71 protein-coding genes and 1 pseudogene (2 of these 72 cut by a window edge) are annotated in these 115,343 nt (G+C 35.7%); 60 read left to right on the forward strand and 12 right to left on the reverse strand.

Going from position 1 to position 115,343, the window contains the following annotated elements:
- The 6 genes from CLU83_RS04545 to CLU83_RS04570 form a co-directional block, all read left to right on the forward strand.
- A protein-coding gene (locus CLU83_RS04545) for a DUF885 family protein (protein WP_198512246.1) crosses the window boundary here: on the forward strand, positions 1–906 show its 3' portion. 885 nt of this gene lie to the left of the window's left edge; 906 of the gene's 1,791 nt are visible here — the last part of the coding sequence; its start codon lies beyond the left edge, outside the window; it ends in the stop codon at positions 904–906.
- A 20-nt stretch (positions 907–926) separates the two neighbouring features.
- Complete coding sequence (locus CLU83_RS04550; protein ID WP_100430515.1) at positions 927–2,177, forward strand: FAD-binding oxidoreductase; 1,251 nt, start codon at positions 927–929, stop codon at positions 2,175–2,177.
- A gap of 171 nt (positions 2,178–2,348) precedes the next feature.
- On the forward strand, positions 2,349–3,758 hold the full coding sequence (locus CLU83_RS04555) for an APC family permease (protein ID WP_100430516.1): 1,410 nt from the start codon (positions 2,349–2,351) through the stop codon (positions 3,756–3,758).
- Between the two features lie 4 nt (positions 3,759–3,762).
- On the forward strand, positions 3,763–5,346 hold the full coding sequence (locus tag CLU83_RS04560; protein WP_100430517.1) for a M61 family metallopeptidase: 1,584 nt from the start codon (positions 3,763–3,765) through the stop codon (positions 5,344–5,346).
- Between the two features lie 490 nt (positions 5,347–5,836).
- The gene (locus CLU83_RS04565; RefSeq protein ID WP_198512247.1) at positions 5,837–8,830 is read left to right on the forward strand and encodes a SusC/RagA family TonB-linked outer membrane protein; all 2,994 of its coding nucleotides are present in this window, start codon (positions 5,837–5,839) and stop codon (positions 8,828–8,830) included.
- An 11-nt stretch (positions 8,831–8,841) separates the two neighbouring features.
- Complete coding sequence (locus tag CLU83_RS04570) at positions 8,842–10,437, forward strand: RagB/SusD family nutrient uptake outer membrane protein (RefSeq protein WP_100430518.1); 1,596 nt, start codon at positions 8,842–8,844, stop codon at positions 10,435–10,437.
- 260 nt (positions 10,438–10,697) lie between these two features.
- Here CLU83_RS04570 and CLU83_RS04575 read toward each other — a convergent pair whose 3' ends face one another.
- Positions 10,698–11,579, reverse strand: a complete 882-nt coding sequence (locus CLU83_RS04575; protein WP_100430519.1) for an AraC family transcriptional regulator — start codon at positions 11,577–11,579, stop codon at positions 10,698–10,700.
- Between the two features lie 254 nt (positions 11,580–11,833).
- On the opposite strand from CLU83_RS04575, the gene CLU83_RS04580 reads away from it, so the two are divergent.
- The 3 genes from CLU83_RS04580 (at position 11,834) to CLU83_RS04590 (ending at position 16,741) form a co-directional block, all read left to right on the forward strand.
- Complete coding sequence (locus tag CLU83_RS04580) at positions 11,834–13,477, forward strand: alpha-L-fucosidase (RefSeq protein WP_100430520.1); 1,644 nt, start codon at positions 11,834–11,836, stop codon at positions 13,475–13,477.
- 250 nt (positions 13,478–13,727) lie between these two features.
- Positions 13,728–16,352 (forward strand): TIM-barrel domain-containing protein, encoded by a 2,625-nt coding sequence (locus CLU83_RS04585; protein WP_100430521.1) that lies wholly within the window; start codon positions 13,728–13,730, stop codon positions 16,350–16,352.
- Between the two features lie 44 nt (positions 16,353–16,396).
- A complete protein-coding gene (locus CLU83_RS04590; RefSeq protein ID WP_100430522.1) occupies positions 16,397–16,741 on the forward strand; it encodes an L-rhamnose mutarotase in 345 nt (114 codons plus the stop codon).
- Positions 16,742–16,829: 88 nt separating this feature from the next.
- Here the strand turns inward: CLU83_RS04590 and CLU83_RS04595 are convergent, their stop codons facing one another.
- A complete protein-coding gene (locus CLU83_RS04595) occupies positions 16,830–17,003 on the reverse strand; it encodes a helix-turn-helix domain-containing protein (protein WP_232726977.1) in 174 nt (57 codons plus the stop codon).
- Positions 17,004–17,655: 652 nt separating this feature from the next.
- Between CLU83_RS04595 and CLU83_RS22015 the strand changes: the two genes are divergently transcribed.
- From CLU83_RS22015 to CLU83_RS04810, 46 genes are all read left to right on the forward strand, one after another.
- Entirely contained in the window at positions 17,656–17,805 is a 150-nt protein-coding gene (locus tag CLU83_RS22015) for a hypothetical protein (RefSeq protein WP_157801992.1), read from the forward strand.
- Positions 17,806–17,880: 75 nt separating this feature from the next.
- Complete coding sequence (locus tag CLU83_RS04600) at positions 17,881–19,419, forward strand: alpha-N-arabinofuranosidase (protein WP_100430524.1); 1,539 nt, start codon at positions 17,881–17,883, stop codon at positions 19,417–19,419.
- Positions 19,420–19,701: 282 nt separating this feature from the next.
- A complete protein-coding gene (locus tag CLU83_RS04605) occupies positions 19,702–20,169 on the forward strand; it encodes a hypothetical protein (protein ID WP_100430525.1) in 468 nt (155 codons plus the stop codon).
- Positions 20,170–20,379: 210 nt separating this feature from the next.
- On the forward strand, positions 20,380–24,399 hold the full coding sequence (locus CLU83_RS04610) for a two-component regulator propeller domain-containing protein (RefSeq protein WP_100430526.1): 4,020 nt from the start codon (positions 20,380–20,382) through the stop codon (positions 24,397–24,399).
- A 317-nt stretch (positions 24,400–24,716) separates the two neighbouring features.
- On the forward strand, positions 24,717–26,303 hold the full coding sequence (locus CLU83_RS04615; RefSeq protein ID WP_100430527.1) for a glycoside hydrolase 43 family protein: 1,587 nt from the start codon (positions 24,717–24,719) through the stop codon (positions 26,301–26,303).
- A gap of 62 nt (positions 26,304–26,365) precedes the next feature.
- The gene (locus tag CLU83_RS04620; RefSeq protein WP_100430528.1) at positions 26,366–27,736 is read left to right on the forward strand and encodes a glycoside hydrolase family 43 protein; all 1,371 of its coding nucleotides are present in this window, start codon (positions 26,366–26,368) and stop codon (positions 27,734–27,736) included.
- A gap of 1,302 nt (positions 27,737–29,038) precedes the next feature.
- A complete protein-coding gene (locus CLU83_RS04625) occupies positions 29,039–32,248 on the forward strand; it encodes a TonB-dependent receptor (protein ID WP_100430529.1) in 3,210 nt (1,069 codons plus the stop codon).
- A gap of 25 nt (positions 32,249–32,273) precedes the next feature.
- Positions 32,274–33,857 (forward strand): RagB/SusD family nutrient uptake outer membrane protein, encoded by a 1,584-nt coding sequence (locus CLU83_RS04630; RefSeq protein WP_100430530.1) that lies wholly within the window; start codon positions 32,274–32,276, stop codon positions 33,855–33,857.
- A gap of 13 nt (positions 33,858–33,870) precedes the next feature.
- Positions 33,871–35,379 carry a glycan-binding surface protein gene (locus CLU83_RS04635; RefSeq protein ID WP_157801994.1) on the forward strand — a complete coding sequence of 503 codons (1,509 nt, stop codon included), beginning with the start codon at positions 33,871–33,873 and terminating at the stop codon, positions 35,377–35,379.
- A gap of 120 nt (positions 35,380–35,499) precedes the next feature.
- The gene (locus CLU83_RS04640) at positions 35,500–36,966 is read left to right on the forward strand and encodes a cellulase family glycosylhydrolase (RefSeq protein WP_100430532.1); all 1,467 of its coding nucleotides are present in this window, start codon (positions 35,500–35,502) and stop codon (positions 36,964–36,966) included.
- A 139-nt stretch (positions 36,967–37,105) separates the two neighbouring features.
- On the forward strand, positions 37,106–39,154 hold the full coding sequence (locus tag CLU83_RS04645; protein WP_232726978.1) for an NPCBM/NEW2 domain-containing protein: 2,049 nt from the start codon (positions 37,106–37,108) through the stop codon (positions 39,152–39,154).
- Positions 39,155–39,367: 213 nt separating this feature from the next.
- A complete protein-coding gene (locus tag CLU83_RS04650; protein WP_100430533.1) occupies positions 39,368–39,586 on the forward strand; it encodes a hypothetical protein in 219 nt (72 codons plus the stop codon).
- 54 nt (positions 39,587–39,640) lie between these two features.
- Positions 39,641–42,127, forward strand: coding sequence for a glycoside hydrolase family 2 TIM barrel-domain containing protein (locus CLU83_RS04655; protein ID WP_100430534.1), 2,487 nt, complete (start codon positions 39,641–39,643; stop codon positions 42,125–42,127).
- An 84-nt stretch (positions 42,128–42,211) separates the two neighbouring features.
- Positions 42,212–43,744 carry a glycoside hydrolase family 43 protein gene (locus tag CLU83_RS04660; protein WP_100430535.1) on the forward strand — a complete coding sequence of 511 codons (1,533 nt, stop codon included), beginning with the start codon at positions 42,212–42,214 and terminating at the stop codon, positions 43,742–43,744.
- Positions 43,745–43,893: 149 nt separating this feature from the next.
- Positions 43,894–45,534 carry an alpha-L-fucosidase gene (locus CLU83_RS04665; RefSeq protein ID WP_100430536.1) on the forward strand — a complete coding sequence of 547 codons (1,641 nt, stop codon included), beginning with the start codon at positions 43,894–43,896 and terminating at the stop codon, positions 45,532–45,534.
- Between the two features lie 96 nt (positions 45,535–45,630).
- The gene (locus CLU83_RS04670) at positions 45,631–47,268 is read left to right on the forward strand and encodes an alpha-L-fucosidase (RefSeq protein WP_100430537.1); all 1,638 of its coding nucleotides are present in this window, start codon (positions 45,631–45,633) and stop codon (positions 47,266–47,268) included.
- Between the two features lie 80 nt (positions 47,269–47,348).
- The gene (locus CLU83_RS04675) at positions 47,349–47,702 is read left to right on the forward strand and encodes an L-rhamnose mutarotase (RefSeq protein WP_100430538.1); all 354 of its coding nucleotides are present in this window, start codon (positions 47,349–47,351) and stop codon (positions 47,700–47,702) included.
- Between the two features lie 46 nt (positions 47,703–47,748).
- Positions 47,749–49,656 carry a glycoside hydrolase family 44 protein gene (locus CLU83_RS04680; protein WP_100430539.1) on the forward strand — a complete coding sequence of 636 codons (1,908 nt, stop codon included), beginning with the start codon at positions 47,749–47,751 and terminating at the stop codon, positions 49,654–49,656.
- A 161-nt stretch (positions 49,657–49,817) separates the two neighbouring features.
- The gene (locus CLU83_RS04685) at positions 49,818–52,244 is read left to right on the forward strand and encodes an alpha-L-arabinofuranosidase C-terminal domain-containing protein (protein WP_100430540.1); all 2,427 of its coding nucleotides are present in this window, start codon (positions 49,818–49,820) and stop codon (positions 52,242–52,244) included.
- Between the two features lie 49 nt (positions 52,245–52,293).
- The gene (locus tag CLU83_RS04690; RefSeq protein WP_100430541.1) at positions 52,294–54,144 is read left to right on the forward strand and encodes a beta-L-arabinofuranosidase domain-containing protein; all 1,851 of its coding nucleotides are present in this window, start codon (positions 52,294–52,296) and stop codon (positions 54,142–54,144) included.
- A gap of 80 nt (positions 54,145–54,224) precedes the next feature.
- Entirely contained in the window at positions 54,225–56,003 is a 1,779-nt protein-coding gene (locus CLU83_RS04695) for an NPCBM/NEW2 domain-containing protein (protein ID WP_100430542.1), read from the forward strand.
- 218 nt (positions 56,004–56,221) lie between these two features.
- Positions 56,222–58,558 (forward strand): glycoside hydrolase family 2 TIM barrel-domain containing protein, encoded by a 2,337-nt coding sequence (locus CLU83_RS04700; RefSeq protein WP_232726980.1) that lies wholly within the window; start codon positions 56,222–56,224, stop codon positions 58,556–58,558.
- Positions 58,559–58,561: 3 nt separating this feature from the next.
- A complete protein-coding gene (locus CLU83_RS04705; protein WP_100430544.1) occupies positions 58,562–60,478 on the forward strand; it encodes a glycoside hydrolase family 97 protein in 1,917 nt (638 codons plus the stop codon).
- Positions 60,479–60,578: 100 nt separating this feature from the next.
- Positions 60,579–62,381, forward strand: a complete 1,803-nt coding sequence (locus CLU83_RS04710; RefSeq protein ID WP_232726982.1) for a glycoside hydrolase family 2 protein — start codon at positions 60,579–60,581, stop codon at positions 62,379–62,381.
- A complete protein-coding gene (locus CLU83_RS04715) occupies positions 62,378–63,214 on the forward strand; it encodes an SMP-30/gluconolactonase/LRE family protein (RefSeq protein WP_100430545.1) in 837 nt (278 codons plus the stop codon). Before CLU83_RS04710 ends, CLU83_RS04715 begins: the two co-directional genes overlap by 4 nt.
- A 62-nt stretch (positions 63,215–63,276) precedes the next feature.
- Positions 63,277–64,224, forward strand: a complete 948-nt coding sequence (locus CLU83_RS04720) for an alpha/beta hydrolase (RefSeq protein WP_100430546.1) — start codon at positions 63,277–63,279, stop codon at positions 64,222–64,224.
- A 56-nt stretch (positions 64,225–64,280) separates the two neighbouring features.
- Positions 64,281–65,213, forward strand: coding sequence for an alpha/beta hydrolase (locus CLU83_RS04725; RefSeq protein WP_100430547.1), 933 nt, complete (start codon positions 64,281–64,283; stop codon positions 65,211–65,213).
- Positions 65,210–66,040 carry a GDSL-type esterase/lipase family protein gene (locus CLU83_RS04730; RefSeq protein ID WP_198512248.1) on the forward strand — a complete coding sequence of 277 codons (831 nt, stop codon included), beginning with the start codon at positions 65,210–65,212 and terminating at the stop codon, positions 66,038–66,040. Before CLU83_RS04725 ends, CLU83_RS04730 begins: the two co-directional genes overlap by 4 nt.
- A 1-nt stretch (position 66,041) precedes the next feature.
- Positions 66,042–66,179, forward strand: coding sequence for a hypothetical protein (locus CLU83_RS22230; RefSeq protein WP_198512249.1), 138 nt, complete (start codon positions 66,042–66,044; stop codon positions 66,177–66,179).
- 83 nt (positions 66,180–66,262) lie between these two features.
- Complete coding sequence (locus CLU83_RS22235; RefSeq protein WP_198512250.1) at positions 66,263–67,174, forward strand: hypothetical protein; 912 nt, start codon at positions 66,263–66,265, stop codon at positions 67,172–67,174.
- Positions 67,175–67,220: 46 nt separating this feature from the next.
- Positions 67,221–67,502 (forward strand): PDZ domain-containing protein, encoded by a 282-nt coding sequence (locus CLU83_RS22240; RefSeq protein ID WP_198512251.1) that lies wholly within the window; start codon positions 67,221–67,223, stop codon positions 67,500–67,502.
- Positions 67,503–67,775: 273 nt separating this feature from the next.
- On the forward strand, positions 67,776–69,863 hold the full coding sequence (locus CLU83_RS04740; RefSeq protein WP_100430548.1) for a beta-galactosidase: 2,088 nt from the start codon (positions 67,776–67,778) through the stop codon (positions 69,861–69,863).
- Between the two features lie 375 nt (positions 69,864–70,238).
- On the forward strand, positions 70,239–73,106 hold the full coding sequence (locus CLU83_RS04745; protein WP_100430549.1) for a TIM-barrel domain-containing protein: 2,868 nt from the start codon (positions 70,239–70,241) through the stop codon (positions 73,104–73,106).
- Between the two features lie 128 nt (positions 73,107–73,234).
- Positions 73,235–73,786 (forward strand): RNA polymerase sigma factor, encoded by a 552-nt coding sequence (locus CLU83_RS04750; RefSeq protein ID WP_100430550.1) that lies wholly within the window; start codon positions 73,235–73,237, stop codon positions 73,784–73,786.
- A gap of 122 nt (positions 73,787–73,908) precedes the next feature.
- Positions 73,909–74,850, forward strand: a complete 942-nt coding sequence (locus tag CLU83_RS04755) for a FecR family protein (protein WP_100430551.1) — start codon at positions 73,909–73,911, stop codon at positions 74,848–74,850.
- Between the two features lie 124 nt (positions 74,851–74,974).
- Complete coding sequence (locus CLU83_RS04760) at positions 74,975–78,385, forward strand: SusC/RagA family TonB-linked outer membrane protein (protein ID WP_100430552.1); 3,411 nt, start codon at positions 74,975–74,977, stop codon at positions 78,383–78,385.
- Positions 78,386–78,421: 36 nt separating this feature from the next.
- Entirely contained in the window at positions 78,422–79,939 is a 1,518-nt protein-coding gene (locus tag CLU83_RS04765; RefSeq protein WP_100430553.1) for a SusD/RagB family nutrient-binding outer membrane lipoprotein, read from the forward strand.
- A gap of 204 nt (positions 79,940–80,143) precedes the next feature.
- Positions 80,144–80,977, forward strand: a complete 834-nt coding sequence (locus CLU83_RS04770; protein ID WP_100430554.1) for an endonuclease/exonuclease/phosphatase family protein — start codon at positions 80,144–80,146, stop codon at positions 80,975–80,977.
- A gap of 345 nt (positions 80,978–81,322) precedes the next feature.
- On the forward strand, positions 81,323–84,406 hold the full coding sequence (locus CLU83_RS04775) for a SusC/RagA family TonB-linked outer membrane protein (protein ID WP_100430555.1): 3,084 nt from the start codon (positions 81,323–81,325) through the stop codon (positions 84,404–84,406).
- 11 nt (positions 84,407–84,417) lie between these two features.
- A complete protein-coding gene (locus tag CLU83_RS04780; RefSeq protein WP_100430556.1) occupies positions 84,418–85,923 on the forward strand; it encodes a SusD/RagB family nutrient-binding outer membrane lipoprotein in 1,506 nt (501 codons plus the stop codon).
- A gap of 7 nt (positions 85,924–85,930) precedes the next feature.
- Complete coding sequence (locus tag CLU83_RS04785) at positions 85,931–87,571, forward strand: alkaline phosphatase family protein (RefSeq protein WP_100430557.1); 1,641 nt, start codon at positions 85,931–85,933, stop codon at positions 87,569–87,571.
- A 42-nt stretch (positions 87,572–87,613) separates the two neighbouring features.
- Positions 87,614–88,969, forward strand: a complete 1,356-nt coding sequence (locus CLU83_RS04790) for an aspartate aminotransferase family protein (RefSeq protein ID WP_100430558.1) — start codon at positions 87,614–87,616, stop codon at positions 88,967–88,969.
- Positions 88,970–89,003: 34 nt separating this feature from the next.
- On the forward strand, positions 89,004–90,104 hold the full coding sequence (locus tag CLU83_RS04795) for an alkaline phosphatase family protein (RefSeq protein WP_100433619.1): 1,101 nt from the start codon (positions 89,004–89,006) through the stop codon (positions 90,102–90,104).
- A gap of 5 nt (positions 90,105–90,109) precedes the next feature.
- Complete coding sequence (locus CLU83_RS04800) at positions 90,110–91,390, forward strand: DUF5690 family protein (RefSeq protein ID WP_198512252.1); 1,281 nt, start codon at positions 90,110–90,112, stop codon at positions 91,388–91,390.
- Positions 91,391–92,548 (forward strand): TIGR03364 family FAD-dependent oxidoreductase, encoded by a 1,158-nt coding sequence (locus CLU83_RS04805; protein WP_100430559.1) that lies wholly within the window; start codon positions 91,391–91,393, stop codon positions 92,546–92,548.
- 2 nt (positions 92,549–92,550) lie between these two features.
- On the forward strand, positions 92,551–93,234 hold the full coding sequence (locus tag CLU83_RS04810) for a phosphonatase-like hydrolase (protein WP_100430560.1): 684 nt from the start codon (positions 92,551–92,553) through the stop codon (positions 93,232–93,234).
- 82 nt (positions 93,235–93,316) lie between these two features.
- Here the strand turns inward: CLU83_RS04810 and CLU83_RS04815 are convergent, their stop codons facing one another.
- The 9 genes from CLU83_RS04815 to CLU83_RS04855 form a co-directional block, all read right to left on the reverse strand.
- Positions 93,317–93,898, reverse strand: a complete 582-nt coding sequence (locus tag CLU83_RS04815) for an XRE family transcriptional regulator (RefSeq protein ID WP_100430561.1) — start codon at positions 93,896–93,898, stop codon at positions 93,317–93,319.
- Between the two features lie 270 nt (positions 93,899–94,168).
- Positions 94,169–96,979, reverse strand: a complete 2,811-nt coding sequence (locus CLU83_RS04820; RefSeq protein WP_100430562.1) for a pitrilysin family protein — start codon at positions 96,977–96,979, stop codon at positions 94,169–94,171.
- A gap of 110 nt (positions 96,980–97,089) precedes the next feature.
- On the reverse strand, positions 97,090–99,357 hold the full coding sequence (locus CLU83_RS04825; protein WP_100430563.1) for a Gldg family protein: 2,268 nt from the start codon (positions 99,355–99,357) through the stop codon (positions 97,090–97,092).
- Between the two features lie 11 nt (positions 99,358–99,368).
- Complete coding sequence (locus CLU83_RS04830; RefSeq protein WP_100430564.1) at positions 99,369–100,319, reverse strand: ABC transporter ATP-binding protein; 951 nt, start codon at positions 100,317–100,319, stop codon at positions 99,369–99,371.
- Positions 100,320–100,382: 63 nt separating this feature from the next.
- A complete protein-coding gene (locus tag CLU83_RS04835) occupies positions 100,383–101,750 on the reverse strand; it encodes a RagB/SusD family nutrient uptake outer membrane protein (protein ID WP_100430565.1) in 1,368 nt (455 codons plus the stop codon).
- Positions 101,751–101,761: 11 nt separating this feature from the next.
- Complete coding sequence (locus CLU83_RS04840; protein ID WP_369828795.1) at positions 101,762–104,725, reverse strand: SusC/RagA family TonB-linked outer membrane protein; 2,964 nt, start codon at positions 104,723–104,725, stop codon at positions 101,762–101,764.
- Positions 104,722–105,132, reverse strand: a complete 411-nt coding sequence (locus CLU83_RS04845; protein ID WP_157801996.1) for an STN domain-containing protein — start codon at positions 105,130–105,132, stop codon at positions 104,722–104,724. Before CLU83_RS04845 ends, CLU83_RS04840 begins: the two co-directional genes overlap by 4 nt.
- A gap of 162 nt (positions 105,133–105,294) precedes the next feature.
- Complete coding sequence (locus CLU83_RS04850) at positions 105,295–106,329, reverse strand: FecR family protein (protein ID WP_100430568.1); 1,035 nt, start codon at positions 106,327–106,329, stop codon at positions 105,295–105,297.
- A 216-nt stretch (positions 106,330–106,545) separates the two neighbouring features.
- Positions 106,546–107,133: an RNA polymerase sigma factor gene (locus tag CLU83_RS04855; protein WP_100430569.1), complete on the reverse strand. Its 588-nt coding sequence runs from the start codon at positions 107,131–107,133 to the stop codon at positions 106,546–106,548.
- 353 nt (positions 107,134–107,486) lie between these two features.
- Between CLU83_RS04855 and CLU83_RS04860 the strand changes: the two genes are divergently transcribed.
- Positions 107,487–108,956, forward strand: a complete 1,470-nt coding sequence (locus tag CLU83_RS04860) for a M28 family peptidase (protein ID WP_100430570.1) — start codon at positions 107,487–107,489, stop codon at positions 108,954–108,956.
- Positions 108,957–109,373: 417 nt separating this feature from the next.
- On the opposite strand, the pseudogene CLU83_RS22785 reads toward CLU83_RS04860, so the two are convergent.
- Positions 109,374–109,514, reverse strand: a pseudogene (locus CLU83_RS22785) (cell filamentation protein Fic); the annotation flags it as partial.
- Between the two features lie 474 nt (positions 109,515–109,988).
- Here CLU83_RS22785 and CLU83_RS04875 point away from each other — a divergent pair.
- The 4 genes from CLU83_RS04875 to CLU83_RS04890 form a co-directional block, all read left to right on the forward strand.
- Positions 109,989–111,521 carry a sulfatase-like hydrolase/transferase gene (locus CLU83_RS04875; RefSeq protein WP_100430572.1) on the forward strand — a complete coding sequence of 511 codons (1,533 nt, stop codon included), beginning with the start codon at positions 109,989–109,991 and terminating at the stop codon, positions 111,519–111,521.
- A gap of 58 nt (positions 111,522–111,579) precedes the next feature.
- A complete protein-coding gene (locus CLU83_RS04880) occupies positions 111,580–112,626 on the forward strand; it encodes a hypothetical protein (protein ID WP_100430573.1) in 1,047 nt (348 codons plus the stop codon).
- A gap of 222 nt (positions 112,627–112,848) precedes the next feature.
- Positions 112,849–114,036: an FAD-dependent oxidoreductase gene (locus tag CLU83_RS04885; RefSeq protein ID WP_100430574.1), complete on the forward strand. Its 1,188-nt coding sequence runs from the start codon at positions 112,849–112,851 to the stop codon at positions 114,034–114,036.
- Between the two features lie 14 nt (positions 114,037–114,050).
- Positions 114,051–115,343, forward strand: partial view of an FAD-dependent oxidoreductase gene (locus tag CLU83_RS04890; RefSeq protein WP_100430575.1) — the 5' portion only. The gene runs 468 nt beyond the window's last position; the window shows 1,293 of its 1,761 coding nt (coding positions 1–1,293); the start codon lies at positions 114,051–114,053; its stop codon lies beyond the right edge, outside the window.

Genomic DNA, 115,343 nt, shown 5'->3' on the forward strand with positions numbered 1-115,343 from the left:
TTTGCGTGGTGTGATGCTGAATTATTGAAAGCTTCTCGTGAAATGGGTTATGGAGATAATTGGAAGACAGCACAAGAGAAAGTAAAAAATTCATTTGTTGCTCCTGGTGATCAACCACAGGCAATGTTGGATTTATACAATCAGTCAGTAGATTTTTTAAAAAAGAACGATCTTTTAACGATTCCTCCAATTGCTGAAGAAACTTGGAGAATGTACATGATGTCTCCAGAGGCGCAAAAAATAAATCCATTTTTTCTGGGAGGTGAATCGCTTATCATATCTTATCCTACGAGCAGTATGTCGTATAGTGATAAAATGATGAGCATGAGAGGCAATAATCCCAACTTTTCTAGAGCAACAATTCATCATGAGCTAATAGCAGGTCATCATCTGCAGCAGTTTATGAGAGACAGATACAAAGCATATCGTCATTTTGATACTCCGTTTTGGGTAGAAGGGAACTCATTGTATTGGGAAATGCTGTTATGGGATTTAAAATTCCCTCAAACTCCTCAAGACAAAATAGGAATGCTGTTTTGGCGCATGCATCGCTGCGCCCGAATTATTTTTTCTTTAAATTATCATTTGGGGAAATGGACTCCGCAGCAGTGTATTGATTTTTTAGTGGACAGAGTGGGACACGAACGAGCCAATGCTGAAGGAGAAGTGCGCCGCTCATTTGTGGGTGGATACAGCCCATTATATCAAATTGCCTATATGATTGGAGGATTACAATTTACAGCATTAGAAAATGAATTGGTTGTAAATGGGAAAATGAGTTATAAGGAATATCATGATGCAATTTTACGCGAAAATGCCATGCCAATTGAGTTATTAAGGGCATTATTGACCAATCAGCCTTTGCAGAGAGATTTTAAAACCAATTGGAAATTTTATAAATTTTAATAAACTAAATAAGAATAATTATGAAACATGTTGTAGTTATTGGTGGAGGAATCATTGGGCTTAGTTCTGCATTTTATTTGCAGCAAAGCGGTTGTAAAGTCACCGTTATCGATAAAGATAATTTTGAAGATAACTGTTCTTACGGTAATGCTGGATATGTATGTCCAAGCCATTTTATACCATTGGCAGCTCCTGGTATTATTTGGCAGGGTTTCAAATGGATGTTTAATCCAAAAAGCCCATTTTATGTAAAGCCATCATTGAATAAGGCTTTAATAGATTGGGGATTTAATTTTGCAAAAAGTGCTACTCAAAAAAATGTAATTAAGTCTGCCATACCGCTTTGTGATATTTCTTTATTAAGTCAGCATGAATTTGAGCAATGGGCAAAAATTCCAGGTTTTGAATTTGGTTATGAACACAAAGGAATGCTTGAAGTTTTTCAGACAGAAGCCGTAGCCAAACATGCACATCATACGATTGAAAAAGCTCATGAATTAGGGCTGGATGTAAGTTTACTGAATTATGATGATCTGCAGTTATTAGAGCCTCAGACAAAAATCAATGCTATTGGTGCTTTACAGTTTAAATGTGACGCTCATGTTTATCCTGATAAGCTGATGAAAGTTTTGAAAGAACATTTATTGGCTCAAGGCGTTACTTTTCAATACGGAGAGACAGTTGTTTCTTTTGAAAAAGAAAATGGGGCAGTTACAAAAGTAATTACTGATAAACAATCCTATTTAGCAGACGAGCTTGTTATTGCGGCTGGAGCATGGAGTAAAGAAATGGCTGAATTGGTAGATGCTAAAATATCATTAATGCCGGGAAGAGGCTATTCTTTAACATTGGAAGATTCTATTTATAAAGTAAATCATCCCATGATTCTCGCCGAAGGCAGAGTAGCAATTACGCCTATGGACGGTAATAAAATTAGATTTGGAGGCACAATGGAAGTTGTTCCTACAACCGCAAAGCCACAGTATCACCGTATTGAAGGCGTACTGAGAGCGGTGAAAGACTTTTTACCGGAATTTGATATTCAAAAACCATTGGAAGAAAATATTTGGTACGGTTACAGACCTTGTTCTGCAGACGGGCTGCCTTACATTGGTAAAATAAAAAAATACAATAATGTTGTTGTTGCTACAGGACATTCAATGATGGGGCTTAGTCTTGGTCCTGGTACGGGAAAATTAGTTTCACAATTAATTAATAGAGAACCGACCAGTATCGATATTAAAGCATTTGAGGTAGAAAGATTTAATTAAAAAGGGTGGTTCCTTTCATACTGATTTCCTTTCTGGTTTAAATTAATTATAAATATTAACCATCATCGTTGTTCCATAGTAAAGGATTTAGGGATCTTTAAATCTAATTTAAAAAATAATTCTATCCCTTTTTAGAAATATAATAACTAATCAAAACTAATCAACCTACGAATGAAATCTTCAACAAAGAAAAATAATTTTAAACGATCGCTAGGTTTATTAGATGCCACTATGATTGTTGCCGGTTCCATGATTGGGTCGGGAATTTTTATTGTGAGTGCAGATATTGTCCGTAATGTTGGATCGGCAGGCGCTTTATTGCTTATTTGGCTGCTAACCGGTTTTTTAACAATTGCGGCTGCATTAAGTTATGGAGAATTAAGCAGTATGTTCCCTAAAGCTGGAGGGCAGTATGTTTATTTGAGAGAATCTTTTAATTCGCTTACTGGGTTTTTATACGGCTGGAGTTTTTTCGCAGTGATACAAACAGGTTCTATTGCTGCAGTAGGTGTCGCTTTCAGTAAATTTGCAGCCTATGTTTTTCCTTCGTTGAGTGAAAATAATATCATTCTGAATTTAGGACTTTTGCAGATATCGGCAGCACAATTGACGTCTATAATTCTTGTTGTTTTTCTGACTTACATAAATACAAGAGGAGTGAAAGAAGGAAAAACGATTCAGACAGTTTTTACATTGGTAAAACTAATTGCATTGTTTGGGCTTATTATTTTTGGTTTTGTTTTAGCTGCAAAGGCAGATATTTGGAAAGCCAACTGGAGTACTGGTTTTTCAATAAATAAATTAGAAGGGAATACACTTATTCCTTATTCAGGATTTGCGATAATGGGAGCTGTAGCAGCGAGTCTTGTGGGCAGTTTGTTTAGCAGCGACTCATGGAACAATGTAACTTTTATTGCGGGTGAAATTAAAAACCCATCAAAAAATATTGGCAGAAGTCTTTTTCTTGGGACACTGATTGTAACAATTATTTATATCGCTGCTAATATGATGTACCTATCGGTACTTTCTTTAAATGAAATTGCGAATGCCGAAAATGACCGCGTTGGTGTTGTGGCTTCGCAGCATATTTTTGGAGATTCAGGAACTTATATTATTGCTGTATTATTGATGATTTCTACTTTTGGCTGTAATAACGGGCTAATACTTTCTGGAGCTCGTGTTTATCATACTATGGCAACGGATGGGCTTTTTTTTAAGAAATTAGGACAGTTAAATAAAAACGGAGTACCGGAAAAAGCGTTATGGATGCAATGTGTTTGGGCTTCTGTACTTTGTTTAAGCGGAAAATATAATGAACTGCTGGATTATGTAATATTTGTTGTTCTGATCTTTTACATCTTAACAATTGCTGGTATTTTTAGGCTTCGAAGAACAAAACCAGATTTAGACAGACCTTACAAGGCAATAGGCTATCCAGTGCTGCCATTTATTTATATTGTTGCAGCATCCAGTATCTGCATTATGCTTTTGGTATATAAATGCAGCTCTTCTTTACCAGGATTAGCAATAGTGTTATTAGGAATTCCGCTTTATTATTATTTTGTAAATAAAGAGAAATAATTTTATGAGAGATTTGTCATTCTTAGGTGAAAAGTACTGCCGTATTTTCCTTTTTGTTTTTCTATTGAATATAATGGCTGTAAAGAATAATTCTGTACAGGCACAATCCGTAAATTCTGTACTGCAATATACTGTTTCAATGCCAAACCCTGATAGTCATTATTTTCATGTTGAACTTAATTGCTCTGGATGGAAAGATGACACTATTGATTTTAAAATGCCAAATTGGATGCCAGGTTATTACCAAATAATGAATCACAGTAAAATGGTTGAAAATTTTGCTGCAAAAAGCAATAACAAAATTCTAGCTGTAAAAAAAGTAAATGAAAATACTTGGCAGATAAAAGCGGCTAAGAACAAACCACTCACATTGAGTTATGATGTAAAAGCCGATAAGCAGTTTGTAGCCAACAGCTATTTAGATGCTTCACATGCTTATATCATTCCAAATAGTTTGTTTTTATATATAGACAAACATATAAATATTCCCGTTACTGTAAAAATTTCAGGACTTAAAGCAGGATTTAAAATAGCGACCGGTTTAGAATCTGCTGCGGGAAAAAGTAATGAATTTACAACTCCAAATTTTGATATTTTATACGATTGTCCAATACTGATCGGGGATTTAGAAGAATTGCCTTCTTTTAAAGTAAATGGAATCCAACACCGTTTTATAGGTTATAAAATGGGTAATTTCGATAGGATAACATTTATGAATAATTTAAAAAAAGTGGTCGAATCGGCAGTAGCGATTATTGGTGATATTCCTTATAAACAATATACATTTATAGGAATTGGTCCGGGGCAGGGAGGTATTGAACACTTGAATAATACAACGGTAAGTTTTGATGGAACTGGATTAGATAATCCCGAAGGGATGAATACGATGATGAGTTTTTTGGCTCATGAATATTTTCATCATTACAATGTAAAACGGATTAGGCCTTTTGAATTAGGACCTTTTGATTATGACAAAGGAAATAAGACAAACCTTTTGTGGGTAAGTGAAGGACTGTCAGTTTATTACGAATATCTGATTGTCAAAAGAGCGGGGCTTGTGAGTCAGCAGACTTTGTTTAATAATTTTGAGAGCAGCATCAACGCTTTTGAAAACAGTCCTGGCCGATTCTATCAGTCATTAGTTCAGTCAAGTTTTGAAACATGGAACGACGGACCTTTTGGAAAACAAGGGGAGAATGCTAATAAATCTATTTCGTATTATGACAAAGGACCAGCTGTAGGGCTTATTCTTGATTTTGCCATTCGTCAGGCAGCACAAAATAGAAAATCCTTAGATGATGTGATGCGGTTTTTATATTGGGAGTATTATAAAAAACTACAGCGCGGATTTACCGATGCTGAATTTCAGAATGCCTGCGAAACTGTAGCAGGAATCTCATTAGCAAATGTGTTTGAATATGTTTATACAACAAAAGAGATTGATTATAATTCGTATCTGTCTTATGCTGGTTTAAGGATGAATACAGAATTGGATTCAAATTCTAAAGCCAAAAAATATTCATTCAAACTTTTGGAATTAATAAATCAAACACAGCAAAAAACACTGGATTTATGGCTGGATAAATAATTTGCCTTAAAATAGATGAAAAAGCATTGATTTTTTTAAATTTTCGAGTAGCATAAAACTAAAAAATCAAATTAAAATAAGATATTGGCCACCACTGATTATTTCCTGATATGATGTGTTGGCCTATGTTTTTTGTGTTGATCTTTTTTTGAGTTAAACTGTTTTAATTCAGTATTTTATGGCAGGTTTATGGCGTTGTATGTGATGTGATGCCGACTAGTTATTTTTCCAGGTGCAACTGTGTTATTATAGTTTAAAAGTTGATTATGGTGTAGTATTTCTACAGAATTAACATTATTTTTTTTGTTAGTGCTAAATTTAATCAATTTTGCGTTAAAAAATACAATAAATGGATAATATACTATTGGTTTCGGATAAATTGTTGTCTGCCGTTATTTTGATTATGATTTAATTTTACAAATGTTAAAAGCACACATTTTAATCTGTGTATTAACTAAAAGTAATTTTTAACCAAACCAAAACTAAAGCTATGAATTTAATCAACCTTTCAGTAATGCAAATTTTTGAAGGTAAATTTTTGAAGAGAAAAATGGGATTTGCCACTTTTTTACTTTTAACTTTTTTTACCTCCTTTGCGCAAAAAAAGATCCAAGGTTCTATTAAAGATATTAATGGAATACCTCTTTCCGGGGTAACGATAATGGAAAAGAATGCATCAGCTGGTGGTGTATTGTCTGATTTTGATGGAAAATTCCAGATTCTTGTTAAAGACCAGAATTCTAAATTGGTTTTTACTTACTTAGGATTTAAAACTCAAGAAGTCGCTATTTCAGGCAGTGATAATATAGAGGTTGTTCTTAAAGAGGATACCCAAGAATTGACCGAAGTAGTTGTTGTGGGCTATGGGACACAAAAAAAATCAAGAGTTACCAGTGCCATTGCCAGTATAAAAGAAGTAAATTTTACTAAAGGGGCAATTCGTGACGCTTCTGATCTTATTAGGGGTAAAGTGGCAGGTTTGACGATTAGTAATGGCTCAGGTGATCCTTCTGCATCACCTAATATATCATTGCGTGGAATTTCTACTTTAAAGGGAGGGACTGGTCCTCTGATATTAATTAATGGTGTACCAGGAAGTATTGATACCGTTGCTCCAAATGAAATTGCTTCTATAGATGTATTGAAAGATGCATCGGCAGCGGCGATCTATGGGACAAGAGGAGCGAATGGTGTTATTCTCATTACTACAAAAACGGTGAATAAAGAGATGGCGCCAACAATCACTTATTCTACTTTTGCATCAATATCAAATTTTGCTAATAAGGCAAAATTTTTGGATGCTAGTCAACAAAGGAGTTTACGTTCTCAAGGAGTTAAAATTCCCTTTGCTGAGGGAGGGGCTGATACAGATTGGCTGGATGAAATTTCTGGAAGCGGATTTGCTCAAAATCATAATTTAGCTTTTAAAGGTGGAACCGCTAAAACTAATTATGTAGCAAATCTTAACTATGTAGATCAATCGGGCGTTTTTAATCATACATTTAATAAAGAATTTCGATTTTCATTTGATGTGAATCATAGTATGTTTAATGATAAGTTAAAAATCAACTTGAATTTATTAAATGGAACGCAAAAAATGGGCCTGTCCGAAGGCACTGCTGCTTATGCTTATAGACAAGCGATGATACGAAACCCTACGGCTCCTGTATATAATCCAAATGGAACTTATAATGAGGATATGAATAAACTTCAGTACTATAATCCAGTTGCTATTATGAACGAAACAAAAGAAGACAGAGAAAATACATGGCAAAGATTTACGGCTAATTTGACTCTAGATTTATTGCCTGGTTGGGATGTAGGTACACAACTTACGAAAAATAAAAACACTGGGTTAAATGGCTATTCTGAAACCAAAAAACACTATTCAAATACCATAAATAAGCGAAATGGTGTTGCTTCAAGAAGTACAGGAACTACTGATAACGATTATGTAGAAATAACGTCTAAGTATAATAAAAAATTGGAAAAGCAGGAATTTACAATATTGGGAGGTTATAGTTATCAGTACACTCTTAATCAAGGTTTTTCAGCTAGTAATTATGATTTTCCAACAGATGCTTTTTCGTATAATAATTTAGAATCAGGTAATGCTTTAACTGATGGAAAAGCTGGAATGGGAAGCTATAAAAATGATAGTAAATTAATCGGATTTTTTGGTAGAGCTAACTATAATTTTAATAGTAAATATGATCTTTTATTTAGTATCAGAAGAGAAGGTTCTTCCAAGTTTGGTGCTAATTATAAATGGGGGAATTTCCCAGCAGCTTCTGCAGGATGGAGTATAAACAAGGAGTCTTTTCTAGATGATGTTTCGTCTGTTAATAGCTTAAAATTAAGAGCTGGTTATGGTATAACAGGAGTAATTCCAGGTGCATCTTATCTGTCTAAAACATTGTATGTATATGATGGATACTTTTTTGATAATGGAAAATGGGTGAAAGGTTTACAGCCAGATAGTAATCCTAATCCTGATTTGCGTTGGGAAAAAACGGCTGAGGTAAATATTGGTCTTGATTTTGGATTTTTAGATAATAGAATTAGCGGAAGTTTTGATGTTTATAGTAAAAAAACGAGTGATATGCTTTGGGATTATAACGTTCCAACTCCTCCATATTTGAAAAATGTTATTACTGCGAATGTTGGTAAAATGGAAAATAAAGGATTTGAAATTCTTCTTAATGTAGTTCCTATTAAAACGGAAAATTTTGTTTGGAACTCTTCAATGACTTTTTCACACAATGAAAATAAGCTAACTAGTCTTTCAAATGATTTATACAAAATTGAGGGAGATTATTTAAATACGGGAAACACAGGGGATCCGGTATCATTTGAGACGCATAGATTAGAAGTTGGGCAGTCAATAGGTAATTTTTGGGGATTAAAATCGGTTGATATTACTGATGAGGGGAAATGGATTGTTGAATTACCCGATGGTACAAGAAAAACGCTAACAACTGATTTGTATAACGATGCTAGTAAGCAATATTTAGGGAATGGTATTCCGCAATATTATGCGGGTTGGACAAATACTTTTACCTACAAAAAATTTGATTTGAGTATGGTATTGACAGGGGCTTTCGATTTCCAAATACTAAATACGCAACGCATGTTTTATGACAATCCTACGATTGCTTATAATATGTTAGACAGTGCTTTCGATAAAGTGTATGGTAAGTCAGTATTAAGTTATAATCAAACCTATGTAAGTTATTATATTGAAGAGGGAGATTATGTAAAGGTTGATAACATAACGTTATCTTATAATTTTGATGTTAAGCCATTTAAATTTATAAATGCAATGCGATTGTATGTATCTGGAAATAATTTAGCCACATTTACAAAATACAAAGGCTTAGATCCAGAGATAAAAAGAGAGGATCCTTTGTCGCAAGGAATGGATAATAGAGATAAATATCCATCTACTACAGCTTTTACTTTAGGACTAAATGTAACTTTTTAAATTAAATCAAAATGAAAAATAAAAATATAATATATAAAGTTCTTGCTTTGGGTTTATTTCTTTTAGCAACAGGATGCACAGACTTGGATGAAACAGTGTATGATAAAGTAGTTGCTGAGGATACTAAATTTACAGCTGAAGATTTGAATAGTATTATTGCCCCTGCATATACTTCATTTAGAGAAATTTATTGGGGCTGGGATGCTGCATTTTGTTTGTATGAAGAATCATCGGATTTGATGGTAACACCGCAAAGAAATGGTATTGGCTGGGGAGATTACTATATAACAATGCATCTGCATACTTGGGGAGCCTCACTGCCACATGCGGATGGAAACTGGACTTATTTGTTTAATGGTGTAAATAACGTAAATAAAGCAATTTATCAAATAGAACAAATACCTGAAATTGAGAATAAAGAAGCGATTTTTCAAGAATTAAGAGCTTTAAGAGCGATTTACTATTATTTATTATTGGATAATTTTAGAAATGTGCCAATCATGACTAAATATGATTTTCCTAAAGGATATTTGCCTCCACAAAATACAGGAAAAGAAGTATATGATTTTGTTGAGAGTGAATTAAAAACAGCTTTACCCTATTTAAGTGATGAGAATAATAGCAAAACATATGGCAAGATTACAAAATGGGCTGTCAAAATGACTTTGGCAAAATTATATTTGAATGCCGGCGTATATGTTGGTACTCCTAAATGGAATGAAGCTTTGGTACAGGTTAATGATGTTATTGACAGCGGGAAATTTAGCTTAACAAGTAATTATTTAGATAATTTTAAGATTGAGAATGAAGGTTCTCCGGAAGAAATATTATCTATTCCTTTTGATCAAAAAAAAGCAGGGGGTAATTATTGGCCGTTCAAAACATTGGCAGGTCCAAGTCAGGCAACTTATGACTTGGCTGGAGGGCCTTGGAATGGAACAGGAGGTATTCCTCAATTTATTGATACTTATGATCCAGATGATCAAAGATTAAAAGATTCTTGGTTAGGAGGAAAACAGTTTACTAGTAAAGGGGAACCAATAATCGTAGACGGTAAACAATTTGAATATATTAATTATTTGACTAATGTAAATGGATGTGAGCCTAACGAAGGATTTAGAATGGTTAAATATGAAATTGGCACAGGTGAAATAGGACAAACAAGTAATGATGTTCCATTCTATAGATATACTGATGCTTTGATGATTAAAGCTGAATGTTTGTTAAGAACTGGTGATGCTGATGGAGCCGCTGTAATTGTATCACAAATTAGACAAAGAGATTTTAAAAATACCAATCCTAGTAAAGCAACAGTTACCGGAGCAAAACTTTTAGGAGGAAGTGTTTATAAATACGGTACTTATGAGGCAGGAGTAATTACGAATTACGAGGGTGGAGCAGATATTCAGTATGGTGGTTTCTTGGATGAATTGGCTTGGGAATTTGTTGGTGAAGCACATAGAAAACAAGATTTAATCCGATTTGGAGTGTATACAACAAAATCTTGGTTTTCTCATAAACCTAATGGTGCTTTTAGATCAATTTTTCCGATACCACAGGCTCAAATGGAGACAAATAGTAATTTAAAGCAAAATCCTGGATATTAATAAAATATTGGAAATAAAGTGTTTTGAGTTAGTTTAGTTTTTTAAGGAGGCAATCATTTTGCCTCCTTTTTTTGTATGTCGGATATGTTCATATACTAGCAGAGAGCAGATAATTGTCTGCATACTACATGGCTATAGGAGTGTTCATCAGAGCAGTTTTTTAAGGGTTATGCCATTTTTCAAAAGCGATTTTATTGGGAACTGTTTTAGGCTATTGTTTTTTTTAACACTGTGTACTAAAAATGTATACACATAGAAAATTACATGTAAAGTTTATTATTCTGATGGCGATATTCTCCTGGAGTCAGACTCACTATTTGTTTGAATATTTTAGAAAAGTGAGGCAAATTAGAAAAACCAGTATCTAAGGCAATTTCTAGAAAACTTTTATTTGTTGTTGCAATAAGGTATTGTGCTCTTTCTATCTTTTTTTCATGAATATAGTTTAAGGGTCTTTGACCGGTATGAATCAAAAATTGTTTCGAAAAATAATCTTGATTTTGATTGACTCTTTGGGCTAATTGTGCAACAGTAAGATTCTCACTTAAGTTAAGCTGCACATAACTCATTGTATCCAAAATTTTGGAAGGTACTGATTGTGAATTGTTTATTTTGAAACCTTTTGAATTCAAAAATCTGGAAATCAACTGAAGAAGAATTCCTTGATTTTCAAATTTAAGATGCGTTTTTATTTCATTATTAAGTGACTGATATTCCTTATAATAAGCTTCCTTTTCATAAATTTTGGGATTATTGGATCTGTTAATTCCTCTTCTGGGATTGCCTTGTAGCATTTGTTTGATAAGAATAATGTCGATTTCAGTAGCGGGCAATTTCATTACATTTCTATTCTGGTTAAACAACGAAATTCCATCAGGTGATTCCTCAAAAAACTGAATGAAATATTGACTCAAATATTTTTCACAATTCAAATTGCAAATGGTAAAACTCGGAATAAGATATAAGTAACCGGGTTCTAAAATTAATTTATCCGAACTATTTGAAATAGATCCCATTCCTTCATCAATGTAATACAGTCGATAATAAGGACTAATTACATTGTTAAAATTCCATTCGCTGTTAAGTTTTACATAATCAATGTGTAACAGCGAAAACGAATATTTGAAAGTATTTTTTGACATAATAATTTAAAAGGATGAAAAAAAAACGTTTTTGAGTAATAAAAAATCGTTTTTGAATAAAAAAGATAAGCTACGGCTAAGCTACATTTGTTTTTATTTATTCAAAAATAAGCGATTAAAAAAACTAATAATAAAATTTATATATAAAATAGATATCATAAAAAAGGTTACAGGCTTATTTTAGTATAAAATAGAACTGTGAAACAAATCGATAAAATCGGAAATGTATAAATTAGTATCCAAATCATAAAAATATGGACAGAAGAAATGCTTTAAAACTGGGTGTGTCGGCTCTAGCGGGACTTTATTTATCTCCTTTGTTAGGACAATCTCATATACTTAATATTCCTGCTTTCAAAGGACCTTTCGAACCTACATGGGATTCGCTTGAAAAATACCAAGTTCCTGATTGGTTTCGTGATGCCAAATTTGGAATGTGGGCACATTGGGGACCTCAATGTGAACCAGAAGCCGGCGATTGGTATGCAAGAGGAATGTATCAGGAAGATTCTTGGCAATATAAATATCATGTTGAAAAATATGGTCATCCTTCAAAATTTGGTTTTAAAGATGTAATCAATGTTTGGAAAGCCGACAACTGGAATCCAGAAGAGCTGGTCAATTTATATAAAGATTCCGGAGCCAAATATTTTATGGCCATGGCAAACCATCATGATAATTTGGATCTGTATGACAGTAAGTATCAGCCTAATTGGAATTCGACAAAAATGGGTCCAAAAAAAGATATTATTGGAGGTTGGGAAAAAGCAGCCCGTAAAGCAGGATTGCCTTTTGCGGTAAGTGTTCATGCGGCTCATGCCTGGAATTGGTTTGATACTTCTCAGGGCACTGATAAAAACGGATCTTTAGCTGGAGTGCCTTATGATGGAAAATTGACTAAGGCAGATGGTGCAGGGACTTGGTGGGAAGGTTTAGACCCTCAGGAATTGTATGCACAAAATCATTCATTAAGTACAAAACCTTCAGATAAGTCATCTGTACACAGTCAATGGGATTGGGCAGACGGTGCTTCCATACCATCTTCAGCTTATTCTGAAAAATTTCATGACAGAACAATTGATCTGATAGATAAATACAATCCGGATTTGATTTATTTTGACGATACTGCATTACCACTTTGGCCAATTAGCGATGCCGGTTTGCGTATAGCGGCACATTTGTATAATAAAAGTCTCGAAAAAAACAAAACAGTCCAGACAGTAATTACCGGTAAAATATTAGATGAGCAGCAACGAAAAGCCATAGTTTGGGATATCGAAAAAGGACAGAGTAACAGCATAGAGCCTTTGCCATGGCAAACCGATACCTGTATCGGCAACTGGCACTATGACCGTGGCGTTTACAATGATAAGCGTTACAAATCGGCCAAAACAGTTATTCATACCCTGATAGATGCAGTAAGTAAAAATGGGAATTTAATGTTGAACATTCCGGTAAGAGGGGATGGAAGTATTGATGAATTAGAGCGTCAAATTGTAAAAGAAATTGGCGTTTGGATGAAATTAAACAGCAAAAGTATTTATGGTACTCGCCCTTGGAAAATATTTGGCGAAGGGCCTCAATTAGGAAGTGCTGGAGCTTTAACCGCTCAGGGTTTTAACGAAGGAAAAGGAAAGCCTTTTACATCAGAAGATATTCGTTTTGTGCAAAAAGACAAAATACTTTATGCAACGGTAATGGCCTGGCCGGAAAATGGTACTGCAATTATTAAAAGTTTAGGGAAATCATCTCCACATCATACAGAGAAAATAAGACAAATTAGATTAGTCAGTACAGGTGAAAAACTGAAATTCAAACAGAATTCAGATGCTCTTGAAGTATATTTTCCAAATCAAAAACAGGAAGCTTCTTATGCGAATGCCTTGGAAATCATCTAAAATTTTAAGTTAATTATACTTAACGGCTATATTAAATAAAACCCGTTGGGTGTAATACATAAAAATTTAATTAAACACATAGAAACATAGATTTTATGTTTTTGAAAAAAGTAAATCAAAAAGAAACTCGTTTCTTACACATAGCTATGTGTGTTAATGCAAGTGAAACGCCTTTTTTCAGTTCAATAATTCTATGTTTCTATGTGTTAAAAAATAATTACACCCAACGGGCTAAATAAATAAAAAATTAATGAAACGAATAAAGATTTTATTTATTCTTCTTATGCCAATGCTTTGTATTGGACAGGTAGTAAAAGACTATAAAAAGTACATTGATAAAGTAATTATAACCCTTGATAAAGGTCAACTTTATTTGAGTCCTTTAACTGAAAATAGCGTAAGAGTTCAGTATGGTTTGGAAATGAAAAGTAATTTGCCCGAGTTGGTTTTTACTTCAAAAGTTAAAGTGCCTGATTTTAAGGTTTCAGAGTCCAGTTCACTCATTGAAATTACTATGTCAAAAATGACTGTTGTAGTAGATAAAAAAAGTGGAGCATTGTCTTATCGCAATTATAAGGACAAGGTTTTTTTAAGCGAAAAACCTGATGGTCGTATTTTTAAACAAAGTTCAGTACAAGGAGAACCATGTTATATTGCTGAACAAGGTTTTAGTACTTTACCCGACGAATATCTTTTTGGTACAGGTCAGTTTCAGGACGGATATTTGAATATTAAAGGATTACCCAGGAGATTAACCCAAGTAAATACACAAATCTCTATTCCATTTGTTATGTCAAGCAAAGGATATGGTTTGCTATGGCACAATTATGGACTTACTGATTTTAACCCTGCTGATTCTATTGTAAATTTAAAGGCTACAGGTACAAGTGGAGAAACCGTTACTGTTGATGTCACTACTACCAACGGAAATCAAAAGGAAACTCGCCAAGACGGTGTATTTGTTGGAGATTTTACAATTAAAGATAATGCTGAATATGCTATCCTGCTCGATGTGGGTCAAAAAATGGCCAGAAAATGGCAATTGACAATTGATGGTAACGAGGTTCTTAATTTTAAAAACCATTGGTTACCGCCAACAACCAGCACATTGGTTAAATTGACAGCAGGAAAACACGAGATTATGGTTACCGGAGAAAAAAATGATCTCCCAGTAGTATATTATCGCAAAGTAACGAATGAAACTGTCTTTAGATCTCCGGTTGCTGACAAGCTGGATTATGTTGTTTTTGCCGGAAATTCAGATGAGGTTATTTCAAGCTATCGCAATCTGACAGGAAAGGCTCCGCTTATGCCAATATGGTCATTAGGTTATATTCATTGCCGTGAGCGCTTTAAAACCCAAGATGAACTACTTGAGAATGCCAGAGCATTCAGAATCAAAAAAATGCCAATGGATTTAATTGTTCAGGATTGGCAATATTGGGGGAAATACGGTTGGAATTCGATGAAATTTGATGAAGAGCTGTTTCCTGATCCGTCTGTAATGGTAAAAGAATTACATCAAATGAATATGCGGTTGATGCTTTCCGTTTGGTCCAAAATTGATAAAGGAAGTGAACTTGGTAAAGAATTTGATAAAAAAAAGTACTATATCCCAAATACCGAATGGGTTGACTTTTTTAATCCTGATGCTGCAAATTATTATTGGAAGAATTTTAGCGAAAAGCTCTTAAAGCCTTATGATATTGATGCCTGGTGGCAGGATGCTACTGAACCGGAAAATGATGATTTGGTAAATAGAAAAATAAATAAAGGAACAATTCCCGGAGAGCAAATGCGAAATGTTTATCCGATGTACGTAACAAAAACGGTATACGAGGGTTCCCGCAAGGATGCTCCGGACAAAAGAGTTTTTATTCTTACCCGAAGTGGATTCTCAGGCCAGCAGCGTTACGCAGCAGCAGTTTGGACTGGAGATATAGGTAACGACTGGGAAACTCTACGTCGACAACTAACAGCTGGATTAAATTATTCCATAACAGGATTGCCTTGGTGGACTTTTGATGCAGGAGGTTTTTTCCGTCCTGGAGAAAGTCAATACACAGATACTAAATTTCACGAACGTTTTTTAAGATGGTTTCAGTTTGCCACATTCTGCCCTTTGCAAAGAGTGCACGGATATCAAACGAATACCGAATTCTGGAGATACGGTGAAAATGTAGAAGCGGAATCTTTAAAATATTTAAACTTCCGTTATCGTCTAATGCCATATATTTATTCACAAGCAGCGGACATAACATTTAAAAACGGCACCTTGATGCGTCCACTGATAATGGATTTTGCAAATGATACAAAAGCACTTCAGCAAAAGTATCAGTATATGTTTGGATCTGCCTTTCTTGTTGCTCCTGTTGTTTCAGAAGGCGTGGAGAACTGGGATGTTTACTTGCCGGAAAATCAATCGGGATGGTTTAATTTTTGGACAGGAAAACAATATAAAGGCGGGCAAACAGTAAAAACAGCTGCGTCTCTTTCAACCATTCCGCTATATGTAAAATCGGGCTCTATAATTCCAATGGATGAGAAAATACAGTACACAAACGAAAAACCTGCTGAAAATCTTGAGATTAGAGTATATACAGGTGCTGATGGCAAGTTTGAACTTTATGAAGATGAAGGCGTAAATTACAACTATGAGAAAGGAGCTTTTTCTATCATACCTTTTGAATGGAATGAACAAAAACAAACGCTTACAATAGGAAAGCGAAAAGGTGGAGTTTTTAATGGATTAATTGAAAACCGAGTATTTAATGTTGTTTGGGTTGACGAATCAAACGGTGTTGGTATCGAAAACGGAAAAACAAATATTTCGGTAAAATATAATGGAAATAGTATTGCTATTGGAAGAAAATAAAAATAACAAACCTAAGTAAAATAATATCGTATATAATTTAGTTTATGAACTCTAAAAAAATATGTTACGCCTGCGATTTAGTTGATAATCCAGAGCTAATAGAACTATACAAACAGTATCATTCTCAGGGAAGCGCTTGGCCTGAAATCACTAAAAGTATCAAAGATTCAGGTATTATAGATATGGAAATTTACATTCTAGCCAACAGATTGTTTATGATTATGGAAGTAGACGAAAGTTATAGTCCTGAACGCAAGCAGATGATGGATGTTGCCAATCCAAAAGTTCAGGAATGGGAAAAATTAATGTGGCAATTTCAACAAGCGCCTCCAGGGGCAAAAGAAGACGAAAAATGGATACTAATGGAACGGATTTATAAACTGCAATAACGGACAATCCATGTTTATTGCAGTTCTTCCCTCAGTAATTTTTAAAAACTAAAAAAAGGTCAGGAATCTAAATTTTATATTATATTTCTTATATTTTTTTAATATCGCTTTGGATTTCTAAATAAATTTTTACCCGACCGGACTTAATCCATTTCATCAACTCATGCCTGTAAAAATAAATGCGTTTGCCTAGTTTATTAACTGGAATTTTTCTTTTGCTTACTTTACGATAGATTGTTGATACCGATTTTTTATGGTTCAAAAGTAAAAGAATAAATATCGTTTAATTTCCAATTGTGGCGTAAACAATTTATCGGATTCCTGAATTACAAAAAATGTTTTTCAGAATATTTTTTGTCCATCAATATGCATCAAAAAATAAATATTTGAATTCTTAAGTGTCGAAATGCGTGTTTGAATGCATTTTCAGATTCCCTTTGATTTTGGAAGTTTTCTTTTGTGATGAATATTTTCTCTCCCTAACCTTTTTTTTTGCACTATTAAGTTCAAGTAATTTTAGCCGGAACAGCCTAAATATCATAATTGCAACAAATGAGGTAGTTTCTTGATACAAAAGAATACCATGGCATAACGATGTTTTAATGAGATTTGCATATACATTTTTTTTTATTAGATGACATGCTGGAATAAGAATATGTTGGTCAGATATACTTTGAGTATGAAAATTTAAAAAATTTGAATGGTTAAATTTTAAGTTAGTTTACATTAGGACTAGGGAGTGTTTGGTCTCCCTAGTTCTATTTTTATTGTAATTTCTAAATTTAGAGAGAAATAACAATTTTGGTTTAGAATCAAAATATTGAGGGATATTAAAAGCAAGAAAATTTAAAAATATTTAGAATACCAATAAAAATGCAATTTGAACTTGAAAAAGATCATGTTGACAGAATGCTGTGGATTACTGGATAACTTATATTACCAAAAAGTCATTAGATAATGGGATCGTGCCATTTTTTTGGGACATAGGTGGTGTTATAGACAGAAGTAATAATAAAGTGCTTGATCAGCGTACAATTGACGCTATTACTGCAGGAGCAAATTAAAATTGTCTCACTGACAAATCATGTCTTACTCCTTAGATTTAAAAAAAATAATAAACACTAACAATAATTTCATATATGAAAAAGCTCTTTTTATTGGTCTTTATTTCTGTTATTTTTCAAAATGTTTTCTCGCAAAATAATGTTACAGAGATAACAATTGTCAAAACAGAAAATAAAACCATCATTAATAAACATATTTATGGTCATTTTGCAGAACATCTGGGAAAATGTATTTACGGAGGACTTTTTGTTGGAGAAGACAGTAATATTTCAAATACAAAAGGTGTTCGCAACGATATAATTAAGGCATTGAAAGAGTTAAAAGTCCCTAATCTTCGTTGGCCCGGAGGATGTTTTGCCGATACTTATCATTGGAAAGACGGAGTTGGACCTAAAAAAGGCAGACCAGGTATTGTAAATCGTTGGTGGGGAGGAGTTGAAGACAATAGTTTTGGAACACACGAATTTTTAGATATGTGTGAAGCTCTTGGAACAGAGCCCTATTTGGCAGGAAATGTAGGAAGCGGATCTCCGCGTGAATTAGAAGAATGGGTTCAGTATGTAAATTATGGATCAGGCACTCCAATGTCTGATTTAAGAAAGAAAAATGATAAAGAAAAATCTTGGAAAGTTGCTTTTTGGGGAGTAGGGAATGAAATGTGGGGATGTGGAGGAAATATGACTCCGGAATATTATTCTAATTTATATAAGCAATATGCAACTTTTATGCCAAATGGAAATGGTGGCGAAAAGCTATTTAGGGTTGCCTCGGGTGCAAATGGAGAGGATTATCATTGGACAGAAGTTTTAATGCGGGATATTCCTAAAGGATTAATGGAAGCTGTTGCCTTACACTGGTATTCAGTTATGAATTGGGAAAAAAAAGGATCATCTACAAAATTTGATGAAAGTCAGTATTTTGGAACAATGAATTCGGCTCTTAAAATGGAAGAGTTAGTTCAAAAGCATAGTGAAATCATGGATAAATATGATCAGGAAAAGAAAATTGCTTTGGTAGTTGATGAGTGGGGAGGATGGTATGATACCGATGAAGGAGCTAATGGTGCTTTATTTCAACAAAATACGATGAGGGACGCCATGATTGCAGGAGTGACATTGAATGTGTTTAATAATCATGCGGACAGAGTGAGGGGAGCAAATTTGGCTCAAATAGTTAACGTTTTACAAGCAGTAATTTTGACTGATAAAGAAAAAATGGTACTTACTCCCACTTATCACGTAATGAAAATGTATAATGTACATCAGGACGCTGTACTTATCCCTTTAAAAATCGAATCTCCAAAATATATTTTTGATAAAAAAGAATTACCGGCGATTTCTGTTTCAGCTTCAAAAGATAAAGCAAATTTAACTCATATTTCACTTGTGAATATTGATTTAAAAAAAGAAAATAAAATTAAAATCGATTTAAAAGAGCTAGGAATCAAAAATATTAAAGGATACATATTGTCTTCATCGAAAGTTCAGGACTATAATACTTTTGAAAATCCAAACAAGATATCTCCTGTTGTTTTTAATAAATTTTCGATAAAAAATGATAAATTAGAAGTAACAATTCCACCCTTTTCTGTAGTGGTTTTGGAAGGGAATTAAAAGTGTCGATTGATAAACTTAATTGGTATTATGAAATAACTATGATTCTAAATGATAAACTGGAACGAAGCAATCTTACATTAACTGGCTATTTAAATTTCTATGTCGGTTTACCTGCTGATGGAAGTTTGTTTATCCTTTGTTGGATGAGCTTATGGACGAATTGGGAATTAAGAAGGAGCCTGATGTACCTTTGGGTGTAATGGCAAGACAAATAGGTCAAAAACATTTGTTATATTTGAATGTTATAGGTAATTGCAAAAAACAACAACACTTAAAAATATGGAAAACCAACTTGATGAACTTGCGAAAAGTATCGGAAAAGAAATTAGAAAACTCTTAATAGAAAAAGGAATTTTTGATAATAACATAGATGTCGATTTTAAAATTGGAAAATATACCGTTTTATACGGACGTACAAGTTCATCTGTAAAAAAACTTGAACCGTTTGTTAATCTTCCAATTGATTTTTTTGATATACTTAAAAATTGTGTTTTGGAAATGGAAATTTTATGGAAAGAACACGAAGAAGAAGGAGTATTTGGAGAAGATACAACTTCTGAGTATTACGTAGAATGCATTATTGATGATACTATTGATTTAACAGGAACTGTGGAAGAATTAAGGACGAGGATTCAAACACTTCGAACTTCTATCGAAATGCATGTTAGGTATGAAGAATATGAAGAAGCAGGAAAACTGCAAAAAATTATTGAAAATATTCAAGTAAGGATTAACAATGAAGAATAGCAACTACCTATAACAGCCACTACAACGGAATGAACCTGAATTTATTGAAATAAAGCAGGATGCAAAGCATACCTGATGAGAAAAATTACAAAACATATCAGATATTATTGATTTCAAATTTTAGAAAATAAAATCCTTTTAAATAAATACAGAAAAAATTCAGCTTACATATTTGCCCATCTACTCTAATTTTCTATTGGCCATTTTAGTATGAAAAAAAATATAAGACAAATCTGCATACATACACTCGTAATATTTTGGATCGTTTCTTTTCAAAATATTATAGGGCAGTCGTCCTATGTTTTTCATCATTTAGAAACTAATGAAGGTCTTTCAAATAATAATGTGAGGACATTTCTAAGGGATAGTTACGGATTTCTTTGGATAGGTACAGAGTCCGGATTAAATAGATATGATGGATATGGATTTAAGGTTTATACGATGCATTCCGGTGTATCTAATGCTCTGTCTTCAAATAATATAGTTGATTTGCAGGAAGATGGCCTGGGTAATATCTGGATAGACTTAGGATACTCTTACATGGTATATAAAAGAGATAAAGATTCTTTTTCAGATACAAAACTATTGTTGCTCAATCTGGGGATAGAGGCGGATTTTAATGCTAAAATTTTTGTCGATAAAAATCGTAATCTCTGGGTGCTAAACAAAAAGAAGGTGTTTTTTTATAATATTAAGAAAAAAAAGACATCTGTATTCCAATTAAAGACTCCTTTAAAAGAGGAGATTTCTATTGCTGATAATGGTAAATTTCTGTATGCTATTCAATATGATTCAGGGGGTTTCTGGAAACTGGATAAAAATTCCGGGGTTTTAACCTTTATTGAATTACCTGACTTTATAAAACAGAATGCTATTAATGCCGCCAATATAGTTTATATAGATGGCAATAACGGGCTGTGGATTTGTTCGGATAAAAGTGAACAGGTTTTTTACAAAAAGAACTCAATTGAAGAGTGGAAAAGATTTGAATTGCCTTCAAAATTAAAAACTGAAGCCAATCATATAACAAGTATTATAGAAAATCAGCCGGGACAAATCTGGATAGGAACAGACCATAAAGGATTGTTTATCTACGACAAAGGAAAAGATTTATTTAAAAATGTTGCATCTGATCCATGGGTTGAGACAGGTCCATCATCGAACAGTGTGAAGTGTCTGTACAAAGACAACAATGAGACTGTCTGGATTGGATACGATAAAAAAGGACTTTCGTTTTATCATGAAAGCTTCCGGAATTTTATCAATTTCCGACACCCTGAATGTTCCGATATCATGGCTATAATGGAAGACCATCATGGAAATATTTGGTTGGGTACAGATGGGAACGGATTATATGTAAAAGAAAAAAACACAGAGACCATCAGGAAACTCCCAGTTCCAAACATTGCGATAATATCCATACTGGAAGACAGGAAGAATCGTATTTGGATTGGGACCTATCAAAAAGGACTTTTTTGTTATGAAAATGGCAAAATGATCCAGTATACTACAAAGAACAGCAAAATAACCAGTAATAGTATTTGGAATTTAAAAGAAGACAGGTATGGAAATCTGTGGATAGGATCATTAGGTGGAAAAATTCAGGTATTACAATCAGACTCGGATAATTTTAATGCTGTGATTACCCCATTTGATGATACTGTTTATGCGTTGGATATGTTTTATGATGGTGGTGATAGAATGTATGTTGGTACTGTATCTGGCCTTTTGGTAGTAGATATTACGAATTACAAGAAAAAGTTATATCATGGCAATAAGAAAGGAAATCAAACTTTTGCCCAAGATCAAATTTCAAATGTTTATAAAGATAAACGTGGTATTATATGGTTAGGCAGTAATGATGGACTAATCATCTGGAATCAAAAAAAAGACACTATTTATTATTTTAATAAGGAAAATGGATTATGCGATAATTCAATTAAAGGTATAACAGAAGATAATCTCAATAATATTTGGGTAACAACAAGCAATGGACTTTCAATACTTACTGTTAGGCCGGCATCAAACGGAGGATTTACTTTTTCAAGTAAAAATTACTCGGTCAAAGATGGCCTTATGAATAATTATTTTAATGATCGCGCTGTTTGCAAACTACAAAATAGTGATATTCTGCTTGGTAATGTGGAAGGATATACTATTTTGAATCCGAATAAAATGTCTGAAAAAGACCAATCTAGACCAAAAGTTATATTTACTGAATTGACAGTGGGTAATAATACTATTCAGGTGGACTCCTATTATGATGGACGCAAGCTGCTCGACCACCCAATGCAATTAACTTCCGAGTTAAATTTCAGGCATGATGATAAACTTATCTCATTACAGTTTACAACAGGAGATTTATTGAATGCTGATAAAGTGAAATATGTTTATCAAATAGAAGGCTTTGATACCCATTGGATACCAACTCAAAAAAATAAAATAGTAATATCCTCGCTTCCTACGGGTAATTACAGACTTTTAATAAAAGCATGTAATAGTGATGGTGTTTGGAACAATGTCCCTACAGAATTATTTATTAATGTAATGCCTCCTTTTTATTTTACAATTTGGGCTTTTATCATATATGCGATTTTAATTATTAGTGCGCTGACATTTTTTGTTCTTAAAACAAAAGAAAAGCATCTTATAGAACTGGAGCAGCATCGCATTCAGATTGATCATGAGAAGGAAATACATATTAATGAGATAAAATTAAGGTTTTTTACCAATATCAGCCACGATTTGCGTACACCGCTTACGCTCATTATTACTCCTTTGCAGATTTTATTGAATGATGCGACGAATGAAAGCATGAGAAAAAAGTTGAGTGTTATGTATAAAAATGCACAACAGCTAATGGCATTAATAAACTCACTGCTTGATTTTCATAAACTGGATGTTGGTGTAGAAAGGCTGAATTTAAAGTCCGGTGATTTTGTTAGTTTTATTAATGAAATTTACACTTCATTTTGTGTTTATGCAGAGGAACGTAAGATTAATTTATTGTTGTTCACTGATATAGAAAGTTTAACAATGTCATTTGATCGGGACAAAATACAGAAAATACTTTCAAATTTACTTTCAAATGCATTCAAGTATACTCTGGATGGCGGTACTATCCGTATCCATATAAAAAGAGCAAATGATACTGTTTCTGTAAGTGTTTCTGACACAGGATCTGGTATTAGCAATAAAGAAAAAGAACATATTTTTGAACGGTTTTATCAGGCTCAGCAGGAACAGGAAAAAACAGGAGCAGGTTTAGGATTACATATTGTACATGAATATGTCAATCTTCACGGAGGAACAATAAATGTTACAGATAATGTGCCGCATGGCAGTATTTTTACCTTTCAGATTCCAATCACAATGGCTGATTTAGGTACAGTAGAAGAATATTCAGCAGAAAATCTTTCAGATGAATTTGCTTTTGAGGAAGAGGAAGGAACAAATATCATTACAAATAAAAAAATATTATTATTTGTAGATGACAATAATGATTTTTGTGAATTTATTAAAGATAATCTTGAGGATGAATATTATGTAATAACTGCCAATAACGGAGAGGAGGCCCTGCAATTGCTGGATAAGTTTAACGTAACCATTATTGTAAGTGATGTAATGATGCCTGTTATGAACGGAATAGAACTTTGCAGACAAATAAAAACTAATATTTATTGGTCTCATATTCCGGTTATCCTATTGACGGCACGTACCGCTGAAGAACATGTAATGGAAGGTTTGGAACTTGGTGCTGATGATTATATAACTAAACCATTTAATTTTAACCTGTTAAAGCTACGTATTCAAAAATTTGTAGAATGGACTGAGAAGAGTCATGTCTCATTTAGTCAAAAGTTAGATGTTTCTCCTGCAGAAATTACCATAACATCTTTGGATGAAGCCCTGATAGCCAAAGCTATTAAGGTTGTAGAAGAACATATAAGCGACATTGAGTTTTCTGTTGAAGCTCTTAGTATAGCTTTAGGCCTAAGCCGTGGTCATTTATACAAAAAGTTAATTGCCATTACTGGTAAAGGACCAATCGAATTTATTCGAACCATACGATTAAAACGCGGACGTCAGCTCCTTGAAAAAAGCCAAATGCAAATTGCCGAAATAGCATATGAAGTAGGGTTTAATTCCCCGAAAAGATTTGCCAAGTACTTTCGGGAAGAATTTGGTTCCTTACCTTCTGAATATTTGCGCATATATAAACAGCAATAATATCTGTTGAGAGGAATAAAAAAATGATACAGGATTAAATAACAAATACAAGTACAATTTTAGAGAGTAGTAAGCTTAGGTTTACTACTTTTTTTTGATACTACTTATTTTTAATTTAGTCAATGAATTATACTATTTTCAAATCTTATTGAGATAAATCCATAAAATTTCAGATTGATTTATAAATGTTGATATAGGCTTTTCATTTAATACAATTGGTCCACTTTTTCGATACAAAAGGAAACGTTGTAAAGCCTTGTTTTCTTGTTATTTTGTTTACTGAAACCATTTATATACTATTGACTAATTTTTAAATTATGAAAAAAAATAATAAGCTTATTTTAGGCTTCTTAGTTTTGCTTGTTCAGACCTTTGGTTTGGCGCAAGCCAAAAATCCGGTAATTTTTGCTGATGTGCCTGATATGTCTATGATCAGGGTTGGTAAAAATTATTATATGAGCAGTACCACGATGCACATGAACCCAGGTGTACCCATTATGAAATCTACAGATCTTGTCAATTGGAAAATCATCAATTATGCCTATGATACTTTGGCAGATCTGCCGGCGTTAAATCTGACAGAAGGAAAAAACATCTATAGCAGGGGTTCATGGGCAAGTAGTCTGCGCTACCACAAGGGTATGTATTATGTAACCACTTTTGCACATGACATACCAGGTGAAACCTATATTTTTAAAACAAAAGATATAGAAAAAGGAAACTGGCAAAGAGTTTCTTTTAAGCCATCCCTCCATGACCATTCCTTGTTTTTTGATGATGATGGCAAGGTATATTTAATTTATAACGCGGAAAGACTAAAAATTGTTGAATTAAATGACGATTTAACAGGAATTAAACAAGGCGTTCCGGAGAGAGTACTCATCGAAAACGCCAGCGCACCAACAGGAAAAGAAGTAGGCCTTGGAGCTGAAGGATCTCAATTATTTAAAGTAAAAGGGAAATATTATCTATTTAATATTTGCGCGCCACGCGGTGAAATGCGAACTGTAATTATACATAGGGCAGATAATATCAACGGTCCCTGGGAAGGAAAAGTTGCTTTTCAGGATAGAGGAATTGCTCAGGGAGGATTGATAGACACTCCCGATGGACGTTGGTTCTCTTATCTTTTCCGAGATTATGCTGCTGTTGGCCGCGTTCCTTATCTCGTTCCTGTTAAGTGGGAAAATGGTTGGCCTGTATTAGGAGAAAATGGTAAAGCCCCAGAAATATTAGACCTGCCAGCTAGTAAAGGTTTGATTCCGAATTTGGTTGCTTCTGATGAATTCAACCGTAAAAAAGGAGAAGCAGTACTTCCTTTAGTATGGCAATGGAATCATAATCCAGATAACAAACTTTGGTCAATAAAAGAAAGAAAAGGATTCTTGCGCCTTAAAACAGGAAGAATCGACACTGATTTTTTTCAGGACAGAAACACACTTACGCAACGTACAATTGGTCCAACATGTACTGGTTCAACGTTATTAGATGTTTCCAAAATGAAGGAAGGTGATTTCGCAGGATTATGTGCCTTTCAAAAAAAATATGGACAGGTTGGAGTAAAGGTTGAAAATGGTCAAAAGTCGATAGTAATGGTAAGTGCAGGTTCAGATAAACCTGTAGAAGTACAGCAAATTCCTTTGACACAAAAGTGCGTTTATTTAAAGATTGATTGCGATTTTACCGGCATGAACGATGAAGCTAAAAACCTTTACGCTCTTAATGGGAAAGATGAAGCTAAATTTTCGTACAGCTTAGATGGAAAAGTGTGGAATCCTATTGGAAATATATTGAAAATGAAATATGACATCCCGCATTTTATGGGGTATCGTTTTGGCTTGTTTAATTATGCAACAAAAGAAACAGGCGGTTATGCTGATTTTGATTGGTTCAGAATTAAATAGTAAGATAAATTATGTATAACTATCCGACCGAACGGAGGATTTTTATTAACTAAATAACTAAAATGAAACATACCTATAAATTTATAGCGACACTTATAGCTATCATAAATTGTTCTATTGGAGAAGCACAAAATCCTATTGTGCAAACCAAATATTCGGCAGATCCTGCACCAATGGTACATAACGGGACAGTGTATCTGTATACAAGCCATGATGAAGATGATGCCAATGCTGACGGCAAGGGTTTTAAAATGCTTAATTGGTCACTTTATACATCAACCGACATGGTCAATTGGACAGACCATGGAATAGTTGCTTCCCTAAAAGATTTTAGTTGGGCAAAGCAGGATAATGGTGCCTGGGCAGTTCAGTGTATTGAACGAAATGGTAAATTTTATTTATACTGTCCAATGCATGGCGGAAATATAGGAGTTTTGGTTTCAGATAGTCCTTATGGCCCATTTAAAGACCCTATTGGCAAGAAACTTATCAATCATCATATTTGGAACGATATCGATCCTACTCCATTTATTGATGAGGATGGTCAGGCGTATTTGTTTTGGGGAAATCCCGGCTTGTATTACGTAAAACTGAATAAGGACATGACATCCTATTCGGGTGAAGTTAAACAAATCCCCAATACTATAGAATCTTTTGGTAAACGCGAAGGAGAAAAAAATGACATAAGACCTACCACCTATGAGGAAGGACCATGGCTGTATAAACGTAATAGTCTGTATTATTTATTATTTGCCGCAGGGCCAATATCGGAACATATTGGTTATTCAACCAGTAAAAGTATAACAGGACCCTGGAAATATCAAGGTGTCGTCATGCCTACACAAGGAAATTCTTTTACCAATCATCCCGGTGTAATTGATTTTAAGGGAAAGAGTTATTTTTTCTATCACAATGCAGCATTGCCCGGAGGTGGCGGTTTTACCCGTTCAGTTTGTGTAGAAGAAGCTAGGTTTAATAAAGATGGTTCGATCGTGCAAATGAACATGACAGAAGGTATTAAACAGAGTTTAAAACCATTAAATCCTTATGTGAGAACTGAAGCTGAAACCATTTCCTGGTCTGAAGGAGTGAAGTCAATGGAAGATAATGTGACTGGCAATTATATTACGGCAAAATACAATGACGCTTTTATCAAAGTAAAACAGGTGGATTTCCGCAAAGGCGCTTCGAAATTCACGGCAAGAATTGGCACAACGCACAACGGAAATGTTTCAATGGAGATACGATTAGACACTAAAGACGGAGAGTTACTTGGAACCGTAAATGTACCAATGGCGGGAGGCAATGACAAATGGGCATTGCAAACAATTGATGTTAAAAAAGTTTCAGGAATTCACGATTTGTATTTTGTTTTTAAAGGAGAAGCCAAGACCGACATACTGTATTTTGATTATTGGAAATTCTTAAAATAATTTTTACAAAAAAAAAGCAATCTGTTGTTTAAATGATCCCGCTGCCACACGAATCCTTTCGTGTGGCAGCTTTGCTTATATAATTTTCTTATTGAATAATAAAAGGAAAAAATAATATAACAAAAACTAATAGGAGAGCAATTACAAATAATTATCACAATAATATTATCGTTTTTATCAAATGATAAAATACAAGCCCAAGATTGAATCCCCGAAAAGATTTACCAAGTATTTTAGAGAAGAATTTGGTTTCTTGCCTTTTGAGTATATATAAACAGCAATGATAATAATACAATAACGCGTTGGGTATAATTGATTAGAAGCTCTTATTTTGAGTAAAATCTTTATGCTTTCAGAAATGATTGTCATCCTGAGCCCTTCGATAAAAGCTCAGGACAGGCTAAAGTCGAAGGCTTTTTACTTCGAAAGTGATTCTACTAAGATTATCCTTAGTGAAGCCAAATAGACTTAACCTGACACCTGTTTTTGAATTATGTCGAACACGTTACAACATAATTATCCTTGCAATAATTCAATAGCCAAATATATCTCCATTTATTCGAAATGCACCAAACTATTGGTAAACTCAGATATGTTTACACGTATAAATCGGTTTTGCTTCTACAGCACTTCGGTGTATTTAAATTATAATCTTCCAGCTAAAGCTTTAAGTTAACTCAAAACCTTCTTTTTAATAGTCGAACCCAGATTAAAAACAAGTATTTATCAGAAGAATACCGAAGGCCTTTTCTAAAATTATTTTAAAGCTCACTTAACAGTTTCTATTTCCATTCTGTCTTTTTTAGCAGGACTTTAATTTGTGATGTCAGCAGCTTTCATACAATTCTATTTTTCAGCAAAATTGATTTTAAAAGAACAGTAAATAAAGCAGCCTTCCGGCAGATAGAATACTCCTCCAAAACCTATCGGGTTATATTAAAAAATTCATCCAAAATGCAACCTTAATGTTAAAAAAATTAGCTTTTATATGTTGAATTTATTTCGAATTAGGGTCAATTTTAAATTATTGAAATAACAATTTTTTATGACATTAAATGTGATAATGAAATATTTATAGGTTTTTTTTTATTGTAATTCTATAATTGCAACAATTGATACAGTCTTCTGATACAAAAAGTGCCATTGTTTGATGTTCCTTTATTGTTAATTTGTTCCCAATGATACATGAAAAATGGAGTAGATAATGAAATAATACGTATGAGAATATTTCATGACAAAGGACATCTTTTTATGCAAAATTAAACCACTTAACTAATTAACTAATTAAAAACTAATTTAATTATGAATGAAAAACATGTAATTCAACGCTTTGTAAAAGCAAAAAATCTCCTTAGTAAGTATGCCTTTCTGCTAATGCTTTGTTCATTTAGCTTGGCCTCAGCTCAAAATCCTGATGAAAAAATTACAGGAACTGTATTAGAAGATTCAAATGGTCTGCCGCTTTTTGGGGTTACCGTTTCTCTTAAAGGCACTAGCCAAGTTATATCTACTGACGCTAGCGGTTCATTTTCTATTAAAGCTAAAATTGGAGAAACACTTGTTCTAAGTTATATAGGCTTTATAAAGCAGGAAATAAAGATTACTACTAAAAATCAATTAACTATTCGCTTGAAAGATGATGTAAAAGCATTAGACGAAGTAGTGGTAATTGGGTATGGTAGTGCAAAGAGAAAAGATCTTACGGGGTCAATATCTTCCATATCGGGTAATGAACTTCGTAAAACAGCACCAGTAACTTTTGATCAAGCGCTGCAAGGAAAAGTAGCAGGTGTAGTGGCGATGCAAACATCTGGACAGCCAGGAGGTGGTGTTAATATACAAATACGCGGTTTGTCTTCTTTTGGTAATAGTTCTCCATTATATGTAATTGATGGAGTTATAATTGGTCAAAGTTATGGTGGACCTAATGGTACAAATCCATTAGCTGCTATTAATCCTGCTGATATAGAGTCTCTTGATGTTTTAAAAGATGCATCAGCAACAGCTATTTATGGCTCGCAAGCTACTAATGGTGTAATTGTGGTAACTACTAAGAGGGGTAAAGAAGGCGCTCCAAAAATTTCTTATGAATTTTCAACTGGATACCAAGAGTTGATCAAGCAATATTCTACTATGAATTTAAGAGAATATGCTCAGTTTATTAATGACAGAAATACTGGTTATGGTTGGGGTTTTGATGAAAGACCGGAATTTGCCAATCCTCAGTATTTAGGTCTGGGCACAAACTGGCAAAATGAATTGTTTAGAAGAGCTCCGGTACAAAACCATGTGCTTACTTTAAGTGGCGGGAATGATAAAACGCAATATTTATTATCAGGTGCTTATTTCAATCAGGATGGTATAGCTTTGGGTTCTGAGTTTGCCAGAGCTTCGCTAAGGTTAAATTTAGACAATCAAACTACAAAGTGGTTAAAAATTGGAACTAGCTTACAGTTAACCCATATTGATGAGAATGTAAATTCAACAGGTTCAAATGTTATTGGAGCAGCATTAAGTCAAACACCAGATATTCTTGTAAAAAATCCTGATGGTAGCTATGCTGGAGAAGAAAGTAGCGAAGGATGGATTACAAAACGTGTAAACCCAGTTGCTTTTGCTCTTATTAATAAAAATCAACCTAAAAGAAATCAGGTATTTGGTAATTTTTATGCAGATATAACATTTAGCAAGAATTTGTCATTTAGAAATGAGGTATCAGGTAATTTTTCATTTAGAACAACTGATGAATATTATCCTAAATATAAGTTTGGGTTAGCTGAGAGATTAGTGAATGAAGCAAAATATGGCTATGAACAAAACTATTTCACTACTTTTAGGAGTTATCTTACTTATGCTAAGATCTTTAAAAATAAATACAACGTCAATGTGTTAGCAGGACATGAGTCACAGCTGTATCAGTATGAAAATGTTTCAGCAGGAAGGAGAAATTTCATTTCTGACAGTGTTACCAATATAGGTAGTGGTGATGTAGCAACAGCGACCAATGGTGGAACGAGAGGAGATAATGCGCAAGAATCTTATTTTGGGCGTGTGAATTTTATGTACGATGACAGATACTTGCTGACAGTTAATTTACGCTCAGATGGTTCTTCAAAATTTGCACCAGATACCCGTTGGGTGTCTACTTATTCAGGAGCACTCGCCTGGAAATTAAATAATGAGAAATTTTTAAAAGGATCAAAAATAGTCAATGAATTAAAGTTAAGGATTGGTTATGGTTTGACTAATAATCAAAATGTTAGAGACAATGCTTATTTATCAATGCTACAATCAGTTTCAACTGCATTATCAGGGAATTCGCAACTTACTGCTAGTTTAGGAAACCCTGACGTTAAATGGGAAAAAACAGAATCTAGTAATGCTGGAATTGATGCAAGACTTTTTAATTCGAAGCTTAATTTTTCAGTTGATGTATATAATCGTTTGACAGATGGATTGTTAATGCAAATCCCATTAGGGGGGTATTCTGGAACAACTACTAGTGGTTCTGCAGGAGCATTAGGTGCTCCATATATAAATATTGGATCGGTTGGAAATAGAGGTATAGACCTTCATGTGAATTCTACCAATATAACTACTAAAGATTTTTCATGGAGTACTGATTTTACGCTATCTCATAATAAAAACAAGGTATTAAAATTAAATACTGGTGGGGCTTCCTTGCCTGGATATTTTAATAATGAAGTAATTGCTCAAACAGTAGTTGGTGGATCTATAGGTGATTTTTATGGTTACCAAGTAGATGGAGGTGTATTTGCAACTGCAGATGATTTTAAAACACATGCTTTACCTACTTCAACAGATGGTGCTCCATTGCCAATTACGCCAAATTCTGGGGGAGTATGGTATGGAGATCTTAAGTTTAAAGATTTAAATGGTGATGGTGTAATTACTGAAAAAGATAGAACCTATTTAGGCTCTCCTATTCCAGTTGTTCAACTAGGTCTTGGTAATAACTTTACTTATAAAGGTTTTGACCTGAATATTTTCTTTAGTGCTAATGTTGGTAATAAAGTAATAAATGCAATGAGAATTAATGGAGAGGATCCTTCAACTAACTATGGTTTCTTAACATCATTAAAAGATCATGCAGTTTTGGCTTTAATAGATCCAAATAAACCAGCTACAGAAGTAGACGAGGCAGGCATTCCTATAAACGTATATGTTACCAACCCAAACACTACAGTTGTTGGACTTAAAAATAATAATAGTAATTTGAATCATCGTTTCTCTGACAAATATGTTGAAGATGGATCTTTTATCAGATGTAAAAATATTACTCTAGGATATAGATTTCCCGAAAAGTTGATTCAAAAAATACATTTGAGCTCTTTCCGTGTGTATGCTAATGTTAGCAATGCCTTTCTTATTACAAAATACAAAGGGATGGATCCAGAAGTGGGTTCATGGAATCCATTACAGGCTGGAATTGATTACGGTTATTATCCACAATCCCGAACATTAACTTTAGGACTTAACTTGGGACTTTAATTTTAAATAAATAAACTAACGTATTATGAAATATATAAATTTAAAAATGATTTGTGTTTTGTTTGCTGTGTTTTTTGCAGTAAGCTGTCAGGATGATTTTCTCGACCGACCTTCTCAGTCAGAGACAAGCACTGAAAATTTTTATAACACAAAAGAAGAACTTAGGTTAGCTACAGCGGCACTTTATGGTAGTAAAACATGGGCGCAATGGAATAACCTCGCATACCTTCCATTAGGGGATATATTAAGTGGAAACCTGATCCTGCCGTATCAAGGTATAGATCTTGTACAACTTAATACTTTTACGCTTTCAGGAGCTAACGGACGTTTAACAACTGGCTGGAATGCGCTATATATTATAGTGGCTCAATGTAATACCACAATTAAGGCTATTGAAAGAGCGCCTGCAACAATTTCTGAAGCAGATAAAAACGCTGCAATAGCCGAAGCAAGATTTATTCGAGCCATGGCATACTATCATCTTGTTATGTTATGGGGAGAAGTGCCTATCATTGAAGATAATTTGAAGTTAATAGAAACTCCTTTAGTAAACAAAAATAAAGTAGCAGATGGGTATCGATTTATTACTGAAGATTTAACTTTTGCTGTCAAAAATCTTCCTACAACTGATGTGAAAGGCAGGGTAACTAGCTGGTCAGCAAAGGGAATGTTAAGTAAAGTGTACTTAACTATGGCAGGACTAGGTCAAACAGGTGGTAGTACACGTAATCAGGAATATTTGGATTTGGCAAAAAAATATGCAAAAGATGTAATTGAAAACAGCGGCTTAACTTTACTTCCGAGTTATAAAGATCTTTTTAGAACGCAATTCAATGATAATCCAGAATCATTATTTGCACTGCAATGGTCTGCGACTACAGGATGGATGGAAGGAAATCTATTGTTGACATATTCGCCAAGCAATGAAATTAACCCTCAAAAAACGAATGCTTGGGGAGCTCCATCACCTAGTTATGATTTGTATTTATCATATACTAGGCAGGATTCCATAAGACGTAAAGTGACTATTATGCTCACTGGAGACCATTATGCCGAGTTAAATGCTGCTGGTGGTGGCTATACTGCTACTGGACCATGGATGAAAAAACATATTATAGGTAATGAAGCAGACAACAATGTACCTGCAATGTCAGCTATAGGTTCTATAGAGCATAATGCATTATTGAGATTAGCAGATGTTTATTTAATATATGCAGAGGCTGTCTTAGGTAATAATGCCTCTACAAGTAATGCTGATGCGTTATTGTATTTTAATAAGGTAAGAGAGCGTGCAGGGGTAGATCCGGTAACAGTACTTAATACAGATGTAATTTTAAATGAAAGAAGGGTTGAATTTGCTTGTGAAGGACAATATTGGTATGATTTGGTAAGACTTTCTTATTATAATCCTATAAAAGCCATTGATCTTCTTAATAATCAAAAAAGAGTAGTATTTGACTATAATAAAGATACTGAAATAGCTACACCTAAAGATCCTATAGCTATTATTAATCCTGCAACTGTTGCCACTTTTACTTTACAATTGCCTGCAACAGAAATAATTGCTAATCCAAAATTGAATCAACCTTCAGTTCCTTATTATGAATAATAAATATATAAATATGAAAAAATTATTAAATAACCGTATTAGTCATTTGCTGTTTTTAAGCATGATGTTGATTGTTACAATGTTAACTTCTTGTAATAACGATGATGATTTAAATGGTGCTCCTGTTATTACAACAGTAAGGAATTATGCAGCCGCTCCTAATGATACATTAGTGACAAAAATTGTCCCTGGGCAATGGATTGTAATCCATGGAAAGAATCTAAAACAAGCCATTAAGATAAGTTTTAATGGCAGTTCTGCTGAGTTCGATGGTGGATTGTTTTCAGACGACACAGCTGTTTTACAAGTTCCATGGTCTTTGCCTTTTAATAACATTGATCCTGATGTTGTTAATACTATACAATATGTTACCAATACCGGAACAACTACTTTTAAATTTGATGTAATTCCACCGCCAGCTACCATCACAGGCAATTCGATGACTGCTGCTACTAAGGTTGGTGATTCAATTTATATTTACGGTACCAATTTATATTTGATTAAAAAATTGACTTTAGCCGATATGGATGTTTCTTCATTTAAAACAGCAGATGACGGTAGTTCTGTAGGATTTGTACTTCCGGTAATTAATAAGCCAATGCCTTGGGCAGGAGTGCTTGTTGCTGCATCTGGTACCTATGAATTTGATGTTTTAATCGTTCCGGAAATTTATGCTGTTTCTAATGCAAATCCTTCGCAAGGTGATTTGGTACGGGTGTATGGTAAAAATTTGAATGGTATTTCAAGTTTTAGTTTTGGAAGTAAGGCTATTACAGCTTTTACCGAAGATCCGGATGGTTCTTATGTAGAGTTTACAGCTCCTGATATGTGGAGCTACACTAATGGAAAAGTGACTATTGTTAATAGTTATGGAACGGTTTCTACTCCTTATGATATAAATACTCAAAATAACAAATGGTTAGGTCTTTTAGCAAATTTTGAATGGGGTGATTATTTTGGTTATGCATGGTGGGGAGATATTTCTTTAGCTTTTGGCCCCGTAGCCGATTTTAATGGTTCGATGGGAACAAATAATTCTATGTACGTGTATTTTAATACTCCTGTTTTAGATGGCGGTGCCAGTAAGTACGCCCCATTAGGTAATTCTAATACTGGTAATAAATGGATACCTGTGGAGAATATTTCAGATCCTGTTGAAAACTGGGGGCTTCAATTTGAAATAAGTGTGGCTCACCCATGGGATGGTGGTACTCTTTATATTAGAACTGAATTTGCAGGCGATAATTTTGTAGCGCGTTATGAGCCTTGGAAAATCCCTGGTTCTAATAAGACTCTTGCTTATAAAACGAATGGTTGGCAAACTGTAACTATTCCTTTATCTGAATTCAGATCAAAAGTTGTCACATTAGGAGATGGTGAATCAGCTTCTCGTTTAAACCAATTATTAGGGTCTACTGGTGCGAGTAGTTATAATATGACACTTAAAAATTTCGCTTCTTTTAAAACAACAACAGGTTTTTATGCCGCTATTGACAATATTAGGGTTGTGAAAATTAAATAACAAAAATCTTTTAATTTAATAATAGATTAATAGTTTGAGTAAAGACCTGCAGATATTTCATGAAAGTTAAATTTTCTGCAGGTCTTAAATAAAAATTTACTAATTATAAAAAAACAAAAAATGAAAGTAAAACATTTTTATAAAATTGTACTACTGCTGATCGTTACCGGATTTTCGGTCTCTTGTTCCAATAATGAGGATGAAGCTCCAGAATTATCGGTTTCAGAGAAAACTGTTTCTTTTGAAGCCGAAGGAGGTACATCTGGAGAAATTACCATTAAAGCAAACAGTAAATGGAGTATTAGCAATTCAGCATCCTGGTTGCAATTAACAGAAACAAGCGGCAATGGTGAGGCTGCTGTAATGACTTTAACAGCCTTAAGTAATGGAACTAAATTATCTCGTTCTGTTATACTAACTGTTGAGGCAGATAATGGTCAGGCTCGAAGAATTACGGTTAAACAATTAGGTAGTTTATACCCATCATACAATTTATCGCCTAAAGCTCCTGACGAAACAGGAATGAGCAGTACAGCGATGCAATTGTCGGGAAAAATGCTTATGGGAATAAATATTGGCAATACCATGGAATCACCAAACGAAGCTGAGTGGGTGAATAGTAAAATTACCGAATCGTATGTAAAATTTTTAAAACAAAAAGGTTTCAATGCCGTACGGCTTCCAACTGGCTGGGTTTGGACTCATTTAAGTGATCCGGATAATGCTAAAATTGACCCAGTATGGCTTAACCGAGTGAAAGAAGTAGTTGGATGGTGTGTGGCTAATGATATGTATGTGGTACTGAATACTCACGGGGATGCTGGCTGGCTTGAAAATAATGTCAATGCGGCAAATCAAGAGCGTATTAATGCGAAGCTAAAGGCGGTTTGGGAGCAGATTGCTACAACCATGCGTGATTTTGATGAGCACCTTATTTTTGCCGGTACGAATGAACCTGCGGTTGAGAGTGCTGAGCAGATGGCCATACTTAATGGTTATCACGAAACATTCATCAAGGCGGTTCGCGCTACCGGAGGCAAGAACAGTTACAGGGTGCTGGTTGTTCAGGGGCCTAGCACTGACCCTAATAAAACTTATACTTTAATGAATACAATGCCAACAGACAAGATTCCTAACAAGTTGATGGTAGAGGTACATGACTACACGCCTTCTACATTTACAATATTAACGGATGGAGATGCAAGTTGGGGCAACATGGTTTACTACTGGGGGGCTGGGAATCATTCTACTATTGAGCCGGAACGCAACGCCACCGGTGTTGAAGAGGGTGCGATCGATGCTGAATTCCAAAAGATAAAAGAGAAGTTTGTTAATAAAGGTATCCCTGTGATACTGGGTGAATATGCAGCCTGGAGGAGGAATGCCATTAACAACGCGAATTATCTTCCTAAGGATTTGACTAAGCACAACCAGTCTGTGGATTACTGGACAACTTATGTGACCAAGCAGGCTAAAGCGAATGGTATTGTGCCATTCTATTGGGAGATAGGTTTTATGTTAGACAGAAAGAATAATGTGGTAAAGGACCAACCTATGTATGATGCAATTGTTGCAGGATATAAGTAAAAAGTAAGACGCTATAACTAAATAGAAATACAGTTTTGCAGGGTATCATGTATTGGTACCATTAAGCAAGGACTGAATTTAAAAAATCTGTGACTCTTAGGAGTCACAGATTTACTTATAAAGAATTCTCAACGAAACAATGGGTTTAAAATTTATTGATTCTGAAAAAAAACAAAAAATGATACTTAAACATTTTTATAAAATTATTTTACTGCTGATCGTTAGCGGTACTCTTTCCGCACAAACTGTTTGGTTAGATGAACTGGATCTCAGCCCAACTACACAGGGATGGGGCATACCTAAAAAAAACAAGACTGTTGATGGCAACATCATGACCATCGCAGGCAAAACCTTTGAGCGTGGCTTCGGCACACACGCAGAAAGCTCTCTTTTTATTCAGCTCGATGGTAAGGCAAATTCGTTTACCGCGCAGGTTGGCATTGATGATGAAGTGAAACAACATCAGCCCGCCGTTGAGTTTATTGTATACGGCGATGGAGCGAAGCTTTGGTCGAGCGGTGTAATGCATGCAGGCGATACTGCCCAGCTATGTAATGTGAAACTTTCTGGTGTGAAAAAACTTGAGCTGCGGGTAACAGAGATAGGACACAACAATCATGTCGAATGGGCAGATGCAAAATTTGAGGCGGTCGGCGTATCAACTTTTGCTACTTTTTATCCTGTCCCGAGTGAGCCCTACATTCTTACCCCTAAGCCATCGGCAAAACCGAAGATCAATAGCGCAAGCGTTTTCGGTGTCCGCCCGGGCTCGCCGTTTCAGTTCAGGATACCTGCCACTGGAGACCGGCCAATGACCTTTCTGGTTACCGGCTTGCCTCAGGGACTAAAGCTGGATCAAAAAACAGGACTTATCAGCGGTAAGCTTGAAAAAGCCGGTACTTACGTTGTTCAATTGAAGGCAAGGAATGCGAAAGGCATAGCCGAAAAAAGTTTACGCATTATCTGTGGTGATAAAATTGCACTTACCCCGCCAATGGGTTGGAATAGCTGGAATTGTTTCGCTCATGAAGTTTCTGCTGAAAAAGTTAAGCGGGCTGCGGAAGTAATGGTGAAAAGCGGACTTATAAATTACGGATGGAATTATGTAAATATTGACGACTATTGGCAAAATAACCGCGATTCGACAGATCCTTCCCTGCAAGGTAAGCTGCGGGACGAGGCTGGTAATATAGTTCCTAATAAAAAGTTTGGAGATATGAAAGCGCTGACAGACTATGTGCATGGCCTGGGTTTGAAGATCGGCATCTATTCCAGTCCCGGTCCATGGACTTGTGGTGGCTGTGCCGGCAGTTATGGTCATGAGAGGCAAGATGCCGAAACTTATGCCAAATGGGGCTTTGATTACCTGAAATACGATTGGTGCAGCTATGGAGGAGCGCTAAATGGAATACCTGATAACGACCCAAACAAAGTAGTCTCCATATCTTACAATGGAGGTTATCAATTGGCTACCGCCGTCAAACCATACAAATTAATGGGAGAGTATATCCGTCAGCAACCCCGCGACATTGTTTTCAGCTTGTGTCAGTACGGAATGTCGGATGTTTGGAAATGGGGCGATTCGGTAGGCGGAAATACCTGGCGTACAACGAATGATATAACGGACAACTGGTCCAACGTTAAAAGCATTGCATTAGCTCAGGATCAGTCTGCAGCCTGGGCCAAACCCGGTAACTGGAACGATGCGGACATGCTGGTTGTAGGAACAGTAGGCTGGGGCAGCCTGCATCCGAGCATGCTTAAACCGGATGAGCAGTATCTTCACGTCAGCCTTTGGAGCCTTTTCTCTGCGCCTCTGCTGATTGGTTGCGATATGGAAAAGCTGGATGCTTTTACCCTGAATTTATTGACAAACAATGAAGTGATTGCCGTTAATCAGGATGCTCTTGGCAAACAGGCTACCTGTATTCAGATCATTGGAGATCTGCGCATTTATGCAAAAGAATTGGAGGATGGCAGTCGTGCAGTAGGCTTTTGCAATTTTGGTCTGGAGAAAGTGGATATCTCTTACAAGGATCTGAATAAGCTTGGTATTTCAGGAAAGCAAAAGGTGCGTGATCTTTGGCGTCAGAAAGATATTGCAATAATCCATGCGGACCAAGAGGCTCTTTCGGTGAAGGTTCCGATGCATGGAGTGGCTCTGTACAAATTTACGCCGGTTAAATAGTCCACCGTGCTTTTTGTGGAGCAAAAATTTGATGCATTATAAAAGAAAAATTATAAAAGATAAATACATGAACTTAAATTTTTGAATCTATTATTTGTGCTTAGTTACTGCTTTTAGAGGCTGGAATGTGGAAGCGGGTGAATTTGTTTTACACATAGGGAATTCATCAAAACATACCGGAAAAAATAAAAATATCAGTTCAATAAATTATATATGGAAAATAAATCAAAATTTTTACCAATAATATTTTTACCAGCAATTACAACTGGTATTTTAATTACTTTATTTCTATCCGGAAAAATAATTGATATTCCCCTGGGAACAGCAAAGGGAGGTATAATTGGCGGGGTTGGTGTTTTAGTAATTATGATATCAGTAGTCGCCTTTTATTATTTGATATTTCGGCTTTTGGGATATAAAAAAAGAAAGTAACACAAATACAGATGAAAACTTAGTACGAGATTTTCGTATGATACACAGACACACATGAAAAATTTTTTGTTATTCGCTATCCTGCTTTCTTCTGTTTCAGGACAACTAATTGCTCAGGCTTCAAAGCAGAATCAAATTTCAAAACAGAATAGGTCTTCCATCCGGGAACGGATCATAACAGGGCAGAAAATTAATAAGACCAGTATTCCTTTCGATTTTGACTGGAGGTTTGCGCTAAACGACCATCCCGGCGCTGAACGGCCTGAATTTAATGATTCCAAATGGCGCTTATTGGATGTTCCTCACGATTTCAGTATTGAACATCCTTTCGATTCTTCCAACACTACCGGATCCGGAGGTGGCTATACTTATAGTGGCATTGGCTGGTACAGGAAACACTTCAAAACAGGAAAGGATTTTTTTAATAAGAAGGTTGTGGTTTTGTTCGACGGTGTTTATCGCAACAGCGAAGTATGGATTAACGGGCATTACCTGGGCATTCGCCCCTATGGTTATTCTTCTTTTTATTACGACCTCACGCAATATCTGAATCCGGTGGGCAACGAAAATGTTATTGCTGTAAAGGTTAATACTACCGAGCAACCCAATTCGAGATGGTACACGGGTTCGGGAATTTACCGGCATGTATGGCTGGTTGCAAAAAACAAACTGCATATTGATCAATGGGGTGTTTTTGCCCGTACAGTTGAAGCAAGCAATGACAACGCCAGCGTTGATATTTCTGTAGAATTGAACAACGAAAAAAATGTTGGTGAGTCCTGTACGGTAATTACAAAATTGATTGATGCAGCAGGCAAGGAAGCAGGGAGAGCCGAATCGAAAGTGGATGCCAGACCTGGCCCGGCAATGAAAATCGAACAAAATATTAGGGTTAGCAAACCTAATCTATGGTCTATTGAAAAACCCAACTTATACAGGTTGCTGATAGAAGTGAGATCAGGCGGAAAGGTGGTTGATAAGTATGTTTCGCCTTTTGGCATAAGAACATCTAGTTTCGATCCCAACAAAGGTTTTTTCTTAAACGGAAAACATGTAAAACTGAAAGGGGTAAACAACCATCACGATAACGGACCATTGGGTGCCGCAGTTTTTGATGGTGCGGATAAACGCCGGTTGAAAATTTTAAAAACTATGGGTTGCAATGCAATCAGGATGAGCCATAACCCTCCATCACCGGAATTGCTCGACTATGCAGACAGCCTGGGTTTTGTAGTGATTGATGAAATATTTGACGAATGGATGGATGGAAAAAACCCGGCTGGATATGCTCCTCATTTTATGAAATGGTACGAAAGGGATGTTGAAAATTGGATAAGGCGTGACCGAAACCACCCTTCTGTTATCGCCTGGAGTATTGGCAACGAAGTAAGAGAACAGTATAACAAAGAAAGCGCATTGAAAATAACCAAAATGCTGACAGATGCTTCGGGTAAATACGACAATACCCGTCCCTTTACGGCAGCATGTAACGAAATCCTCAATGTCAATTCGTTTGGAATGGGTGATTTGCTGGACATAGTTGGTTATAACTATCAGGAGGCTTATTATAAAACCGATCATGAAAAATATCCTAATCGGGTAATCTTCGGGTCTGAAACAGTCATCTATCCATACCATCCAGGCACTTGCAATCAATTGCGCTCCTATGATCAATGGCTGGATGGCCAGTTGAAAGATTATGTAGCAGGTGAATTTCTTTGGACGGGATTTGATTATATCGGTGAAGCAGGTATTGGAGATGTGGGTATCGGTTGTGATTTCTGGAAAACCTGGCCAAGCTGGCCATGGCGTGGAGCCTCTTGCGGTGTGATTGATATGTGCGGTTTTCCCAAACCGGCGTATTGGTTTAGGAAGGCGCTTTGGAATAATGAACCCATGGTACATATTGCCGTGCAAACCGATACATCTGCAAGGAATAAGGAAGTGTGCTCTTTTTGGAACTGGCCAAAGGTAGAAACGCATTGGAACCATAATAAGATAGGCGATACACTGGCGGTGCATGTGTACACCAATGTACCTGAAGTAGAACTGAAATTGAATGGAAAGTCATTGGGAACCCGCAAATGGGATTTGAAAAATGAAGCTTTTCTTTTTTGGGAAGTGCCTTATGAACCTGGTAAACTGGAAGCCATAGGAAAAACAGCAGATGGGAAAACTGTCTCCTTTGCTGTTCAAACAGCAGGTGAACCGGCTAAAATAAAGCTATCCTCGGATAAGAAAGTGTTGAAGGCAAACCGGCAGGACTTAAGTTATGTTTCTGTGCAAATTGTTGATGCAAATGGCATACCTGTACCTTTTGCCAGCAACATGATCAGTTTTGAAGTGACCGGTGCAGGCAAACTGGTGGGAGTAGGCAACGGCAATCAGCAAAGTCATACATATTTAAAAGGAAACCAGATGGAAGCCTGGCAGGGAAAATGTCTTGCCATTATACAGTCAACAAACAAGAAGGGAGAAATAAAAGTTACCGCCAAAAGCGGATCGTTGCCTGTAGTAACAGCTACATTGAAAGCGGAATAAATTCAAACCCGATAAATAAACAGTAACGGAATTGTTGTTGTCTGAAAAATTAATCGAAGACAAAGACATTGATAAAAAAAAAGCATGTTTAGAAAAAAAGTATTATTAAGTACAGTCATTGTTATCGCTTTTCTGGGAGGCAGAGAATTCGCAGAAGCTCAGACTAACGCAGTTAAACCGATAGAGGTTAAAGAAAATCTGGAAGAAAAATTCGCAAATGTTTCGCCGAAACTTACCTCCAGTGATGCAAATCCTTTATTAGATTTTATGTTTACAGCCGATCCAACAGCGGTAGAATACAATGGAAGAATTTATGTGTATGCCACGAATGATCATCAACAGTATGAAAAGGTAGGAAAGGAAGGAAAAAATTCATACGAGCATATCCATACACTGGTTATGATGTCTACCGATGATATGGTCAACTGGACGTATCATGGCCTCATAAATACAGCAAAGCTGGCACCATGGAGCCAGAATTCCTGGGCACCTTCCATTACATCCAGACTGGAGGCAGACGGTAAGACGCACTTCTATTTGTATTATTCCAATAGCGGTGTTGGCTCAGCCGTGCTTACCTCCACTTCTCCCGTTGGTCCGTGGAGCGACCCATTAGGAAAGAACATAGTCGACCGTTCTGTTCCCGGAGTGGATTGCGATGCTCCATTCGATCCCGGAGTTGTGATTGACGGCCAGGGTACAGGCTGGCTGGCTTTTGGAGGGGGAACGCCTAAAACAGATTATATGCCAGGTATTTCCCATATCGTCAAGTTAGGAACAGATATGATCAGTTTGGCGAGCAATGTTGCCAAGATTCCCGCTCCTTATTTTTTTGAGGCCAGCGACCTTAACTTTATTAATGGAACCTGGGTTTACACTTATAATACGAATTGGAAAGACCGTACCGAATGGCCTTATAGCAATATTGATAAACCAACCAAATGCAACATGTCTTATATGACGAGTAAAACACCCCTAAATCCGGATAGTTGGAAGTATCGCGATAATTACTTTAAGAATACAGGCGACGTTAACGTGGGACCTTTGACAAACAATCACACTCACCTGTTCAAGTTTAAAGAGAAATATTATATTGCTTACCATGCCATGTATTTACAGGATTATTTCGGCACTAAGGGTGGTTTTCGTAATGTGGGTATCGAAGAAATGCAGGTGGATGAAGAGAATGTCAATATCCCCATGGGCAAAGCAACTTTCAAAGGCCCGTCACAACTTAACCCATTAAATCCATTCGTTCTTCAGCAGGCAGAAACCACTGCAGGCACTTCGGGGCAAGTTCAGTTCGAAGCTGTTGGTAATGTGGGTAATATGGTTGCCAAAGGAAAAGCAGACAAACAATGTCTCATGATCCGAGGAGCCGATTTCAGCAAACAGATTCCTGCCAAATTCGAAGCCAGGGTGAAAGGAAAAGGTAAAATTGATGTGTATGTAAATAACCTTAAAGATACTCCTCTTGTTTCCCTTATATGTGATGGAAAGGAATGGACTACATTCTCAAAGGAAATAGGACAGAAAATGGATAAAGGAGTAGGGAATATCTATTTTGTATTTAATGGAGAGGGTTTTTTGTTTGATGAATGGAAATTCATTTATTAATTCCGTTGAATATTAATTAGATTATAAGGAATTCTCACTGAAACAATGACCTTTATAAACTAAGTAAACAAGTTTTTCATATATACCAAATAAAATAAACAGAGGTAGGTATCAATGTCAATGTAGCTACATCTCTTAATCATTAAAAAATGAACTTAAAAATTTCAATAAAAAGTGGTTTGTCTATAGTGTCATGTATGCTATTTTCATCTTTTCTGCTGGCGCAGGAAAAATATGCTTCGCCGATAAGGGAAGGTAATGAACCGGTTGCTGCCGGAAAGTTTGCACCAACCTGGCAATCGCTAGAGCAATATAAAACTCCCGAATGGTTTCGAAATGCCAAATTTGGAATTTGGGCGCATTGGGGTCCGCAATGTCAGGCAGAGCAGGGAGACTGGTATGCACGTGGTTTGTATGAAGAAGGTTCTGACTATTACAAATGGCATGTCGCTCATTACGGTCATCCCTCCAAAGCAGGCTTTAAGGAAGTAATCCATGATTGGAAAGCCCAGAATTGGGATCCTGAAAAATTGGTGAAATTATATAAACGTGCGGGTGCCCAGTATTTCTTTGCGATGGCCAATCACCACGACAATCTGGATTTATGGGATAGTAAGTATCAGGAATGGAATTCCGTACGTGTTGGCCCCCAAAAAGATATTGTAGCGGGCTGGGCCAGGGCGGCGAAAAAATATGGACTTCCGTTCGGATTGAGTGTTCATGCTTCTCGTCCCTGGACTTGGTATGAATTTGCTCAGGGAGCCGATAAAAAAGGAGAATTGACAGGAGTTCCTTATGATGGAAAACTCACAAAAGCTGAAGGTAAGGGAACTTGGTGGGAAGGGCTTGACCCGCAGGAACTTTACGCCCAGAATCATGAACGTAGTAAGAGCGGAGACTTTAATAAACAATGGAGTTGGGGAGATGGTGCATCAGTACCCTCACAAGCATACTGCGACAAATTTTATAATCGCACTATCGATCTCATCAATAAATTTAACCCCGATTTACTATATTTTGATGATACCGCATTGCCGCTTTATCCTATAAGCGATGCAGGCTTAAAAATAGCAGCCCACTACTACAACCATAATATGGCAAGCCACAAAGGCAAGCTCGAAGCTGTTATGTTTGGTAAAATACTGACCGAAGACCAGAAAAAATGTATGGTGTGGGATGTGGAGCGTGGTGCACCTGATAAGATACAACCCGATGCCTGGCAAACCTGCACCTGTATTGGAAGCTGGCATTACAGCAGGTCGCTTTATGAAAACGGTTGGTATAAATCGGCAACATCAGTGATACATATGCTGGTTGATATTATTAGCAAAAATGGTAACTTATTGCTTAATATTCCCGTTCGGGGAGATGGTACTATTGATGACAAGGAAGTGGCAGTCCTTGAAAATATCGCCGCCTGGATGGATATAAACAAAGAGAGCATCTTCGATACCCGCCCCTGGAAACTGTACGGTGAAGGGCCTACCGCTGATGTATCGAACCCTATTAATGGTCAGGGATTTAATGAAGGAAAGATACAATACTCAGCAAAAGATATTCGCTACAATCAGAAAGGAAATGTGCTGTATGCTACTGCATTAGGAGTCCCTGAAGATAAGATATGTTTGAAGTCCCTTGGCAAGAAGAAAGATAATGCCGCAATCAGGAGTGTCAAAGTGCTTGGCAGTAAGGAAAAGTTATCATGGAAACAATATCCGGATTCGCTGGTGATCCAAAAACCTAAGATTATCCCCAATAATATTGCAGTAGTTTTTAAGATACAAAAGTAGTTTTTGGAAGGGAAGAAGAAAGTATTGTAATGCCTGAACTGTTTGTTAATACCGGACAAAAATGAAAGAGATTATTAAATCACACATACATAAAAAATGAAAAGTAAATTACTCATAGCATCCTGTATACTGTTCTCATTCCCTGTGCTGGCGCAGGAAAAATATGCTTCGCCGATAAGGGAAGGTAATGAACCGGTTGCTGCCGGAAAGTTTGCACCAACCTGGCAATCGCTGCAGCAATATAAAACCCCGAAGTGGTTCCAAAATGCCAAGTTCGGGATATGGGCTCATTGGGGACCTCAATGCCAGCCGGAACAAGGAGACTGGTTTGGGAGATTTATGTATAACGAAGGCGGTGACCAATATAAATGGTTTGTTGAACATTACGGGCATCCATTCAAAGTTGGGTTTAAAGAAGTCATTAATGACTGGAAAGCCCAAAATTGGGATCCTGAAAAACTTGTAGCGCTGTACAAACGGGCTGGGGCCCAATATTTCTTTGCCATGGCAAATCATCATGACAATCTTGATTTATGGGATAGCAAATATCAGGAATGGAACTCCGTACGTGTGGGACCTAAAAAAGATATTATCAGTGGTTGGTCAAAAGCAGCTAAAAAATATAATCTTCCATTCGGACTTAGTGTACACGCTTCACATACATGGACGTGGTTTGAAACATCCCAGCGATCAGATAAAAACGGAGCGCTGGCAGATGTTCCGTACGACGGAAAGCTTACCAAAGCCGATGGTAAAGGAACATGGTGGGAAGGGCTTGATCCGAAGGAGCTTTATGCCCAAAATCATCCTTTGAGCGAAAAAAGCGATAAAGATATATTTGCTCTTTGGAATCAGTGGGATTGGGGCAATGGTGCCTCAATACCTTCGCAGGCTTATTGTGAAAAATTCTATAATCGTACCATTGACCTTATCAATAAGTATAATCCCGATTTGATTTATTTTGATGATAGCGTACTGCCGCTTTACCCGGTAAGCGATGCGGGATTAAAAATTGCGGCTGATTTTTATAACCATAATATGGCAACCCACAATAACAAGCTGGAGGCTGTCCTGTTCGGGAAAATGCTGAACGATGAACAAAAAAAATGCATGGTATGGGATGTAGAAAGAGGTGCACCGGATAAAGCCCAGGATCTTCCATGGCAAACATGTACCTGTATTGGCGACTGGCACTACAGTAAGTCAATTTATGAAAATAATGGATACAAATCCGCGGCTACAGTAATCCACATGTTGATCGATATTGTCAGTAAAAATGGAAACCTGCTGCTTAATATTCCTGTTAAAGGAGACGGCACGATCGATGATAAGGAGGTTGCAATTCTTGAAAAAATAGCGGCCTGGATGGACGTGAACAAAGAAAGTATTTTTGATACACGCCCGTGGAAACGCTATGGTGAGGGGCCTGCTTCTGAAGCAATAAAACAAGTTAATAACCAAAGCTTCAATGAAGGAAAAGTAAAGTTGTCTGCCAATGACATTCGCTATAATCAAAATGGGAAAATTCTTTATGCAACTCTTTTAGGTGTGCCCTCAGATAACATTAGCTTGAAATTGCTTGGTAGGAATAAATATAATGGTAAAATTAAGAGTATTGAAATCCTTGGAAGCAAAGAGAAACTTTCATGGAAACAATCGGGCTATTCATTGGTAATTACAAAACCAAAAGTTATACCGAACGATATCGCCATAGTATTAAAAATAAAACAGTAATAGATAAATTGAGCTATTGCCAGTAAAGGCTAAAAATAGCAAAAGTATTATTATTTAATAACAGATTAATAATAAAAAAAATGCAAATCTTATTTAAACGTTATTGTAAAACCATGGAATTGCTTGATGATTCTGCATTAATCGAAGCATATAAAAAAGCACATGCAAAAGGAGCGGCATGGCCGGAAATAACCCAAGGAATGAAAGAAGTGGGAATTCTAGATATGGAAATCTATCTTATTGGAACAAGACTTTTCATGATTATGGATACCACAGCAGATTTTGATCACGACAAGGCAATGGCCAAATTAGCACTAAAGCCGCGTCAAAGCGAATGGGAAGTGCATATGGCACAATTTCAGGATAGCTCTGCCACGGCAACAGCAAACCAAAAATGGCAATTGATGGATCGAATTTACGAAATGGACAAATAAGCTGCCTACTTAAAAAAATTTATAGTAGTAAATAAATAAATTAGATATGAATTTGAAATCTTTGTTCTTAAAAAAATGTTTTTTTGTAGTAAGCTTTTGTTGTCTTATCGGTACTGCAACGTTTGCTCAGGCTGTTCAGATTGCGGTAAATGCTGCCGTAAACAAAAAAAAGATATCACCAAATATCTATGGGAAAAATGACTTCTTTGACCACCCCGATCAATTTTATAGAGATGCAGGTTTGCGGTTTGCTCGTCTGAATGGTGGTAATAATGCATCAGCCTATAACTGGCAGGCAAAACTTACTGTTCATCCCGACTGGTATAATAATGTTTATGCTACTGATTGGAGTGTCTCGGCACAAAAAATCAATACCAGCTTTCCTGATATGCAAGGCATGTATGCCTTTCAGTTACTGGGCAGGGTTGCATCCAACACCAATAACAACTTCAATGACTGGGGGTACAATCAAGCAAAGTATTGGTCTGGTGTTGGTCAGAATTTAGCCGGTGGAGGAAAGCCCGATCCAAACGGAGGGAGCAAGGCCCTGGTTGATGGAAACCCTGATTTATTCAGTATGCCATGGCCGGCAGACTCTTCGGTGGGAATTCTAAATGATTGGTTTGGAGCCGGTGGTAAAGGACTTAACAAAGACCAGTTTGTATACTGGAATATGGACAACGAAGTAGATATATGGAATGGCACGCATGATTGGGCTATGCCAACGCTGTTATCGGCTTCTGACTTTATGGATCGCTACATCGAATTAGCGAAGAAAGCAAAAGCTATATACCCAGGCATTAAGCTTTGCGGACCTGTTGCAACCTCCGAATGGCAATGGTACAAATGGTCAAATGAAGATATACACATCAATGGCCGTTATTATTCCTGGATGGAGTATTTCATAAAACGTCTTGGCGATGAGTATAAAGCAACCGGTATCAAATTGGTTGATGTAGTAGATATTCACAACTACCCTTGGTATAATGGTGATGATCCTGCGGCACTGCAGGGACACCGAATTTATTATGATACAAATTATGATTATCCGGCTTCAAACGGTATTAAAACAATTACTGGTGGTTGGGAGAACACACCTAAAAAGCAATATATTTTCAAGCGCATCGACGACTGGTTAACCGAACATTTTGGCGCCAACCATGGCATAACAACCGGTGTAAGCGAATGGGGAACCCAGTCAAACAGCAACCCAAGCCTGGAATCGGTTATATATGCTTCACATCTTGGTACGTTTGCCAACAATGGTGTTGAATTGTTTAGCCCATGGAACTGGTCTATCGGGATGTGGGAAACTTTACATCTTTTCAGCCGTTATGCCAAAGATTATAGTGTTTCCAGCACTTCCTCACTTGAAGACACAGTTTCGGCATACACCACTGTTAGCCAAACTGCAGATGCAATGACTGTAATGATTGTGAACAAAGATATGAACGCATCACGCACTGTAACGGTAAACCTTAATGGTTTTTCTGCCGAAAATGGAAATTCAGAAACCCTACAGCTTGCTTCACTGCCAGCAACGGAAACATTTGTATCTCATACTAATAATGCCTTAAAAAAGAGTTCTGTAAACGTTAATTCAAATGCATTTACGATTACTGTGCCTGCTTTGTCAACAACTGCAGTTTTGCTTAAGGCAACAGCCCCATTGTCGGTTGGTGATATAAACACACTGTCGGCTAGTGAAACAGTAATGATTTATCCTAATCCGGTAAACGATAAGCTCCAGATAAAATTTGATTTGGCAATTGGAGAACCAACCGAAATAGCAGTATATAATCTTGCAGGTCAAAGGCTAAAAGCTTTTACTGTAAACAGTGACCGACAAATGGTAAAAACCCTGGACGTGAGTGCATTTTCTGCCGGTTCGTATTTCTTATCAGTTAAAAACAGCAGGTATAAAAAAAGCATACCTTTTATAATTGCCCGATAGAACAGCTTAAAAAGTATTATTTGAACAGGCAGTTCCACAAGCGGCATAGCTATAAGAGTCAGATAAAGCCAGACAGACAGAAACTACAAATAATCTGGTAGCGGTTAGTAATTGCCACTTTCGTTACAGTTAGCTACAAATGAAAAAAAATTAAAGAACTAATGAAAAAAGACATAAATAAAAAGCTTATTGCGGGTTTATTACTTTGCGGATTGAGCACTGTTCTAAACGCTCAGACGAACAAAGCGGATAAGACTAAAATTACGGTTGATGTAAATAATCTGGGGCATGTAATTTCACCTACCTTGTTTGGTATTTTCTTCGAAGATATTAACCTTTCTGCCGATGGAGGATTGTATCCCGAAATGGTAATAAACCGTTCGTTTGAAGATGTTGATATCCCTCAGGATTGGAAGTTTACAAGTGCCGATGGCAAAAGTTCGGCTTCGATCAGCAATGCCGACCTTTTCGCGAAACAAGCGATACTGCCATTAAACTCCTTCAATCGCAAAGGATTGTTAATTGATGCTTCTGGTTCTTTTAAACTGGAAAATTCAGGCTACTGGGGCATGAATATGGTGCAGGGCGAAAGTTATACGCTGAAGTTTGCCGCACGTGCTATTGAAGGTTTTTCTTCTCCTTTAAAAATAAAAATTCTTGATGCGAAAGGTAATGAAATAGCAGCTGCTGAAATAAAAGGAATTACTGGAGACTGGGCATATTATACTGCAAATCTGAAAATTAGCACAGGCGATCCTAAAGCAAGCCTGCAAATTTCAGGCGAAGGCAACGGGAAACTATTTCTGGATATGGTTTCGCTGCTCCCAGATAAAACATGGAAAAATCATGGCTTGCGCACCGATCTTTCCGAAGCGCTTGATGCTCTTCACCCCAAATTTCTGCGCTTCCCAGGAGGTTGCTGGGTGGAAGGTGACGATCTCATGCACATGAACCACTGGAAAAATACAATCGGAAACATTGATGTACGTACAGCACTCTGGAATATATGGGGTTACAATGCCACTAACGGACTTGGGTTTCACGAATATCTTCAACTTGCCGAAGATTTGGGCGCTGAACCACTTTATTGCATAAACATTGGAATGTCACACAAAGAAGTAATTCCGCTCGACCAAATGGGACAATGGGTGCAAGATGCGCTTGATGCAATCGAATATGCCAATGGACCGGAATCTTCGGTTTGGGGAAGTCTTCGGGCAAAAAACGGACATCCAGAACCATTTAATCTGAAATACATGGAAATAGGGAACGAAAATGGCGGAATTCCTTATAACGAACGCTGGCCATTGTTTGTAAAAGCAATTCTGGCAAAATACCCGTACATGAAACTCATTGCCAACGAGTGGGCTGGTGGGCACCCTAAAGAGCCAAAGCCGGAATTAATTGATGAGCATTATTACAACAATCCCGATTGGTTTATCTGGAATTCAAATAAATATGACAGCTACGACCGCAATGGCTTCAAAGTTTTTATTGGCGAATATGCGGTAACTTCAGGCACAGGAAACGGTAACCTGCGCGGTGCAATAGGCGAAGCTGCCTGGATGACAGGTATGGAACGAAACTCGGATGTAGTTGTCCTAGGAGCTTATGCACCCTTGTTGTGCAATGCAAACCACAAAGCATGGCCGGTAAACCTAATTAATTTCGACAGTCACCAGTGGTTTGGCTTGCCAAGCTATTATGTTCAGGAAATGTTTTCAAACAACCAGGGAACGAATGTATTGCCTTTCTCTGTAGAGAATAATCCGGTCATTGAAATGCCCGTAGGAATGGGCTGCATTGGTTTTGGCACCTGGATGAATTCGGCCGAATTTAAAGATGTTGTGGTTACAGCTCCTAACGGGGAAATTCTGTTTAAACCCGATTTTGCGGAACTCGGTAAGGATTGGAGACAAACCGGAAAAGGCCAATGGAGTGTAAAAGACGGAGTTCTCAAACAATCGGCAATAGAACAAGAAGTGAGCATTTTTATGGGAGATTCTACGTGGAAAGACTACACAATCACTCTGAAAGCTCGCAGGATTTCGGGCGAAAACGGATTTCAGATATTGTTCCATAATAGGAATAATGATGAACGTAACCGTTTCGAAGTAGGTGGTTGGAACAATTCTGTTACGCATCTGGAAATAGGCATGGCTATTGCAGAAATGAAAGGAGAAGCCAAAGCGGAACAATGGTATGATGTGAAAATTGAAATCAAAGGAGGCAACGTAAGAGCCTATCTTGACGGAAAGTTAATACAGGAAATCTCAGAAAAAAACCTTACTGTTAAAGGGATGATTATGAGTGCTGTGAAAGACGATAAATCAGGCGATGTGATTCTTAAAGTTGTAAATGCTTCAGCCAAATCAATAAAAACGGAAATTGATTTGAAAGATGCAAAAGTTTTTACTGGGAAAGGAAAAGCCATTGTGCTTACATCTGCCAGTCCGCTCGATGAGAATACATTGGAAAATCCAAAGAAAGTGTATCCGATAACAGAAAATGTAAAATTAAATGGGGCTGGTTTTAAGCGAACTTTTCCGGGAAATTCACTAACAGTAATTAGGCTGAATACAAAGTGATAACTTTTTCTAATATTCAATATTCAATATTCAATATTCAATTTTCAATATGAAAAATAAAATAAAATATATTGGATTGTTTTTGTTTGTTTGTCAGACGGTTTTGGGACAATCATTCCTTGACAAGGCGAAGCAGCCTATTGCATTTTTAAATAAAGATGTTGTTTTGTCCGAGTCATGGATAAAGCAGCGGGAGACTGCCAATACAAAGTATATTTATCAGTTTGATACAGATAGGCTGCTACACAATTTTAGGATAAATGCCGGAATTGAATCGAAAGCAAAACCGCTTGAAGGCTGGGAGTCGCCTAATGTGGGATTGCGCGGACATTTTGTGGGTCATTATTTGTCGGCTTGTGCTTCTTTGATTGAAAAAACGGGCGATACTTTGCTTCAAAAACGGGTAAAATATATGGTTGATGTGCTTGAAGAGTGTCAGCAAAAACTTGGTGGCAAATACCTGAGCGCATTCCCCGAAAAAGATTTTACTGTATTGGAAACACAATTTAGCGGAGTTTGGGCCCCCTACTATACCTATCATAAAATGATGCAGGGAATGCTCGATGTTTATAAGCTTACGGGAAATAAAAAAGCCTATGCAATAGTGGTTAATATGGCTGCTTATGTAAAAGACCGTATGGATAAACTTTCGCCTGAAACTATTGAAAAAATGCTATATACTCCTCAGGCAAATCCCGCAAATGAAGCGGGTGGGATGAATGATGTATTACAGAATTTATTTGAAATTTCCAAAGATTCGACCCATTACAGACTGGCTTGTCTTTTTGACCGTAAATGGTTCAGCCAGCCCTTGTATGAGGGAAAAGATATTTTGTCAGGATTGCATTCCAATACTCATTTGCCTTTGATAATTGGGTTTGCCAAACGGTATGAAAATACCGGAGACAGCTATTATCGTGATGTTGTTTCCCATTTTTGGGATATGCTGGAACATCATCATTGTTATGTGAATGGTTCCAGTAGTGGTCCAAGGCCTATTGCTGCAACTTCAACTGCCCAAACTTCAGAACATTGGGGAAAACCGGATTGTTTAAGTACAACCCTTACTGACAAAACATCTGAATCATGCGTTTCACATAACACTCAAAAAATCACCAGTACTTTGTTTCGTTGGACTGCCCAACCCGAATATGCCGATGTATATATGAATACGCTTTATAATTCCATTTTTGCACTACAAAATGCCGAAACCGGATGGAATGTTTATTCTTTGCCATTGGGTTCTCCGAATAAGAAGAACTTTGCCAGCCCCAGTGAGTTTTTTTGTTGTAACGGAACAACAATTGAAGCGTTTACGAACTTAAATGCTAATATTTATTTTCATAACAATGATAACCTTTGGGTAAATTTATATGTTCCTTCTACTGTGAAATGGAAATCTAAAGGGATTACTTTGTCACAGTCTTCCGATTTTCCGGATAATTCTATTGTGAAATTTAACATAACGGCTAATAAAACTACGTCATTTGCATTGAAATTATTTATCCCATCCTGGGCTGATGAACAAACTCAGGTTTTGGTAAACGGAGAACCAATTACAGCTAATGTAACTCCGATGTCTTATTTTATAATTGACAGAAAGTGGAAAAACGGGGATAAGATAGAAATACGTTTTAATTATCATTTTAATTTAAAAAAAATGCCTGATAATCCAAATGTGGTTGCACTGTTTTATGGGCCGGTTTTATTAGCTTTTCAGGTTAATGAAGAGACAATATTAAAAGGAAATGAGGCAGATATTTTGAAAAACATCACTAAACGAGAGAATTCCATGTCATTTACATTAAAAAATAATGGAAAAGAATATACGCTTCTGCCTTTTTATAAAGTAACTAATGAGTCCTACGGAGTGTATGCCACTATACTAAATGAGTATTAGGGATTAGCTTGTATCCCTAACACCCAATAATTAAAACTAAAAATTAGAAAACTATACTATTAAACCTAATTAAAATAAGAATGAAACATAAGCTTACCCTGGTTTTGGCACTTGTCTTTAGCGCTGTAAATGCACAAACAACCCAAAAATACCATCAATGGGCGTCCACACCGCCTCTTGGATGGAACAGCTGGGATTGTTTTGGAACAACCGTTACCGAACAGCAAATAAAAGAACAGGCAGATGCGATGGCAAAATACCTTTTACCAAGCGGATACAACTATCTCACAGTGGATATTCAATGGTATGAGCCTGAATCAAAAGGACATGCCTACGACCCGAAGGCGATGCTTACCATGGATGGATATGGCCGTTTAACACCAGGTTTGAAAAAATTTCCTTCGGCTGCAGATGGAAAAGGTTTCAAACACCTTGCTGACTATGTGCACTCCAAAGGACTGAAATTCGGCATTCATATTATGCGCGGAATTCCTCGTCAGGCTGTCGAAAAAAATACACCGGTACTTGGTACAAACGTAAAAGCTCAGGATATTGCCATTAAAAGCTCTACCTGTGGTTGGAATCCTGATATGTACGGCGTTAATGCCAATAGCCCTGAAGGCCAGGCTTACTATAATTCCATTGTGCAGATGTATGCCGACTGGGGAGTGGATTTTATCAAGTGCGACGATATTTCACGCCCTTATGATGATGTGCAAAAGGCCGAAATTGAGGCTCTTCGCAAAGCAATAGACAAAACCGGGCGGCCTATTCTGTTAAGTTTGTCTCCGGGAGCAACGCCAGTTAAAATGGGCGAACATGTTATGAATCATGCCAATATGTGGCGTATCACCGATGATTTTTGGGATCGCTGGGGATTGTTACAAGGCATGTTTGAGCGAATGGATGTATGGACCCCTTTTCGTGGACCCGGACATTTCCCTGATGCCGATATGCTGCCTATTGGAATTGTTGAATTCAAACGCCCAACCAATTTCACCAAAAACGAACAATATACGCTGATGAGTCTTTGGGCTATTGGTCGTTCGCCACTTATTTTTGGTGGAGATATGACCAAGCTCGACGATTTTACCAAGGAAATGCTCACCAATCCCGAAATGCTCAAAGTAAATCAACACAGCATAAATAACCGTCAGGTGTCGCGCGAAAAGAATCTGATTGTGTGGACGGCCGATGTGCCTAATAGTAAAGACAAGTATGTAGCTCTTTTCAACGCGCAAACCAAGGGAGAAAATCTTGATTTAAACAATGCCGATTATGTAAGTCCAATAATTGCCGGCAAAGGAAGTTCGCAAAAGATAGAAGTATCGGTAAAAGAGGGCAAAAAACTTGTTCTCTTTGTGAAAGATGGAGGAAACACTAATGATTGGGATCATATCGTTTGGGTCGATCCGGTACTTCACGGCCCCAAAGGCGATTTAAAACTGACTAGCCTCAAATGGCTGGGTGCAACTTCGGGCTGGGGAGAAGCGAATGTCAATCGTACCTGCGACAATAACCCAATTATTATAAATGATGAAACACGAGAGGGAATTGGTGCTCATGCAGAGTCTGTGATCGTTTATCAATTGCCTGAAGGATATGATTCTTTTACAGCAACCGGCTACGTAACAACAGAAATAGGCTCAGTGAATTTTGGCGTTTTGGTTGATAAAGGAACATTAAATTTCCCCGACAAGGCCAATGTAAAAGTAAACTTTGAAGCTATTAATATAAAAGGCAAAGTAAAAGTGCGCGATTTGTGGAATCACAAAGATCTCGGAACTTTTGATGGGAACTTTGAGCAAGAATTGCCACAACATGGGGCAGGACTGTATCGGATAACTCCTTTGCGATAAGATAATAGTTCTCTGCAAGTGTTCGCTGTTAAGCCTTTGTTATAATTACACAATAACATACCGATAAACGAATATTCATATTCAATAATACAAATTAGAAATATAAACACAACAAAATGAATAGCTTAAATTCATACAGAAGACAATATTTTGCAAAACAAATAGTATTCATATTTATACTATTTATAAGCTTTTTTTCAGGATATGCGCAAAATAGCATGGAAAGAAAACAGTTATTTGATTATGACTGGAAATTCTTTTTAGGTGATGTCTCTGAAGCCAAAGCAAATGATTTCAATGATTCAGGCTGGCGTAAACTTGATTTGCCCCACGATTGGAGTATTGAAGGAAAGATTCACCCTAAAAATACTACCGGTGGAGGTGGAGGATATTTCCCGTCAGGAATTGGCTGGTATCGCAAAAGCTTTCAGGTACCTGATAGCTGGAAAGCAAAAAAAACAGCTATTTATTTTGAAGGTATTTATATGAACTCTGAAGTTTTTATCAACGGAAAATCGCTTGGTGTTTATCCTTATGGTTACACATCGTTCAGTTATGACCTTACACCTTATCTGAATTTCGGAAAAGAAAACGTTATTGCCGTGCGTGTCGACAATTCACAACAGATGAACAGCCGCTGGTACAGTGGTTCCGGAATCTATCGTCATGTCTGGATGATTACTTCCGATCCTGTACATGTTGCGCATTGGGGTGTTGACATTTCAACTCCCGAGGTATCTTCAAAAAAGGCGACTGTGCTAGTAAAAACCAAGGTTAAAAATGAAACAGCATCTGCCCAGAGCGTTGTTGTAAAAGTCCTTCTTTGGAATAAAAACTTAAAAAATGCGGGAAATGGTCAGGTGAAGGTTGAGGTTCCTGCCAATAGCGAGAAGGAAATAACTCAAACCATACAAGTGGCAAATCCCATGCTTTGGACACCGGAAACGCCGCATTTATTTCAGGCCCAGATTCAGGTAGTAAAAGATAAAAAAGTACTGGAAGATACAAAAATCAATTTCGGTATCCGTTCCATAAAATTTACTGCCGAAAATGGATTTCAGCTTAATGGAAAAACAGTGAAGATAAATGGCGGCTGCGTACATCACGATAATGGCTGCTTAGGCGCTGCTGCTTTTGACCGTGCCGAGGAACGTAAAATTGAATTGCTCAAAGCCGGCGGATTCAATGCCGTGAGGACTTCCCACAACCCGCCTTCCGAGGGATTTCTTGATGCCTGCGACAGATTGGGCTTACTGGTAATGGACGAATCTTTCGATTGCTGGAAAATTGGAAAAAACAGTAACGATTATTCTAAGTATTTCAACCAGTGGTGGCAACGTGATTTAGAAGCTATGGTATTGCGCGATCGCAACCACCCTTCGGTTTTTATGTGGAGCATAGGTAATGAAATACCTGAGAGAGCCGATCCTGACGCTGTAAAAACAGCCCAGATGCTTATTGAAGCATTAAAGAGAATAGATAAAACCCGACCTGTTACATCTGCAATTGTAAACAGCGGCAAGAATTGGGATATGTTCGATCCGCTGATGGCGGCACACGATGTTGCCGGTTACAATTACAACCTGCATACTGCTGCGGAGGATCATAAAAGAGTGCCCTCACGTATCATCGTTCAAACCGAATCCTATCCTAAAGATGCTTTTAACAATTGGAAATTGGTGCAGGAAAACAATTATGTAATCGGGGATTTCGTTTGGACAGCCATGGATTATTTGGGCGAATCAGGAATTGGCCGTTATTATTATTCGGGCGAAACACCAGGCGAACATTGGGAGAATAATTTTTTCCCATGGCATGGTGCTTACTGTGGTGATATAGATTTGATTGGCTGGAGAAAACCCATTTCCCATTACAGAAGCATGTTGTATAATACTAACGAGAAACTCTATATGGCAGTTCGTGAACCAGCTCCGGAACCGTTAGAAATCAAAGAAACCTGGTGGTCGGTTTATCCAACATGGGAAAGCTGGACATGGCCTGGTTTTGAAAACAAAACTCTTCAGGTTGAAGTATATTCAAAATATCCAAAAGTAAGGCTATACCTGAATGATAAACTCATTGGTGAACAGGCAACAACCCGCGAACAACAATTCAAGGCTACTTTCGCGATTCCATATTCTCCGGGTTTGCTAAAAGCTGTTGGAGTAGAAAATGATAAAGAAATGGAATCAACCATTCTGCAGACTGCCGGCGATGCTTCAAAAATAAAACTGACAGCCGACCGAAAAGAAATACTGGCCAACGGACAGGATTTATCCTTCATCACTATTGAAATAACAGACAAGGACGGAATATTCCAACCGAACGCCACCAACCGTCTGGATTTTAAAATAGAAGGACCGGGTGTCATTGCCGGAGTAGATAATGCTGATATGAAAGACTTCGAACAATACGTGGGCAATACACGCAAAGCATGGAAAGGTAAGGCATTGGTAGTGATAAAAAGCAACCATCAGGCTGGTGAAATTAAATTATTGGTATCATCCAATGGACTGGAAGGGAAAAGTATAGTTATTAAATCAACACAAAATTAATATATGAGAGTATCAATAAAGCATAGTATTTCTTTACTATTTGTTATTTTAAGTTTAAGTATAAATGCGCAGGAAATAATTTCTCCTAATGGGAAAGTAAAAGTTGTTTTGAATTTGTCTGAAAAGAATACTGTAAACAATCTACTTTATAAGGTATTGTATAAGGTTGAAAACAAGTTTACAGAAGTATTACCAGATTCTAAGTTGGGTATTAATCGTGCAGATGAGCAGTTTGTAGAGAACTTGCATTTGATTGCAACATCAAAACTTGTTTCAGTACACGATAAATATAAAATGGTTTGTGGCAAACGCCAGTTGTGCGAGAATTTAGGTACTGAAAAAACATTCAGTTTTCAAAATTCCAATCATCAGCCATTGGATATTGTTTTCAGGGTTTATAATGATGGTATTGCGTTTCGTTATACTTTTCCAAATCAATCAGATTCAAAAGTTAATGTCATAAGTGAAGCTACAACGTATGTTTTGCCTGACAGCACATCCTGTTGGATGCAGCCTTTCAATCTTGCATATGAAACTTTTTATCCATTGAGAAAAACGGGTTCGAACATTAATAATTACCAGGAATGGGGTTTTCCGGCTTTATACAAAGTCAATAATCAGCCAGTTTGGGGATTAATTTCTGAGGCGGATATAACAGAAAATAATTGTGGAGCTAAGCTAAGTAATTTAAAAAACTCTAACGAGTATAAGGTTACATACCCCTACGCTCGTGATAATTTTAAGCAGGAAGGAGTCAAGACCACATTACCCTGGAATTCTCAGTGGCACACACTTATCGTTGGTAAATTATCAGATATTGTTGAATCAACTTTGATTACCGATGTTAGCGAACCAAGCCAATTAAAAGATACTGATTGGATTAAGCCAGGTGCGGTTTCGTGGATCTATTGGGCAAACAATCACGGTTCCAAGGATTACAAAACGATAGTTGAATATGTTGATCTTGCCGTGGAAATGAATTGGCCTTATGTGCTAATTGATTGGGAATGGGATGTAATGGGCAATGGAGGGAATATAACCGATGCGGTAAACTATGCAAAAAGTAAAGGAATAAAACCATTGATGTGGTATAATTCCGGTTCAATCTGGCTCGACTCGACACCGTATGATCGTTTGCTTACTGCAGAAAAACGTGCCAAAGAATTTGCGTGGCTCAATAAAATTGGCGTGTATGGAATCAAGGTCGATTTTTTTGCCGGTGATCACCAGGATATGATGAAGTATTACATTGATATTTTAAAAGAAGCTGCAAAATATCATTTAATGGTAAACTTTCATGGAGCAACAATTCCCCGTGGCTGGGCGCGCACGTATCCCAACCTGATGACAACAGAAGGGGTTTATGGTGCAGAATGGTACAATAATGATCAGGTATTGACTAATAAAGCAGCAGGTCATAATACTACGCTTCCGTTTACACGAAATGTAATCGGATCAATGGATTACACTCCTGTTACCTTTTCAAATTCACAGCATCCACATACAACATCTTATGCTCATGAGCTGGCTTTGTCTGTTGTATTTGAATCAGGGTTACAGCACTTTGCCGACAGGCCGTCAGCATATGAATCTTTGCCGGCAGAACCAAAAAACTTTTTGAGACAGGTTCCGACTGCCTGGGACGATACAAAACTAATTGACGGTTACCCGGAGGAAAAAGTCATTGTTGCCCGTAAAAAAGGAAATCAATGGTATATCGCTGGGTTGAACGGTAAAGATGTGCCTCAGGCCTTACTAGTAAAATTTGATTTTCTTGGCAAAGGAAACCATAGTTTTCTGCTTATCAAAGACGGGAAGGATGATAAATCTTTTTCTTCAGAAATAATAAAAGTCAAAAAAGGAGATACATTAAAAATTGAATGTCTTCCAAGAGGAGGCTTTGTTGGTGTGATAAGATAGAATAATTATTTGTAGTTATTTGCTTATTTTTGAATTGAAAAACAACAGTTTTTTTTAGAAGAATTAATGCAATGAGATAAATAAAAATAATCAAAAGCAGATGAACAAAAATAGGGAGAAAATAGTGTTTAAAAAAGAGATGTTGGTTGCTCTGATCATTCTTCTTTGGGGTAGTTATTTACAAGCCCAAACAGCAATGGTCAATGTCGAGTCCCGGCATTTGTCAAGTTTGAATGGGGACTGGCAGGTTATTCTTGACCCCCTCAGAGCAGGGGATTGGAAACAGGTTTGGATGGAAAAAAAACCGCAACAGAAGACTGACTTTATCGAGTATTCCTTCGATGGAGGTCCATTTTTAAAAGTCCCCGGCGATTTTAACTCGCAATTATGTGAGCTGACATATTTTGAAGGCGTTGTTTGGTATAAAAAAGTATTCCATTATAAGTCTAAAGATGAGAAAAGGTTATTTCTCCATTTTGGGGCGGTAAATTATTTGGCAGATGTCTATCTGAATGGAGAAAAAATAGGCAGTCATGAAGGTGGATTTACTCCTTTTCAGTTCGAAATTACCGGCAAAGTAAAAAATGGTGATAATGCTCTAATCGTTAAAGTAAATAACCAGCGTTTGCAGAACGGTTTGCCTGGTGCAGGATATGATTGGTTCAATTATGGTGGTATAACCCGCGATGTTAATTTGATTGAAACCAGCAAAACGTTTATCGAAGATTATGCTGTTCAATTAAAAAAAGGAAGCCTGAATAAAGTATTGGGATGGATACAGCTAAATGGAATAAATGCAAAGCAAAAGATCAAAATAAAAATTCCGGAACTCAATAAAACTTACAAAACGGAATCAAATAGTAACGGTTATGCCAGTGTTGAATTTGATTCCAATTTCAAGCTTTGGTCTCCCGAAAATCCTAAACTTTACAAAGTAATCATTGAAACCGGAACTGATACAGTTGTTGATACCATCGGATTTAGATGTATTGAAGTGCAGGGAAGTAAAGTATTGCTGAATAAAAAAGAAATTTTTCTGAAAGGCGTAAATATCCACGAAGAAAATCCATATAAAGGAGCCAGAGCTTATTCAAAAGAAGATGCCTTGATATTGTTGAATTCTGCAAAAGAGTTAGGATGTAACCTTCTTAGGCTGGCACATTATCCGCACAATGAAAACATGATTAAGGAAGCTGAAAAAATGGGACTAATGGTATGGAGTGAACTTCCCGTATATCAGCATATTCAATTTTCTGATAGTCTTGTTCCAAAAAAAATGGAGACGATGCTGAAAGAAATGATTCGCAGGGACAGAAACCGCTGTGGCGTAATTGTCTGGAGTCTGTCAAACGAAACGTATCCAGGCACACTAAACCGGAATAGTGCTCTTATTGACTTAACTCAAAAATGCGAGGCAATAGATTCAACCCGGTTGATAACCCATGTTATAAATACGCAAGGCTATACAAACAATTCATTTAATGTTTGGGATCCACTTTATAAATATTCCGACCTGATTTCCATTAACGAATACATTGGCTGGTATGTTCCGTGGCAAGGTAAACCATCAGAGGTAAAATGGCAGTTCGCTTTTCCTGATAAGCCCGTATTTATTTCAGAGTTTGGAGGAGAAGCACTATATGGAGGTAATGATCGACCAACAGATGAAGCTGCCAATTGGACTGAAGAATACCAGAAACAAATTTATGTCAATCAAATAGAGCTGTTTAAGACTATTCCAAATTTATGTGGCACTTCTCCCTGGCTGTTATTTGATTACAAATCATTGGGAAGAATGAACCAAGTTTATCAGAAAGGCTACAATAGAAAAGGATTGTTATCTGAAAAAGGAGAAAAAAAGAAAGCTTGGTATATTATGAACGAGTATTATAAAGGAAAATGAAAAAAACAACGCTATTATTTTTACTTGTATTGAGTTCGACAATTTGTTTTTGTCAAAGTTTTTCAAAGGAATGGGTATCAGATTCCCTTTTTCTTAAACCTGAATCGGCACTTTTTGACTCTTCAAAACAGGTTGTTTATATCTCGAATATTAACGGAGAATACCTTGCAAAGGATGGAAATGGGTTTATTTCCAGAATTAAAACAAATGGTGAAATAGATTCCTTAAAATGGGTTGAAGGCATGGATAATCCACAAGGTTTGGGTTTGTATAAAAACAAATTATATGTAGCAGATATTAATAGGGTTGTTCAGATTAATACGGATACTGCTAAAATTGAAAATGTGTTTGTGGTTGATAGTGCTAAATTTTTTAATGATATCGCAACTGATTCAAACGGTGATATATACATTTCTGACTGTTTTGGGAATAAGATTTATAAAATATTAGATGGAAAAATAAAAGTATGGCTTGATTCTAATATTCTTTCAAATCCGAATGGATTATTGTGTATGGAAGATGATATTTTATTGCTGAATATGAAAGATAAAACTGCTTATGCAGTAAATAAGAAGACTAAGAAGTATAGCAAAATCTTTAGTGGAATTGATAATTTGGATGGTATTGTTAGTGATGGTAGAAACGGATATTTCGTGTCCGGAGCCTGGCAGGGTCAGCTATTTCATGTCGATTCCGATGGTAATAAAAAGCTAATAATTGATTTAGGAAAAGAAAAAATCATTACGGCCGATATTGAATATATTAGTAAAGAAAAATTGTTAATAATACCAACTTTGGATAAAACAGTAATTGGATATAAATGGACGAAATAATATTCAATTGGTATGTAATTGAAAAATATTTTAAGAATTATAACAACAAAAAATTAAATTAAATGAAAAGTGTTTTGAAATTAAAAAGAATTGGAATATTAATGTTTTTTATGCTTATAGTTTTTGGGAATTCATTTTCCCAAAGCAAAGCAATTGAACTTTGGAATGGAAAGGTTCCTGGAGCAATTCACAATGATAAATTCAAGCAGACTATTGATACCGCTTCGGGCTGGGTTGATAAGCATTCCATTGTTAACCCCTACCTCGATGCGTATCCAGCTTCTAAAGAAAAGTCAAACGGTACTGCAGTTGTTATTTGCCCTGGTGGAGCTTATGCGGGGATGGCGGTCAAACATGAAGGGTCACAGGTGGCCAAATGGCTGAATGATTTGGGTATAACAGCCTTTGTGCTGAAATACCGTTTGCCTGACGACAACATCATGGAAAACAAGTCCATTGGTCCCATGCAGGATGGACAAAGGGCTATTCGCATTGTTCGCAATCGTGCAAAAGAATGGGGTATTGATCCCAATAAAATTGGAATCATGGGATTCTCAGCGGGTGGACATCTGGCATCTACTCTTTCTACCCATTTTAATGAGAAGGTATACCAACCGGAGGATTTGACCAGTGCCAGACCCGATTTCTCAATACTTATTTATCCTGTCATTTCAATGAAGGACGATATAACTCATTGGGGTTCACGAGAAAACTTGCTGGGAAAAAGTCCATCTGCGGAACAAATAGCCCATTTCTCTAATGAGTTGCAGGTAAACAGTGAAACGCCACCGGCTTTTATGGTTCATTCTTTAGACGATGATGCAGTACCGGTACAAAATAGTATAAACTATGCACTGGCCATGCATAAGTTTAAGATCCCCTGTGAACTTCATATTTATCAATCAGGAGGTCATGGATATGGACTTGGAAGGTCGAAAAATACAGAGTCTTCATGGCCTGAAGCTTGCCGTAAATGGCTTGAATCGAGAGATTTGTTAGTGAGAAAGTAATTGCTGAGAGAGTTCTATAGTAGAAAATAAGATATTTTGTAAAATAAATTAGTATTATGAATTTGCAAAAAAAAATATTTATGTTGGCTGGTGTTATAATGATGACTACCAGTATTTTTAGTCAAAGTAAAATGATTGAAGTCTGGAATGGGAAAGTGCCAGGTTCAATTAAAGATCCCAACTATAAGCAAGTAGTTGATTCTCTATATTATATAAAACTAAGAAATATTTCAAAACCCACTATTGAAGTTTATCCTGCTTCAGCAGACAATAATTCAGGGACTGCTGTGGTAGTATGTCCTGGAGGAGGTTATTATGGTGTTTCATTTTTAAGTGAAGGAGTTGAAATCGCAAAGTGGTTAAATCAACTGGGAATTACCGCTGTTGTATTACATTACCGTTTGCCTAACGATGCAATTATGGAAAACAAATCTATAGCTCCCTTGCAGGATGGGCAGGAAGCAATACGTATAATACGACGTAATGCAAAGAAGTGGGGCATTGATCCACATAAAATCGGGATAATGGGCTTTTCGGCCGGAGGTCATTTGGCTTCTACCGTTTCAACTCATTTCAATGAGAAAGTATACAACCCAATTGATTCTACAAGTGCCCGTCCGGACTTTTCTTTATTAATCTATCCTGTAATCTCCATGGATTCTGCCATTACTCATGCCGGATCTCGTGAGAACTTGCTTGGAAAGCATCCATTACCGGAGATGGTGAAACATTTTTCGAATGAATTACAGGTAAACGGAGAAACTCCACCAGCTTTTTTGGTTCATTCCATAGACGACGGAGCTGTTCCAGTACAAAACAGTATTGGCTATGCAATTGCTATGCAAAAGTATCATGTTCCTTGTGAACTTCATGTTTATCAAACAGGAGGTCATGGATATGGGCTTGGAAGGTCGAAAAACACAGAGTCTTCATGGCCGGAAGCCTGCCGTAAATGGCTTGAAGTAAGAGGTTTATTATCAGTGAAATGAAAAAAATATCATCAAAACAAAATAGAATGACAACGCAGGATTCTTCTCGAAGAGATTTTGTTAAACTCATGTCGGTAGCGGGATTAGCTGTAACAGGATCGGCTGTAACAGGATTGGCTGCTACCTGTTTAGGTACAAAAACAGCAATTGTAAAACCAAAAAAAGAGGATTTGATATTCTTGTTTCAAGGCGATTCGATAACTGATGGCAACCGGGGTAGAAGTGAAGACCCAAATCATATTTTGGGACACGGTTATTGTTTTGCTGTTTCCAGTAGAATTGGTGCCGATTTTCCGCAATATGGGTTTAAGTTTATAAACAGGGGTATTAGTGGCAATGCGGTTAAAAATCTTGAGGAAAGATGGCAAACAGATACATTAGATTTAAAACCGGATGTATTAAGTTTATTAGTTGGCATAAATGATGTGAACGTATTAATAGAAGGAAAAAAAGAGGCGCTGGATGCAAAAATGTTTGAAAGTACCTACCGTAAGCTGTTGACTTCATGTATAGAACAAAATCCAAATCTTTTGATAGTATTGGGATTACCATTCTTTTTTGCTTCCGGATGGCGTAAAGATCAGTATCAAAAGTGGCATCCATTGACAGTCGAAAGAGCTGCTATTGTAAGACGGATTGCCGTCGATTTTAATGCTATTTTGGTTGATTATCCAAAGGTTTTTGAAAATGCACAAAAGTTAGCTTCAATTGATTATTGGATTTGGGATGGTGTGCATCCAACTGTATTTGGTCATGAACTGATGGCTCGTGAGTGGATTAAGCAAGTTAGTAATCGTTTGGCTTTTTTAAAATTATATGTAGATTAAGATGAATAAACCTCAAAAAATAATTATAGTATTAGGTCTTTTATGTTCGGCAAGTTTGTTTGCCCAGACAAGTTTGTATGTTGCTCTGAAAGGAAATGATGCTGGACAGGGAACGAAAAAAAAGCCTTTTGCTCTATAGGAAAAGCTGTAGCAGAAGCGCGTAAAATTCCCGGAAATGTAGATATATGCCTAACAGGAGGTACTTATTATGTAGAGCAGCCCGTGGTATTTACATCGGAAGATTCCCGAAAAGAAAGTGAAAAACTCATTATTAAAAGTTTTGATAATCAGAAAGTGATAATCAGTGGAAGTAAAATTCTGGATTTGAATTGGAAAACGTATAAAAATAGAATTTGGCAGGCAAAAGTAACACAGGATATCATTTTTGATCAACTGTTTGTAAATGGGAAATTGCAGCGCATGGCCCGATATCCAAACTTCAATCCAACTGCTCAATATTATGGAGGAACATCAGCAGATGCTCTTTCAAAAGAACGGATAGCACTCTGGGGATTTCCAGACGGAGGCTATGTGCATGCATTACATTTCTCAATGTGGGGTGACTTTCATTATAAGATTACCGGAAAAGACGACAAGGATGAACTGATTCTTGAAAGAGGCTGGCAAAATAACCGTCGTATGCCGATGCATGACAAATACCGTTTTGTGGAAAATATTTTCGAAGAATTAGACACTATAAATGAATGGTTTTACGATAAGAAAAACAAAACGCTGTATTATTATGCGCCAAAGAGTTTAGATATCAAAAAGGAAAAATTTGAGACACCGCAAATAGCGCACTTATTTGAATTTAAAGGTTCGGAAACAAAGGCGGTAAAAAATATTATAATTGAAGGTCTTGGCTTCACACAAACTCTGCGAACCTTCATGCAAAATAAAGAACCATTGCTGCGCAGTGATTGGACTATCTACCGTGGAGGTGCAGTCTTTTATGACGGTGCGGTAAATTGTTCTCTCAAAGATTGTACACTTATCAATCTTGGTGGTAATGCTGTCTTTTTTAATAACTATAATCGCAATTGTGAAGTATCTGGATGTTTGATTTCGGAAATAGGCGCCAGCGCATTTTGTTTTGTAGGAGATCCCAATGCAGTGCGCTCTCCACATACCTGATGTTATAGCTCTCAACAATGAGGAGACCAATGAAATTATTGACTTTATGGGGGCTAAAGTTAAGAACCTGAAAACCTTGGGTGAACAGTCGGCAACTGGAATGGATGATATTCGTGGGATATTGGTAGTGGAAGTAACTGCCGGCTCGGACGCGTCCAAGTTCCTGCAGGCTAACGATGTGATTTTGAGTTACAACTATCGAAAGACCAATAATCTTAACGATTTGTCTGAAGCTCAAAAGTCGGTTATTGGAGATAAAACCGAAGTAGTTATTTTCCGAAATCAAAAAGAAGTAAAGAAGTGGATTGAATTAAAAGGTGAAAAATAATCTGCTGATTAGATAGTATAAAAAAATTACTAGTATCTATTTGTGGTGTCACTCAGTGTGCCGGAATTAACAAAAAGCACGAAAATGATACCCAATTGGATACATTAGGATATTAAACAAAATAAAGGAAACAAATACTTTTGTATGCTAGATTTAGCAAATTAGTTTGCGGTAATCTTCTGCTGTATTTGTTAGATTGAAAATATCTGTTTATAATTACAAAAAAAACCTTACAAAAATATTTTCTCCAAGAAAATTAACCGATTCAAAAAAATGAAAAAAAGTATTAAATTTTGGCTATTACTACTGATGATTTCCGGAATGACCGTGAAATCCCAAAATGCCAAATCGTATTTTCCAGACAAAGATCTGGTAACAACGGGGATCTATTATTATCCCGAACAATGGAAAGAAGACCAGTGGGAACGTGATATCAAGAAAATTGCTGCTATGGGATTTGAGTTTGTCCACCTAGCGGAGTTTGCTTGGTATAAAATGGAACCCGAAGAAGGTAAATTTGATTTTAGATGGTTGGATAAAGTGGTTGACATTTGTGTAAAAAACAATCTGAAAGTACTGATGTGTACCCCTTCGGCAACTACTCCCACATGGATGCGGGTGAATTATCCCGAAACTTTCATCATGGAAAACCACTACATCCGCGCCGAGAACGGGACACGCGGATTAGGCTCGATAACCAATCCAAAATACCGTGCGTTTGTTGAAAGAATTGTGACCGAAATGGCAAAGCGTTACGGGCAGAATAAAAATGTGGTCGGATGGCAGCTCGATAACGAGCCTCCCTCAATTTCTGATTACAGTCCTTCTTCGCAGGAAGCTTTCCGTCAATGGTTAAAAAACAAATACAAAACCGTCGATACTTTGAACGCCGCTTGGGGAACTGCTTTTTGGAGTCAATGGTTCAATAGTTTTGATCAGGTAATTATCCCCAACACCAACTTGGTGGGCTGGTGGGGTAATAATCCACACGCACTGCTTGATTTTAAACGTTACCTTGCCGATATGCAGGCTGAATTTCTCGATTTTCAAGCTGATGCTTTACGGAATTCGATTTCGAAGGCGCAATACATTACCACAAATTATACAGCCATTTGCACCGGAGCCGATCCCAGACGGACAAAGAAAATGGATTTTGCCAGCTACACGGCGTATCCCAATGGTGGCAGTAATAATATTGGCGAAATAGGCTTTCGTTTGGGCGATAGTAAAGCCGTTCTTTTTGCGTCCGAGTATTATAAATCCGTTGGAGGTGTTTCGGGTGTGATGGAAATGCAACCAGGTCCGGTTAATTGGGGCAGCTACAATCCGCTGCTCATGCCTGGTACAGTGCGTATGTGGCTGTATCATAGTTTTGCTGCAGGTGGAAAAATAGCGTGCTCCTACCGTTTTCGTCAGGTTTTGTACAGCTCTGAGCAATATCATGCCAGCGTTATTAAGACAGATGGCGTGACTCCATCGCCGGGAGGGGAAGATTATATTCAGTTCATGAAGGAAATAAAAGATCTCAGGAAACAATACAAACCGAATGCAAAAATGCCTGAAAAATTGGCTTTACGTTCAACGGCCATTCTTTGGAATCTCGAAAATTACTGGACTATCGACAGACAAAAACAGACATTCCAATGGGATGCGTGGAATTATCCGGTCAAATTTCTCGAAATGGCAAAATCCTTAGGCGCTCCTACTGATGTAATTCCAGAAACTGCAGATTTTTCTAAATATAAGTTCCTTATTGTTCCAGCTTATGAATTGGCCGATGCAACTTTGGTAAAAAAATGGAGCGACTATGCAGCAAACGGAGGTAATTTAATCATTACCTGCCGCACGGCAACCAAAGATCGAGACGGGCATTTCTGGGAAGGGGAATGGGCTGCTCCAATATCCGATCTTATCGGTGCTCATGTAAAAGCCACCGATATGCTTTCGGGTTACGCCAAAGGAGATATTTTGATGAAATCGTCCCACTACGGTTGGAATAACTGGGCCGATTTGCTCGATGCCGATAAAAATACCGAAGTGCTTGCTGCTTATGATAACCAGTTCTATAAAGGCAAGGCAGCAGTGGTAAAACGAAAGGTTGGAAAAGGTTCTGTTACTTATATTGGTGTTGACACTGATGATTCAAAACTTGAAAAAGACATTTTGCGTGAGATCTATGCTAAAGCCGGAGCTACCACTGAGGATTATCCAGAAGGAATATACGTTTACTGGCGCGATGGATTTTATACGGCAGTAAATTATACGTCAAATGATTATACAATGACTGTACCTGCAACGGCCAAAGTGCTTATTGGAGAGAAAACGCTTAAACCTGCCGGTGTGCTGGTTTGGAGTGAATAATAATGTTGAAAACCATTCAAGTTATTTTAAAAATGAACTGCTATTGCTAAATCATACTATTAACCTGAACCCGATTATTATTATCTCCAGCGGTTGAAGCTGTTGGTTATAGTTAAATCTGAGATTATTTTTTTTTGAATGATGGCAAAAAAGCAAAATGTTTCCCTCTAGCCCCGATAGAAGTAGAAATCCTTGTGGGTCGGGGTTCGGCTCACAAGATTGAAGCGGATAGCGGGACAATACTTGCTGAAAACACCTAATCTTTCTGCTCCAAAAAAATAATAATCGAGTTCAGGTTTTTATGAAAAAATATAATTAAATCCTATCTTTAGAAATATTTGACAACTCATTATTTTTATTAAAATCTGTTATTAAATGATACAAAAAAAATTACATATCCTGCTTGCAGGATTGTTATTGGCCAGCTGTTCTGCTAAACAATACCAACTGATAGATAGTGGTGTTGTTGTAAATATTAAGCAAACAAATAAAACAGATACACGCAAAGTGCGCTTACAGGTGATGCATGACGAACTTATTCATGTTACTGCCACCCCGGATAAAGAATTTCCAAAAGATTCTACTCTTATTATTGTACCCGGAATTAAAAATACTCCTTTTACGGTAGATAACAGCCATAAAGATTCTATTATGCTGGTAACATCGCGTTTAAAAGTAATGGTATCGAAATTAGATGGAGGAGTTATTTTTAAGGATAAAGACGGGAAACTAATATTAGCAGAAAAAAAGGGCGGGGGAAAAACTTTTACACCCATTGAAGTAGAAGGTACCAAAGGGTTTTCTGTTAGACAAATATTTAATTCTCCGGCAGATGAAGCTTTTCATGGCTTAGGCCAGCACCAAGCCGATGAATTTAATTATAAAGGTAAAAGCGAAGAATTATTTCAGTACAATACTAAAGTATCAGTGCCTTTTATTGTGTCAAACAAAAATTACGGTTTACTTTGGGACAGCTACTCTTTAAGCCGTTTTGGCGACAGCCGCCCTTATAAACAATTGAATAGCGTTTTTAAACTTTATGATAAAAAAGGAAATCAGGGTTCTCTAACGGGTACTTACACCTCTAAAGATAATGGTGTGGAAACTTTGGTACGCAGCGAAGAATCTATTTTCTTTGAAGATATTAAAAGCATAAAAAACCTTCCCAAAAATTTCCCTTTGAAGAACGCAAATGTGACCTACGAAGGAGAAATTGAAGCGTCTGAAAGTGGTGATTTTAAGTTTACTCTTTATTATGCAGGATACGTAAAAGTATATTTAGACAATAAGCTGGTAGTACCGGAACGCTGGAGGACAGCATGGAATCCTAACAGCTATAAATTCTCTATGCAGCTGCAAGAAGGAAAACGTGTACCGCTGCGCATTGAATGGCAGCCGAACGGAGGAACATCTTATTGTGGTCTGCGCGCTTTAACACCACAACAGGCTGACGAGAAAGACAACCAGGTTTGGTGGAGCGAAATGAGCAAAAAGCTCGACTATTATTTTGTTTATGGCAGTAATGCAGATGAGGTTATCAAAGGCTACCGTACACTTACAGGAAAATCTCAGATTATGCCTAAGTGGGCTATGGGATATTGGCAAAGCCGTGAACGTTATAAAACGCAGGATGAAATTCTGGCTAACTTAAAAGAATTCAGAAAACGTAAAATTCCGATTGATAATATTGTGTTAGACTGGAATTACTGGGAAGAAAATGAATGGGGAAGCCATGAGTTTGATAAAAAACGTTTTCCGGATCCTAAGGGAATGGTAGATTCTATACATGCCATGAATGGAAAAATGATGATCTCAGTTTGGCCTAAATTTTATAAAACTACCGAACATTTTAAAGAATTTGACAAGAAAGGCTGGATATACCAGCAGGCAATTAAAGACAGCGTTCGCGACTGGGTAGGCCCCGGTTATGTGGGTTCATTCTATGATGCTTATTCCGGCGGGGCACGTAAACTATTTTGGAAACAGATATACGATAATTTATATCCGTTAGGAATCGATGCCTGGTGGATGGATGCCAGCGAACCGAATGTACTTGACTGTACTGATATGGCTTATCGCAAAGCACTGTGTGGACCAACAGCATTAGGGACATCTACAGAATATTTTAATACGTATGCCCTAATGAATGCAGAGGCTATTTATGACGGGCAGCGCAGCGTTGCTCCAAATAAGAGAGTGTTTTTATTAACACGTTCGGGTTTTGCAGGTTTACAGCGTTACTCTACCGCTACATGGAGTGGAGATATTGCTACCCGTTGGGAAGATATGAAAGCACAAATTTCTGCAGGGCTAAATTTTGCAGTAAGCGGTATTCCTTACTGGACAATGGATATTGGAGGTTTCTGCGTAGAAGACAGATACGTGAAAGGACAGCAGCAATATGACAAAAACGGACAGGAAAATAAAGATTATAAAGAATGGAGAGAGCTAAATACACGTTGGTTCCAATTTGGTGCCTTCGCTCCATTATACAGGGCTCACGGACAGTTCCCATATCGTGAACCGTGGAATATTGCGCCTGAAGGACATCCTGCCTATGCATCCATTGTATACTATACCAATTTAAGGTACAGACTTATGCCTTACATTTATACAATGGCCGGCATGACGTATTTTAATGATTATACAATTATGCGTCCGTTATTTATGGATTTTCCGGCTGATAAAAAAGTAGAAAATATAAGTGATCAGTTTATGTTTGGTCCGGCCTTTATGGTTTGTCCGGTTTACAGCTATGAGGCACGTGAACGCAATGTATACTTTCCAGCGGGTTCTAATTGGTATGATTTTTATACAGGAAATTACATAACAGGAGGTAAGCAGGTAAGCGTTGATGCTCCTTATGAACGTATTCCGTTATTTATAAAAGAAGGATCTATAATTCCCGTAGGACCTGAAATACAGTATACTGGTGAGAAAAAAGCAGATAAAATCGTATTATATGTCTATAAAGGAAAAGATGGCAGCTTCACACTATATGAGGATGAAGACAGCAATTATAATTACGAAAGTGGTAAATATGCAAACATTAGCTTTACTTATAATAATACAAGCAATACACTGACTATTGGTGAACGTAAAGGCCAGTTTGACGGAATGCTAAAAAATCGCACGTTCACAATTGTAACGGTAAGTAAAGACAAACCTAAGGCATTTAACTATGACGCTGATGGACAAAATATAAGTTATGATGGCAATGAACAGAAAATCACTTTAAAATAATATGACAAAAAAAATTTTTTGTATCTCGTTTTCTGAGGCACAAATTTAATCAAAATATCATATTCATACATGAGAGATTTGCAAAGCGACCTATAGCTTTGCAGTAATTTTAAATTTATCTTTTGAATATGACACATAATACTTTCATAAATAAAAAACTTGTTTTCAATAAGGTTTATGAACAAAATTGGAAAGCGTTGTATGTTTTTGCTTTTAATATTCTGAGAGACAAACAATCGGCTGAAGATATTATTCAAGAGATATTTATTGATTTTTGGTTGCGTATGAATGAAACTGATATACAAAATTTTACTGCTTATTTATTTCAGGCTGTTAGAAATCAGTGTGCAAAAAAGCTTAAGTCTAAAAAATTAACGGCTTTTGAGCTAGAGATTTTTGAAGAGGCACTACAGTTAATAGAAGATGAACAAACCATTGAATTTTCGAAAGAATTTTTAATGGAGGAAGTGAAACAAAAGGCTTGTGAGATTTTACCGAAAAAATGTCTTGATATTTTTACGCTTAGATTTTATGATAATATGACCATTAAAGAAATTGCGGAACAAAAGAGTTTATCGATTAGCACTGTTGAAAATCAGATAAATAAAGCTCTTAAATTGTTGAAGGCAGGAAATAATTACTACATTAAATTATTGGGGATACTTATTGTGTGTTCTTAATTGTATTTCTTTTGTTGCTTTTTGTTAAGAATGTTAACAAATTGTAATCCTTATTATATTTTATAGGTGCTGGCTCCTTTTCGTGTACTATACTAATAAAGAACTTATTTAATATAGTGCACATGGGTAAACAATACAAGCATCTTTTCAAAAGATACAGCGAAGGCAAATCGTCTGAAAAGGAAGCAAGAGCGGTAAATACTTATTTTACCAAAATGCAAGATCATGGTATTAAGGAATCCAATATTGATACTGATGCTCTGGGACAGCGTATCCGATTAAAAATTGAAGAAAGATTAGGGCGAAAAAAGAAGACCAATTTTTACAGAATTGCGGCATCCGCTGCAGCTGTTATTCTTTTGGGAACTTTGTGGTTTACTTTCAATTCTATTTTTAATACAAACCACTATATTACTGTTGCAGCCAAATTTGGAGAACAAAAGAATTTGATACTGCCCGATTCGTCAGTCGTTTACTTAAATTCAGGAAGCAGTATTGTCTATCCTGAACACTTTGGAGAAGATTCGAGAGCAATTAGCTTGAAAGGAGAAGCTTACTTTGAGGTAGTACATAAAGAAAAACATCCCTTTATTATTTCTTCCAATCATTTTAAAACTCAGGTTTTAGGAACCCGATTTATCGTAACAAATTACGAAAAAGGGATTCCTTCGGTAACAGTAGTTTCGGGAAAGGTTCAAGTTACAGATCAACATTCTTCTAATTCAGAGATTATCACTAAAAATCAAAGGGTGATTTATGATGATAAGACCGGTTCTTTAGTTAGATGCAATACGATAGAATCTTCAGATTATTTGGCATGGAAAGACGGCAGAGTCTTTTTTGATCATGCTAATATAGATCAAGTATTACTAACACTTCAAAGAAAGTATAATGTTGTTTTAAAATTAGATTCACCTCTTTATCAGTGTAATACTATTAGTGGGAATTTCTCGGGTGATAATATAGAAAAAATCTTAAGCGCTATTCGTTTCATTAATGATATGGATTATACCAAAACTAAAAAGGACACTATAAATATAAGACTTAAACCCTGTAAAAACTGATGCCTATGAAAAGATGAAAGACTACTTAACAGCATAAGAATAAAAAACCCGAACATGGTGGCCACCAATTATCGGGTTGTATTAATTGCAAAATAATTAACATAAAACAAATATATTCAAAATTATGTATCTTGTAACAAAAAAAAATAGCAGTAAAAAGAAGGTTTTATTCTTTTTACTGGTTGCTTTATTGACACAACTGACATTTGCGGCAACAATTAAATCGCAAAGTACAGAATCTACCCCAGTATTAGTTTCAAAAAATGTTTATGAACTTAAGACATTATTTAAGGCTATTGAAAATCAAACTGATTATTCTCTTCTTTATACAGATGAAGTAGCAAAACTAAAAACGCTGACTCCTGTAAGTTCTGGGACACACACATTAGCAGTATTGCTTAAAGAGGCTGCTATTAAGTTTAAAGTTGTTTATCAAATAAATGACGGTTTAATTACTTTTAAGACAAACACTTCCACTAGAGATAAAATAATATCTGTTTTAGCAAAACAGATAAAAATTTCAGGTAAGGTTACAGATAATTCAGGCAAGCCAATTCCCGGAGCTACAATTCTTATTGAAGGAACATCATCTGGAGTTCAAACTGATTTTGATGGCAGTTATACTATTGAGGCAGAGGAAGGACAAATTCTCGTTTTTTCTTGTATAGGATTTAAAACGATTAAACAAACTATTGGACAGGAAAATAAAATTAATGTAGTTCTTACCGAAGAGGCAGAAATGCTAAAGGAATTGGTAATAACTGCATTAGGTATTAAACGAGAAGAAAAAGCACTTGGTTATGCTATGCAAAAAGTGCAGGGTTCTTCTGTTCAGACGGTTAAAGGGATTGACGTTGCGACCTCTTTAACAGGAAGAGTTGCGGGTTTATTAGTAAAAAACAGCACTGAATTTGCCGAAGCTCCAACAGTAGAGCTGCGTGGAGAAAATGCACTACTGGTTATAGACGGCGTGCCGTATGGAAATATGACACTTAGAGATATTCCTGCTGATGATATAGAAAGTTTGAATGTGCTTAAGGGGGCAACCGCATCGGCTCTATACGGTTATAGAGGAGCAAGCGGCGCAATTGTAGTAACGACAAAAAAAGGCAGGGATAAGAAGGGGCTAGCAGTTTCTGTAAATAGCAGTACAATGTTCACTGCTGGTTACTTAGCTATTCCTAAAACGCAAACTGTTTTTGGAAGGCAGATAGATGCAGTTACCAATATTTATAAAGGAACTGGTTCCTGGGGTGTACCGATGGAAGGTCAGAATGTCATCCAGTGGGATCCCATTAGTAAAGCAAATAAGCTGATGCCTTATCTGGCGACTGGAAAGGATAATTTTAAGAATTTCTTAGAACAAGGCTATATTCTTAATAATAATTTCAGCATAACGCAACAAGGCGAACATGGCAGTATACGATCTTCTGCTACTTGGGTAGCCAATAAAGGACAGTATCCTAATTCTCAATATGATAAATATACTTATACCTTGGGTGGTGATATAGATTTGGATAAGTTCAAATTATCATCATCAGTATCCATAAACAAGCAGACTTCTCCGAATATTGGATTTAATGGTTACAAAGGCTACGACCCAATGTATAGCATACTAATTTGGTCTTCTCCAGATTATGATTTAAGAGATTACAAAGATTATTGGCTTGTAAAGAATGAAACACAAAATAATAGTTATACAGGTACAAATAACAATCCTTATTTCGACAGATATGAAAGACTGCATAGTATTGATCGTCAGGTTTTCAATGGTTTTGTTTCGGGAACTTATGAGTTGGCACCAGGATTGAATGCTGTTTTAAGAACGGGTTTTGATACGTATAATAATAAACAGGTTATACGTATATCCAAAGGGTCACTTCAAGGAGCGGGTAATTCTACCGTTATTTTAAACGGCACTGAAATTTGGGGCGAATCGCTAAAAGGTTCTTACAATGAAGGTATGGGAAGTGGTTATAGCTCAAACACTGATTTTATTTTGACAGGGAATAAAAAAATTAAGGATTTTGATATTGAAAGCCTCTTTGGCGGAACTATTTATTATACCGAAGATCAAGGTATTGAAGCCAGAACTCAGGGAGGGCTCACTATACCAGGTTTTTATTCATTAAAATCATCAGTTACTAGTGCAGTCGTAAATTCGACAATATATAAGAGACAAGTTAATAGCTTGTATGGAAGGCTTGCAGGATCATGGAAAAGTATGCTGTTTCTTGAAGGTACTTTAAGAAACGACTGGAGTTCAACTTTACCAAAATCTACTCGTTCATACTTATATCCATCTATATCCAGCAGTTTTTTGGTTTCTGAAATTTTGCCAAAATACGATTGGTTGTCTCTTTGGAAATTTCGCGGTTCTTGGACATCATCAAAGACACCAGCGGGTGTTTATGATTCCAATTCAGTATACAACATAACAACAAGTGCTTGGGGTAGTTCTAATTCTGCCTCATATCCAGATACGGTAAGAGGAAATGAAGTAGCACCAGAGTCTTCAAGTACTTGGGAGGTAGGAACAGTGGCAAATTTATTCAAAAAACGAGCTTCCTTAGATTTTACCTTTTACTCCAAAAGAATGTTTGACTTTTTGAAAGCAACAAGTGTGAGCAGTGCATCTGGTTTTAGTTCTAATTATACTAACATAAATGAAGAAATTACCCGAAGAGGCTTAGAGCTTACACTAAGTGTCACACCTGTGAAAACTACTGATTGGCAATGGGATCTAACGGCCAATTGGTCTAAATATGCCCGCTATTATACAAAACTTGATAGTCAGTTTTCTGCTGACAAACCTTGGGTAAAAGTAGGTGAGAGAGCTGATGCATTTGTTTTGAATGAGTTCCTGAAAGATGGAAATGGTAATATGATTTATGAAAACGGACTGCCGGTATACTCAGCATATGAATCGGTACATGGATATGCTGATCCAGACTGGATATGGGGTTTAACATCATCGCTTCGATATAAAGATTTTACATTAAATATCTCTATGGACGGCAGAGTAGGCGGTTTAGCGCAAACAACTACCGAAATGTATATGTGGCAATCTGGGAATCATCCTGATTCGGTAAACGATATTCGATATAAGGACGCTACTACAGGTACTAGTAATTATTTGGGTGATGGAGTAAAAGTAGTTTCGGGTAATGTTATTTATAATTCTTACGGTGAGATAACCAGTGATACGCGCCAGTATGCTGCCAACGATGTATATGTAACTTATGAAAACTATGTTAAAAGAGTTCATAAAGGGAATGCTTGGGGCGGGACTCCTTCTCCATACGATACTTACAGTACGACCTTCCTGAAATTAAGAGAGCTTTCTTTGACTTATGTAGTTCCGCAGAGAGCATGCCATTTTATAAGAGCTAAGAGTGCTTCTATATCTGCTATAGGGCAAAATTTATTTCTTTGGGCCAAAGATTTCAAATATTCAGACCCTGACGGAGGTTCTGATAATTTTAGCGATCCATCTCAACGATTTGTAGGTTGTAATGTTAAACTTGAATTTTAAATTGATTAAAAAGCAACATAATTTAAAACTATAGATATGAAAAAAATTATCACCGCTATGGCAGGGATGCTTTTATTGGCAGGTTGTAGTAATTTTGATGAAATTAATACAAACCCCAATACTCCAACTCAAGTAAGCGCTTCTTTGTTATGCACAAACATTATTCTGAGCACTGCTAAATATCAAGGTGCTGATTCGAAGGAATATATTTCTGAAAATGCCTTGCCAAAATATGTTGGTTATGCAAATGAAGGGCAATTAGGAACCCAATATAATTTTATAACAAATTCAAGCTTCAATAAGATGACAATTTTGCCGGATATTGATAAGATGCTAGAATTTGCAAAAGGTGATCCTGCTGAAAATTCTTATAAAGGGGTAGCTCATTTTATACGGGCATATACTTTTTACCTGCTTACCATGAAAATGGGTGATATTCCATACAGTCAGGCTGACCAAGGGAGTCAGGGCAATTATAAACCTAAGTACGATCTGCAAAAAGATGTATTTATTGGCATTCTTAATGAATTAGAATTAGCAAATGCCAATTTTTCTGGAGGAGCCTCTTTTCAAGGAGATCCAACTGTTTTTCAAGGAGATCCAACTAAATGGAAAAGAGCCTGTAATGCATTTGAAATTAAGGTTTTAATGAGTTTAAGTGCCAAAGAAAATGATGTTGATTTAAAAATAAAACAAAGGTTTGCAGCTATTGTTAATAGCAATGTTTTATTGGAAAAAGCTTCTGATTATTTTGGTCTTGAGTACAGCAGTGTAAATTCACATCCATTATATAGTACAAACGATATGTTTACAGGAAGAACTCTTTTGAGCAAAACGGTTGTTGAGAATCTTAAAGACCTTAAAGACAAGCGTCTGTTTTATTTTGGCGAACCGTCTGCTTCTCAATTAATTGCTGGATATGCCTCTAATGATATGGAAGCATACGTAGGCGTAAAAACATCATTAGATTATGGGCTAATGAATGCCAATTATAGCAAAGGGAATTATTCTAAAATAAATTTAAGGTATCAGACAAAACAGAATAGTGAGCCAAGAAGAATGCTCACTTATGCGGAGCAAGAACTTATTTTGGCAGAAGCACGTATTAAAGGATGGATAAGTACTGGCAGTGCACAGCAGTATTACGAAAATGGAGTTAGAGCGGCTCTGACAAATGTTATGAGTACAGATGCTTCTTTTGCACACGGGAATCCAATTGTACAAAGTGATATTGATTCTTATTTTACAGGGATAGCAGCATTTGCTTCTGATCAAGATAGTCAACTCAAACAAATATGGTTACAGCGTTACCTGCTTAATTTTTTGGTTGATGCTGAAACTGCTTATTTTGAATATAGAAGAACCAAGTATCCTGACTTTGAAATTGATCCAGTTACCAATCTAAATGTTAAGAACCCTAATAATTTGCCAGTAAGATATTTATATCCATCTTCGGAGTTGAATTATAATAGTCAAAATTTGACTGAAGCTTTGAACAGGCAGTATGGCGGTTATGACGAAATTAATAAAATGATGTGGCTTTTAGCCAATTAGCTGTAAGTATGTTTTAATCAATTAGTTGTTAGTTAGTTTTTTTTTGACGCTGCTCTATTTATTTGGAGTAGCGTTTTTTTTAAATATTAAGAGGATTTTTTGATAAGCAGTTTTTTGGAAGTGCCTATCGAGATTAATTAAATTTATAAAAAAGTGATTTTTAAAATATTGAAAATCAAATAAAGTAACAATAAAATCAAGAAAATGAAAAAAATAAAATTACTGGTATTATTCATTTGGGCATTCCAGATTAATGGTCAGAACATAAAGATAATGACTTACAATATTCGTTTAGATTTAGCAAGTGACGGGGAGAATGATTGGACACACCGCAAGGATTTTTTTACTGCTCAGATTCAGTTTTATGATCCAGATATATTTGGGATTCAGGAAGCATTACCAAATCAGGTGAATGATATCGCTGCAACTCTTTCTCAATATGATTTTGCAGGTATAGGAAGAGATGGTGTGGAAAAAGGGGAATCATCGAATATTTTTTATAAACAAGAGCGTTTTAAAATGCTATTAAGCAATACTTTTTGGCTGTCGGAAACGCCCAATAAAATTTCCAAAGGCTGGGATGCCGCTTATGCAAGAGTGTGTACCTATGTTTTGTTTAAAGAATTGAAAACTAAGCAGATTTTTTGGGTCTTTAATACTCACTTAGATCATATTGGAGTTCAGGCGAAAACAAATGGGATAAAGCTTATTCTTTCTAAAATAAAAGAATTAAACGAAAAAAAATATCCGGTTGTTTTTATGGGAGATCTTAATTCTGAGCCGGCATCTGAAGTAATTGCAATTTTGAAACAGGAGATGAAAGACACTCATAATCTTTCAGAGGCAAAAGCTTTTGGACCTTCTGGCACATTTAATGGTTTTAAGCACAATGAACCAGTAACCCTTTTACTGGATTATATTTTTATATCCGGTGAAAGAAAATTAAAAGTGAAAAAATTTGCTGTTTTAAGTGATTCAAAAGATTTAAAATATCCATCAGATCACTTACCTGTTTATATTGAGCTGGACTATAAATAGTCTTATAAAAACATACTTTAGGGAATTAACTGTGGCTGACCGATCTCATGAGGCTGAATTTCTCTGTCACAGAGTTTCTTTCATAATCGGTAGTCTACTAATATAAAAAATCAGGTTTTTGAATTATGCAACTAGTGAAGAATTTAATAATCAAATTAATTACAATAGGCACCTTAACTAATAGCATCTTTTTTGTTTGCATATCCAAGTTTTAAGGTAACATTAAATTGACGATAGTATAAAGGCTTGTTAAAGATTTCTTAAAACTTAAAAGTTAACTAATAGTAAATATTATTACACTTTTGTAATATAAAAATTTACTAATAGTAATTATTTAATCAACTAATGAAAAATTTTAAAAATTTAATGATTCTATTAATGATGTTGGTGTCATCGTTAATTGTAGCCCAGACTTCTACTTTTAGAGGGAAAGTTCTTGATGAACTAAACGAACCATTGCCAGGAGCATCAGTTCTTATTAAAGGAACAACTACTGTTGTTATAACAGATTTAAATGGAGTTTTTGAAATTGAATTACCAAATGGTAATGAGCAGCTGATTGTATCTTTTTTGGGATACATAGCAGTTAATTTTTTTCCAGAAAACAAAAAAACAGCTACTATTTCTTTAAAACCAGATTCTCATAATTTGGATGAAGTTGTTGTAACAGCTCTTGGTATAAAAAAGGAAAAGAAAAAATTAAGCTATTCTGTTCAAGAGGTACAAGGTGATTTGACCAAAGGCAGAGATGCCAATATTATGAATTCCCTTTCCGGAAAAGTTTCCGGATTGGTAGTGACGGCGTCACCTGAGTTTTTTACCAGCCCTAACTTATATCTTAGAGGCAAAAAGCCTTTAATTGTGGTAGATGGTGTGCCATTGGGTACTAACTCTTGGAATATTAGCCCTGATGATATACAGAGTATAAATGTACTGAAAGGTGCAAATGCGGCGGCACTTTATGGCTCAGTTGGTGGTAACGGAGCAATTCAAATTACAACAAAAAGGGGAACACAAAATAAAAAAGATTATGTGGTTGAGTTTAATAACAATACAATATTTCAAGGCGGGTATAATGCCCTTCCAAAAACGCAAAATGCTTATGGTCCGGGTTCGTATGGAAATTATTCTTTTGTAGACGGTAAAGGTGCTGGGATCAATGATGCCGATTATGACCAATGGGGACCTCGATTTGATGGTCAGTTAATTACCCAATATGACAGCCCTATTGGCGCAGATGGAAAATTAATTGCAACTCCTTGGCTGGCAAGAGGAAAAGACAACTTTGAGAATTTTATGGAAAATGGTCTGCTAACCACTAACAATTTAGCACTTGCATCAAACTTCGATAAAGGGAATATCAGATTTTCGCTTTCAAATACGAGCCAAAAAGGAATCAATCCAAATACGAAATTAAATATTTACAATTTTAACCTTAGTGGAAGATATAATATAAGTGATAAAACGTGGGTAGATGCAAGTTCTAATTTTAACTTTCAGACTTCTCCAAACAATCCAAATGTACAATATGGACCTAACAGTTATATCTATAATATGCTGATTTGGGGTGGTGCTGATTATGATATTAGAGATTTGAGAGACTATTGGCAGGAAGGGAAGGAAGGTTTACAGCAAAAAAACTTTGAATATACACGTTATAATAATCCTTACTTCATGGCCTATGAATGGTTAAGAGGGTATTACAAAAATGATTATTCGGGACAAATAAGCCTCAACCACAAGTTCAATAGTAATTTTGATATGCTGATCAGAACGAATATGGCAGTCACCAATTTATTCGAGAATGAAAAGTTTCCGTATTCGATGACTACTTATGATAGAGAAAAAGCGCAGGGAGATTACAAAGAAAAATACAATTATGGATTCAAGAATTATTCTGATTTCATGTTAAATTACAATAAAACGATTAAGAGTTTTGAGATAAAAGCAACCCTTGGAGCCAATATCAATATTGATAAAACCCGTAAATCTTTTGCTTCTACAAATTATTTAATAATTCCGGGATTGTACAATTTAAGCAATTCACAAACTCCGGTGCAGCCTACAAACTACAACAGTCATTTTGAGACTCAAAGCTGGTATGGTTCTATGGATTTGTCTTATAAATCCTTTTTGTTTTTAGGCGCGACTGGAAGGTTTGATACTGATTCAAGACTACCAGAACAAAACAATACCTTCTTTTATCCATCAGTTGGTTTAAGTGCGGTTTTAAGCGAAGTGGTTAAAATTCCTTTAGTTGATTTCTTAAAAGTAAGAACCTCATATGCAAAAGTAGGTGGTTCCCTTGATATTTACAGTAATTTAGATACTTACAGGCTTAGAGATCCTTTTACAATTGACGGAAAAACCTATAATGCGGCTTATGTTTCTGAGGTTTTATCGAATATAAATTTAGAACCTGCTTTTAATTCATCTGTTGAATTGGGTATGGAAACCAGAATGCTCAAAAACAGATTTGGTTTTGATGTAACGTATTATGAAAATACAAATGGTCCGCAGATTTTTGATTTAAAATACTCTGAAACTTCTGGGTATTCAGGAAGTAAGCAAAACGGAATTACAACAAAAACAAAAGGTATTGAAGTTTCCTTATTTGTAAAACCAATAAAAAGCAATTCTTTCAACTGGGATTTTAATATCAACTGGTCAACTTACAAAGAATATTTAAAAGAGGTTTATGACGGGATCGAAAATAATGGAAGAATAAAAATAGGTGAAAGAGTAGATGCCTTTTATATTAATGATTTCATGAGAAGCCCTGAGGGAAAACTTATCGTGGGTAACGACGGTAAACCTCTTATCAATCCTTATCAGACAAAAGTGGGTTATAAAGCTCCAGATTGGTCAATGGGTATTACCAATAATGTGAGTTATAAAAATCTAGCCTTGAATTTTACTTTTGATGGAAGATACGGTGGAAAAATTGAAAATTATGTAAATCAAAAAATGTGGCAGAGCGGACGACATGAAGACAGTAATACTCCAGAACGTGCCAATGATGTTATTGGTGTGAAATCTTATGTAACAGATGCAGTTGTCGTTACAGGAGGAGAGTTAATTTCTGATGGTCAAGGGAATACAATTACTGATACCAGAACTTTTGCACAAAATACGACCAAAATGTATTATCAAGATTATGCAAAAGCGTATCACGGTAATTATGCAGCCAATATTATAGATAAGACTTTCTTTAAACTAAGAGAAATTAGCTTAACATATGCTTTTCCAGCTTCTTTCTTAAAACAATCTTTTATTGAGAACGCTTCTATTTCGTTAGTAGGCAGAGATTTAATTTATTTTTCTAAAAACAAAAACATTGATTTAGATCAATTTTTAAATGAGAGCTCTTCACCGCTTCAAACTCCAACTGTCAAAAGTTATGGTATTAACTTAAACTTTAAATTTTAATACGAACAAAAATGAAAACACTACAACTATATAAGAGCATGCTGATTATTGCAATGGTTTTCGTTGCTGGATCGTGTACTAATTTTGAAGACTTAGCTGATGATCCAAACAAAGCGACAAGTGTTCCTCCGTCAATGCTGTTAACTGAGGTTCTTAGAGTAATGAATAATGTTGATGACGAAGGGCCATGGTCGGGCGCGCAAAGAGACAACCAGTTCTGGGCAATTTCATTTGATTATTATGGAGAGCAGGATTACAATTGGGGTTCAGGACCTTTGCGTTATACTACTTTATCTAATGTAAAGGCAATGGAAAAAGAAGTTTCAAAACTGGATACAAAAAATAAGTATGGCGCATTAGCGAAGTTTTTTAATGCTTATTTCTTAGATTATATGTCAAAAAGAATGGGAGACATTCCAATGTCAGAAGCCTTAAAAGGCAATAGCAGTGAACCAATTACGAAGCCTAAATACGATACGCAGAAAGACGTTTATATTGAAATTTTAAAACTTCTAAATGAAGCTAACGATCAAATTACGGCCGCAAAGGCCGAAGTTGGAACCGGTGCTGTTGAAGGCGATTTTTTATACAATGGCGATTTGAACAAATGGCAGAAAGCAATCAATGTTTTTCATTTGAGAGTATTAATAAGCCTTAGTAAAAAAACAGCTGAGATAGGGGTTGTTAATGAGTTGAAACAAATGATCGAAAATCCGTCAAAATATCCTTTAATGAGCGGAATTGAAGACAATATGACTCGTAATTTTTCTGATGAGAATGGAAACAATTATGCTTTAAATCCAGGGAATTTTGGGCGTAACAGAAATAGAGATATCATGGGAGGCACTTATTTGAATATCTTAAAGGCAAATAAGGATCCAAGGATTTATAAAGTTGCAGATCCGACCGCTTTTTATTTTAATGCTGCTGATCCATTAAACCTGAGTGCTTATATCGCTCCTAATACCGGCGATGAGCAAGGTCCGATGCAGGTAGCATCAGATCAGGGTAAATTGTCTTATCCGAACGAAAAAAGATATTATAGTTCTTATGTTGGAGAAGGATATGTTTTAATTGGTTATGCAGAACAGCAGTTTATAATTGCAGAAGCTATAAACAGAGGATGGATTAGCGGTGATGCCGCAGCTTTTTACACCAAAGGAATAAAAGCTTCCATGGATTTTTATGCCGTTAACAGTGTTGATGTTTCTACTTTCTTAGGCAGTCCAAATATTGTTTATAAAGGGAACAATGCAAATGGTTTAGAGCAAATCTTAACGCAAAAGTATGTGGCGTTTTTCCAAAATTCTGAAAGAGAATCTTATTTTAACTTTAGAAGAACCGGAATCCCAGCTTTTAATGTTGGTCCAGCCAATAAAAATAGTGGAAAAATTCCGATGAGGTGGAAATATCCGCAAGGAGAATTTGAAAACAACTCTGAGAACGTAAACGCAGCATTAGCCAGACAATATGGAGGAACAGATGACATTAATGCGGTTATGTGGCTTCTAAAATAAAAGCATAATGAAATACATCAAAAATAGAATCATAATTATAGCGATATTTTCGCTATGGTCTTGTTTTTCTCAAAATAAAAAAGACTTTTCCGGAATTAAGCATGTTGTAATCATTGGTTTTGATGGATTGAGTCCTAACGGAATTGAAAACGCAGAAACTCCAAATTTTGACAAATTAATAAAAGAAGGAGCTTCAACCATGCATGCAAGATCAGTATTGCCATCAAGTTCGAGCACCAATTGGGCATCGATGATTATGGGAGTGGGGCCGGAACAGCATGGAATCACTTCAAACGACTGGGAGAAAAATAATTTTATTCTTCCAGCTGTTGTACAAGGTGAGGATTTTCTTTTTCCAACCATTTTCAGGCTGATCCATATTCAGGTAAAAAATGCAGAAATAGGAGCCATTTACCACTGGTCTGGTTTTGGAAGACTTTTCGAAAAAAATGCTGTTACGTATGATATTAATCCGGAAACAGAAGATGAAACAGCACTCAAAGCCAGCGCTTATATCAAATCAAAACAACCTATTTTTACATTTGTACACTTTGATCACGTCGATCATGCCGGTCACGAATACGGTCATGGAAGTCCGGAATATTATAAAGCCGTAGAAAAAGCCGATGCTTTACTGGGTCAGGTAATGCAGGCGATAACAAGTTCTGCAATGGCAAATGAAACGGTAGTAATTGTAAGTGCTGATCATGGCGGTTTAGGTAAAGGTCATGGCGGAGAATCACTGCAGGAAGTAGAAATTCCGTTTATTGTTTGGGGAAAATCAGTTAAGAAAAATTATACTATTGATTATCCCGTTTATCAATATGATAATGCTGCAACTGTTGCTTTTGCTCTGGGTTTAAAAATGCCGATGGCTTGTATTGGAAGACCCGTTAAAAATGCTTTTGAAGGATATAACGACCAAGACGATTATCCGATGGCAAAAAGATTTAAAGAACCCGTAATTCTGCCAAAAGCGGTCTTAAGCAAAAGAGCAGGAGGTTTGTTTACCAATCAGGCCGAAGTGATAATCGAAAATCCAGACAAAGAAGGCGAAATTAGATACACTACTGATGGAACAATGCCTTCGGTTAAATCTCTTTTGTATAAATCTCCTTTTAAAACAGATAAAAATACAGTTGTCAAAAGTGCCCTTTTTAAAAATGGGAGTATAGCCAGTTTAGTAAGTGAAGCTTTTTTTAGAGTAATTCCTACCGGTTTTCAACCCCCGGTTTCGTATGAAATATTTTATCTGTCGAATTTAAGCGGAGTACCTTTTTTAGACAATCTGTCGCCGAATGAGAAAGGAAGTTGTTTTGAAATAAGCTCTGAAGAAATCAATCAGAAGATTAAGGATAATACTGCTGTGAGATTTAAAACTACTATTACAATTGAAAAAGAAGGAGTATATAAATTTTATACAAGATCGGATGACGGAAGTATTTTGAGGGTTAATAATCAAGTTGTGGCCAACAATGATGGTGATCATGGCATAATAGAAAAATCTGGTGAAATAAGCCTGAAAACAGGAGTTTATCCGCTGGAGGTTCTGTGGTTTAATGGCGGAGGAGGAGGCTGGTTAGATGTTTATTACGAAACAGCGGGAATTCCAAAACAAATTATGCCGCCTTCTGTTTTTAAGCCATAATCTGAAGACAAAAAGAATAAGGATAGTATCAAATTTTATTGCATGGATAATCTCAATACAAATAAAAAAACAGAAGGAGACATTAATCTAACGTCAGAGAGACTGCTTTGGAACGCATCTGAAAAGGATGAGCAGACAAAGAACCTCTTAGAAAAAGATGCACGTTATTTTTTGCATCAGTCTATGTCAACTCCATGTTTAGATGTTTTACAATCCTGTGAAGGACCTTATATCACAAATTTGAGCGGGAAGTCATATTTGGATTTTCACGGAAACAATGTACATCAAATAGGATATGCCAATCCAAAACTGATAGAAAATCTTATTGAACAATTAAAAACATTGTCCTTTTCTCCAAGGCGTTTTACCAATAAACCCGCCATTGATTTTGCAGAGAAATTAACCTCATTATGTCCTTCGAATTTAAACAGGGTTTTATTAACACCAAATGGCAGTTCTGCCATCGGAATTGCACTCAAGCTAGCCAGAGCGGTAACTAAAAAGTTCAAAGTGGTTTCTTTTTGGGATTCTTTTCATGGAGCTTCTCTGGATGCGGTTAGTGTTGGCGGAGAATCCGTTTTTAGAGAATACATGGGGCCTTTAATGCCCGGCGTAGAACGCATTCCGCCACCGGTAACGTACAGAGGTATTTTTGAAAACAACGAAAATAAATGTTTAGAATACTTAGAATATGTTTTTTCTAAAGAAAATGATATCGGAGCTTTTATTGCCGAAACCATCAGAAATACCGACGTTCAAATTCCGTCAAAAAACTTTTGGAAAGAAGCTCGAAGACTTTGTACTCAATATGGCGTTTTATTGATTTTAGATGAAATTCCAATTGCATTAGGAAGAACAGGCAAAATGTTTGCTTTTGAAGATTATGATATTGAACCTGATATTTTATGCATAGGAAAAGGTTTGGGAGGTGGAATTATACCTCAAGCCGCAATGATTACCAGAGACGATTATAATGTTTTTGGAGATATCTCCTTGGGACATTACACGCATGAAAAAAGCCCATTGGGATCTGTGGCGGGATTAACAACAATAGCATTTATTGAAGATGAAAATCTTTTAGATAAAGTAAATCAGGATGCTTTTTTTATGGAGAAATCACTGCAAAAACTCAAAAGTAGGCATGCTATTATTGGAGATGTGAGAGGAAAAGGGCTTTTATGGGCTTTAGAATTGGTAAAAGATAGGATAACTAAAGAAAAGGCTGTAGACGAGGCAGAAAAAGTAATGTATAGCTGCTTAAAAAAAGGTTTAAGCTTCAAAGTTTCTGCAGGCAATGTGCTGCAATTATCACCCGCACTTACTATTACAAGAGAAGAACTGCAGACTGCATTAAAAATAGTAGAAGAAAGTTTGGATGAACTTTCATTTAAAAAATAGGAATAAAAATGATTTAAATTTAAAAACAAATAAAATGAAAAAATCAATTGTACTAATAACGCTATGTCTTTTAACCTTTTTCGGAGCTACAGCGCAGCAAAAAAAAGCAGTGAAAAATCCAAAAATTATTGTAATTACTTTAGATGGTTTTCGCTGGCAGGAATTGTTTACAGGTGCAGACAGTAAGCTAATTTCAAATAAAAAATATGTAGAAGATACTACAGCTATGAAAGAAAAATTTTGGAGAAATACAGCTGTAGAAAGAAGGGGAGCCTTAATGCCCTTTTTCTGGAATGAAGTTGTAAAAATGGGACAATTTCACGGTAATAGAAACCAAGGAAGTAATGTGAATCTAACCAATTCAATGTGGTTTTCTTATCCGGGTTATAACGAAATCTTAACGGGTTCGGCTGATGATATTCGAATCAAAAGTAATGATAAATTCAATAATCCAAATATGACTGTTTTGGAGAAGATCAACAATCTTTCTGAATATAAAGGGAAGGTTGCCGCTTTTGGCAGTTGGGATGTTTTTCCTTTTATTATCAACGAAGAACGAGCTGGAATAACCGTAAATGCTGGTTTTGAAGTTGCAAAAGAAGGGAAGCTTTCTCCAAGGGAAATGTTCTTAAACGAATTGCAGTCTAAGGTTCCTTCGCCTTGGGATTCTGTTCGATTTGATGCTTTTACTTCTAACTACGCTTTAGAATATATGAAAAAAGAACATCCAGAATTAGTTTATATTTCTTACGGAGAAACAGATGATTTCGCACACGACGGTAATTATCAGGCTTATTTAAATTCTGCCCATGCCAGTGACGGTCTAATTCAGGAATTATGGAAATTTACTCAAAAGGACTCTTTTTATAAAGACAATACTATTTTTATTATTTCTACGGATCATGGGCGTGGTACAGAACCATTGGATGACTGGCGAAGTCATGGTTCAAAAATAAAAGGTGCGGATCAGGTTTGGTTAGTAGCATTTGGAAGCGGTATTCAAACACTTGGAGAAGTAACGACCAAAGAACAATTGTACAGCAATCAAATTGCGCCGACTGTATTACAGTTTTTTGATTCTTCAATAAAAGATGACCAGATGAAAGGCCAGCCGTTGGATATACTTAAAAAATAATTCAAATGATGCGTAAAAAATCTGCTATTCCCTTTATTGCAAATGCTTCACTGGCTTCTTTTGGTGTGTATTTTTGTATGTATGCTTTCAGAAAACCTTTTAGTGTTGCCACTTTTGAGGGAATAGAAGTATTCGGGATTGATTATAAAATTCTTCTTATCATTGCTCAGGTAATAGGTTATGTAATTTCAAAATTCATCGGAATAAAAATAATTTCAGAATTAAAAGCATCACAAAGAGTGTATTATTTATTGGGATTAATAGGCATAGCCGAGCTTGCATTGGTGTTATTTGCTATTGTCCCAAGACCATACAATATCCTTTTTATGTTTATCAATGGAGTCCCGCTCGGAATGATTTGGGGAATTGTTTTTTCGTATTTAGAAGGAAGAAAATTTACCGAAATTTTAGGAGTATCCTTAAGTACCAGTTTTATTGTTTCGAGCGGAGTTGTAAAATCGGTTGGTTTTTTTGTAATGGAGTCCCTGCATTTTTCAGAATTTTGGATGCCTGCCGTTACGGGTTTGATATTTGTTGGACCATTATTATTTTTTGCATGGTTGCTTGAAAGAATTCCCAAACCCTCTCTTGAGGATATTGCGTTGCGCTCGGAGCGAATTCCAATGACGCGAAAAGAACGAAAAAAGGCACTATTACAATTTTTATTTCCTATTTCGCTCTGGGTTGTATTTTATACGTATCTGACGGCTTTTAGAGATTTTAGAGATAATTTTGCTCGCGAATTATGGGACAGTTTGGGATTTAAAAATGATATATCAGTCTATACGAGCTCAGAAATAATGGTAGCTGTCACTGTATTAATCGTTTTGGGAACTGCTTTTTATTTTAGAGATAATATGAAAGCACTTTTTTTTTATCACATACTACTTTTATTAGGTTCGCTATCTATTGGTATTTCAACTTTTTTGTTTCATTCTGGAAATTGTAGTCCATTCGGTTGGATGGTAGTGTCAGGATTTGGATTATATATTTGCTACATACCTTTTAACTGTCTTTTTTTTGATCGTTTTATTGCCGCATTCAAAATAAAAGGAAATGCTGGTTTTTTTATTTACATAGTTGATGCTTTTGGGTATTTGGGAAGCGTAGTAGTTTTATTGTACAAAAATTTCGGTCAGCCAGATTTATCCTGGTTAGATTTTTTTATGAATGGAGCCTATTTAATTACTGCTATTGGCATCATAGTAACCATAAGTTCAATGTTATATCTCAATAGAAAGAAGAAGAAACAAAAGAAACAGAATATAACTTTTCAATTAGCTTAAATGAAAACACAATATGATTTAATTGTTGTTGGCGGAGGTGTTTTAGGAACTTTTCATGCGTATCATGCCTTAAAAATGGGACTTAAAGTTGCCGTTATTGAAAAGGACAAAATGCCAAAAAGTGCTACAATTCAAAATTTTGGACAAGTTGTGCCTTCTGGAATGGATTCAAAATGGCAGGCATATGGAAGAGAAAGTTTAGCGATATATAAAGAAATTCAGAGTCAGTTTGATATATCTGTTCGACAAAACGGCTCGGTATATTTAGCTTCAAATGATGAAGAATTACAACTTATTGAAGAACTTTCTCTGATCAATAAATCCAATAATTATAAATCCGTTTTATTGAGTACAAAAGAATGCCTAGATAAATATTCGGGTTTGCGTGCAGATTATGTAAAAGGAGGATTGTTTTTTCCCGATGAAGTAACGGTTGAGCCAAGAACGATGATTTACAGGCTTCAGGAGTACATGGTGCAGCATTTGGGACTAGAATTAATTACCAATACCGCTATTTTAAATTGTGAAAATTTACCTGAAAACGTTGTTTTGGAGAGTGCTTCAAAGAAATGTTATTTTGCTAAAAAAGTGATTATCTGCAATGGAAGCGAATTTAAAAATTTATTCCCTGAATTGTTTTTTAATAGCGATTTAGAGGTTTCAAAATTGCAAATGCTGCAAACCAAGCCTCAGAAAAATTACAAATTAGACGGTTCCATTTTGACTGGTTTATCGATCAGACGATACGAGTCTTTTTATGAATGTCCTTCTTTTAAAGAAATAAAAGCAAAAGAAAATCCTGAAGCTTTAGAGAAAAAATGGGGCGTGCATATTTTATTCAAACAGGCTGTAGACGGTTCTGTTATTTTGGGGGATTCGCACCAATATGCATTGGCAAAAAATAGTGATGATTTAGGTTTTATTCTCGATATGGATATTGATAATTTTATGATTGAAGAGGCCAAAAAAATTATAGATTTACCCACTTACGAAATTCAAAATAGATGGTTCGGCACCTATTCTCAATGCAAAACCAAAGATATTTTTGAGCATAAAATTGGTGAAAATATTCACATTATTACAGGAATAGGAGGAAAAGGAATGACAGGAAGTGCTGGTTTTTCAAAAGAAAATAGTATTAAAATTTTTAATAAATAAGAATGAAGCAAGAAATAGAACTGGTTGTATTTGATATGGCCGGAACAACTGTTGACGAAGAAAATATAGTGTATAAAACAGTACAAAAAGTAATTAATGATGAAGGTTATAATGTATCACTAAAAGAGGTTTTGAATTATGGAGCGGGTAAGGAAAAACACCAAGCTATTTTGGATGTTTTAAAAGAATGTACCAATTTAGAGATTGTTGAATTAACGGCTCATAAAGTATTTTTGAATTTTAAAGCAGCATTAGAACTCGCTTATTCTAATTTAGACATTAAAACGTTTGAAGGCACTGAAGCATTATTTAAGGATCTAAGAGATAAAAATATAAAAGTAGTTCTAAATACGGGCTATGATTTTGTTACGGCAAAAAAAATACTAATTAAACTAGGCTGGTCAATAGGAGAAACCATTGATGCTTTGGTAACTTCTGATGATGTTGAGAACGGGAGACCTGCTGGAGATATGATTCTGAAAGCGATGGAAATTACGGGTATTACCGATGCTAAAAAAGTCTTAAAAGTTGGAGATTCTGCAATTGACATTGAGGAAGGGAAAAGTGCTCAATGTGGAATGACGGCAGGAGTTTTGACTGGTGCACAGACCAGAGAGCAAATTCAAAGTGCGGATCCAACTTTTATATTGAATGACTTAACCGAATTAAGAGCGATACTCTTTTAAATTTTAGTATTTTTTTTATTCTTACTTGTTGTTATCTGATAGGGAGGAGCTTTTTTTTATAAAAGCATATTCTTTTGGTACGTTATCCTCTTTGTGTATTTAAAAAAAAATACAGCACTAACATTTTGGTGGAAACGTTGCTACGGTTTACAGGAACATGTGGAATTCTGCCATCATAAAAAATAGAGTCGCCTTCTTTTAGTAGTACTTCATCTTCTCCGATTACGTATACACATTCTCCAGAAAGCATGTATTTGTATTCGTAAGCATCGGTTTCAACTTTTTCTCTTTTAGAATTTGGCTGCACCTCTAGTAATACGGCCTCAAAACCAATCGAAGAAAGCTGTTTTGCAAAGATATATTGATATGTAAATCCTTTTGTATCGTCTTCTTTTTCAATGATATAATTGTCTTGCGCACGTGAAACTAGATAATTTTCTCCTGTAGGTTTTGGCATCCCTTCAAAGAAATCTGAAACTTCAATTTCAAGGGCATTAATAATATTCAATAAAACTGGAAGTGAAGGTATTGTCCTTCCGTTCTCAATTCTCGATATCAGACCATTACTCACCTCGGCTGTATTTGCAACTGTACTGATTGTTTTTTTATTTTTTTTTCGAATATCTTTTATTCTTTTCCCTATTCCAATTAAGTAGTCGTTCATCACACTTGGTATTTGTTACGAATATGCAAATTTAAGTTGATATAAAAAAGCGGTTTTTCTATCAAAAGGTGATAATGTAAAGTGCGCTGTAGTTTAAACTTAGACCGTGACCATATTTCAATTCCTAAATCAGGTCAATCTGCCAAACATACAAAATAGATTTAATTATATATTGAGGATTATTATATTGCACAAAAGTATTATGCACAAAGAGACTGCCTTTTCGGACAGCCTCTTAATGACTAATAAAATAAAAATGTATTTAAGTAATTATTTACCGTCTGGATTTTCGGGATTCATAATTACCTCAACGCTGCTTGAACTATCCAAAATGTGCTTACTTAACTGCTGAATAGTTTTTTGATTAATTTCAGAAATTAAATTTTTATAATCGGTATCCTGTAAAAAAGGAATCTGATTTAGACTAATACTATAAATTGTATTGCTCCAGAAAGAATTTGTCTTCATAGATTCTTCTCTGTTTTTTATGAGCGCTTTTTTTATATCCTCCAAGTCATTGCTAACAGGAGGTTTTGATTTTAGATCATTAAGTTCTTTCCAAACAATCTGCATTAATTTTTCTTGTTTCTCAGGATTGCAATCAAAAGTTAGTGCAAGGTCAAAACGTGGTTTAGGAATCGTTTGTAAATTTCCGCTAACTGTTACGCCATAACTTCCGCCTTCTTCTTCACGAATGGTCTGCAGAAAGCGTTTAGATAATAATTCTCCAATGATATACATTCCCACAGCATTCTCTTCGCTGTATTCCATTTTTTCTGTTAAACGTAAATACACTGTTGTTTTCGGAATTTCCATTGCACGCTTAAAATGAACTTCGGTTTTTCCTTTTTTAGGCTCTAAATTATGGTCAGCAAAAGATTCAGCAGTATTTACATTTCCTTTTATGTTACCAATATATTTCTGAATTAAACCAAGTGCTGAATCCGGAATATTTCCAACAAATACAAAAGTAAAATCAGCAGCATTCTGTAACCTGCCTTTATAGATTTCTTTTGCTTTTTGCAAATCAATATTCTGTAGAAATTGGTCATTAAAAATAAAGGTTCGTGCATTGTGATTAGAATTTGCTAAAGCGACACTATCCTTAAAAGTATTGCCATTATCTTTTTTGATGTTTTCTAAACGATTCTGATATTGTGTTTTTAAGATATCGTATATATTAGCGTCAAAACGAGGAGATTCAAACGAAAGATAAAGCAATTGCAACATAGTTTCGAGATCTGCCTTATTAGAACTTCCTTGAAAACCTTCGGTATTATCACCAATATATGGAGAAATTTGAACTACTTTACCGGTAAGTTTTTCCTTTAAATCGCTGCTGTCAAAATTGCCAAGTCCAGAAGATTTTGCAATAGTAGTTGCTATTTCAGCCGAAGCCAGATTTTCATTTTTTATCAAAGATTTTCCTCCTTTACTAAATGCCGAAAACAGAATCTGATCCTGCGAATAAGTAGTAGGAAGAATAATGATCCTGGCGTCGTTTTCAAGCGTGTATCCTTTTGCATCAGCTACTCCGGCAACTTCGAAAGTTTTTTTTATCGCCACTGGCTTTAATTCAGTTGAGACTAAAGGATCATTATTTTCCTTTTTAGTATAAGCTTCTAAAGGCATATTTTCTACCTTTTTCATCACATCAACGACCGCTTCTTTAGTTGGGAATTCGTTTTGATCTTTATCAGAACCCGTAACTAAAACTACCTGATTGGTTGTTTTTTGAATTGTTTTTATATAATTATTTAATTCTTGTAAAGAAAGTTTTTTGATAATACCAACAGTAAAATCGTAATCGTCCTCTGGCGAAAGGAAAGGTTTTGCCTTTAAAAAATAATTGGTTAGTTTGTCTGCCCAATTGTCGTTGTTTACCTTATCTTTATTTTTAATAAAGTCATTATACGAACTTATAAAATCTTTTTTAGTTCGGTCTAATTCTGCCTGAGTTGCGCCATATCGTTTCAGACGTTCGGCTTCTGTATACTCGTCCTGAAAAGCTTCTAAAACTTTTCCTTTTTTGGCTAAAGCCGAAATATTAAAAGTGGTATTCAATCTTGAAATAGGTTCAAAATAGCTTTTTAAGTTTAAAGAAGAACTTTGATTTTTCAGGATAAGTTCTCTAAAACGATTGTTGAGGATAGTGGTGTAAAAAGAGGTCATCACATTTTTTAGTGTAACCGAAGGATCTTTTACCATTGGCTCATCTAGTACATATTGCAGCGTAATTGCTGTCGAGGCTGCCTCTTTATCAGTTGCAGTGCCAAAGTATAATTCATCATGTTTAGGAATATCAAAATACTTTCGCTCTGCAACTTTTTTAACAAGCGGAATACCCGAAAATATGGTTTTAACCTTTTCTTCCATTACCTTAACATCAATATCACCGACAATAATTACGGCTTGCAGGTCAGGTCTATACCATTTTTTGTAATAGTTTCGAAGTTCCGGATATTTAAAGTTATTAATGATATTCAAATCACCAATAACATCTCTTTTATTGTATTTAGAATCTTTATATAAAACTTGATCTGTCTGCATTTTTAAACGAAATCCACTTGTGCGTCGGGTTCTCCATTCTTCGCGAATTACGCCTCTTTCAGCATCAATTTCTTCGTTTGTCAAAGAAAGAGAACCCGACCAATCGTGTAAAACCCACAGCGTAGAATCGATTAATTTTTCGTTCGTTGCGGGAACACTGCTAATATTATAAACGGTTTCATCTTGGGCTGTATACGCATTGATATCTTTTCCAAAACTTACCCCGTTTTTTTCTAGCATTTTAATGATTCCTTTACCTTTAAAATGTTCCGTTCCATTAAATGCCATGTGTTCCAGAAAATGCGCCAATCCGTTTTGATTGTCTTCTTCTAATATTGCGCCAACATTTTGAACAAAGTAAAAACTTGCTCGATCTTTAGGTTCTTCGTTGTGTAAAATGTAGTATGTCAATCCGTTTTTAAGCTTGCCAGTTGTGACATTTTTATTAATCGGGATTGTAGTTTTGAATTGTGAAAATGCACCCTGAAACGACAGTAGCAGAATCCCAAAGAGGATATTTTTTTTAGTCATTTTTTTATTTTTTACCCATAGGCTGTCATTAAAAAGTCAATTCAAGTGTTTTTTGAGTAGGTGCAAAAAACAGATTGAAAATCATTTTTAACGACAACAATGAGGTGATTTTATCTTCTGTTTCTTCTAATTAGAATAAAAGCTCCATTTAATATAATTAATAAAGGAAACAGCCCTATAAAGATTATTTTGCTTGTAAAAACCTGATTTGCAGTTATAGTTAACTTTTTATCAATGTTTTCAGGACGTGTAGTATCAATAGGAAATTGATAATTGCTAAACCAGCTGAAAATATCGGTTACGAACTGAAATGTTCCTGAACCGCCTCGGCTTAATTCGGCATTTCCCATAAAATCAGCATCACCAGCCACAATTATTTTTTGCGATTTTCCATTTATATTTCTAGTTAGCGCTGCCACTAAAGGAATCGTTGTTACTGAAGGCTGTTTTTTTATTTCCGGTGAAACTGATGTTATACCTGTCTGTGATTCCCAGGCTGGCTGATTGTTCGTTTTTAAAAGCGACGTTACTTTAAATCCTGCATCTTTAACGGTTTTGATACCGCTGCTTCCTAAAAACGGAATAGGATTATTATTCGGATTAAGACTGAATTTAATTACAGTCGGGTCAATATTTCTTTGAAATTCAGTTACTAAATAATCAGGAGAATTGGTTTCACTTTCCTGTACCAATGCTTGTTTTGTAAAGGCAATTCCTAATTTATCCGTAATTGCGGCCAATGTCGAATTCGTTTCTGGCTCTGCTAAAATCATTAGGTTTTTTCCCTGATCAATGTATTTTGAGATACGGTCTATAGCTCCTTGGCTTAATTGCGTTTTTGGGTCTGCAATAATTAAGATACTGGTCTGCTCCGGAATATTCTGTGCATTAATATCTACAGAAGAAACATCAAATCCCTGATTGATTAGAGAATATCTAAAGGTAATTTCGTTAAATCCTGTCTTGTAGTTTTTATCTCCAATTTTGTCAACACTGCGTTCCATGTTTCCGGTTGCAAAAATAATTTTAGGAGCAGGAACCACTAAACGTTTTAAAGCTGCAGAGATTTCTTTTTCCATCGGCACTTTAAACATGTCATCATACATTCTTAAAAATGTTTTCTTTCCATTGTATTCTACTGTTCGTACTACGCGGTTTTGCTCTGGGCCTAAGTCAATGATTTTTTTAATTTCTGCAGGCGAATATAACTTGTCGAGTTTCATACCTTGTGTCTCGATCATTTTTTCGGCAAGCTGTTTGTCGTTCAATCCCGGATTTTGGGCGTATAATGCTGTATTTGTAGAAGTGTCATAAAAGTACACATATTCCATTTGAGTTTGGGGCAAAAAACGGGTGTATTGTTCGAAGCTGGCAATATCCTGATTTTGAGAAGCTGGCATTGCCATAAAATAATATAAATCTAATAGGTTTACATAGGTAGTTATCTTTATTGGACCTTCAATTTTTTCAACGATTTCCAAACTGTTTTTGGTTAGCGTTCTGCTTTTGGTTCTGGACATGTCTTTATAAAGTGTCAGAGGAGCTCTTGAGGTAACATATCCAAGTGATAATACAATAGTGATTAGTAAAGTATATTTTAAAACTCTTTTGGAACTGGTTTGTGCATCTCTTCCTGTTTGTAATTTATAGATACTTAATACTATGAAAAGACTGCTTACCAATACAAAGTAAAATACATCTTTACTGATAATAAGACCTTCCAGCATTTCGTTGGCACGGCCGGCGATAGAAAGGAAATAGGTTATGTCTTTTACAAACGCAACATCCTGCCATAATTTTCCAATAAAATTCAACCCTGCCAAAACCACCAAAGTACTAATGGCAGCAACGACTTGATACGAAGTAAGACAAGACATAAAAAGTCCAATGGCGGCATAGGTGCAAACCAGTAAATACAACCCAATAAGACCTGATATAGCGAATTTTAAATCTAAATTATCGATAGAGAAATAAGCAATAACAACCTGTAATCCTAATATGGCCACAAACAGGAAACAGTAAGCAGCAATGGCAAGATACTTCCCTAATACGATATCTTTAATTTTTATGGGTGATGAAAGCAGCAGTTTTATAGAGCCGCTGTTGATTTCGCGGCTCACTAAACCCATGGTTAATAAGGGGACATACAGATATAAATAATTCTGCATTTCGGTATACAAACCACTGAAACCTGAAAAAACAACTTGAGACAAATTATCCATGCCATTCCCTAATTTCTGCGATTTTTCAAAACGCTCAATTAAGTCGAAGAATTTCCAGCTTGACTGGATTGAAAATATGACTAAAACGACCCAGGCAACTGGCGAATAGAACATCGTGTTGAGTTCTGTTTTAGCTATTCTATATATTGTTTTCATTTGTATATTTTTTAAGAAATAGTAGAGTTTTTAGAAGGTGCTTTTTTAGATAACTGAGCGAAAATTTCATCAAGAGATATTTTTTCGAATTGAATTTCGCGTAATTTCCAATCGTTAGAAACGCTAAGGGCTACAATTTTTTCAGCAACTTCCTGTGTGCCATTAAAAGTAATTTGTACTTTTTTAGGGGAAAGATATACTGCATGAGAGACTTCGGGAATCTCTGTTAATGCAGCAATTGCTGGTGGATTTTCAAAACTTGCAGTCAATTTATCTGCTTCGATATAATTGTTGAAAGCATCCAGTGTATCCGAAAAAACCATGTGTCCGTTCTCAATCATTCTGATTTCCTGACAAGTAGCCTGAACTTCAGACAAAATATGTGAAGAGAAAATAACCGCCTTATCTTTCGAGATTTTTTTGATTAATTTTCTAACTTCTAGAATCTGGTTAGGATCCAATCCGTTGGTAGGTTCATCTAAAACTACCAGTTTTGGTTCGTGAATAATAGCCTGTGCGATACCCACACGCTGACGATACCCGCCAGAAAGATTTCGGATCAAACGGTTGCTGAAATGAGAAATTCCACATTGTTCTTTGGCTTTCTCTAAAGCATTTTTTAAATCTTCTTTTTTAACGTGACGCAATTCTGCGCAGTGAATTAAATATTCATTTACCGTTAAATCTAAGTGTAACGGTGGTGTCTGTGGTAAAAAACCAATTAGTTTTTTTGCTTCAACAGGGTTTTCTTTCAGATTAATTCCGTCAATAAATATATTACCATGAGTCTGGTTTAAAACGCCGCAAAGAATGTTCATTGTGGTCGATTTTCCTGCTCCATTAGACCCTAAGAGACCTAAGATCCTGTTTTCTTTGATTTCAAAACTGATATTTTGTATTGCCCAATCCTTACTATATTGATGCGACAAGTCTTCAACTCTTACAATTGTTGTTGTTTCCATAGTGTTTTATAAAATTGCAAGAATGTATTTTTACTAAAAATACATTCTTGCGTAATTTATTATTTAATATCCTTGATTTTGAGTTAAAAAAGGATTTGAACGTCTAGCCGATTCTGGTATTGGAAACAGACTGTCTGTAGAAGCCCATATTTTTCCTGTGATTGCTCCCAGAACCTGATCAGCTTTACCGGTTCTTTTCAGGTCTAACCATCTGTGGCCATTTTCGGCAAATAGCTCTCTTTGTCTTTCTAAAGCAATTAAGTCCAACAATTGATTGGGATCTGTTAAAGTAGTGTTTCCTAATAAAGCTCTGTTTCGTATTACATTAATATCTTGCTGAGCTCCGGTAATATCATTTAGTTTTACCCTTGCTTCAGCTCTTATCAAGTAAAGTTCGGCTAAACGAAGAATCGTTGAACGTTCTATAGGTGTTGTAGTATAAGCATTTTTATATTTTCTTGGAATTGTATATGTTGCCCCATCAGCAGCAACGGTAGTACCTGTCCAGTTTGTTTTTCTGGCATCACCAGTTTCAAACAGTGTATTTCCATTTCTTAGCATATATGTACCTGCTGTTGTATATAATGTACCGCCTTCATAAGTATAAACAGTATTGAAATATGGTATTTGTAAAATAGCTTCTTTATTATCTGCAATGAATGGACTGTTAGTACTTGAGAGAGCAGTAATCATTTTATAGGTTTCAGTTTCGTTAATTACTGCCGTTGCATAAGATGATACTTCTGTCCATTTTCCTAAATAAAGATTAACTCTTGCTAATAGAGCCTGAGCTGCCCACTTTGTTGCTCTGATACGTAGAGTTGTATAGTTGTCATAATTTGTAGGTAGGTCAACTGATGCTTCTTCTAAGTCTTTAATAATTTGATTGTAAATTTCAGTTTGCTTATTACGCGGTGCCAAAGCGGTTATGTCTACATTAGTGCTTAAAATTAAAGGAATATCGCCCCAAATATTAGTCATATAAAAATAGTTATAGGCTCTTAAAAACTTTGCTTCAGCTATCCATTGTTTACTTTTAGTTTCAGATAACGTCTGACTTGCACTTATTCCTTCAATAACGTTATTCGCATTATAAATGGTTTTATAGAATTCTGTCCACATGGTACCGATAGTTCCATCAGTATCTAAAAGCTCATTAGTAGTATAAACATTACTAAGCTGCGTTTTTAGAATGAATTCGTCTGAAGTTTCTCCAAGAACGTAATTTAATGATCCATAATAGGTAGTCGTTACCATACTTTGATAAATTCCGTTAACGGCAGCTTCTGCAGTAGGATCAGAGGCATATACAGTTTTGGCTGATAATTGATCTATAGGAATTTCAACTTCTAATAAATCATTGCAGCTCGTTAATCCTATCAATAGAAAAAACGAAAATATATAAGTGTATTTTATAGAATTATTTTTCATGTTTTTTAGATTTAAAAGGTTAACTGAGTTCCTATAGTTACGGTACGTAACGGTGGTAAAACTAAACCTGGAGATTCAGGATCAAATCCTTTATATTTAGTAAAGGTTACTAAGTTTTGCCCTTGCAGGGATACACGTATGTTTTTAATGATTTTTTGTGTATTTTGATCTAAAGGAATGATATAAGAAGCACTTACATTTTTAAGTTTGAGGTATGATGCATCTACTATAGTAGCATTTGAACCCATGTAATTAAAATAACTAGGCAGGTAATTAGAACTTAAGGCATTTCCCTGAGCTAAATAATCATTGTATTCATCAACCTGAAAATTAGCCAAACCATACGGATATCCTGGTTGTATTCCTGTTGAAGACATTAAAGTTCTTCCGTTTTGTTTTACAAATTGGAATAGAAAATCAAGAGAAAATGTTTTGTAACTAATGGAGTTTGATATACCTCCGTAATATTTTGGATATGTAGCTCCCAAATATTGTCTGTCTCCCACTTTCGTATCAGCAAGTCCTGTACTAATTTTTCCATCGCCATTAGCATCTTCAAATTGAGGAACTCCATTTTGTACACCAGTATATTTAAATAAATACATACTGTTTAATGGTCTTCCAACAACATATTGGCTATAATAAGAAGTATATTCTATACCTGGAAATGCAAGTAACTTATTGGCGTTGGTTGAAATATTGAATGAAGTATTCCAGTTTAGTTTTTTAGTATGAACGTTGGTTGTAGAAAGCGTAAATTCCCATCCTTTATTTTCGACTTCTGCGCCTAAATTTGCTTGATAAGAGATAAATCCTGATTGTGGACTTATTGAATAAGGAACTAATTGGTTTCCAGTTACGTTTCTGTAAAAAGCAGCTGTAAATGAAATTCGATCATCTAAGAAATTTAAGTCCATTGCTGCCTCAAATTTTTTGGACACTTGCCATTGATAATTAGGATTAGCGATTCTCGTAGCTGCCATAGAAGCATTTCCATTTCCATAAGTAGAAGCTAGAAAAGTATTTGCATAGCCATAATCTTGGGCGCCATCACTGCCTACTTCTCCATAACTGCTACGAAGTTTACCAAAGCTTAACCATGAAGCTTCTTTTAAGAAATCTTCTTCAGTAAAAATCCATGCAGCAGCGACAGAACCAAAATTTCCATATTTTTTATTTTCTCCAAATCGAGAAGAACCATCTCTTCTAAAATTAGCATTAAAAATGTATTTATTGAAAATATTATAATTCAATCGGCTAAACATTGACAAATATTTATACTCAGTAGAACTATTATAAGATTTTACAGTTGCCGCACTACCGGTAATCCCAATCAGGTTATCTGCGCTATATACAGATGTATTTACATACGAAGGCATTTCTGCCTTTCTGGTTTGCCAAGAACCTCCCACCAATGCAGTTAGATTTCCTTTCCATAAAGGAGTAGAATAATTTAATTGCGGATCTATAGTGAAATTATTGGTATTGTTGTTCGAAACTGTATAAGAGCGTAAGTTATTAAGACTAATTTTGTACAAATTATAATATGCATAATTACTTGCTGTTGCTGGTAGTGTCTGTTTTGTAGTCATTTCAGCAATGCCATATCCAAAATCTGTTTTAAAAGACAATCCCTTTACTATTTCATATTTAATATTAAAACTGGTAATTAAATTATTTCCTTTGTCTTCTACTCTTTTTCCTAAAGATGCCAATGGGTTGATATCGCTAAAATAAGTAGAAGCCCAGTAAAAAGTTCCGTCTTCATTATAAATAGGGCGATTAGGAGCAGTTGTTATTGCATAATTTGTGATGTCAAAAAAAGGAAGTTTGTTTTTATCAGTAGCAAACATAACTGTAGCTCCTATTTTTAATTTTTTATTTAAAGTAGTATGATTAATATTAAAGTTGGTAGAGAATTTGTTATACCCAAAATCTCCTGGTAAAACGGTAGTTTCTTTATGATATGCACCACTTAATAGAAAATTAGTCGTTTCATTTCCTCCTTTTAGACTTGCAGAGAAATCATTAAAATTAGCCGTTCCGCCTATTAATTCATCTTGCCAGTTTGTTTGCGTATTTTTATCCCAATCTGTCAAAGCAATACCAGTACTAGAATTACTTGGATTCGCTTTACCATTTGTCAAAGCAGTTTGAAGCATATTAAGATAAGCAGGTGTATCTAATGTTTTTACTCTATTGGCTACTTCTGAAATTCCAGAATTAGTGTTGATGGTAAATTCTGTTTTACCTGCGACTCCTTTTTTGGTAGTAATAAGCACTACTCCGTTTGCACCTCTTGAACCGTAAATTGCCGTTGCATCAGCATCTTTTAGGATTTCGATACTTTCAATATCATTTGGATTAATGATATTTAAAGGGCTGGTATTTTTTTGGGCACCTTTAATAACATAATTTTTTACCTCTTGCGCTTGCCCCTTAATATCGTCTCCAATATACGGAATGCCATCAACTATATAAAGAGGCAGGTTATAGTCATCAACAGAATTTCTTCCACGGATACTAATATTGATATCACTACCAGCATAACCAGATGTCTGCGATACAAATACCCCCGGAGTTCTCCCTTGTAATGTTTGTAAAATGTTAGTAACAGGTTGTTTTTCAATGTCTTCTGAAGTTATTTTCACAACAGATCCTGTAGAAGCTCTCTTAGTGGTAGTGCCATAACCTATAATTATGACTTCATCTAATTTGGATAAATCGGATGTCATTTTAATTGTTAGCTTTGTTTGGTCTTCAATTGCAATTTCACGCGTTTTGTATCCTACATATGATACTTTTAATGTGACCTTTCCATCTGGAATTTCAAATGAAAATTGCCCGTCGTAGCCACTTATTTCTAGAAAATTAGTCCCAGGAATTGAAAGAGTAACTCCCGATAGAGGCATTCCGGCTTGATCAGTTATTATTCCTGATATTATTCGATTTACTTCCGATGGGTTACTTGTTATTTCTGTCTTATTAAGAACACTTTTATTTTCTTTTTGTAAATGACTATACTTTTATCTACTTGTTTATAGACTAAATTACTGCCCTTAAGAACAGAATTTAAAATATCACTTACTGAACGCATTCCTCCTGATGTATTAATTTTAGGGAAATTATCAATCAGTTGCGGCTGGTAAGCAAATAGTAATCCGGTTTTATTTTCTATACTTTTAAATAAGGTTTTAATGTCCTGATTATGAAGTTCAATATCAACAGATATCGATTCTAAACTTTGACCGCTCATTTTATTAGCGAAAATCAAATGGGTTCCGCAGGTCAATAAGAAAATGTGGAATAAACTGATTCGCATGATCATAAGTGTTTTTTTTGATAAACGAAATAAAGAAGCTTTCTTTTCCTTATCAAACATGGTTTTTTTACAGCGTAATTTCATAAATTTGCTTGTTTTTAATGGTTACTGGAATTAATTATTAAGAATCTTAGCCATCTGGTGTAGGAGCTGGATGGCTTTTTTATTGGTTTTAATACAATAGGCTAGTTGTTTTAGGTTACTATTTTTTTGAATTTGGTTTTATTCACAGCCATTTCCGCTAAGGGTAACAGCGCCATTTGCTGTATAATGATATTCTGTTTCAATTACACTGCAGATTACCTTTAGAATATGATCAAGATCTTCATCATTAAGGAAGCTCGCAGTTATTCTGCAGTTTTTAATTTTATCATTCGATAATGTAATCGGGACTTTATATTTTTGAGAGATAAGTGCAATAGCTTCTTCCATATTTATGTTATCAAGAATAAGGTATTTGCTTTTCCATGCAACAGCAATTTCTGCATTTACATTTTTTTGTTCATAGCCTAAAGTTGCTGTATTTACTTTAATTTGCTGATTTGGCGTAATTATACCATATACTTTTTCTAAATCTCCTACCTGCACTTTACCTCGGGTTACAGTAACTTCAATTTTGTTAGAGTTGTTGTAAGCATTTATATTAAATGCTGTTCCCAAAACTTTAGTCTGCACTTTACCGGTATGAACAATAAAAGGTTTTTTTTCATTTCTATGAATGTTAAAATAGGCTTCACCCGAAAGTGTGACTTCTCTGGTTTTATCGTCAAAACTGTTTTGATTGTATTCGATGCTGCTGTTTTCGTTTAAAAGAATGGTACTGCCATCTGGTAAATGAATAAGTTGTTTTCCGTGATAAGCCAAAATTGGATTTACTTCTTCAATCGATGTTTCTTTTGTAATTAAAGGTATAGCAGTTTTGTTATTAATGAAAACGTTTTTGAACGCAAAGAAAAGTGTAATAGTTGCCGCTATAGCAAGTGCAGCCCGCACTATTTTTCTTGAATTTCTTCTTTTATTAATTGAAACCACTTTAGCTTCAGAATGTGAAAGGATAAATTGAAGGATGTCATCTCCTTTTTGCTTATCTAATAATTCAATATTCTGATTATCGTTCAATAACAGCTGAATTTTTTCTTTTATGTAATCGTCATGAATTCCCTGTTGGATATATTCCATCAGTTTTTTTTCATCTACTTTCGACAGATTATTTTGCAAGTAGTTTTCAAATAATTCTTCAAATACTTTTTGCTGCATTTGTATTATAGTTATCAGTTAATAATTTAGGCTTTATGGCAAACTTGGGGTTTAGCTTAATTTTTATAAGAGCCGTAAAAAATAGGGGGTAAACCTGAATTAAGTAGCGCTCTTTATTATAAAGACGATTAAAAAACAGGGAGGGAGTAGTCTAAAGTAAAAAAAAAGTAAAAAAAATAATAAAAATGCCTTATTTATGAGTCTTGCTGCTAAAGTTTAAATTTGGAAAAACAAAAGCAGTGTCATAAATAGATTCATGTAAGGCGAAATTTTAAGACGAACAAATTTTAAGGCCTGAGCCATGTGTTTTTTTACAGTTTCAGTAGAAATGCCCAAGTCTTCGCCAATTTTTTGATGACTTAAGCCCCCCATTTTGGCCATTTTATATATTTTTTGTTGTTGAGGAGGTAATTGCTCTATTATTTTACTGAGAATAATATTGTACTGATCATCTTTTATTGCTGTGTCAGTATCCTCTGAAGAAATATTTTTATAATCAATATTTGTTGCTAAAGTTGTTTCTCTCGCTATTTTTTTTATCATATCAAAAATATGATTGCGAGAAATAATAAAAAGATAGTTTTCTAAATTTGAGATATTTTCTAAATTTTTGTGATTTTGCCAAATCTTTAAAAAAACATCCTGAACAACTTCTTCTGATAAGACTTTTGATTTGGTAATTTTTAGTGCTGTCGAATAAACAAGATTTTTATATCGGTTGTACAAATTTGTAAATGCCAGTTCGCTCCCCTGAGACAACTCAAGGAGTAGTTTGCTTTCGTCAAAACTGGAATTTAAAGACATGAATTTGTGGTATTTTCAGATTAGCAATATTATTTAATTTTTTTTAAAGCTGTATATTTTATCTCATATTATGCTTTAAAAATGCTATTTTAATAATTAATAGGCTTTATAATATAAAATCATTAAAATATAAGTCCGTGTTTTGCAGAAATCTTCCTTGTAGACTAAAAGCTTAATTGAGTAATTACAGGTTAACCCTCAATTTTACTAAGAATAATAGTATGATTAAACAAACAATAAAAGTTTTTTTGAATAATGTGTAAAAAAATTATAGATTTGAATTTCCTAATCATACCCTTTTAATACTTACTTTCCGCTAGCATTTTTTTAATTACAACTTTTAATATTTACACATGAAAAATAAATTGATCCTAATTTTTTTTGCCTTTAGCAGTGTTGCTTTTTCGCAAACAATAAAAAAACCTTTGGTTTCAGCAATTACAGTCAAAGACCTTAAGAGTGATCTGTATCAAATGGCTGGAGATCATTTTAACGGCCGGGAAGCAGGAACTTTAGACGAATTAAAAGTGTCAATGTGGTTAGCCGATAAAGCGAAAGAAGCAGGTATGTCACCAGCAGGAGATGACGGAACATTTTTTCAGTTTTTTGATTTATACCGACACCAGGTTACTTCCAATACTAAATTTAAAATAGGACAAAAAGAATATAAATTATGGAGCGAAGTTTTAATTGCCGAAACTACAAACAGTAGAGTAGAAGCACCATTATTATTTATAGACACTACAATAGATGCGGTTGAAAAAGCAGAAGTTAAAGGAAAAGCTGTAGTAATATTAGCCTCTAAAGAGGGGATTTCAGATGAGATTTCTCTCTTTGACAGACGTTATCCAGGACTTTTTAAACAAAAATATTATGAACTTTTAGCATCAAAAGGAGCAGCTGCACTTATTATTGTTGCAGATGAATTAGGTGAAAAAAGCTGGTCTCAAGTCGAACCTCAAATGACAAGAGGCATTTATGGAATTGAAGGTAATAGAGATAAAATACCTGTGCCAGCAAGAATGCCGGCTTTTTGGTTACACAATGATCAATTGGAGTTTTTAAAAAACACAAAAGAACATTTATTAGCTGAAGTTATTTCAGAAACGTACAAATATCCATCTGTTAATGTAGTTGGAAAAATCGAAGGTATCGATGTAAAATTAAAAAATGAATATGTTTTATTTAGTGGTCATCAGGATCATGATGGAGTAAGACAAAAATACGGTCAGGATTCAATTTACAATGGGGCAGATGATAATGCGAGTATGTGTGCAGCGATGCTGGGTATAGCAAGAGCATATAAAAAACAGCCTGGAAAAAGAACTGCTTTGTTTGTGTTTCATGGTTCAGAAGAACGTGGTTTATTAGGTTCAAGCTGGTACGCATCACATCCTACCGTTCCCGAAAAAGATATTATTGCAGTTTTAAATGGTGATATGATAGGAAGAAATGATGTCAATCAAGCTGCACTTTTAGGTTCAAGTGCACCTCACGAAAACTCATCAGATTTGGTAGCTATTGCAAAAAGAGCAAATGATGAAGGACCAAAATTTGAATTAGATAAATTGTGGGACAAACCGGAACATCCAGAATATTTTTTCTTCCGTTCAGATCATATTCCTTACGTTCGAAAAGGAATACCGGCTGTGTTTTTTACGAGTGTTCTGCATAGTCAATACCATACGCCAATGGATGAATCTGAAAATATTGATTACGTAAAATTACATAAAATGACAGAATGGATTTACCGTACCGGCTGGATGCTGTCAAATGAAACGGAACGTCCAAAAATTTTGCCTAAGGTTAAACTGGAACGATAATTTTTGATAAAAACTATTTATTTTACAATCTTCCTTGTCTGAAAAAAGCATTTTCAGACAAGGAAGATTTTTTCTTTTTATAGTATTGACAACAGTTCCAGTTTCAAATTTGGTTTCATTATCAATAGATCACAATAAAAATTAAAAAGCCAGTATTTGTTTTTATCTATTTTGCGGTTCAAATTCTTTAATTTATAGATTAGACTTTTGAAAGCTACTGAGGCTATCATATTAGTTTCCAAGAAAAAAAACAGATTAATAGCCTGTTTAAAATGTAAAATAAAAAACATTATGGGTAAAAGAAACCGATTGAAATTAGTCTTTTTGTAGCGATTAAACAATAAAAAGATGTATCCAACCGATTTAACAGAAACCCAGTGGCAATCTGCGTACGGTGGTAGATACCACCTTTCAGTTTCATGTTTTTTGTTCTTTCAGACTATTCAGTAAAATATTCTTACTTACTTTTTTATTTCCTTTTTGAGGAATTAGTGCATCTTCAGGAATACTCCAAGTTTTACCAGTTAGGAAAGCTCCTTTTAATTTCCCTGAGGCACAATAATTGCGAACCGTCCTTTCTGATAGTTCTAGATTTTTTGCAAATTCTACTACTGATAAACATAATCCAACTAAAACTTAGTTAAAAGATTTGAATTGGGGATTTTAATATTACCAAGGTAGAGCGTCTTAACTGTTTGTTACAAAAAAGATATCCACTCCAAACCTGTAATGTTTCTAAAAAGATGCCTAAACTTTTTTGCAGCTAATTAGCGATCAACCCTAATCTTGAATAATGTGATAATTTCTGAGTAGTTTCTTGATTAGTTTTATGTGTTTGTAAAACAGGTATTTATACGTTGTGTGAGGTTGTTTTGTTGGTGTAATTTTATTCTTGTTAATTGAATTGCTCGATTTTTCAATGTTGTAATTTTTAAACAAACATTTTTTAGGTTATTCCCAAATCAATATTGTGGGCAAAATATCGATACATCCATGAATTACATTTTTATTTAATAATTTAATCAATAAGCAATGGACTTAAAAGAAAAACTCAATCAAATTGGACAAAAACCGGACATGATTCTTATTATTACCGATGAGCAACGTGCAACACAGCATTTCCCTCCGGGATGGGAAGAAAAAAACCTTCCAACACTTACATTTCTAAAGCAGAATGGATTTAGTTTTGACAGAGCTTTTTGTAATACCTGTATGTGTTCTCCTAGTCGCGCAACGTTATTTACAGGAACATATCCTGCTAAACATGGAGTCAGCCAAACTTTAACCGAAGGAGGTCTTTTATCTCCACAAGAGCCAACACTCAGTAATACGCTGCCTAATATTATGAATGTACTTTGGGCAGATGGTTATGATGTGCAATACAGAGGTAAATGGCACATGAGTAAAGGAGTGGCCCCTAATGGCACTAAAACAAATTACGAAGATTTAACTGCTGCATATATTTCGTTATATGGTGCAATGGGCTGGGTTGCTCCAGATGCCGGCGAAGATGTTAATCCGCTTAATTTTGGTGGAGGATATGCAAATCATGATGCAAAATATACAGCCGAAGCCATAGAATACTTAAAGGGAGTAAAAGCTCAAAGAGCTGCAGGAAATCACAAACCTTACTGTCTTATTCTTTCACTTGTTAATCCGCATGATGTTTTAGCGTATCCAAAAACGGCCGGTACGTCGGGATACCATACAGATACTTGGTCAGGCAGGGAAATTGGGCTTCCGGCAACAGTAAATGAAAATTTGCTTGAAAATAAAAAGCCTATGGCTCAGGAACAAATTTTACTCAATATGGCATTAAGTCTGGGTGAAATAGCTACTCCGGAGGATAAACTGAACTATATTAATTTTTATGGTTATTTATTAAGTCATGTTGATAAGGAAATTGGATACCTAATTAAAGAACTATATAAGGAAGATGAGAATGGAAATAAATTGGCAGATTCTGCAATTGTTACTTTAACCTCAGATCATGGAGAAATGGGGTTAGCTCACGGCGGTTTGCGTCAGAAAACTTTTGTAGCCTATGAAGAAGCGTTAAGAGTGCCACTTGTAATTTCAAATCCAATACTATTTAAAGATCACAGTATAAGGCAATCAATGGCACTAGCGACATTGGCAGATATTATGCCCACTTTTATCGACATAGCAAATGTATCAAATCCACCTACAGGACTTGCAGGTACAAGTTTGCTTCCAATAATGGAGAATAATACTCCTGTTCAGCATAGTATCTTATTTACTTATGACGATATTAAGGCTGGTTCTAATAGTAACTGGACAATTGTAAAAGCTGCTAATCGTATTCGTTGTATCAGGACAGAAAAATGGAAATTCGATTATTATTTTGATGCATCAACAGCTTATTTCAAGCAATATGAATTATATAATTTAATTAATGATCCATTAGAAATTACAAATCTTGCTTACGATCCGGCATACAGTGAAATTAGAAGAGATTTAGAAGAGCAATTGCATCAGCTTGAGATAGAAAAACTCTGGGTCAATATGCCAAAAGATGTTTATAGTACCACAACATTCAACTAAAAAAGCATCTTTAAAAATCTAAAAAGTACCAATTCAAATAATAATAAACACACACATCATGTCACAAAATATAAATTCAGAAGTGAATACAGTAAGTTATACAGATTTTAATAATCCTGCCGGACAAACAACAATACAGGGAATAAGAGGAGTTTCAGAGTCTGAAAATGTATATATTGCAGGTAGTTTATTAAGTGAGAACAATCTTGTTCAGGGATTAATTTACGAAGGAACACTTAAAACAAATGGGAATGAAGGAAAATGGCATGTTGTTAATTTTCCGAGTACACCAACAGCAGCAGTTGTTAACACTTCTTGTTACGGACCTAATAACGGACCTCATGGCACGGTACAAATTGTTGGGTCTTATAAAATAGCTGCTTCTGCCGGTAAAGCCCCAAGTGGAAATCTCGGATTTTATTATGAAGGTTCTATTGATGGTTCCGGAACATGGGTTCAGGTATCACCAAATGGAGGAAATACCAATAATGTATTTGTTCACAGTGTAATGGGCGGTCTGGCTGTTGGAAATTATGATGTTGAAAATGATAAAAACGGATATGCATTTTTATATAATATTTCCAGTAAAGAATGTACCGAATTTAAAGTGCCGGATTCATTAACCACTACCTTATATGGTATTTGGCATAATGGTGGAGACAGTTATACAATGGCCGGAGGATATACCAGTCCTAAATTAGGAAAAATAAGCCAGGCCTTTCTGGTAGATTACAATTCTAAAACGAAACAAACCGGTAATTTAAAATCATTTAGCTACAAGAACGAAACAGCTTTATCTATAATTACTCATTTTGAAGGTATTACAGTTGCTAAAGATAATGGCTATAATATGCCATCGGATTGGATTACTTTAAACGGCGAAAAAAATGGAGCATCATTTGTTTCTGTAAACAGAAATGCTGACGGATCATTTGGAGAAGCAAATTGGACTGATATTGATTTTCCTGATTCAAGTGTTACAAGTGCTAATACAGTATATAGAAATAGTATATTAGGAATTTATGTAGTCGAAAATAGTTCTGATACCAAAATAGTATCTTCTTTCGTTGCAAAAGTAAGCATTGAAAAAAAGATGGTAATGTAAATTGAAACATTATATAAAAAAATGCGCAAGTGTCTCCGGACTTTGCGCATTTTTTTATGTTTTTGTATATCTAACTCTGTATATAGTTAGTCTTGTGACCTATAATCTCCGCTTTGTGCCATTTTTTCTAATTGATTTTTTATCTCTAGTAATTTAGACTCATGACAATGCTTATATATTGTTTTAAATACATATTCAAAATCTACTATAAAGAAAAAAACTATGAACACAGAAAACTATGATGTAATTGTTATTGGCGGTGGACCAATAGGTTTGGCTACGGCATACCATCTTGGAAAACGAAAAGCAAAAACACTGGTATTGGAGCAATTTACGTTTGTGAATCAGTTAGGAAGTTCTGCAGGAGTTTCGCGCCAGTTTAGAATTCCATATCCAGATGAATATATGGTGCAAATGGCCTTAGACGCACAACCGTACTGGGATGAACTGGAAAAAGAAACCGATACAAAATTATTGGATAAAGTAGGTACGCTTTGGTTTGGAGATCCCGAAGTACATTCTACAGAAGGAAATATAGCTGAAGCCGAAGAAGCGCTAAAAGCGTTAAACGTTCCGTATACCACTTTAACAGCAAAAGAAATTGAAGCAAAATACCATTTTAAAAATTTACCGGAAACCTATACTGGATTGTTTCAGGCCGATGGTGCCAGCATTAATTTTAAAGCAACAAATGAAACGCTTTTAGACTTGTGCAAAAAAGAAGAAACGGTTCATTTAGAAGAAAATTCACCGGTGCTTAAAATCAATCATATTGGGAAACTCTTTGAAATTATTACGCCAAACGGAACTTACATTACTAAAAAACTAGCTATCGTTCCTGGTCCGTACATTAATAGCGTAATCAACTTACTGGATTTTAAAATTGATGCTGTTTATTGGAATATGTCTTCGGCTTATTTTAAAAAAACCGATCCGGCTATACAATATCCAACCTGGTTTGTATTTCAAAATCCGATAGGCGAAAACGGCAATCAGTTTTATGGTTTTCCTGAAGTCGATTGGGACCATCCGGAATATATTCGTGTAGCACCGGATTTTGTAATAAAACCTTTAGAAGAGCCCGGCGACAGAACATTAATTCCTAACCGACAAGAACTGGGCTACACTTCTGACTGGGTAAAAGAACATATGACAGGATTAAGCGCAGAGCCTGAATATACTTCAACATGTCTTATTGCCCTGAGCACAATACCTAATAAAGAATTACTGATTGATTTTGCACCAAGTTATGTACCAAATCATGAAAATATTGTGCTATACGCTACAGGATGGGCAGCAAAATTTACTCCTTTTTTAGGAAAAATCATGTCTGACCTTGTATTGGACGGACATACCCATTTTGATATTACACCATTTCAATTAGGACACAAATTCTTTAAAGCATTTTAAAAAACGATACTATTATGAATAAAGATACTTATCTAAACACAGGAATGCAGCCTGATTTAAAAACAGAAGTAGCTATTATTGGTGCCGGAACTTCAGGATTGTACACTGCTTATCGTCTGGTAACAGATAAAAAGTTTTCAGCCAGCGAAGTGCAAATTTTTGATATGAACAGTAAACTGGGCGGAAGACTCGAATCTGTTATTATGCCCGGAATGAATTTCTGGGGTGAACTGGGAGGAATGCGTTATTTGACTTCTCAGGAAATCGTGACAACATTAATTGAAGGTTATATACCTCCGGAAAATCCGAGCATACGTATTCCTGTTTTGAAAGACAAAATGACACCTGTTCCGTTTCCTATGGGAGAATCTTCAAAACTATTAATGTATCTTAGAAAAGAGCGTTTTAAACAAGATGCTTGGACGGTTGCTCAGGGACAAAATCAAAAATTACCAACCCGATATTACCTGAATAATAATGATTTTGGTTTCAGTTCAGATCAATTGTTCAATAAAATCATTTATGATGTTTTAATGGCAGATTCGTGGGTTGCTGCGGCTTATGGGAAAAAAATTAAGCAAGGTCCTTCAATCTATGATTATGCATTTGAATTAACCAGTAGGGATTGGGATGATATAAAACCTAAATTGATATACAATTTCCCCAATTCTCCTTACAACAAGCGTAAAGTAAACGATTTGGGATTCTGGAATTTAATCAAAGATCAGGTTTCACAGGAAGGATATGAATTTTTAGCAAATGCCGGAGGATATTATTCGAATACCATCAATTGGAATTCAGCGGAAGCTTTTCCTTATATGGTGGGAGATTTTTCTGCAGGAACTATTTACAAAACCATTGAAGAAGGTTATGACAGTATCGCTTATGCAATAGCCAATTCATATATGGACCATGACGATGCCTGCATCTGGTCTGAAAACAAACTGCTTACTTTCACAAAAGAACATTCTTCAAAAGATACGCACAAATATGAACTGACTTTTCTAAATCTGAAAACCAATACCGAATGGAAAGTGTATGCAAATACCTTAGTTCTTGCTATGCCGAGAAAATCCCTGGAGCTTTTAGATCAGAACAATTTCTTTTTCAATATTAATGAAAATTCGGTTTTAAATACCAATATCCGATCCGTAATTATGGAACCGGCTTTTAAGATATTAATGGGCTTTCCATATCCTTGGTGGAAAGAATTAGGAATTGATTCAGGGCATTCCATCACTGATTTACCAATGAGACAGTGTTATTATTTTGGTACAGATGCCGAAACTGATAATTCGATGTTGCTG

This window comes from Flavobacterium sp. 1 (assembly GCF_002797935.1).
In the GTDB taxonomy this organism is placed as follows: domain Bacteria; phylum Bacteroidota; class Bacteroidia; order Flavobacteriales; family Flavobacteriaceae; genus Flavobacterium.

Excerpts from the sequence above, each read along its gene's own strand:
- CLU83_RS04820 (WP_100430562.1), bottom strand. The coding sequence starts at position 96,979 with ATGACTAAAAAAAATATCCTCTTTGGGATTCTGCTACTGTCGTTTCAG.
- CLU83_RS04575 (WP_100430519.1), bottom strand. The coding sequence starts at position 11,579 with ATGTCAAAAAATACTTTCAAATATTCGTTTTCGCTGTTACACATTGAT.
- CLU83_RS04750 (WP_100430550.1), top strand. The coding sequence starts at position 73,235 with ATGACACATAATACTTTCATAAATAAAAAACTTGTTTTCAATAAGGTT.
- CLU83_RS04705 (WP_100430544.1), top strand. The coding sequence starts at position 58,562 with ATGAGAGTATCAATAAAGCATAGTATTTCTTTACTATTTGTTATTTTA.
- CLU83_RS04610 (WP_100430526.1), top strand. The coding sequence starts at position 20,380 with ATGAAAAAAAATATAAGACAAATCTGCATACATACACTCGTAATATTT.
- CLU83_RS04850 (WP_100430568.1), bottom strand. The coding sequence starts at position 106,329 with ATGCAGCAAAAAGTATTTGAAGAATTATTTGAAAACTACTTGCAAAAT.
- CLU83_RS04825 (WP_100430563.1), bottom strand. The coding sequence starts at position 99,357 with ATGAAAACAATATATAGAATAGCTAAAACAGAACTCAACACGATGTTC.
- CLU83_RS04570 (WP_100430518.1), top strand. The coding sequence starts at position 8,842 with ATGAAAAATAAAAATATAATATATAAAGTTCTTGCTTTGGGTTTATTT.
- CLU83_RS04565 (WP_198512247.1), top strand. The coding sequence starts at position 5,837 with ATGAATTTAATCAACCTTTCAGTAATGCAAATTTTTGAAGGTAAATTT.
- CLU83_RS04580 (WP_100430520.1), top strand. The coding sequence starts at position 11,834 with ATGGACAGAAGAAATGCTTTAAAACTGGGTGTGTCGGCTCTAGCGGGA.
- CLU83_RS04845 (WP_157801996.1), bottom strand. The coding sequence starts at position 105,132 with ATGTTTGATAAGGAAAAGAAAGCTTCTTTATTTCGTTTATCAAAAAAA.
- CLU83_RS04880 (WP_100430573.1), top strand. The coding sequence starts at position 111,580 with ATGTCACAAAATATAAATTCAGAAGTGAATACAGTAAGTTATACAGAT.
- CLU83_RS04660 (WP_100430535.1), top strand. The coding sequence starts at position 42,212 with ATGTTTAGAAAAAAAGTATTATTAAGTACAGTCATTGTTATCGCTTTT.
- CLU83_RS04740 (WP_100430548.1), top strand. The coding sequence starts at position 67,776 with ATGAAAAAAAGTATTAAATTTTGGCTATTACTACTGATGATTTCCGGA.
- CLU83_RS04710 (WP_232726982.1), top strand. The coding sequence starts at position 60,579 with ATGAACAAAAATAGGGAGAAAATAGTGTTTAAAAAAGAGATGTTGGTT.
- CLU83_RS04770 (WP_100430554.1), top strand. The coding sequence starts at position 80,144 with ATGAAAAAAATAAAATTACTGGTATTATTCATTTGGGCATTCCAGATT.
- CLU83_RS04830 (WP_100430564.1), bottom strand. The coding sequence starts at position 100,319 with ATGGAAACAACAACAATTGTAAGAGTTGAAGACTTGTCGCATCAATAT.
- CLU83_RS04665 (WP_100430536.1), top strand. The coding sequence starts at position 43,894 with ATGAACTTAAAAATTTCAATAAAAAGTGGTTTGTCTATAGTGTCATGT.
- CLU83_RS04715 (WP_100430545.1), top strand. The coding sequence starts at position 62,378 with ATGAAAAAAACAACGCTATTATTTTTACTTGTATTGAGTTCGACAATT.
- CLU83_RS04655 (WP_100430534.1), top strand. The coding sequence starts at position 39,641 with ATGAAAAATTTTTTGTTATTCGCTATCCTGCTTTCTTCTGTTTCAGGA.
- CLU83_RS04550 (WP_100430515.1), top strand. The coding sequence starts at position 927 with ATGAAACATGTTGTAGTTATTGGTGGAGGAATCATTGGGCTTAGTTCT.
- CLU83_RS04685 (WP_100430540.1), top strand. The coding sequence starts at position 49,818 with ATGAAAAAAGACATAAATAAAAAGCTTATTGCGGGTTTATTACTTTGC.
- CLU83_RS04810 (WP_100430560.1), top strand. The coding sequence starts at position 92,551 with ATGAAGCAAGAAATAGAACTGGTTGTATTTGATATGGCCGGAACAACT.
- CLU83_RS04790 (WP_100430558.1), top strand. The coding sequence starts at position 87,614 with ATGGATAATCTCAATACAAATAAAAAAACAGAAGGAGACATTAATCTA.
- CLU83_RS04795 (WP_100433619.1), top strand. The coding sequence starts at position 89,004 with ATGAAAAAATCAATTGTACTAATAACGCTATGTCTTTTAACCTTTTTC.
- CLU83_RS04885 (WP_100430574.1), top strand. The coding sequence starts at position 112,849 with ATGAACACAGAAAACTATGATGTAATTGTTATTGGCGGTGGACCAATA.
- CLU83_RS04805 (WP_100430559.1), top strand. The coding sequence starts at position 91,391 with ATGAAAACACAATATGATTTAATTGTTGTTGGCGGAGGTGTTTTAGGA.
- CLU83_RS04765 (WP_100430553.1), top strand. The coding sequence starts at position 78,422 with ATGAAAAAAATTATCACCGCTATGGCAGGGATGCTTTTATTGGCAGGT.
- CLU83_RS04755 (WP_100430551.1), top strand. The coding sequence starts at position 73,909 with ATGGGTAAACAATACAAGCATCTTTTCAAAAGATACAGCGAAGGCAAA.
- CLU83_RS04635 (WP_157801994.1), top strand. The coding sequence starts at position 33,871 with ATGAAAAAATTATTAAATAACCGTATTAGTCATTTGCTGTTTTTAAGC.
- CLU83_RS04725 (WP_100430547.1), top strand. The coding sequence starts at position 64,281 with ATGAATTTGCAAAAAAAAATATTTATGTTGGCTGGTGTTATAATGATG.
- CLU83_RS04695 (WP_100430542.1), top strand. The coding sequence starts at position 54,225 with ATGAAACATAAGCTTACCCTGGTTTTGGCACTTGTCTTTAGCGCTGTA.
- CLU83_RS04815 (WP_100430561.1), bottom strand. The coding sequence starts at position 93,898 with ATGAACGACTACTTAATTGGAATAGGGAAAAGAATAAAAGATATTCGA.
- CLU83_RS04775 (WP_100430555.1), top strand. The coding sequence starts at position 81,323 with ATGAAAAATTTTAAAAATTTAATGATTCTATTAATGATGTTGGTGTCA.
- CLU83_RS04645 (WP_232726978.1), top strand. The coding sequence starts at position 37,106 with ATGGGTTTAAAATTTATTGATTCTGAAAAAAAACAAAAAATGATACTT.
- CLU83_RS22240 (WP_198512251.1), top strand. The coding sequence starts at position 67,221 with ATGGGGGCTAAAGTTAAGAACCTGAAAACCTTGGGTGAACAGTCGGCA.
- CLU83_RS04785 (WP_100430557.1), top strand. The coding sequence starts at position 85,931 with ATGAAATACATCAAAAATAGAATCATAATTATAGCGATATTTTCGCTA.
- CLU83_RS04650 (WP_100430533.1), top strand. The coding sequence starts at position 39,368 with ATGGAAAATAAATCAAAATTTTTACCAATAATATTTTTACCAGCAATT.
- CLU83_RS04675 (WP_100430538.1), top strand. The coding sequence starts at position 47,349 with ATGCAAATCTTATTTAAACGTTATTGTAAAACCATGGAATTGCTTGAT.
- CLU83_RS04855 (WP_100430569.1), bottom strand. The coding sequence starts at position 107,133 with ATGTCTTTAAATTCCAGTTTTGACGAAAGCAAACTACTCCTTGAGTTG.
- CLU83_RS04600 (WP_100430524.1), top strand. The coding sequence starts at position 17,881 with ATGAAAAAGCTCTTTTTATTGGTCTTTATTTCTGTTATTTTTCAAAAT.
- CLU83_RS04690 (WP_100430541.1), top strand. The coding sequence starts at position 52,294 with ATGAAAAATAAAATAAAATATATTGGATTGTTTTTGTTTGTTTGTCAG.
- CLU83_RS04680 (WP_100430539.1), top strand. The coding sequence starts at position 47,749 with ATGAATTTGAAATCTTTGTTCTTAAAAAAATGTTTTTTTGTAGTAAGC.
- CLU83_RS04585 (WP_100430521.1), top strand. The coding sequence starts at position 13,728 with ATGAAACGAATAAAGATTTTATTTATTCTTCTTATGCCAATGCTTTGT.
- CLU83_RS04760 (WP_100430552.1), top strand. The coding sequence starts at position 74,975 with ATGTATCTTGTAACAAAAAAAAATAGCAGTAAAAAGAAGGTTTTATTC.
- CLU83_RS04745 (WP_100430549.1), top strand. The coding sequence starts at position 70,239 with ATGATACAAAAAAAATTACATATCCTGCTTGCAGGATTGTTATTGGCC.
- CLU83_RS04605 (WP_100430525.1), top strand. The coding sequence starts at position 19,702 with ATGGAAAACCAACTTGATGAACTTGCGAAAAGTATCGGAAAAGAAATT.
- CLU83_RS04780 (WP_100430556.1), top strand. The coding sequence starts at position 84,418 with ATGAAAACACTACAACTATATAAGAGCATGCTGATTATTGCAATGGTT.
- CLU83_RS04860 (WP_100430570.1), top strand. The coding sequence starts at position 107,487 with ATGAAAAATAAATTGATCCTAATTTTTTTTGCCTTTAGCAGTGTTGCT.
- CLU83_RS04620 (WP_100430528.1), top strand. The coding sequence starts at position 26,366 with ATGAAACATACCTATAAATTTATAGCGACACTTATAGCTATCATAAAT.
- CLU83_RS04875 (WP_100430572.1), top strand. The coding sequence starts at position 109,989 with ATGGACTTAAAAGAAAAACTCAATCAAATTGGACAAAAACCGGACATG.
- CLU83_RS04615 (WP_100430527.1), top strand. The coding sequence starts at position 24,717 with ATGAAAAAAAATAATAAGCTTATTTTAGGCTTCTTAGTTTTGCTTGTT.
- CLU83_RS22230 (WP_198512249.1), top strand. The coding sequence starts at position 66,042 with ATGAATAAACCTCAAAAAATAATTATAGTATTAGGTCTTTTATGTTCG.
- CLU83_RS04700 (WP_232726980.1), top strand. The coding sequence starts at position 56,222 with ATGGAAAGAAAACAGTTATTTGATTATGACTGGAAATTCTTTTTAGGT.
- CLU83_RS04630 (WP_100430530.1), top strand. The coding sequence starts at position 32,274 with ATGAAATATATAAATTTAAAAATGATTTGTGTTTTGTTTGCTGTGTTT.
- CLU83_RS04730 (WP_198512248.1), top strand. The coding sequence starts at position 65,210 with ATGAAAAAAATATCATCAAAACAAAATAGAATGACAACGCAGGATTCT.
- CLU83_RS04800 (WP_198512252.1), top strand. The coding sequence starts at position 90,110 with ATGATGCGTAAAAAATCTGCTATTCCCTTTATTGCAAATGCTTCACTG.
- CLU83_RS04670 (WP_100430537.1), top strand. The coding sequence starts at position 45,631 with ATGAAAAGTAAATTACTCATAGCATCCTGTATACTGTTCTCATTCCCT.
- CLU83_RS04560 (WP_100430517.1), top strand. The coding sequence starts at position 3,763 with ATGAGAGATTTGTCATTCTTAGGTGAAAAGTACTGCCGTATTTTCCTT.
- CLU83_RS04625 (WP_100430529.1), top strand. The coding sequence starts at position 29,039 with ATGAATGAAAAACATGTAATTCAACGCTTTGTAAAAGCAAAAAATCTC.
- CLU83_RS04640 (WP_100430532.1), top strand. The coding sequence starts at position 35,500 with ATGAAAGTAAAACATTTTTATAAAATTGTACTACTGCTGATCGTTACC.
- CLU83_RS04720 (WP_100430546.1), top strand. The coding sequence starts at position 63,277 with ATGAAAAGTGTTTTGAAATTAAAAAGAATTGGAATATTAATGTTTTTT.
- CLU83_RS04590 (WP_100430522.1), top strand. The coding sequence starts at position 16,397 with ATGAACTCTAAAAAAATATGTTACGCCTGCGATTTAGTTGATAATCCA.
- CLU83_RS04835 (WP_100430565.1), bottom strand. The coding sequence starts at position 101,750 with ATGAAAAATAATTCTATAAAATACACTTATATATTTTCGTTTTTTCTA.
- CLU83_RS04555 (WP_100430516.1), top strand. The coding sequence starts at position 2,349 with ATGAAATCTTCAACAAAGAAAAATAATTTTAAACGATCGCTAGGTTTA.